The organism is Treponema sp. OMZ 803 (genome assembly GCF_024181165.1).
Classification (GTDB): domain Bacteria; phylum Spirochaetota; class Spirochaetia; order Treponematales; family Treponemataceae; genus Treponema.
Genome location: NZ_CP051195.1, coordinates 1,844,649 through 1,959,991 on the forward strand (window position 1 = coordinate 1,844,649; position 115,343 = coordinate 1,959,991).

General features: G+C 44.0%; 108 protein-coding genes, 1 other RNA gene and 1 pseudogene (2 of these 110 cut by a window edge). 37 read left to right on the forward strand and 73 right to left on the reverse strand.

Annotated elements, in window-relative coordinates:
* The 3 genes from ftsA to ABH09_RS08385 form a co-directional block, all read left to right on the forward strand.
* Window positions 1-806, forward strand: partial view of a cell division protein FtsA gene (gene ftsA / locus ABH09_RS08375; RefSeq protein ID WP_253714051.1) — the 3' portion only. Its footprint begins 436 nt before the window's first position; the window shows 806 of its 1,242 coding nt (coding positions 437-1,242); its start codon lies off the left edge, out of view; it ends in the stop codon at window positions 804-806.
* Window positions 807-828: 22 nt separating this feature from the next.
* A complete protein-coding gene (ftsZ, locus tag ABH09_RS08380) occupies window positions 829-2,112 on the forward strand; it encodes a cell division protein FtsZ (RefSeq protein ID WP_253714052.1) in 1,284 nt (427 codons plus the stop codon).
* A 530-nt stretch (window positions 2,113-2,642) separates the two neighbouring features.
* The gene (locus ABH09_RS08385) at window positions 2,643-3,401 is read left to right on the forward strand and encodes a hypothetical protein (RefSeq protein WP_253714053.1); all 759 of its coding nucleotides are present in this window, start codon (window positions 2,643-2,645) and stop codon (window positions 3,399-3,401) included.
* A gap of 120 nt (window positions 3,402-3,521) precedes the next feature.
* On the opposite strand, the gene ABH09_RS08390 is transcribed toward ABH09_RS08385, so the two are convergent.
* Window positions 3,522-4,823 (reverse strand): dicarboxylate/amino acid:cation symporter, encoded by a 1,302-nt coding sequence (locus ABH09_RS08390; RefSeq protein ID WP_230977638.1) that lies wholly within the window; start codon window positions 4,821-4,823, stop codon window positions 3,522-3,524.
* Between the two features lie 443 nt (window positions 4,824-5,266).
* On the opposite strand from ABH09_RS08390, the gene ABH09_RS08395 reads away from it, so the two are divergent.
* The 9 genes from ABH09_RS08395 (at window position 5,267) to ABH09_RS08435 (ending at window position 11,614) form a co-directional block, all read left to right on the forward strand.
* On the forward strand, window positions 5,267-5,758 hold the full coding sequence (locus ABH09_RS08395) for a hypothetical protein (RefSeq protein ID WP_253714054.1): 492 nt from the start codon (window positions 5,267-5,269) through the stop codon (window positions 5,756-5,758).
* 91 nt (window positions 5,759-5,849) lie between these two features.
* The gene (locus tag ABH09_RS08400) at window positions 5,850-6,602 is read left to right on the forward strand and encodes an ABC transporter ATP-binding protein (protein ID WP_253714055.1); all 753 of its coding nucleotides are present in this window, start codon (window positions 5,850-5,852) and stop codon (window positions 6,600-6,602) included.
* 43 nt (window positions 6,603-6,645) lie between these two features.
* Window positions 6,646-6,837: a hypothetical protein gene (locus ABH09_RS08405; protein WP_253675307.1), complete on the forward strand. Its 192-nt coding sequence runs from the start codon at window positions 6,646-6,648 to the stop codon at window positions 6,835-6,837.
* Between the two features lie 11 nt (window positions 6,838-6,848).
* The gene (locus ABH09_RS08410; RefSeq protein ID WP_253675308.1) at window positions 6,849-7,106 is read left to right on the forward strand and encodes a DUF4160 domain-containing protein; all 258 of its coding nucleotides are present in this window, start codon (window positions 6,849-6,851) and stop codon (window positions 7,104-7,106) included.
* 10 nt (window positions 7,107-7,116) lie between these two features.
* Window positions 7,117-7,356, forward strand: coding sequence for a DUF2442 domain-containing protein (locus tag ABH09_RS08415; protein WP_253675309.1), 240 nt, complete (start codon window positions 7,117-7,119; stop codon window positions 7,354-7,356).
* Between the two features lie 25 nt (window positions 7,357-7,381).
* Entirely contained in the window at window positions 7,382-7,840 is a 459-nt protein-coding gene (locus ABH09_RS08420; protein ID WP_253714056.1) for a hypothetical protein, read from the forward strand.
* 15 nt (window positions 7,841-7,855) lie between these two features.
* Window positions 7,856-9,388: an ABC transporter permease gene (locus ABH09_RS08425; protein ID WP_253714057.1), complete on the forward strand. Its 1,533-nt coding sequence runs from the start codon at window positions 7,856-7,858 to the stop codon at window positions 9,386-9,388.
* Window positions 9,389-9,422: 34 nt separating this feature from the next.
* On the forward strand, window positions 9,423-10,757 hold the full coding sequence (locus ABH09_RS08430; protein WP_253714058.1) for an ABC transporter permease: 1,335 nt from the start codon (window positions 9,423-9,425) through the stop codon (window positions 10,755-10,757).
* 77 nt (window positions 10,758-10,834) lie between these two features.
* Window positions 10,835-11,614 (forward strand): outer membrane lipoprotein-sorting protein, encoded by a 780-nt coding sequence (locus ABH09_RS08435; RefSeq protein WP_253714059.1) that lies wholly within the window; start codon window positions 10,835-10,837, stop codon window positions 11,612-11,614.
* A gap of 411 nt (window positions 11,615-12,025) precedes the next feature.
* Here ABH09_RS08435 and ABH09_RS08440 read toward each other — a convergent pair whose 3' ends face one another.
* Window positions 12,026-13,363 (reverse strand): MATE family efflux transporter, encoded by a 1,338-nt coding sequence (locus ABH09_RS08440; protein ID WP_253714060.1) that lies wholly within the window; start codon window positions 13,361-13,363, stop codon window positions 12,026-12,028.
* A gap of 307 nt (window positions 13,364-13,670) precedes the next feature.
* On the opposite strand from ABH09_RS08440, the gene ABH09_RS08445 reads away from it, so the two are divergent.
* The 4 genes from ABH09_RS08445 to ABH09_RS08460 all read left to right on the forward strand — a co-directional run bounded on the left by ABH09_RS08445 (window position 13,671) and on the right by ABH09_RS08460 (window position 18,193).
* Window positions 13,671-15,221, forward strand: coding sequence for an AbgT family transporter (locus ABH09_RS08445; protein WP_253714061.1), 1,551 nt, complete (start codon window positions 13,671-13,673; stop codon window positions 15,219-15,221).
* Between the two features lie 85 nt (window positions 15,222-15,306).
* Window positions 15,307-15,876 (forward strand): HD domain-containing protein, encoded by a 570-nt coding sequence (locus ABH09_RS08450; protein ID WP_253714062.1) that lies wholly within the window; start codon window positions 15,307-15,309, stop codon window positions 15,874-15,876.
* Window positions 15,877-15,945: 69 nt separating this feature from the next.
* Window positions 15,946-16,587 carry a TetR/AcrR family transcriptional regulator gene (locus ABH09_RS08455; RefSeq protein WP_230977639.1) on the forward strand — a complete coding sequence of 214 codons (642 nt, stop codon included), beginning with the start codon at window positions 15,946-15,948 and terminating at the stop codon, window positions 16,585-16,587.
* A gap of 28 nt (window positions 16,588-16,615) precedes the next feature.
* Window positions 16,616-18,193, forward strand: a complete 1,578-nt coding sequence (locus ABH09_RS08460; protein ID WP_253714063.1) for an L-lactate permease — start codon at window positions 16,616-16,618, stop codon at window positions 18,191-18,193.
* Between the two features lie 18 nt (window positions 18,194-18,211).
* On the opposite strand, the gene ABH09_RS08465 is transcribed toward ABH09_RS08460, so the two are convergent.
* The 6 genes from ABH09_RS08465 to ABH09_RS08490 form a co-directional block, all read right to left on the reverse strand.
* Window positions 18,212-19,828 carry a peptide ABC transporter substrate-binding protein gene (locus tag ABH09_RS08465; protein WP_253714064.1) on the reverse strand — a complete coding sequence of 539 codons (1,617 nt, stop codon included), beginning with the start codon at window positions 19,826-19,828 and terminating at the stop codon, window positions 18,212-18,214.
* Window positions 19,821-21,230 (reverse strand): TP0584 family protein, encoded by a 1,410-nt coding sequence (locus tag ABH09_RS08470; protein ID WP_162663885.1) that lies wholly within the window; start codon window positions 21,228-21,230, stop codon window positions 19,821-19,823. The genes ABH09_RS08465 and ABH09_RS08470 overlap by 8 nt, the downstream gene beginning before the upstream one ends.
* Before the next feature lie 138 nt (window positions 21,231-21,368).
* Complete coding sequence (locus ABH09_RS08475; RefSeq protein ID WP_162663886.1) at window positions 21,369-22,223, reverse strand: carbohydrate ABC transporter permease; 855 nt, start codon at window positions 22,221-22,223, stop codon at window positions 21,369-21,371.
* A complete protein-coding gene (locus ABH09_RS08480) occupies window positions 22,220-23,134 on the reverse strand; it encodes a carbohydrate ABC transporter permease (RefSeq protein WP_253714065.1) in 915 nt (304 codons plus the stop codon). The genes ABH09_RS08475 and ABH09_RS08480 overlap by 4 nt, the downstream gene beginning before the upstream one ends.
* A gap of 168 nt (window positions 23,135-23,302) precedes the next feature.
* Window positions 23,303-24,565 carry an ABC transporter substrate-binding protein gene (locus ABH09_RS08485; RefSeq protein WP_253714066.1) on the reverse strand — a complete coding sequence of 421 codons (1,263 nt, stop codon included), beginning with the start codon at window positions 24,563-24,565 and terminating at the stop codon, window positions 23,303-23,305.
* A gap of 41 nt (window positions 24,566-24,606) precedes the next feature.
* Window positions 24,607-25,392 carry an alpha/beta hydrolase gene (locus ABH09_RS08490; RefSeq protein ID WP_253714067.1) on the reverse strand — a complete coding sequence of 262 codons (786 nt, stop codon included), beginning with the start codon at window positions 25,390-25,392 and terminating at the stop codon, window positions 24,607-24,609.
* Window positions 25,393-25,801: 409 nt separating this feature from the next.
* On the opposite strand from ABH09_RS08490, the gene murQ reads away from it, so the two are divergent.
* From murQ to uraA, 5 genes are all read left to right on the forward strand, one after another.
* Window positions 25,802-26,704, forward strand: coding sequence for an N-acetylmuramic acid 6-phosphate etherase (gene murQ, locus ABH09_RS08495; protein ID WP_253714068.1), 903 nt, complete (start codon window positions 25,802-25,804; stop codon window positions 26,702-26,704).
* Between the two features lie 11 nt (window positions 26,705-26,715).
* Complete coding sequence (locus ABH09_RS08500; protein ID WP_253714069.1) at window positions 26,716-27,633, forward strand: N-acetylglucosamine kinase; 918 nt, start codon at window positions 26,716-26,718, stop codon at window positions 27,631-27,633.
* 104 nt (window positions 27,634-27,737) lie between these two features.
* Entirely contained in the window at window positions 27,738-31,040 is a 3,303-nt protein-coding gene (locus ABH09_RS08505) for a right-handed parallel beta-helix repeat-containing protein (RefSeq protein WP_253714070.1), read from the forward strand.
* A gap of 273 nt (window positions 31,041-31,313) precedes the next feature.
* Window positions 31,314-32,216 (forward strand): tyrosine-type recombinase/integrase, encoded by a 903-nt coding sequence (locus ABH09_RS08510; protein WP_162663892.1) that lies wholly within the window; start codon window positions 31,314-31,316, stop codon window positions 32,214-32,216.
* Window positions 32,217-32,412: 196 nt separating this feature from the next.
* Complete coding sequence (gene uraA / locus ABH09_RS08515) at window positions 32,413-33,666, forward strand: uracil permease (protein WP_253714071.1); 1,254 nt, start codon at window positions 32,413-32,415, stop codon at window positions 33,664-33,666.
* A gap of 338 nt (window positions 33,667-34,004) precedes the next feature.
* On the opposite strand, the gene ABH09_RS08520 is transcribed toward uraA, so the two are convergent.
* Together ABH09_RS08520 and ABH09_RS08525 are read right to left on the reverse strand one after the other, a co-directional pair.
* Window positions 34,005-35,084 (reverse strand): NAD(P)-dependent oxidoreductase, encoded by a 1,080-nt coding sequence (locus ABH09_RS08520; protein ID WP_253714072.1) that lies wholly within the window; start codon window positions 35,082-35,084, stop codon window positions 34,005-34,007.
* Window positions 35,081-36,049, reverse strand: a complete 969-nt coding sequence (locus ABH09_RS08525; RefSeq protein WP_253715758.1) for a sodium/glutamate symporter — start codon at window positions 36,047-36,049, stop codon at window positions 35,081-35,083. The genes ABH09_RS08520 and ABH09_RS08525 overlap by 4 nt, the downstream gene beginning before the upstream one ends.
* 23 nt (window positions 36,050-36,072) lie before the next feature.
* Between ABH09_RS08525 and ABH09_RS08530 the strand changes: the two genes are divergently transcribed.
* Window positions 36,073-36,384, forward strand: coding sequence for a helix-turn-helix domain-containing protein (locus ABH09_RS08530; RefSeq protein WP_253714073.1), 312 nt, complete (start codon window positions 36,073-36,075; stop codon window positions 36,382-36,384).
* Between the two features lie 168 nt (window positions 36,385-36,552).
* Here ABH09_RS08530 and rpsD read toward each other — a convergent pair whose 3' ends face one another.
* Window positions 36,553-37,167, reverse strand: a complete 615-nt coding sequence (rpsD, locus tag ABH09_RS08535) for a 30S ribosomal protein S4 (RefSeq protein WP_253714074.1) — start codon at window positions 37,165-37,167, stop codon at window positions 36,553-36,555.
* 375 nt (window positions 37,168-37,542) lie between these two features.
* On the opposite strand from rpsD, the pseudogene ABH09_RS13035 reads away from it, so the two are divergent.
* From ABH09_RS13035 to ABH09_RS08550, 4 genes and pseudogenes are all read left to right on the forward strand, one after another.
* Window positions 37,543-37,611 (forward strand): annotated as a pseudogene (locus ABH09_RS13035) (BrnA antitoxin family protein); the annotation flags it as partial.
* 391 nt (window positions 37,612-38,002) lie between these two features.
* On the forward strand, window positions 38,003-38,212 hold the full coding sequence (locus tag ABH09_RS08540; protein ID WP_253714075.1) for a hypothetical protein: 210 nt from the start codon (window positions 38,003-38,005) through the stop codon (window positions 38,210-38,212).
* 421 nt (window positions 38,213-38,633) lie between these two features.
* Window positions 38,634-39,656, forward strand: a complete 1,023-nt coding sequence (locus ABH09_RS08545) for a slipin family protein (RefSeq protein ID WP_253714076.1) — start codon at window positions 38,634-38,636, stop codon at window positions 39,654-39,656.
* A 10-nt stretch (window positions 39,657-39,666) separates the two neighbouring features.
* Window positions 39,667-42,117 (forward strand): ATP-dependent helicase, encoded by a 2,451-nt coding sequence (locus tag ABH09_RS08550; protein WP_253714077.1) that lies wholly within the window; start codon window positions 39,667-39,669, stop codon window positions 42,115-42,117.
* A 441-nt stretch (window positions 42,118-42,558) separates the two neighbouring features.
* Here the strand turns inward: ABH09_RS08550 and ABH09_RS08555 are convergent, their stop codons facing one another.
* The 6 genes from ABH09_RS08555 to ABH09_RS08580 form a co-directional block, all read right to left on the reverse strand.
* On the reverse strand, window positions 42,559-43,521 hold the full coding sequence (locus tag ABH09_RS08555) for a UDP-glucuronic acid decarboxylase family protein (protein WP_253714078.1): 963 nt from the start codon (window positions 43,519-43,521) through the stop codon (window positions 42,559-42,561).
* The gene (locus ABH09_RS08560) at window positions 43,496-46,699 is read right to left on the reverse strand and encodes a radical SAM protein (RefSeq protein WP_253714079.1); all 3,204 of its coding nucleotides are present in this window, start codon (window positions 46,697-46,699) and stop codon (window positions 43,496-43,498) included. The genes ABH09_RS08555 and ABH09_RS08560 overlap by 26 nt, the downstream gene beginning before the upstream one ends.
* Window positions 46,657-48,285 (reverse strand): glycosyltransferase family 2 protein, encoded by a 1,629-nt coding sequence (locus ABH09_RS08565; RefSeq protein ID WP_253714080.1) that lies wholly within the window; start codon window positions 48,283-48,285, stop codon window positions 46,657-46,659. Before ABH09_RS08565 ends, ABH09_RS08560 begins: the two co-directional genes overlap by 43 nt.
* Entirely contained in the window at window positions 48,269-48,955 is a 687-nt protein-coding gene (locus ABH09_RS08570; protein ID WP_162663927.1) for a queuosine precursor transporter, read from the reverse strand. Before ABH09_RS08570 ends, ABH09_RS08565 begins: the two co-directional genes overlap by 17 nt.
* Complete coding sequence (locus ABH09_RS08575) at window positions 48,948-49,730, reverse strand: Rossmann-fold NAD(P)-binding domain-containing protein (RefSeq protein WP_253714081.1); 783 nt, start codon at window positions 49,728-49,730, stop codon at window positions 48,948-48,950. The genes ABH09_RS08570 and ABH09_RS08575 overlap by 8 nt, the downstream gene beginning before the upstream one ends.
* 278 nt (window positions 49,731-50,008) lie before the next feature.
* Window positions 50,009-50,293: a hypothetical protein gene (locus tag ABH09_RS08580; protein WP_253714082.1), complete on the reverse strand. Its 285-nt coding sequence runs from the start codon at window positions 50,291-50,293 to the stop codon at window positions 50,009-50,011.
* Between the two features lie 12 nt (window positions 50,294-50,305).
* Here ABH09_RS08580 and ABH09_RS08585 point away from each other — a divergent pair, with 12 nt between their 5' ends.
* Window positions 50,306-50,782 (forward strand): pyridoxamine 5'-phosphate oxidase family protein, encoded by a 477-nt coding sequence (locus ABH09_RS08585; protein ID WP_253714083.1) that lies wholly within the window; start codon window positions 50,306-50,308, stop codon window positions 50,780-50,782.
* A gap of 133 nt (window positions 50,783-50,915) precedes the next feature.
* Here ABH09_RS08585 and ABH09_RS08590 read toward each other — a convergent pair whose 3' ends face one another.
* The 8 genes from ABH09_RS08590 to ABH09_RS08625 all read right to left on the reverse strand — a co-directional run bounded on the left by ABH09_RS08590 (window position 50,916) and on the right by ABH09_RS08625 (window position 57,976).
* Window positions 50,916-52,184: an ABC transporter substrate-binding protein gene (locus ABH09_RS08590; protein ID WP_253714084.1), complete on the reverse strand. Its 1,269-nt coding sequence runs from the start codon at window positions 52,182-52,184 to the stop codon at window positions 50,916-50,918.
* A gap of 139 nt (window positions 52,185-52,323) precedes the next feature.
* Window positions 52,324-52,908, reverse strand: a complete 585-nt coding sequence (locus ABH09_RS08595; protein WP_162663931.1) for a hypothetical protein — start codon at window positions 52,906-52,908, stop codon at window positions 52,324-52,326.
* Window positions 52,909-53,088: 180 nt separating this feature from the next.
* Entirely contained in the window at window positions 53,089-53,625 is a 537-nt protein-coding gene (locus ABH09_RS08600; protein WP_253714085.1) for a GNAT family N-acetyltransferase, read from the reverse strand.
* A gap of 165 nt (window positions 53,626-53,790) precedes the next feature.
* A complete protein-coding gene (locus tag ABH09_RS08605) occupies window positions 53,791-54,585 on the reverse strand; it encodes a hypothetical protein (RefSeq protein WP_253714086.1) in 795 nt (264 codons plus the stop codon).
* Between the two features lie 4 nt (window positions 54,586-54,589).
* A complete protein-coding gene (locus ABH09_RS08610; protein ID WP_253714087.1) occupies window positions 54,590-55,537 on the reverse strand; it encodes a DMT family transporter in 948 nt (315 codons plus the stop codon).
* 3 nt (window positions 55,538-55,540) lie between these two features.
* Window positions 55,541-55,993, reverse strand: coding sequence for a hypothetical protein (locus ABH09_RS08615; RefSeq protein ID WP_253714088.1), 453 nt, complete (start codon window positions 55,991-55,993; stop codon window positions 55,541-55,543).
* Window positions 55,994-56,166: 173 nt separating this feature from the next.
* Complete coding sequence (locus tag ABH09_RS08620; RefSeq protein ID WP_253714089.1) at window positions 56,167-57,255, reverse strand: class I SAM-dependent methyltransferase; 1,089 nt, start codon at window positions 57,253-57,255, stop codon at window positions 56,167-56,169.
* Between the two features lie 73 nt (window positions 57,256-57,328).
* Window positions 57,329-57,976, reverse strand: a complete 648-nt coding sequence (locus ABH09_RS08625; protein ID WP_253714090.1) for a redox-sensing transcriptional repressor Rex — start codon at window positions 57,974-57,976, stop codon at window positions 57,329-57,331.
* A gap of 300 nt (window positions 57,977-58,276) precedes the next feature.
* Here ABH09_RS08625 and ABH09_RS08630 point away from each other — a divergent pair, with 300 nt between their 5' ends.
* Window positions 58,277-59,029 carry a HEAT repeat domain-containing protein gene (locus tag ABH09_RS08630; RefSeq protein ID WP_162663938.1) on the forward strand — a complete coding sequence of 251 codons (753 nt, stop codon included), beginning with the start codon at window positions 58,277-58,279 and terminating at the stop codon, window positions 59,027-59,029.
* A 203-nt stretch (window positions 59,030-59,232) separates the two neighbouring features.
* Here the strand turns inward: ABH09_RS08630 and ABH09_RS08635 are convergent, their stop codons facing one another.
* From ABH09_RS08635 to ABH09_RS08760, 25 genes are all read right to left on the reverse strand, one after another.
* Window positions 59,233-59,598: a VOC family protein gene (locus tag ABH09_RS08635; protein WP_162663939.1), complete on the reverse strand. Its 366-nt coding sequence runs from the start codon at window positions 59,596-59,598 to the stop codon at window positions 59,233-59,235.
* A 131-nt stretch (window positions 59,599-59,729) separates the two neighbouring features.
* Complete coding sequence (locus ABH09_RS08640) at window positions 59,730-60,833, reverse strand: endonuclease/exonuclease/phosphatase family protein (protein ID WP_253714091.1); 1,104 nt, start codon at window positions 60,831-60,833, stop codon at window positions 59,730-59,732.
* Between the two features lie 348 nt (window positions 60,834-61,181).
* Window positions 61,182-62,078, reverse strand: a complete 897-nt coding sequence (locus ABH09_RS08645; RefSeq protein WP_253714092.1) for a type I phosphomannose isomerase catalytic subunit — start codon at window positions 62,076-62,078, stop codon at window positions 61,182-61,184.
* A gap of 29 nt (window positions 62,079-62,107) precedes the next feature.
* A complete protein-coding gene (priA, locus tag ABH09_RS08650) occupies window positions 62,108-64,108 on the reverse strand; it encodes a replication restart helicase PriA (protein WP_253714093.1) in 2,001 nt (666 codons plus the stop codon).
* Window positions 64,109-64,111: 3 nt separating this feature from the next.
* Window positions 64,112-65,047, reverse strand: coding sequence for a uracil-DNA glycosylase (locus ABH09_RS08655; RefSeq protein WP_253714094.1), 936 nt, complete (start codon window positions 65,045-65,047; stop codon window positions 64,112-64,114).
* A gap of 492 nt (window positions 65,048-65,539) precedes the next feature.
* On the reverse strand, window positions 65,540-65,974 hold the full coding sequence (locus ABH09_RS12900; RefSeq protein WP_269138844.1) for a CC/Se motif family (seleno)protein: 435 nt from the start codon (window positions 65,972-65,974) through the stop codon (window positions 65,540-65,542).
* Window positions 65,975-66,040: 66 nt separating this feature from the next.
* Window positions 66,041-66,868, reverse strand: coding sequence for a hypothetical protein (locus tag ABH09_RS08670; RefSeq protein ID WP_162663944.1), 828 nt, complete (start codon window positions 66,866-66,868; stop codon window positions 66,041-66,043).
* A 10-nt stretch (window positions 66,869-66,878) separates the two neighbouring features.
* Window positions 66,879-67,574 (reverse strand): ABC transporter ATP-binding protein, encoded by a 696-nt coding sequence (locus ABH09_RS08675; RefSeq protein WP_253714095.1) that lies wholly within the window; start codon window positions 67,572-67,574, stop codon window positions 66,879-66,881.
* Window positions 67,575-67,589: 15 nt separating this feature from the next.
* Window positions 67,590-68,960: a tRNA uridine-5-carboxymethylaminomethyl(34) synthesis GTPase MnmE gene (gene mnmE, locus ABH09_RS08680; RefSeq protein WP_253714096.1), complete on the reverse strand. Its 1,371-nt coding sequence runs from the start codon at window positions 68,958-68,960 to the stop codon at window positions 67,590-67,592.
* 13 nt (window positions 68,961-68,973) lie between these two features.
* Window positions 68,974-69,609 (reverse strand): adenylate kinase, encoded by a 636-nt coding sequence (locus tag ABH09_RS08685; RefSeq protein WP_253714097.1) that lies wholly within the window; start codon window positions 69,607-69,609, stop codon window positions 68,974-68,976.
* Between the two features lie 21 nt (window positions 69,610-69,630).
* Window positions 69,631-70,320 (reverse strand): late competence development ComFB family protein, encoded by a 690-nt coding sequence (locus ABH09_RS08690; RefSeq protein ID WP_253714098.1) that lies wholly within the window; start codon window positions 70,318-70,320, stop codon window positions 69,631-69,633.
* Between the two features lie 92 nt (window positions 70,321-70,412).
* Entirely contained in the window at window positions 70,413-71,714 is a 1,302-nt protein-coding gene (rodA, locus tag ABH09_RS08695; protein ID WP_162663948.1) for a rod shape-determining protein RodA, read from the reverse strand.
* On the reverse strand, window positions 71,711-73,564 hold the full coding sequence (gene mrdA, locus ABH09_RS08700) for a penicillin-binding protein 2 (RefSeq protein ID WP_253714099.1): 1,854 nt from the start codon (window positions 73,562-73,564) through the stop codon (window positions 71,711-71,713). Before mrdA ends, rodA begins: the two co-directional genes overlap by 4 nt.
* Window positions 73,565-73,569: 5 nt before the next feature.
* The gene (gene mreD, locus ABH09_RS08705) at window positions 73,570-74,070 is read right to left on the reverse strand and encodes a rod shape-determining protein MreD (RefSeq protein ID WP_162663950.1); all 501 of its coding nucleotides are present in this window, start codon (window positions 74,068-74,070) and stop codon (window positions 73,570-73,572) included.
* Window positions 74,067-74,930 carry a rod shape-determining protein MreC gene (gene mreC / locus ABH09_RS08710; RefSeq protein WP_253714100.1) on the reverse strand — a complete coding sequence of 288 codons (864 nt, stop codon included), beginning with the start codon at window positions 74,928-74,930 and terminating at the stop codon, window positions 74,067-74,069. The genes mreD and mreC overlap by 4 nt, the downstream gene beginning before the upstream one ends.
* 4 nt (window positions 74,931-74,934) lie before the next feature.
* Window positions 74,935-75,969, reverse strand: a complete 1,035-nt coding sequence (locus tag ABH09_RS08715; protein WP_162663952.1) for a rod shape-determining protein — start codon at window positions 75,967-75,969, stop codon at window positions 74,935-74,937.
* Between the two features lie 16 nt (window positions 75,970-75,985).
* Window positions 75,986-76,918: a tetratricopeptide repeat protein gene (locus ABH09_RS08720; protein ID WP_162663953.1), complete on the reverse strand. Its 933-nt coding sequence runs from the start codon at window positions 76,916-76,918 to the stop codon at window positions 75,986-75,988.
* A 47-nt stretch (window positions 76,919-76,965) separates the two neighbouring features.
* An RNA gene (gene rnpB / locus ABH09_RS08725) (RNase P RNA component class A) lies at window positions 76,966-77,310 on the reverse strand.
* Between the two features lie 17 nt (window positions 77,311-77,327).
* Entirely contained in the window at window positions 77,328-78,152 is an 825-nt protein-coding gene (locus ABH09_RS08730; protein ID WP_162663954.1) for a zinc ribbon domain-containing protein, read from the reverse strand.
* Window positions 78,153-78,166: 14 nt separating this feature from the next.
* Window positions 78,167-79,990: an RNA polymerase sigma factor RpoD gene (rpoD, locus tag ABH09_RS08735; RefSeq protein WP_253714101.1), complete on the reverse strand. Its 1,824-nt coding sequence runs from the start codon at window positions 79,988-79,990 to the stop codon at window positions 78,167-78,169.
* The gene (dnaG, locus tag ABH09_RS08740; RefSeq protein WP_253714102.1) at window positions 79,991-81,778 is read right to left on the reverse strand and encodes a DNA primase; all 1,788 of its coding nucleotides are present in this window, start codon (window positions 81,776-81,778) and stop codon (window positions 79,991-79,993) included. It lies immediately after the preceding gene.
* A gap of 5 nt (window positions 81,779-81,783) precedes the next feature.
* Window positions 81,784-82,803, reverse strand: coding sequence for an endolytic transglycosylase MltG (mltG, locus tag ABH09_RS08745; protein WP_253714103.1), 1,020 nt, complete (start codon window positions 82,801-82,803; stop codon window positions 81,784-81,786).
* Between the two features lie 3 nt (window positions 82,804-82,806).
* The gene (locus ABH09_RS08750; protein WP_162663958.1) at window positions 82,807-82,986 is read right to left on the reverse strand and encodes a hypothetical protein; all 180 of its coding nucleotides are present in this window, start codon (window positions 82,984-82,986) and stop codon (window positions 82,807-82,809) included.
* Window positions 82,983-83,951, reverse strand: a complete 969-nt coding sequence (locus ABH09_RS08755) for an MBL fold metallo-hydrolase (RefSeq protein WP_253714104.1) — start codon at window positions 83,949-83,951, stop codon at window positions 82,983-82,985. The genes ABH09_RS08750 and ABH09_RS08755 overlap by 4 nt, the downstream gene beginning before the upstream one ends.
* A gap of 8 nt (window positions 83,952-83,959) precedes the next feature.
* Window positions 83,960-84,517 (reverse strand): YkgJ family cysteine cluster protein, encoded by a 558-nt coding sequence (locus ABH09_RS08760; protein WP_253714105.1) that lies wholly within the window; start codon window positions 84,515-84,517, stop codon window positions 83,960-83,962.
* Window positions 84,518-84,617: 100 nt separating this feature from the next.
* Here ABH09_RS08760 and ABH09_RS08765 point away from each other — a divergent pair, with 100 nt between their 5' ends.
* Window positions 84,618-84,980: a DUF488 domain-containing protein gene (locus tag ABH09_RS08765; RefSeq protein ID WP_162663959.1), complete on the forward strand. Its 363-nt coding sequence runs from the start codon at window positions 84,618-84,620 to the stop codon at window positions 84,978-84,980.
* A gap of 81 nt (window positions 84,981-85,061) precedes the next feature.
* Window positions 85,062-85,481 carry a thioesterase family protein gene (locus ABH09_RS08770; RefSeq protein ID WP_253714106.1) on the forward strand — a complete coding sequence of 140 codons (420 nt, stop codon included), beginning with the start codon at window positions 85,062-85,064 and terminating at the stop codon, window positions 85,479-85,481.
* A gap of 35 nt (window positions 85,482-85,516) precedes the next feature.
* On the opposite strand, the gene ABH09_RS08775 is transcribed toward ABH09_RS08770, so the two are convergent.
* Window positions 85,517-85,690, reverse strand: coding sequence for a hypothetical protein (locus ABH09_RS08775; protein ID WP_253714107.1), 174 nt, complete (start codon window positions 85,688-85,690; stop codon window positions 85,517-85,519).
* Between the two features lie 569 nt (window positions 85,691-86,259).
* Here ABH09_RS08775 and ABH09_RS08780 point away from each other — a divergent pair.
* A complete protein-coding gene (locus ABH09_RS08780; RefSeq protein WP_253714108.1) occupies window positions 86,260-87,003 on the forward strand; it encodes a hypothetical protein in 744 nt (247 codons plus the stop codon).
* 85 nt (window positions 87,004-87,088) lie between these two features.
* Entirely contained in the window at window positions 87,089-88,015 is a 927-nt protein-coding gene (locus ABH09_RS08785) for an SAM hydrolase/SAM-dependent halogenase family protein (protein ID WP_253714109.1), read from the forward strand.
* Window positions 88,016-88,281: 266 nt separating this feature from the next.
* Here the strand turns inward: ABH09_RS08785 and ABH09_RS08790 are convergent, their stop codons facing one another.
* The 13 genes from ABH09_RS08790 to ABH09_RS08850 form a co-directional block, all read right to left on the reverse strand.
* On the reverse strand, window positions 88,282-88,536 hold the full coding sequence (locus ABH09_RS08790) for a hypothetical protein (protein WP_253714110.1): 255 nt from the start codon (window positions 88,534-88,536) through the stop codon (window positions 88,282-88,284).
* A 22-nt stretch (window positions 88,537-88,558) separates the two neighbouring features.
* Window positions 88,559-89,275 carry a potassium channel family protein gene (locus ABH09_RS08795; RefSeq protein WP_253714111.1) on the reverse strand — a complete coding sequence of 239 codons (717 nt, stop codon included), beginning with the start codon at window positions 89,273-89,275 and terminating at the stop codon, window positions 88,559-88,561.
* 44 nt (window positions 89,276-89,319) lie between these two features.
* Window positions 89,320-89,937 carry a DedA family protein gene (locus ABH09_RS08800; RefSeq protein ID WP_253714112.1) on the reverse strand — a complete coding sequence of 206 codons (618 nt, stop codon included), beginning with the start codon at window positions 89,935-89,937 and terminating at the stop codon, window positions 89,320-89,322.
* A 12-nt stretch (window positions 89,938-89,949) separates the two neighbouring features.
* A complete protein-coding gene (locus tag ABH09_RS08805) occupies window positions 89,950-91,968 on the reverse strand; it encodes an NAD(+) synthase (RefSeq protein WP_253714113.1) in 2,019 nt (672 codons plus the stop codon).
* A 48-nt stretch (window positions 91,969-92,016) separates the two neighbouring features.
* On the reverse strand, window positions 92,017-93,120 hold the full coding sequence (locus ABH09_RS08810) for a hypothetical protein (protein WP_253714114.1): 1,104 nt from the start codon (window positions 93,118-93,120) through the stop codon (window positions 92,017-92,019).
* On the reverse strand, window positions 93,117-94,241 hold the full coding sequence (gene ispG, locus ABH09_RS08815) for a (E)-4-hydroxy-3-methylbut-2-enyl-diphosphate synthase (RefSeq protein ID WP_253714115.1): 1,125 nt from the start codon (window positions 94,239-94,241) through the stop codon (window positions 93,117-93,119). The genes ABH09_RS08810 and ispG overlap by 4 nt, the downstream gene beginning before the upstream one ends.
* An 11-nt stretch (window positions 94,242-94,252) precedes the next feature.
* The gene (locus ABH09_RS08820; RefSeq protein WP_162663968.1) at window positions 94,253-95,407 is read right to left on the reverse strand and encodes a tetratricopeptide repeat protein; all 1,155 of its coding nucleotides are present in this window, start codon (window positions 95,405-95,407) and stop codon (window positions 94,253-94,255) included.
* Entirely contained in the window at window positions 95,407-96,624 is a 1,218-nt protein-coding gene (locus ABH09_RS08825) for a hypothetical protein (RefSeq protein WP_253714116.1), read from the reverse strand. Before ABH09_RS08825 ends, ABH09_RS08820 begins: the two co-directional genes overlap by 1 nt.
* The gene (locus ABH09_RS08830) at window positions 96,624-97,778 is read right to left on the reverse strand and encodes a tetratricopeptide repeat protein (protein ID WP_253714117.1); all 1,155 of its coding nucleotides are present in this window, start codon (window positions 97,776-97,778) and stop codon (window positions 96,624-96,626) included. The genes ABH09_RS08825 and ABH09_RS08830 overlap by 1 nt, the downstream gene beginning before the upstream one ends.
* Entirely contained in the window at window positions 97,775-98,404 is a 630-nt protein-coding gene (rpe, locus tag ABH09_RS08835) for a ribulose-phosphate 3-epimerase (protein WP_162663970.1), read from the reverse strand. Before rpe ends, ABH09_RS08830 begins: the two co-directional genes overlap by 4 nt.
* 95 nt (window positions 98,405-98,499) lie before the next feature.
* A complete protein-coding gene (locus ABH09_RS08840; RefSeq protein ID WP_253714118.1) occupies window positions 98,500-100,527 on the reverse strand; it encodes a hypothetical protein in 2,028 nt (675 codons plus the stop codon).
* Window positions 100,528-100,551: 24 nt separating this feature from the next.
* Window positions 100,552-101,151, reverse strand: a complete 600-nt coding sequence (locus tag ABH09_RS08845) for a DJ-1/PfpI family protein (RefSeq protein WP_371922107.1) — start codon at window positions 101,149-101,151, stop codon at window positions 100,552-100,554.
* Window positions 101,152-101,158: 7 nt separating this feature from the next.
* A complete protein-coding gene (locus tag ABH09_RS08850) occupies window positions 101,159-101,515 on the reverse strand; it encodes a TraR/DksA family transcriptional regulator (protein ID WP_162663973.1) in 357 nt (118 codons plus the stop codon).
* A gap of 195 nt (window positions 101,516-101,710) precedes the next feature.
* Here ABH09_RS08850 and infA point away from each other — a divergent pair, with 195 nt between their 5' ends.
* Complete coding sequence (infA, locus tag ABH09_RS08855; RefSeq protein WP_016523428.1) at window positions 101,711-101,929, forward strand: translation initiation factor IF-1; 219 nt, start codon at window positions 101,711-101,713, stop codon at window positions 101,927-101,929.
* On the opposite strand, the gene ABH09_RS12905 is transcribed toward infA, so the two are convergent.
* From ABH09_RS12905 to ABH09_RS08885, 6 genes are all read right to left on the reverse strand, one after another.
* Window positions 101,926-102,465, reverse strand: a complete 540-nt coding sequence (locus ABH09_RS12905) for a DnaJ domain-containing protein (protein WP_162663975.1) — start codon at window positions 102,463-102,465, stop codon at window positions 101,926-101,928. The genes infA and ABH09_RS12905 overlap by 4 nt on opposite strands.
* Window positions 102,466-102,469: 4 nt before the next feature.
* Window positions 102,470-103,156, reverse strand: coding sequence for a UMP kinase (gene pyrH / locus ABH09_RS08865; protein WP_253714119.1), 687 nt, complete (start codon window positions 103,154-103,156; stop codon window positions 102,470-102,472).
* A 135-nt stretch (window positions 103,157-103,291) separates the two neighbouring features.
* A complete protein-coding gene (locus tag ABH09_RS08870) occupies window positions 103,292-104,968 on the reverse strand; it encodes a transglutaminase domain-containing protein (protein ID WP_162663977.1) in 1,677 nt (558 codons plus the stop codon).
* Window positions 104,965-105,678 (reverse strand): anti-sigma factor family protein, encoded by a 714-nt coding sequence (locus ABH09_RS08875; RefSeq protein ID WP_162663978.1) that lies wholly within the window; start codon window positions 105,676-105,678, stop codon window positions 104,965-104,967. Before ABH09_RS08875 ends, ABH09_RS08870 begins: the two co-directional genes overlap by 4 nt.
* Window positions 105,662-106,204, reverse strand: coding sequence for an RNA polymerase sigma factor (locus ABH09_RS08880; RefSeq protein WP_162663979.1), 543 nt, complete (start codon window positions 106,202-106,204; stop codon window positions 105,662-105,664). Before ABH09_RS08880 ends, ABH09_RS08875 begins: the two co-directional genes overlap by 17 nt.
* A 16-nt stretch (window positions 106,205-106,220) precedes the next feature.
* Complete coding sequence (locus tag ABH09_RS08885; RefSeq protein WP_253714120.1) at window positions 106,221-107,684, reverse strand: cysteine--tRNA ligase; 1,464 nt, start codon at window positions 107,682-107,684, stop codon at window positions 106,221-106,223.
* Between the two features lie 237 nt (window positions 107,685-107,921).
* On the opposite strand from ABH09_RS08885, the gene murB reads away from it, so the two are divergent.
* From murB to ABH09_RS08905, 4 genes are all read left to right on the forward strand, one after another.
* Window positions 107,922-108,890, forward strand: a complete 969-nt coding sequence (gene murB, locus ABH09_RS08890) for a UDP-N-acetylmuramate dehydrogenase (RefSeq protein WP_162663981.1) — start codon at window positions 107,922-107,924, stop codon at window positions 108,888-108,890.
* A 66-nt stretch (window positions 108,891-108,956) separates the two neighbouring features.
* Window positions 108,957-110,219, forward strand: coding sequence for a cyclic nucleotide-binding domain-containing protein (locus tag ABH09_RS08895; protein ID WP_253714121.1), 1,263 nt, complete (start codon window positions 108,957-108,959; stop codon window positions 110,217-110,219).
* 63 nt (window positions 110,220-110,282) lie between these two features.
* A complete protein-coding gene (locus ABH09_RS08900; RefSeq protein WP_253714122.1) occupies window positions 110,283-110,915 on the forward strand; it encodes a hypothetical protein in 633 nt (210 codons plus the stop codon).
* 72 nt (window positions 110,916-110,987) lie between these two features.
* Complete coding sequence (locus ABH09_RS08905; protein ID WP_253714123.1) at window positions 110,988-111,497, forward strand: DUF192 domain-containing protein; 510 nt, start codon at window positions 110,988-110,990, stop codon at window positions 111,495-111,497.
* An 86-nt stretch (window positions 111,498-111,583) separates the two neighbouring features.
* On the opposite strand, the gene ABH09_RS08910 is transcribed toward ABH09_RS08905, so the two are convergent.
* The 3 genes from ABH09_RS08910 to ABH09_RS08920 form a co-directional block, all read right to left on the reverse strand.
* On the reverse strand, window positions 111,584-112,747 hold the full coding sequence (locus ABH09_RS08910) for a protein-glutamate methylesterase/protein-glutamine glutaminase (protein ID WP_253714124.1): 1,164 nt from the start codon (window positions 112,745-112,747) through the stop codon (window positions 111,584-111,586).
* Between the two features lie 83 nt (window positions 112,748-112,830).
* Window positions 112,831-113,649 carry a CheR family methyltransferase gene (locus ABH09_RS08915; RefSeq protein WP_253714125.1) on the reverse strand — a complete coding sequence of 273 codons (819 nt, stop codon included), beginning with the start codon at window positions 113,647-113,649 and terminating at the stop codon, window positions 112,831-112,833.
* 68 nt (window positions 113,650-113,717) lie between these two features.
* Window positions 113,718-115,343 carry the 3' portion of a DUF5312 domain-containing protein gene (locus ABH09_RS08920; protein ID WP_253714126.1) on the reverse strand. It continues 81 nt past the right edge of the window, so only the last 1,626 of its 1,707 coding nucleotides appear in the window; its start codon lies off the right edge, out of view; it ends in the stop codon at window positions 113,718-113,720.

The window sequence follows — 115,343 nt, forward strand, 5'->3', positions numbered from 1 at the left end:
CGCACAACGTAATCGGTGTCCGTATCGAAGCGGAGGTGCATATTATTACCGGGTCGGTTACCTGCATCAAAAATATCGTCGACTGTGTGAAGCGTGCCAATTTGCAAGTTGACGCACCGATGTATCATGGGTTAGCCGCTGTAGAATCCGTTATGACACAGGAAGAACAGGATCTCGGTTCGGTACTCATCGATATCGGGGGCGGCACCACTGATATTGTGGTGATGTCGGGCGGAGCGCCGATACTTACGACCGTGCTGCCCGTAGGCGGAGGTCATGCGACAAACGATTTGGCAATTGTAAAAGGGCTTTCAACCGAGACCGCAGAAAAGCTCAAGATAACCGACGGATGCTGTTGGCAGCCGCTTTTGGAAGATAATAAATCGGTACTGATTTCCGCTCCGGGCGGACGGGCACCGATACAGATTGAAAAAGCGGATATATGCGATATTCTGCAAGCCCGAATGGCAGAAATTTTTACGATGGTAAAGGATAAAATAAGCCCTGCAATCGCTACGAACCGATTTGCAGGTAACGTTATCCTCTGCGGCGGCGGTTCGCTTATGCAGGGTGCTACGGAGCTTGCTTCCGAAATTTTCGATACCCCCGCCGTCAGATTAGGTATTCCGGGAACCTTCGGCGGTTTAACCGGAGAATACCGCAGTCCCGAATTTGCCGCCGTACTCGGACTGATTTTATCGCAGTACAAACAGCGGGCAGCTTCCGGTGAAGAAACGAAAAAAATGGAAGCAGAACAGGGTAAAATTATCGGTAAACTCAAAGACTTTTGGAAAAATCTATTTTAATATAGAAGGGGAGGGAACATATATGGATTACCAAGTAATGCAGCAAAATGAACTGTTACCGGTTAATCCCACCGTTATTAAAGTAATCGGCGCGGGAGGAGGCGGTTCGAATGCAGTTAATAGGATGTTGGAGTGCAACATACAGTACGTCGATTTTATCGTTGCCAATACCGACGTACAGGCGCTTAATTATTCAAAAGCACCGATGAAATTAGTGATCGGATCAAAGTTAACCGGAGGACTCGGTGCCGGTGGAAAACCTGACATAGGTGAAAAAGCCGCTATGGAAGATACCGAAATTATTGCGAATGCAGTCCGCGGTGCACACATGGTGTTTATCACCGCCGGTATGGGCGGCGGCACCGGTACCGGTTCGGCGCCGGTTATCGCAAAGATAGCCCGTGATCAGGGTGCCCTAACGGTTGGTGTCGTTACCAAACCATTTGCTTTTGAAGGGCGTGCAAAGATGCGTACCGCCGAAGCAGGAATTGAAAAACTTCGCCAAAACGTCGATACGCTAGTCGTCATCCCAAATCAGCATTTATTAAACCTTGTAGACAGTAAGCAGACGATAAAAGACGCATTCGTCATGGCGGATGACGTGCTGCGCCGTGCAGTACAAGGCATTGCCGATATTATTACAAAAAACGGATTGGTCAATATAGACTTCGCGGATGTCCGCTCAACGATGGCCGGTCAGGGCGATGCACTCATGGGTGTCGGCACCGGATCGGGAGAAAATCGAGCGGTGGATGCGGCAACCAATGCCATCAACAACCCGCTTTTGGAAGATTCGCATATCGAAGGCGCAACGCGAATACTGGTGAATATCTACGCAGCGGAGATGCCTTCTACCATAGAAGTCAACGATATTATGGAAATCGTTACAGCAAACGCCAACCCCGATGTAGAAACTATCCACGGTATTACCGTCGACGAAACCGACGAGGCCATGAAAGATAAAATCACCGTAACGGTCATTGCAACAGGTTTCCCAACCGATACGGATCCGATTCCGAATCTTATGCAAAAGCAGGGACAGCCCACAGGGGCAACAGCTCAACCTGAACCGCTCCATACGTCGTTTTTACAAAACGATTTTATTTCAGCAAGCGAATGGGCAAAGCTGCAAACACCGCAACAGCCTACCCTACCCGGTCTCGGCCCGCGGAATGCAGGAATACCGGCAGCCCCGCCGCCCCAACCGGCAATGGCTGAAGCTCCACGCCAGCCTATCCGTGTGCAGCTCCCCGGCGCTAATACGGATTTGGATGTGCCGGCCTACATACGCAACAAACCCTTTTAAAAATATGCGGGCATCTGCGTTGTCGCATCATGAAAAGTGTACATCCTTGTACACTTTTCATGGCGAGTTTCGCGTAAGCGCGAAACATCGCTTCTGATGGAACCAGCGGCATCCATGCCGCTTCTGAAACTAGTATTCAACGTATCAGAACGAACAGGGATGTTCGTGCTTATAAGCAGTAGCGAGTTTGCACTGCAAACTCGTCGTTAAAAAGCGTACACGGATGTACGCTTTTTAACAGTCTATTTTTCAAAGGCTAACGGAAAGGCTAGGTACAAAATTATGACCCTTTATTCGTACGAGGATTTAATATCTCGGCGCTCTGCGTCGGAGTTGTTGATTCCAGTCTTTTTGTGCAAAATTTTGGATAAAATTTTGCACAATTTATTTTAAAAGAAGGATAAGCACACTAGACAAATTACTCAAAATCGCAGAATAAGAGAGATTGTTTAAAGGCAGTTAGATGTAATTACCATGAATTGGGAAAAGTCTAGAATTTTTACAATATTTCTGATATGGTACCGCCGATTATGACTAAAAAACTAACCTCGAATCGTCTGTTATATATCTTAAATGCCGGAATGGTGACCTTTGCAATGGTAATGAATATCAAAGCAGCTATTCCGTACGTATCTGTTATACCGTATATGAGCTTCATCAAAGCAGCGCTGAATGCTTTCTGCGTGTGTCTTTCCATTATTCTTATCATCCATCCTGAAAGAAAGCTATTAACCTATATCGTCTTTTTTGCCGAAGCAGGCAATGCTGCTCTTGTCGGATTTATAGGCATTGGAACTTCGCTGTTCTGCATAGGGATTGTCTTATGCTTTATAAACGGAGAATTTGCTGTCAACCGCAGAAGAAAAGTGATTATACTCAGCATTTACTGGGCGCTTGTTATTGTAACAATCTGGCCTGTCCTCGGCTTTATATTTGTTATATTCGAAATTTTAGGGACGCTATTCGGGCTTACCGCATGCATCGCGCTTTATCAAAAACTCGAAGGAAAGCTTTCGTATCTTTTGCTGCCGGAGGAAACGGTAATGGCCACAATTACGCTGCCGCCTAAAGGTTCAACCTTAAAATTATCGGATTATGAGCTTTCGGAACGACAAATCGCATTTATCCTTGGTTCGATTAAACAAGGTGAAACCTACGAAGTACTGGGCAATCGGTATTATGTAAGCACTTCTGTCGTAAAAAAGGATATGGCGGCAGCCTGTAAGTATTTCGGCGTTGCAAACCGAGAAGCCCTGCGGATTTTACTGTTGCAATATAAGTTGGAATAAAGCCTCTCTCCCCTAACGCTCCGCGCCAAGGGAGAAAATCGCTCCTTTTTTAAAAACACATCCGTTACTTGATGATATAGGTTATATTATATATTCCCTTATATTGATTGACCGGAGAGATTAGTTATTCGCTTGGTTTACCGCTTGATATTTTTCCTCCTGTTTGGAAACAATGAGCGTACCGACCACATCGCCTGTTACATTGATACAGGTTCTTCCCATATCAAGCAGTGCGTCTATTCCGAGAATCATGGCGTAAGCCGCTGCTACGGCAGAACCTTCGGTGAGTTTTAAACCGCAGGAGTCGAGCACCATCAGCAGCATAATAGCACCCGAACCCGGAACACCCGCAGTGCCGACGGCCGCCAGTGTCGCTGTAAGCACCACGGTAATCTGCTGTGAAAGACTCAACGGAGAACCGATTGCATAACCGATAAACATCGCGCAAACGCCGAGATAGATGGCAGTACCGTTCATATTAATTGTCGCTCCGAGTGGCAGCGTAAACGAAGAAATACTGCGCGGAATCCCCAAATTTTCTTCTGCAACGCGCATAGTAACCGGCAACGTGCCCGATGACGAACGAGTTACAAATGCAGTGATCATAATCTCATGAATCTTCTTAAAAAAGGTTATCGGAGAAACCTTTGATGCGGCAAGGATGGCACCATACACTGCAATCGTTTGCACGACAAATCCGAGATAGGCGCACAGCGTTACCATTAAAAGAGGCCCTATTGCCTGCGGTCCCTGTTGAGCAAACACGATGGAAATTAGAACGAATACGCCGATAGGCGCGTATTGCATAATTCCGCCGACGATTTTATACATTGCCTCTGCCGCTCCATTACAGCCGAAAAACACGGTATCGCCGCTTTTCCGAAGCAATTCGTCTTTTGAACCGCGAACAAAAGAAACGGCAAAACCGAACAACATTGCAAATAATATAATGGGCAGCATATCCCCTTGCGCAAGGGCTTCCATCGGATTGGTGGGGATCATTTTTAAGAGGATTTGATTCATTGCAGGTGCTTCACTGATCTTCGCCTTTGCAGCCGCCGAACCGATAACCGAAAAACCGAAGCCGGGACGCAACAGATTGGCAAATACAAGCCCGACGAATACGGCAAGCGCACTGGTTAATAAATAGTAGATAATGATTTTTACGCCGATCCGCCCCAACTTTGCCGGTTCAATACTAGCCGAACCGCAAATAATGGAAAATAATACGACAGGCACAACAATCATTTTCAGCAATCGAATAAATACATCGCCAAAAAATTTTGTATACGTTACGTACGGTTGTACTGCATCGGGGAAAAAACCGAGTACGATACCGGTAATTGCACCGAGTATCAACGCACCGAGAATTCGTTTTAGCAAGTTTGAATCCAGATACAGCCTTAATACATTTTTTTTCATCATGAACCTCCTTTAATTACTGCGAGATAGCTTTAAAAACAAAAAATTTGGAAGCATCCCGATAGTATGATTTTATTATACCCCCTATCAGAGCTAAATGCAAACAAATTTTAAGGTAGCCTGTTTCGCGACGGTAGTTTCGGAGCAATATAAATACAGGGAATCTCTACAAACAGCAGGCATATCGACTCGTTTTGTAAGGAAATGGTTTATCATACCCGCTAGCGCAAATCGCAAATCATTTTTTACTTTAACATTTTACTCTGACGTTATACTTGACCTCACATTACGAACTTATTATCCTAGATATCTCGAAGAATACGGAAGCCGTAATACAGCACCGCCATATAGACGTCGCATATGAAAAACGGAATACAACATATTTTTTCGTAACGGTGTTCGACCTTCTTATGTTTACTATAGTTAATCAAATAGGAGATAATATGATAAAGAACAGTATTGCAGCAGGGATCCTGCTCGTTGTTTTGAGTATGGCCGGATTGTATGCACAATCGCAAAAACCGCAGCCAGAACCGTACTTAACCGAAAAAGCTGTAAAAGGGCTTATCAAAAATCACGAAAAGCTGCTTGAAAGCCTCAATACCATTCTGGACGGCGAGGATTCTAAAGAAAAGCAATGGTTTGAATCCTTTCAGGCTGCTCTGGGAGAAGATACCAATCCGGCGGCTTTTCTTAAAAAGAATCCGACGCCGAAAAAACTGCAAGCGCTTTTCCGGAAGTATGGGCTCGACGGAAAAACAGGACTATTGCAAATCATGGTGATTGCCTATGCCGCTTTGAATTCCGAATATGGGGCTATTCCTCTTGAAATTCATCCGGATGATTTGAAACTCGTACAAAAATACCATACGGAACTGTCTGAATTACTCAAGCCCATACCGGTTGAAACGGAAAGCGATACAGGTGATCAATAAAAAACACGGTTACAAAATCAGCAGTCGAAAGCATTAGCTTATCACACTCATTTTATGCTATTTTAGTAATTACAATTCGAGGAGATCATATATGACCATTGTACAAGTTAAGAATTTACGCAAAACCTATCCCTTAGGGAAGGTTTTGGTAGAAGCTGTTAAGGGAATTAATTTTTCCATCGATAGCGGGGAATTTGTTTCCATTTCCGGACCGTCCGGCTCAGGGAAATCCACTACGCTCAACATGATTGGCTTGATCGATACGCCGACCTCCGGTGAGCTTATCATAAACGGAGAAACAATTTATCAAGAAAAAGACTTTACCTCTCTTTCCAAACGGAAAAACAAGGGCTTAAAAATTCCGCCGAAGCTCGACAAGCGGATCACTCAGCTGCGCCACGAGTATCTGGGCTTTATCTTTCAATCCTTTAACCTGATTCCTGTTTTGGATGTATACGAAAACATCGAGTTTCCGCTCTTGTTCGGTAAGGCAAAAGAAAGCAAAGAAAAGAGTAAGGAATGGATTGAGCACCTCATTGAAAAGGTCGGATTGAGCGAATGGACGCACCATAAATCGAACGAGCTTTCAGGCGGTCAGCGGCAGCGCGTTGCTATTGCCCGTGCCTTGGTTACCAAGCCTGCATTGGTGCTTGCCGACGAACCCACTGCAAACCTCGATTCCAAAACCGGCGATCAGATTCTTGCACTGATGAAGGACATAAGCCGCGAGTTTAATACCACCTTTATCTTCTCCACCCACGATGCAAAAATCGTCAATATGACCGACCACCGCATTAAAATCTTAGACGGAAATGTCGTCGAGGACACGAAGGTTAATGGGTAATTGGTAATGGGTAATTAGGAAAATGTGAAGAGGAATAGGAAAGATGCCGTATGAAATGCTTGAACAGAAAATAAGAGCATTGCCGCAGGATTACTATGAGGCGCTTGTGAACTATCTCAATTATTTAACTGAGAAAGCTGCGCAAGGGGAACAATTTTGCGAAGCAGATGCTTTTCAGAAAATGCGTGAAGCGGGTCTTAAAACGGTTTGGGAGTATGTAAAAGATGACGCGTGAGGGACTATAAAATGCCAGTATTGTCAATGTTTTACGGGGTTATTATCAGTATGTTCTATAAAGATCATAACCCGCCGCATATTCATATTCAATATGCAGAATATAAGGCGATTGTGGACTTTAATGGTGATATACTTGAGGGAGAACTCCCTAGCAAGCAACGTAAACTAATAGAAGCGTGGATTGTTTTGCATCAAGATGAGTTATATGCAAACTGGCAGCTTGCAAAAGACAAGCAAGGTCTATTCAAAATTGATCCTTTAAAGTAGAGGTATATCTATGATTTATCCGACAGAAGTGCAGTATTTACATGATTATGAATTGTTGATTACGTTTTCGAACGGAGAAAAAAGGGTTTATGATGGGCAGGATGATATAACGCAAGGAATATTCACTCAGTTGAGAAACAAAGCACTCTTTGCGCGTGCCCGTATAGAACGGGGGACTGTTGTGTGGAATGATGAGCTTGATATAGCTCCTGAAGCACTGTATGCCGAAAGCGTTGTATATACAAGGTAGCTGCTAGGGGGATAAGGACTGAACAATGAAAAGAAAAACGATACTGTTTTGTTTGACGACGGTTTTTGCGGTAAGCTGCTTGTTCGCAGCGAGTTGTGGCGGTGAGAAAGGCGGAACAGCAAAAGCGGCTGTAACGGAGACTGACTACAAAGGCAAAGAAGCGGTTTTTGTTTATGACGCCGGAGAAAACCTCGTAACAGTTCTTGCAGAGAAGAAACAGCTTGAGTATATCGGTGCGCTTATCGGCGGAAGCATCGGTCAAAGCAGTGAGGCGGCTACGCTGGAACTTGTTATAGATGTACCGGAGGATGCAAAGGTGCTCTATCGCTATGTGTTCAAAAATAGAACGGAACAAAAGATGAACTTGTATGTGTATTCAAATTATCAAAAAATCCGAATAACGGATATTCCCCTGCTTTCTTCGATAGTATGGGATGTTACCGATGCGGATTATGATACATTGATTCACCCGGAGAAAATATAAAAAGGGATAGTAACGATGAATAAAACGATTTTTAAGTTGGCGTTGAAAAATCTTTTTTCGCATAAGACAAAGACGCTGATTATTATGATTTTGATCGGGCTCGGCAGCTTTTTGGTGGTGTTGGGGCTCGGTGTGCTGAATTTCGCCGAAAAGCAAACAAAGAATGTATGCGAGAGCGATTTTTGCGGCGATATTTTTATTACCGGAAAACCCTCCGATAAAGACGTGAATGTAACAATTGCCGGTGCATATAAAAATGTCAATACGGGGAAATTGCCTTCGATGCCGTATCTATCAAAGATAGAAAAAATTGAGGCAAAGTTACATGACATGCCGGAAGCTTCTGTGTTTACGCGGGGAATGGTTGTCGGGTATGGTATGCTGCGTCCGGCTGACCTTTCCGACACGTGGGAGCCTAAGGGTGAAAACTTTTCGTATATGCCGTATGCCACGACACTCGGTATTGAGCCTTCTTCTTACAAAAAAACATTCGAGACAATCAAAGTGTATGAAGGCGAATTTCCCGATTCCGACGGTGCGGAATTTATCCTGCTGCCGCAAAAGGTAAAAGAAAAGTACGAGAAATATTATGAACGGGAATTGCATGTTGGAGATGAAGTTGTGGTGATGAGCTTTGGCGAAAAAGCAAAGCTGCGCAAAATAAGAGTGAGCGGCTTTTTTACCTTTGCACATCCCGATACGGCAATTCAGGCGGTACTGTATACGGATATCAACAGCGCGCGTATGCTTGCCGGTGTAACAATGGGTGCTCGTACCGTTACGGAAATTCCTAAGTCAATCGATTTAAGCCTTGCAGAGAAAAGCGAAGACGACTTGTTTTCCGATGATGCAGTCGGTGTCACCGAAGAGGCGGAAAGCATCACTGAAAAAAAAGCGACTGCGGAAGATTTGGAAAATATTTTAGGCAGTACGGAGCTGCGCAATCAGCTCAATATGGCGGACACTGATGCATGGCACTTTGTAACGGTTAAGCTGAAGGATCCTTCAAAAACATCCCGGGTGATTGCAGATTTGAATAAATGGTTTGCAGAAGAAGGCCTTATAGCACAAGCGCTTCCGTGGGATAAAGCAGTGGTGCAGTATGCTGCTGCGATAAAAATGACACGGACACTGATGATCGCGGTGCTGGTATTGCTTGCCGTTGTGGTGCTCATCGTCATTATGAATACGCTTGTCGTTTCCGTTATGGAGCGGACTGCAGAAATCGGTACGATGCGTGCCATCGGAGCAAAGCGTTCCTTTGTCAGGCGGCTCTTTTATACGGAGTCGTTTTTACTTTCGTGCGTTGGGGCTCTGTGCGGGATTGCTCTTGCGATTATCGCAGGGCTTATCTTTAATGCGTTGGGAATCAGACTTCCGAATGAAACGATGGCTGTTATGTTCGGCGGTTATAAAATCCAGACAGCTATATCGCCGGTTGCAGTATTGAGTACACTTGCCGCTATGCTTGCCGCCGGAGTAATTGCAAATTGGTATCCGGTTGGACTTGCATTAAAGATCAGCCCATTGGAAGCCATCAACAAATAAGGCATTATTAATGAAGGCATTTTAAGGAAAGATTATGAATATATTAAAGATTGCATTTCGGAATTTAAATAGGCAAAAACGGCGCAGTATGCTGTTGGTTATTGCGATTGTATTTGCGTTTCTTATTGTAACATTGATCGACGGACTATCGGCAGGTGCGCGTAAGAGTTTGGAATATCAGATTGCAAAGATTATCGGCGGGCATGTCTATGTAACCGGGGCGGAAAAGGCAGCGGACAAGACAGAAGATGATAAGGCGAATGAATACCTTCCTCCCGAAAGTGTTGAGCTTGTGCATAGAATCATCAAAGAAGAAAAAATTGATGCATTGTATACAACCGTGCGTGCACAGCGTTACGGCACGCTGATTTTTGCAGGGAATCAGTTGACTGCTCAAATTGCAGGCTGCAAATTCGATGAGGAAGAAGCCTTACGCAATAGTTTTGCGTTTAAAGAAGGCGGATGGGAGAACGTAAACATAGAAAACGCTCTTTTTATCCCTCAAAAAACCGCCGAAGCGCTGAATGTCGCTTTGAATGATGTTATCCTTTATGAAATGACTACGTTAAGCGGACAGGCAACGGTTGCGGAATTTCAAATAGCAGGCATTTATCAAGATCAAAGTCAATTTGATCAAATACAGTTTTATGCGAACTTCGATTATCTCAATAAAATTGCCGAAATTCCCGAAGGGTGTGTTGCTCAGTTCGGTATTTTCTTGAGAGATGAAAACCAGCAAGATGCTGTTGCGTCCATTTTTGAAAAGCGCCTTGCCGAATACGGTCCCGTTACCAGCCGTGAACTGGCGGCGCAGTTTAACCCAACCTCTCCCGGGCAGGAATTGCTGCGGCAGTTGAATGAAGGAAAGTGGGACGGAACAAAATACGCCGTTATGACCTTCTACGATTTTGCGCCGCAGATGGTAACGCTTTCACAGACGATACAGTGGGTCAGTCTCGGTGTGCTGTTGGTATTGCTGCTCGTTACGATGATCGGTATTTCCAATACATTCAGGATGGTTGTGCATGAGCGGAAGGGCGAAATCGGTACGATGCGTTCTTGCGGTGTCAGCAGGGGAAAGGTGAGCCTTTTATTTCTTGCGGAGGCAGGCTTTCTTTCGGTTATCGGTGCCGCAGCGGGCTTTGTGCTTGCGCTGCTCGTTATGCTGATTATCAGCCTTATCCCCATATCGATTGACTCGGTACTCAGTATGCTCACCACAAACGGACATTTCTTGTGGATACTGTCGCCGACCGTTATCTGCTTAAAATTCCTGCTGACCGCATGTTTGGCAATCCTTGCAGCGCTCGGCCCCGCAATCCGTGCAGCCAACATGATCCCTGCGGAAGCGTTGCGATCGAGCAAGTAAAGGGAATATACCCCATGAAGGGGTCTCGTGAGTAAAGTAAGAAAATGCCTCGAGCGTTTTACTAAGAGGAGAATATAATGGATTATAAAACGATGACGAAAAAATATGCCGCAGTGTTTTTTGCGGCTATCTTATGTGCGCTGCCGCTCTCGCTTTCGGCACAAATACCGAGCACGGAAGAGATGTACGGTATTTTGGAAAAGCAGTACGAAGCAGGTAACTTTGATAAAGATATAACCTGCACGCTTTCGCTCATTATCGAAAAGCCGAACGAACCGAAATCTGCGCAGCAGTATAAACTATTCCGGCGTGATACAAAAGATCAAACCACGCTTGTGCAGCTTGCGCCTGAGGCGGATAAGGGAACGGGGTATATGCAGGAAAAGAATAACCTCTGGGTGTATGATCCTACCTCGCATCAATTTACCCACTCTTCGCTTAAGCGCGCTATCGGGGATTCCGATGCAAGTGTTTCGGATGTTAATAAACGGTCTGAATTTAGAAAGACTTACGAAATTACCGATATAGCAGCATCAAAACTCGGTAAGTTTGATGTATATGCAGTTACGCTCAAGACTCTTCTTTCTGACGCGCGGTATGCGCAGGAAAAATATTACGTGCGTAAAACTGATCCGCTTATCTTAAAAATCGAAAGCTACGGCTCAAGCGGACGGCTGATGCGCACCACGCTCCTGCCTAAATACGTCAAAATCGGTAATTTCAACTGGCCTGCTCAATCCATCTATATTAACGAAATCAATAAGGGTGAAAAGACCACGCAAATACTCTCCGATTTTGATACCTCCGACATACCGGATGTGGTGTTTACGAAGGCCTACTTGGAAAAAATCAATTGATCGTTTGCAAATAGCGGGGCATCTACTGCGTCGCACGGCAAAAAAGTGTCCTCAACGTATCGAAGATACGCCTGCGGTACTTTTTTGCCTACCTCCTTGTATCTACCTCCGCTATTTGCAAACGCGCTGGAGAGGCACATCTACTTCGTTACTGCGCACAAATAAATCCTCGACGTATCAGAACGGACAGGGATGTCCGGGGTGATAACCAGTAGCGAGTTTTTCGTCAGAAAAACTCGTAGCCCAAGAATGTGCAAGGACGCACATTCTTGGGCGAGGATGGCGGGGGAGTAAATCAGTAACGAGTTTAGACGTGAGGCTAAACTCGTAGCCACAGAATGTACAGGACGTACATTCTGTGGCGAGGATGTCCGTGGTATGTTGATTTATCTTCCTGCTTTCAGCAAAGTGTTATTTTTTTACCAAGTCGGTTGCGAATATCTTTATCATAATAATAACTGAAAGCACTACGACAATTCCGTCAACGAGCGGCATTGCGAGCCATACGCCTCGCGCCCCGAAAAAATGCGGCAGTATGAGTACGGCAGGCACAAAGAGCACCAACTGCCGTGAGATCGCTAAAATACCGGCGGGTTTCGGCTTGCCGATGGCCTGAAAGAGCGTCATATTCAATATCATAATTGCAAGCGCAGGGAAGATTATCATGGCAATAACGGCATTGGTTTTTCCTTGTGCAACGAGCACGGGGTTATCGATAAACAGCCCAAGTACTTTTTCGGGACTCAGCAAAAAGATACCCCATGCAATGACGGCGAGCAAAAAGCCGAAGCCGTAAAACATACCGGTTCCCTTTTTTACCCGGTCAAAAAGACCCGCGCCGAAATTCGTACCGACAAAAGGCTGGAACCCTTGGCTTAATCCCCACAGCGGAATAAAACTCAACATCAAATAGCGGAAGAATGCGCCCATTAGAACGACCTGATCTTCTCCACCGTATTTTTTCAATGTCGAATACATGACCGTTTGCTGTACCAGAGAAAGAACCTGCATAATCATCGCAGACATACCGATTGCAATTGTTTCTCCGACAATCGATTTATCCGGTTTAAGGGTTTTAAAGCGAACATTTTTGCTGAAGCACAAAAAGTAAAAAAAGCTGACCAATGCAAAAACCGCCTGCGAAATAACCGTGGCAACGGCAGCGCCGGCGATTCCTTGTTTGAACACGATAATGAACAGCGCGTCAAGCACAATATTCAGCACGGCACCGGATCCCATGATAATCATCGCAAGCGCAATTCTTCCTTCTCCGCGCAGTACCATATTTGAAGCCTGTCCGAAGTTTACAAATATGGAGCCGAGGTACACAATCCGTAAATATTGCACACCCATTGCGTGCATTTCTCCTTCCGCCCCGATAAGGGTGAGAAGCTGCGGCGCAAAAATGTATCCGATTATCATTACTACTGAGGACATCAGTACCGACAACACCAAGACGTTTCCCATCACCGCATCGATGGTTTTTTGGTCTTTCCTGCCGACTGCCCGCGATAAAATCGATGCGGAACCAATTCCGACCAATACCGCAATACCGTTATTCACCAGCGTAAAAGCATACGCAACGCTGATCGCACCGAGCGCTTTTTCGCCTACATACCGTCCGACAAACATTGCGTCGACGAAACTGTACAAACTGATTACCAGCATACCGATGATTCCCGGCACGCCCAACTGTAACATGAGCTTGAATATATTTCCCGATACAAGCTCCTCTCGTTTATCTGTCATAAACACTCCTAAAATAGAAACCGACGATACCGTCAGTTATTCATAGTGGAAATATATACGAATGGAAATGGATTGTCAACCGGATATAACAGCGCAATCAGAGCAAGTACATCAAATACACTTCGTTGATTACGCCGGACTTATATGATAAAAGGATATTGATATTATTCGTGCGGAGGGTTTAATACCCCGACGCTTGCGTCGGGGTTGTTGATTAAAATTTATATTTGCCAATACGAAAATCATCGTATATAATTGAAGATATTATCGCATCATGATATGCGAAAACCATTTTCTAGGAGTTCTTATGAGTACAAAAAAGAACAAGGAAGTCTCAGGCTTTCTTAAAGGCGTTGAAAGGATCGGAAATAAGCTGCCTCATCCGGCGATGCTTTTCTTTATCCTCAGCATTATCGTTGTTATTATTTCAGCCATTGTAGCGGCTGTCGGTGCGCCGGTTACCTACTTTGACGCAAAAAAGGGGCAGGAAGTAACGATAAAGGCTGTCTCGCTTTTGAATGTCGAGGGATTTCGCTATATTTTGAACAGCGCAACGAAAAACTTTACCGGTTTTGCGCCGCTCGGTACGGTATTGGTCGCAATGCTCGGTATCGGCGTTGCCGAATGGACGGGGCTCATCAATACCTCATTGAAGAAGCTTCTCACCAATATTAACCCTCGGTTGCTGACAGCCGTTGTCGTTTTTGCCGGTATTATGAGTAACATTGCGTCCGATGCAGGCTACGTTGTAGTTATTCCGCTCGGCGCCATTGTGTTTGCCAATGCGGGCAGGCATCCGCTGGCAGGTCTTGCCGCTGCCTTTGCCGGTGTTTCGGGTGGTTTTTCTGCGAACCTCTTGCTAGGGACTACCGACCCGCTGTTAACCGGCATCACTATTGAGGCCTTGCACAATGCCGGTATGGACATCCCGCTTGATCCTACCTGTAACTGGTACTTTATGGTCGTTTCAACATTCTTGTTGACAATTATCGGAACATTGGTAACCGAAAAGATCGTAGAAAAGAACTTAGGCGAATACCACGGCACCTATCAACCGGACAATATGCCCGTTTCCGCAGAAGAAACAAAAGGGTTAAAGCGTGCGGGTATTTCCATTCTGATTATGGTGGTCATCCTTGCAATCGGCATGTTCGGCTTACCCGGTCTCCCGTCCCTTGCCATTTTAAGCGAAGTAAATCCCAAAACAGGCGTTAGTTCCCTCAGCAACTTTATGCACGGCGGTTTACTCCCCGTTATTTTAATCCTTTTCTTGGTACCCGGTTTAGTATACGGTAAAACATTGGGAAAAATTAAGAGTTCCGGAGACCTCGTAAAAGGTATGACGCACGGAATGAGCTCAATGGCCGGCTACCTCGTATTGGCATTCTTTGCAGCGCAGTTTGTCAGCTACTTCGGTAAAACGAACCTCGGAACCATTCTTTCCGTAAACGGCGCCAACTTCTTAAAGAGCATCGGATTTACCGGCTTACCGCTTATCATCGCATTCGTAATTATTTCCGCTTTCTTGAACCTCTTTATCGGTTCCGCCTCTGCAAAATGGGGAATTATGGCGCCGATTTTCGTACCGATGATGGTAAACCTCGGCCTTTCACCGGCTTTAACGCAGGTTGCATACCGTATCGGAGACTCCAGCACCAATATCATCACTCCGCTGATGAGCTATTTTGCAATGATTGTTGTCTTTATGAAAAAGTATGATGAGGATTCCGGTCTTGGAACATTGATATCGATAATGTTGCCGTATTCAATCGCGTTCCTGCTTTCATGGCTTGGTTTGATGATTATTTGGTATGTAACCGGCTTACCGCTCGGTCCGGGAGCATTCTTAACACTGTAAGATTCCGGATATTTGTGTTCCCGCAGTGTAAGGCCTTAGAGAAGCCGCTTGCGGGAATGCAAAATTATTTTATCAGGAGAAAGCTATGAACATTGATAGAGATACGGCAATAGGCTTACTCAATCGATATGTTACGACCAAGCATATCATAGCGCATTCATTCGCTGTCGAAGCCGTTATGCGCGCCCTTGCAAAACGGCTTGATCCGGCGGATGAAGAACTGTGGGGAATTACCGGGCTGCTCCACGATTTGGATATGGACGTTTCAAACTGGCAGGAGCACCCTGAACGGCACGGCCCCGTAACGGTTGAGCTGTTAAAGAAACAGAATTTCGGCTGTGAGGAAATGTACAGCGCTATTATCGCTCATAATCCCGATACGGGCGCCGTACCGCAAACACTTTTTGAAAAAGCGCTCTTTGCAGCCGACCCGATTACCGGCTTTATCACCGCCGTTACGCTTGTTTATCCCGATAAAAAAATTGCGAGCGTTAAGGTTAAATCCATCGTCAAGAAAATGAAAGCAACCGGATTTGCCGCCGGTGCCGATAGAGGCGCAATGATGTCAATAGAAAATATCGGGATACCGTTTCCGGAATTTGCAGAATTAGCGCTTACCGCTATGTGCGGTATTGCCGATCAACTCGGCCTTTAGTGCGCGTTGACCTTGTATTGATGCCTTTCAGTCTTGCGGGCTGTAAGCCTGTCTGATATTATACAGCTTATGGCTAAGTTTAAACGGCAATCGAAATCTTCTCGCATGGCGGAGATACAAGAAGCGGCAAAAAAGGTATTTTTAGAGAAAGGATTTCGCTATACGACAATGGAAGATGTTGTGAAAAACACAACGCTTTCCAAGGGCGGCGTATACCAATATTATAAAACGACAAAGGCAATCCTTTTCGATATTATGCAAAACGGAAACTATTTCCGGTATGAACGAACCGAAAAGATTGTGCAGGAATCGGCAGGTACCGAATCGGTTGCCGAGGTCATAACAGACGCTTGTATGGCTAAGCTTTTTGATGAAGTACCCGAAAAAAAACTCTACTTGATGTTTCTAGCGGAAATACCGTATGACCGCGATTATGAAGCGCTATATTTCCAATTGGAAAAACAAGCCTTTGAACTGTTTATAAAAACGTTACACTATCCGTCCCAACAAGAACAAAAAATTATGAATATCATTCAAGAGCAAGAGTACTTTTTGTTTAAAATTTTTCACGGCATGCTCGTTATGCATGAGCTATTCAGCGATAAGGATGTGTTTAATCAAAATAAAGAAAAAATCCGTACAATAATTCTGACTGCAATACAGAACTTCTTTAACCGGCACCAAGATTTGCTCAACCATATTAACCGATGATGTGTTTACCCTGAAGGATGAATAATACATGATACTGATTAATTTCATACTTGCAATGCTGCCGATTGTCTGGCTTGTTATTTCTTTAAGCAAGCTCAAGATGAGCAGTTGTAAAGCCTGCGGTATTGCGTTGCTGATAACGGCGATTTTAGCAGGATTTTATTGGAAATTGCCTCCTCTACATATCTCGTCCGCTATGTTTGAAGGAGCAGCGTATGCGCTCTGGCCAATCTGTTTGATTATTGTTGCCGCTCTTTTTACATACAATTTAACGATAAAAACCGGCGCTATGGAAAAAATCAAAGGGATGTTGATCGGTATTTCCGATGATAAAAGAATTCTGATGCTGATTATCGGCTGGGGTTTCGGTAATTTTATGGAAGGCATGGCAGGGTTCGGTACTGCGGTTGCTATTCCCGCATCGATTCTTGCCGGAATAGGTCTTAATCCCATCAACGCAGTAACGGCTTGTCTTGTTGCAAATACGACGCCGACTGCGTTCGGCTCGGCAGGAGTGCCGACAGCGACACTTGCTTCCATTACAGGGTTGGACTTGCAGCAGCTTGCCGCAAATGCCGCGCTCATACAGGCCGTTCATACGTTTCTTTCACCGTTCCTCGCGGTGGTGATCTGCGGAGGCGGCATAAAGGCATTAAAAGGCGTATGGCATATTACGTTGATCGCATCGCTGTCGTTCGTTGTGCCCTATCTCCTTTTTGCGCAATTGTTAGGCCCCGAACTTCCAACTATTGTCGGTTCAATTTGTTCGATGCTCTGTGTAATCCTTGCAGCAAACTTCGGTAAAAGGAAACGTAATGAGGCTCCCGATACCGTAAAGATCGAATCGGAGTATTCCGTAAAAACTGTTGCGGCAGAGATAACAACACCGGTAGTGCATATCGGCTTTTCCGAAGGCCTTAAAGCATGGGCGCCGTTTATGCTCATCTTTGTATTGTTAATTCTTACCTCCAAGCTCTGTCCTCCGGTGCACAACGCCATTAAGGATTTCAAACATTCGTTTATGATTTATACGGGAGAAGGAGGCAAGCCGCTCACATTTAGCTGGATAAATACTCCGGGAGTGGTGATATTTATAGCGGCCATCTGCGGAGGGCTTATTCAAAAGGCTTCATTGTTCGAAATGGCCGACGTATTGGGCTTTACCCTAAAAAAATATTGGAGAACCTTTGTAACGATTTGTAGTGTTTTGGCAACTGCCAAGGTGATGATATACAGCGGAATGATTTCCGATATTGCCCGTTCGGCTGTTGTTGCAGCCGGTCCGGTATATCCGTTTGTTGCACCGTTAATCGGCGTGTTGGGAGCCTTTATAACGGGATCGGGTACTTCTACCAATGTCCTTTTCGGAAATTTACAGATGGAGACTGCACATTCGCTTAATTTGAATCCATATTGGATTACCGCGGCCAATGCACTGGGTGGGGGAATCGGCAAAATGATATGCCCGCAAAATATTGCAATTGGAGCAGGTTCTATCGGCATTACCGGCTCCGACAACAAAATTCTTGCAGCGGTGTTTAAATATTTTGTTGTGTATGCATTACTTGCGAGCGTAATCTGTTTTGCCGGCTCGTTCCTGATGTGAGCCGCTGCACATTTCCGTTCAGCGGTTCTCTTTGGTATATAACGCAACTCCGGGCAACGGATCGGGCTGGGCAAATCGGATAAATTTAAACGGATGGATATTAACCGCATTGACATACCAGCCTTTGATATCGCTTAAATCGATTACGTTGATTGCAGGAACGTGAGAAAGCGGAATAAGAACCGATGAATCGAGTAACAGCTGTTCCGCTTTTGCAAGATAGTCAAATCTCGCTTTGCGATTTTGTTCTGCCGATGCTTTCTTGATAAAATTTTCATAATCTATATTGTGCCAGCCTGAATCATTTAAAGTTGAATCGGTGCGGAATAATTCTAAAAACGCAAGCGGATCTGCAAAATCACCAATCCACGAAATGACAGCCAAATGATAGTTATCCGTCTTTAATCGGTCGTAGTATTCTTCAAAGGGTGTTGTCGTAATCTCGGTTGAAATTCCTATTTTTTCCCATGCAGTTTTCAGCAATGCCGCTTGTTGGATGTAGAAGGCTGTTTCCGGTAAGAGAATTTTTACCGGTTGTGTTGTTTCCGACTGCGGGACTTTTTTTAACAATTTTTCAGCTTTTGCTATATCCTGTTTATCAACACCGGGTACGGTTGGATATCCCGTGAGGGGGAATACCAACGTCTTAGCAGGAATTAAATAATCTTTGCGCAATTCGGTATAGGGGAGTGCAGCGAGCAGCGCTTCTCTGAACGTTTGATTATTGCACGGCGTTGTGTTTGTTTTAAAATAGAAGAATTCAGTTGCAAACATCGGTGTAATGTGGATGGTATATGCCGCTGCTACTTTATTTAAATTGACGGATCCGCAAAGCCAATGAATAGAACCTTGATTAAAAGCTTCTGTCATTTTATCGGTATCTTCATCTAACAATATGCTGATTGCAGGGAGTCGTACCGATTCGGAATCCCAATAAACAGAGTTCTTTACAAGGCGGATTTTGTCGCCGGTAAAACTTTCTATTTTAAAAGGGCCGCTTGCGATCGGTTTAAAAGCGGCGGCAGAATTTGCAAAAGAAGATTTACCTGCATATTTCGTTATTGCTTTAAGCTGTGAAGGATGTACTGCGGAAAATGCGTGATGACAAAGTATATTAGCCAGTTGTTCGGCGGGATATACGAGCGAAATTTTCAACGAAGTATCCGATTCCGCATACAAGCCGATATGCGATGTGTCCGTAGCCATTCCACTCCGGTATTCTTTTACACCTTTAACGCAATCTAAAAGTGACGCATACGGTAAATCAAGTTTTGGGTTTAACAAATTGATAAATGAATCACAGAATACTTGCGCGGTAATAGGGTCACCATTTTCAAATGTGAGGTTATCCCGCAGTGTAAATGTCCATGTCAAACCGTCTGCACTGATTTTCCAATCCTTTGCTAATCCTGCCACCGGCTGCAACGTATAAGGATCGTATGTACACAACCCTTCGTACAATCCGGTAAGAATTTGCGCCTCATTTGCATTATACGCGGCATGGGGGTGTAAGTTCGGAATACCGGTAGTGACCGAAACAACAAACTCGTTTTGAGGATAGGGTTCATTTTCTGCGCATGCAACAAAGGGAACTATACATAAAACAAGAAACAGTAATATATTTTTTTTATTCATGAATTAATCCAAGTTCTTTCATATTCAAATATTCTTCAACACTCGCATTGTATTCCGCTCTGCATTGATTTGCTTTTATCACCGCATTTCGAATTGTTGTTAATTCTATTTTTATTCCCCTCATTTTTGATCGCAATATAACATCGGTAGATTTATAATAATCATCCAAGCCTCCGAGCGTTTTTAAATACCCATTGCATATAACAATGTATTTGTTTAGCATTTCAAGCAATTGTTCATTGCTCATACCGGTTAAACGCTGCTGAAGGTCGGAAGTCCCCGATGAAAGGATTCTAAAAATACGAATTGTTTTTGCTAAATTATCAGTAAAATCTTCCAGTACGATTATTTCTTTTTTTTGTAAGTTGCTAATAGGATCTTTAATCAGTATGGTGATTTCATGTTTTTTTTCTTCCATATTGAAAGCACGCCTCAGAGCTTCTAAGAACTTGGTAAAAATCGTCATACGTGATTTATATACTATTTCTTGATTAGCCATGAGTTTGGTGAGGCAGGTATCGAAATGATTGCCGGTAGTACCAAGGATGCGGAGCCCTGTTATAAGCACCGGCCGCATATTCTCCTGTTTATTAATTTTTACATCTTCTTTTTGCGTTATATTCAAATGACGCAATACTTCCCGTTGCAGATGTGCCGAATCAGGGCCGTAATCTTCTTTAATAACTTCCATTACAAGATCATGATAAAAAGGGAGTTTTTCATCATTTGTCGCGAGGGCTTTTTTAAGATTTTTTAATAATTTAATCGGGCTTGCGATATCCGCTTGTGTAACCGTTAAATCGGGCGGCATATTTTTTCTGACCGTTAGTTTATATTCTTCCCGGTGTAGACGGGCAAGCTGACGGAGTGTTTTATTGATGTCAGCATCAAGCTTTGCAAGGTGCCCGAGGGAATCTCTCAATAGCCCGCCGGTTAGCGTATCGGAGACGGAATGGAGCGATTTACATATTTCGGCTATTGCACGGGTATTCGCAAGTGTCGAATTTTCATTAAGTGCCGACCACTGAAAAGTTTTATTCAACGCGAGCATGGATGCAATGCGCTGTGGTGTTAAGAACGAACAGTTAAACTGATAGGAGTTAGTTAAAAAATCAAGCATCGTTTGATACTGTGCTAATCGGGAACCGACGATAGCAGCTCGTTCACTATCAGCAAAAGCTTCGTTACTGGGGACTTTTATTTCGGTCATGCGGCTATCGTATTTATACGGATCGTCATAAACTAAGCCTTTTTTTAGTAAATTGCTGCGGAGAATTTTTACCACACTGCCGAGTGCTGCATAATTCTGCTGTAACTGCGGAAGTAAATGCCTATTAAATTCTTCCCGTTGTATGGCTATGTGGTGTTCTAACTCTTCAGAAAAATTTTTCGTAGATTCCATATCATCATCATCGGCACTTTAAAAAAATTTTTTATACGATTTGCGGAATAACTGCCTTAAAAGCAAAGCGCGGGGCAGAAGCGATGGGGGTGAGGATGCCTCAAAAGTTAGTTACTTTTTTGCCATCCCCACAATCTTCTATTTTATCGCGCCGGCGGTCATTCCCTTAATGAAATACTTACTCATAAATAAATAGAGAATCATCATCGGGAGGATGGCTACGGTTAATCCGGTAAACAAAAGCGTCCAATTGGTGCTGTGCTGCCCGAAAAAGGTGCTGAGACCAACCGGCAGGGTTTTTAGATTCCTGCTGTGCAAAAAGACAAGCGGGAAAAAGAAGTCGTTCCAGATAGGCACCGCGTTGTAAATGGTTACCAACGCAATTCCGGGTGCAATGACCGGCATCATAATCTTACTGTAAATGGTAAAGTCATGGCAGCCGTCTATCCGCGCCGCATATTCGAGATCTGCAGGAATAGCTTTAAAGAATCCCGAAAGAATAAATATGGTTGAAGGAATCCCCATTGCGGTAAAAATTAAAATAACCGACAAAAAGTTATCCATAAGCCCGAGTTTTCTGATAATCATAAACAGCGGGATGATGGCAGCTTTGAGCGGTAGCATGATACCGCTTAAAAAGACCATATACAGCAGCGTATTTCCTTTGAACACGTATCGGCTAATAGCGTATGATGCCATCGAGCCGAACAGCAGCACTAAAACCATAGAGAAGGCGGTTACGATGACGCTGTTGATAAAAAACGTGCTGAATCCCATATCGACCCAAACCCGCTTATATGACGAAAAATCCGGGTTGGTCGGCAGAGCGAACGGGTGCTGGAGAATTTCGCGTGTCGGTTTTAATGACGACATAACCATATTAAAAAGCGGATATGCGATCAAGATAACATAGATAATCATCAGTGTTAAAATACCGGCGATTGCAAGGCGTTTTACAGGGGATTCTGTATTCATGCGTAGATTCATGTTCATACTTGTGTCTCCTTTGCCTTTCCGATTGCGACGGATACGAGCGAAATACAAAAGGTCATAATATAGATGATAACGGCGATGGTACTGCCAATGCCGATTTCGGGGTTACCCGTATCCACTGAGCCGAAGGCGGTGCGGTAAAAAAGCGTACCGATGGTGTCGGTGCTATAGTTCGGTCCGCCGCCGAGGTCGGTCATGGTGTATATCTGTTCAAAAACATTTAAACTGCCGATGACGGTTAATACCGTGATAACCGTTACGGACGGAATAATGAGCGGAAATATGATTTTCCAAAATAAGCCCATCTCGCTTACGCCGTCTATGTACGCGGCTTCGATACAGCTCTGATCGATTGAGTCGATGGCTGCAAGGAATACAAGTGAAGGGAAGCCCACCCAGCGCCAAATATTGGTTGCGATGATGGCAAAGGTTGCGGTGTTTTCGTCGCCGAGCCACGCCCGCCGGAAGGAGGAGAGGTCGAGGAGATTCAAAAAACTATTGACCAGCCCATCGCTCTTTAAATACATACCCCATAAAAATCCGACCGCAACAATTGAAAAAAGCACCGGTATAAAAAATATCCGCTTAAAGACCCCGTGTCCTGCGATTTTTCTACTTAAAACATACCCGAAAAGCAGTCCGAGGCTATTTTGAATGAGCATTGTGCAGCAAAACCAGATACCATTGTGCTTTAATGCATTAAAAAAACGTTCGTTATACGGAAAGGTAAAAAACAACTTTTTAAAATTACCCAATCCGGTAAATGTGCCGCGGAGAAGTTGGTTCCAGTTGAATAAGCTGTTGAACAGACTCATAAAAAGCGGCAACAAAATAAACACGCTGACAATCAGCAGCGCCGGCGTTACGAAAAACGCAATCCATAAAAATTTACTTGTTTTTGATGTTATCATACTGTTATATTACCCGGAGCAATCGCATCAGACTTCTTTTTAGTAGCCCCGCAGAATCAATGGGTTGTTCAACCAGAATTTCGCCGCTTCGCGGCTCAAATGGTCTCACAGCCCATTGATTCTGCGATATTCATCTACATATCGGTCTGATTCGATTGCTCCGAACGTTTATTGTTGAAAAGGTTTATAATAGGTAGCGATACCTGTTTGTACGTTCTTACATGCTTGTTCGGCCGTTAAAGAACCTGCTAAGTAGCCCTGCCCTGCTGCCTGCCACAAAGCGGAACCGGTCGGCTGTTCATAGCGGAACGGTACAAGGAAAATATAGCTGGTGCTGTTTTTCATCATCGTGATGACTTTTCCGACAAACGGATCAAGCGAGGTGTCTACCCCGGGTGTAGAACTGATCATTTTCAGATCGGAAATCAGCATATTGCCGACTTCCGGTGAACCGAGGAACTGTAAGAAGGTGAGCGCCGCTTCTTTATGTGCTGTTTTTGCATTGACTGCCCAGTTCATATCTGCATAGAAGGTAACGTACTGTTCTCCTGCTGTTGTGCCCGGTACCGGGAATGCATCGAATTGGAGGGAAGGGTTGTTTGCTTTAAAGGTTCCTGCTTCATACGAACCGCCGATCATGTGTGCGGCCGTTTCGTTCATAAAAGAACCCTGAATGTCGGTATAGCCGACACCGGTAAACAGTTCCGGCATATAGGGGCGCAATGCGCCGATTTTTTTAACCGCATCGATAAAGCGTGGATCTTCGAACGTAGTTTTGCCGGCGACGACTGCATCAAAAAAGTCATTAGCTCCATAGAAGTTGGGGCCGACGCCGCCTAAAAGGGTTTCTACCGTCCATCCGTCCTTTGAACCGTTTGCAAGCGGTATAATACCATTCTTCTTACAGACTTCAAGATTTGACAGGAATTCATCCCATGTCGCCGGAACCTTTAAACCGAGCTTTTTGTAGATATCTTTGTTGTAGTAACAGAAGATCGCTTGGCTTAACGCAGGCAGACCGTATATTTTACCGTCTTTAATGCTTCGTGCACCCTGTTTAGCCGGTTCCGAATAATCTTTTAAATTGGGAATAAGGTCATCGAGCGCGAGGAGATACTCGCTGTCTGCAAGCGTCTGTAAACCGCCGTAGGCTCTGCCCATAAAGACATCCGGTCCTCCGCCGCCTTGCAGTGATGCGCTTACGATCGTATTATACTCGGTGTTTTTAATGGCGGTTTGCTTTACGCTGATGTTCGGATGCTTTTCTTCAAAGGCTTTAATAACCTTCTCGTAGAATTCTACATCCTCGGTACGCCATGTCCAAAATTCCAGCATAACTTTTTCGCTGGAATTGTTGCTGTTTTCATTTGAACATGCAAACAACATCAAGAGAAAACATGCTGCCAATGCTGCAATGATTTTATTTTTCATCACTTGCCTCCTAACTGTTGAAAATTCCTATTTTAACCGATTTAAAAAAATCGGTTAATAATCTTTTTAATGCCGCGATCCCACAGCGGCCATTCATGCCCGCCGGGACTTTCTTCATAGTAATGCTCGATACCCTGTTCCTGTAAAAAACGATGAAAGTCCCGATTGATGCCGATGAAACCGTCCGAAGTACCGCATTCAAGGGAGATCTGCGGATAAGCCTTTCCCTGCATGAACTTTTTCATTTTGAGTACCGCATTTTTATATTCGCTTTCCATGTTCTCTATACTGCCGAATATGCCCTTCGCCCATTCAGGGGTAAAGACGGGATGTTCAGGCGAAAGCTGCTCCCTCGTTAAAAAAGCGGAGGAAATACCTGCGGCGGCTCCGAAGTTCTGCGGATATAAACACGCTGCACGTATTGCTCCGGCCCCACCCATCGAAAGGCCCGCGATAACGGTGTCCTCCCGCTTTGCTGAAAGGTGAAACAACCTCCGTGTCAGCTGTATCAGCTCGTCCCCGACAAAGGCGCCGTACTGCTGCCCGGGAAGTTTACCATCGATATAAAAAGCATTTTCCGCCGCCGGCATGATGACGGCAATATGTTTTTCCGTTGCGTAGCGGCGTATGTTTGTAAGCGTGAGCCAGTCCGTATGGCAGCCGTACAACCCGTGCAACAGATAGAGCGTTTTGAGCGGCTTGGTTTCCTGCGCCTGCGGTCTTTGCCCGGAAGCATCGGGCGCGCTTTCTTCCGCCGGAATAATTGCGCACAGAGAAACCGGGCGCATAAATGATTGCGCAAAAACTTCGGTATAAATAAGTGCCATCTTACTTTTTCTTATCCTAAAACCGCTTTTCGATGAACTTCATACCATGGATTGAAGTTCTTCAACTGTGAGCGGATTCATAATCAAATCATCTAATGTCATAGTTTTCATATCAAAAGTCATTTAGATACTCTGCGCGTATTATATTCTGTAGATACAAGAAGTGTCAACGTAAAAAATTCACGGTGATTTTTAGTACAAAGGAGTCCCTCTATTCCGAAGGATGCGAAGCAAATCTAACCGAGTTTTTAGAGGTGCCTAAAGATATACGGAGTTTTTATATGGACTTACACGTGTTTAGGCGTTATGATTACACGTGTGAGGTGATATATGTTGGCAAAACTTACGTTAACTTTTTAAGAATTTATCAGAATGTTCCAATAATTAATGGAAAGAGGAGTAGATTATAATGAAAGAAATTCCCGTAACGGAGCAGCGCAATCCTGCTTCATATCAAATCGATACGAAAAGTACGGCAGAAATTTTAACGATTATCAATAATGAAGATAAAAAAGTTCCCGAGGCGGTTTCTAAGGCGATTCCGCAATTGACGCGGTTGGTCGATTGTGTGGTTGAGGTGTTTCAAAAAGGCGGACGGCTGTTTTACCTCGGTGCGGGAACCTCCGGCCGTCTGGGGGTACTTGACGCCTCAGAATGTCCGCCCACCTACGGCGTGTCCCCCGATATGGTGCAGGGCTTTATCGCAGGCGGCGATGCCGCGCTCCGCCGTTCCATCGAAGGCGCCGAGGATGATGAAAACCACGGTATCGATCAGCTGCGCGGCGCAGGTTTTTCGACGTCCGATATGTTGGTCGGTATTACCGCCTCCGGTTCCGCCCCTTATGTACTGGGGGCGCTCCGATATGCCCGTTCGCTCGGCAGCCCGACCGGTGCAATAAGCTGCAATAAAGATTCACGTACCTTCGAGCTTGCCGATTATCCCATTTATCTGCCGGTCGGGCCCGAAATCGTTACCGGCTCCACTCGGATGAAGTCGGGCACTGCACAAAAGCTCGCGCTGAATATGATTACCACCACCGCGATGATTAGGCTGGGAAAGGTATATAATAACTTTATGATCGATTTGATGCCGGTGAACGCAAAGCTGGTGGAACGGTCGAAACGGCTGATTAACGAGATTACCGGATGCGGGGAAGCGCGTGCCGCACGGATATTTGAGGATTCCGGACGGAAGATACGGACAGCGGTGATTATGGCCTCGCTTGAGGTATCGAAAGAGGAAGCGGAAGCGCTGCTTAAGCAGGGGAACGGCAATATCAACAATGCGCTCGATGCGTATAAACGGCGATAAACGGCATAGGTATGAAGCAATTATTTTTTGGGATCGACGGAGGGGGAACACAGTCCCGGCTCGGTATCTGTGATGAAACCGATCGGCTGATTGCACAGGTAAAGGGCGGTTCTACCAACCGGTATGCGGTAGGGTTTGATGCAGCTTGCGATAATCTCCGCGACTTGATTCAAAAACTCAAAATTGAAAGCGGCATCGATGTGCAGAACTGCGCTGCAGGCTGCTTTGCTTCCGCCGGTATGAGCACGGAGCAAGAGACCGAAGATTTCCGCCGTTTTTTTACCGGCGAGGGAATCCGCTGCCCTCTGTACCTTTGCAACGATGCACTGGCCGCACTCGCAGGCGGTACCGGAACGGCGGAAGGCATTATCGTGGTGAGCGGTACCGGTTCCATTGCTGCCGGCTTAGACAAAAACGGCAGAACCGCCCGTGCCGGTGGGCTTGGCCATTTGATTGGGGACGAAGGTTCCGGCTTTAAGATAGGATTGGACGGGATTAAAGCCGCCGCCGCTGCTTTGGAACGGCGCGGAGAGCGTACCATATTGGCTCCGATGCTGTTTAACCATTACGGTGTCAACACCATACGGGAATTATTTCCCTTTTTGTATACAAACTTTGATAAATCGAGGGTTGCCTCTTTTTCGCCCTGTGTATTTCAGGCGGCGCAGCAATCGGATGCGGTTGCAACACATATTTTGACAACGGCCGCACAAGACCTGTCGCTCCTTACCCGCAGCGTATACGGCGCTCTCTTTGACGGAACGGAGGCTGAAGTGGTATTCTCCGGCGGCATTTTGGAACATCAATCTTCTTTTGCAAAACTGACCGCCGCATATATCTGTGATGCGTTGCCGCAGGTGCGGATTGTCCGCCGCCGTTTTGAGCCGGTAGTCGGTGCGTGTATCCTTGCCAGGCTTGGCAGGCAGTAAATTTTGAGAAGGCAAATACATTTGTTCTTTCTTTTTTGAGTAATATGAGTTAAAATAAAAGAATACTGCTTTTGCAGAAGCTTTCGATTCTGCCGGAGTTTTACATGAAAAAAGTTGTGCGGATAGTTATTCTCTCAGTTTTTGCGTTTTGCCTTTCCATAGCCTGTAAAAATTACACGGAAGATATTGAAGATTATTTAAGCTATTGGTCAGCCGGCGTATCGATTACGGAGTATCGGTTTGAGCCGCAGCCTCAAATCTATACGGAAGGTATGCAATACGTTTCCTCAAAGGCACCCGTAACCGTTACATTTACCGTGCACAACTCTAAAAACTTAAATTTAAAAATGCCGGGGGATTCCGATGCTCCTGCCGATATTATTTCATTTCCGCATATTCCGGATGCCCCCGATAAAAGAGTTGCTGCACCGCAATCCGGCAATGATTATGAGTTTAAAAAAATTTCAAATACCGAACTGAAGCTTACCTATAACCCTGCCTTTTTACAAAAGTATGAATGGGGCAGAGGAGATATAACTCCTTCTATTATACTCTATACCACGGACGGCAGAGTGTTTAAGCAAAACATTCCGTTTAAGCTCAACGTAAATACTCCTCCTCCGGCTATTGCCGAATGTGTTATTGGACAGACAGAAACCGCTCCACCTTCCGAAACTTGTTATTATGTGCTGTGCTTGCAACTGTCGGATGACGATATGAAAAAAACATGCGGCAACGGGCTTTTGCATGGGGATATTGCCGGTGTTGAAATCAACGGAACAATATACAACCTTTCGGTTGACCGTAAATTGAAACAGCTGAAAGCACAAGCTGACAGCCCTTTTATCGGTAAAGAAAAAGTAACAAAATTAACTATCCCCGATGCGAAGGATATTCCTTCCGATTGGACGCTATATTTTAAAACCGATGTTGCAGCAAAGCCGGATAGTTCCAAAGAAGAGTATACGGTTAAATTAAAGGATGCAAAAGGACTGTATTCGGAACCGGTTACGGTAGGTACTCAGGGGAAGATAGTTACTGTAACGTTTAATCTTGCAGGTGGAAAGATCAACGGCAGTACAAATGCTATTACAATGACCGGTCTTCGGGGAACTCCGTTTACCAAGCCTGTGGATCCTATAAAAGAGGGCTATACCTTCAACGACTGGAATCCTTCATTGCCTACACATCCCGTGTTCCCTGCCGCAGATACGACATACACTGCGCAGTGGACGCTAAATACCTATACCGTAACATTTAAAGTAGACGGTGAGCATGGCTCTCTAACAGGCACACATAGCGGCACACCTAAAACGGCGAACGGTTTAACTGAGCAGCAATTTGAATCCGTTCCGCACAATAGTACGATAAACTTTACCGCAGATCCTGCTGCCGGCTATGACGTAGACCTCTGGACAGGTGCGGTTTCTGATTCCGGCGATAATAAAAAAGCTTCTCTAACGGTGCAGGATAATGTAACCGTTATCGTCAAGTTTAAGGCAGTTGGCGGTCAGGGACCGACAATAGAGGCAACTAGTTGGGAAGAGTTACGGGCTAAAGTGCAAAGTGCTACCGAGGGCACTATTATCGAAATAGCACAGAATCTTACCTACAACATATCTCATGCAGTCGGCAAGGACTCTATAATCGAGGTAAATAATAATATCACCATAAAATCAAAAGGCAGCGGTACGTATACTTTGAATGCAGGTGGTAAGGGAGCTGATAGTGAGCAATCCAATGCCAAGAGTACCGGTATTTTTGAGGTGAGTGGCAACAAAACCTTAACGCTTGAAAATTTAATTTTAACCAAGACCGAAAAATATGCCGTCTATGTTGACCATAATAGTTCCCTTACAATGAAGAATGTAACGATTAATAACTGTAAGACCCAATATAATGTAGCCGGTATTTATTTTAATAAAGGTAAAGATTTAAAGCTTGAAAACTGCGAAATAAATCTTTGTAAAGGCAAAGGTTCCGCTTCTTCCGGTGGTATATATATTCAAGAGCCGAAAGGAACGGTGAGCATAAAAGACACGATAATTAAAAATTGCAAAACCAAAGAGAATGGTAGTGGCACCGGCGGCGGTATATATCTGTATAAAGCAGCCGGTACTTTGGAAAATGTAAAGGTTGATAGCTGTAGTGCGAAAAGCGGCGGCGGAATATACGTCAAAGGTGGAACTCTTACTATAACCGGCGGATCTTTTATAAATAATTCAACTGGGGGCACAGGTCAGAGCGACGGGGGCGGGGCTATTTATAACGAAGGCGCTAAAGTTACTATAATAGGATGTACCATCGGCGACGATGATTCAAGAAAAGGTAACCTCGCGGTACAGGGCGGTGGTATCTTTGTTGATGGAGGTGCCGAATGTATTTTAGAAGCAGGTACAAAAATCATCGGTAACGGCACAATTGGGCTGGGAACAGGCACGGGTAACGGCGGTGGTGTGTATGTCGCGGGGAATAGTTCCCTTAAAATGGAGAATGTAACGATTAAAAACTGTGAAGCAACCGGCACAGATAGTGCCGGCGGCGGTGTATATCTGTATAAAGGAACATGTACGCTGGAAAAGGTGATTGTTGAAGGGTGTAAAGCACCGAAAGGCGGGGGTATATTCGTCAGCGAGGAGGCTGAGTGTATTCTCAAACAGGACGTAAAAATTCTCCAAAATGTGGCAATGGGTACCAATAGCAACGGTGGCGGTATTTTTGTAGATAAAGATTCAGGCGATATTAAACTCGGTACATTAACTATCAATGGGTCTAGCGAGAAACCTGTTATCATCTCTAAAAATACGGCTGATTACGGCGGGGGCGTGTATAACCGTGGAACGGCAGCTATTAACCATGCTGAGATAAAGGATAACAACGTACAATACCACGGTGGCGGAATGGTTAATGCAGGAACGTGTACGATGGACAGTGTTAGGATAGAGAATAATGAAGCTTCTAACCAGAATAGCAACGTTGGAAATGGAGGCGGTATCTATAGCGATAAAAAGCTTACGCTTAAAGATACTACCGTTATCGGCAACACTGCCAAAAGGGACGGAGGGGCTATATATATTGACGATTCGGTCTTCAATATGTCGGGTTCTACGGTTATTAATGTTGAACCAAGCGGAGGAGCCACTGGCCCAAGCAAGAATGACATATATTTGACGAATACTGCCTTTATCACGCTGACCGGTGCGCTAACCGCTACGGAAAATATTGCACGTATCACGTTAAACAGTTTAGGCGGTTATAAAAACAACCGAGAAATAGTGAAGGGCGATTCCGGTTTTACTATTCCATCAGGCTACGAAAATAAATTTACGATAACGGATAAAATAGGCAACCCTCAGCACTGGAAACTTATTTATCAAAGTAATGCGTTAAAGCTTAAGAAGAACTAAACTTTCTCTTCGCGGCTGTGCGGTTTTTCTTTGCATTTTCTTGCAATTCCGTGTATAGTATCCGCAAATATGGTAAAGCAATCGCATCAGTTTTTTTTAGGCAACCTCACAGAATAATCAAGACCATTCAACCAGGACTGTCATGGATGGCATCGTTGAAAAATGTACATCCGTGTACAACAGTTGAAGATGGTTCAAATGGTCTCACGGCCTTAATTATTCTGCGGAAGAGATTCAAAAAAACTCTGGTGTGCTTATCCTGAACACACGGCTATGACGGAAATACAATTACGGGCATTTTACGGATATTTAATCTCGGCGGAGGCGCGTGCGCAGCTGACCGCTAAAACGTATCTCAATACGCTGCGACTTTTTCAGCAGCAGCTGGGTGAGGAGCGCCTTATCGAAGATGCTTCCCAAGACGACTGTATCGGGTTTCTCCTTGCGCGGGCGGCAGAAGGGGTAACGGGAAGGACACTTGCGAAAGATCAGGCGGCGCTCCGCTCCTTTTACCGATTTTTGCAGCTGGAAAACGTCCGCGCCGATAATCCCGCAGAACAGCTGGAAAGTCCCCGCCGCGAAAAAAACTTGCCGCGGGCGCTTGAACCCGATGAAGTAGATAAGCTCTTAGAAGCTATTCCGCTGGATACACCGAACGGTATCCGTGACCGCGCTCTGTTTGAACTTATCTACTCGGCGGGGCTGCGCGTAAGCGAAGCGGTAACGCTTTCGCTGGAGGATATTTTCTTTAACGAGCAGTTGCTAAAAGTTCACGGCAAGGGGGGCAAGGAGCGCATCATCCCCTTCGGTTCGCAGGCAGGAACGCGACTCGCTGCTTATTTAAAAACGGCACGCTCGCTTCTTTTAAAACCGGCACACCGTGAAAACACCGAAACCACCGGAGCGGTGTTCTTAAATCACCATGGCGAACGGCTTAGCCGTAAAGGTATTTGGAAACGTTTACAAGAAATCGAACAACTGAGCGGCGTTACCACAAAAATCCACACACTCCGTCACTCGTATGCGACACATCTACTCGCAGGCGGTGCCGACCTCCGTTCTGTCCAATGCCTCCTCGGTCATGCAAGCATCGCCACTACTCAAATTTACACCCATATCGAAGACAAGGATTTGGAAGCCTACCATCATAAATTTTTTGGAAATAAAAACGACTAACCACAAAGCTCAATGCAATTACCCTGTACACCGAAACTATCCTATTGCGCCGAAAGCGGTAAAAATGCTACAGTGTGGAAATTTTGGGCAAGTGCCGACGATCCGCTCGGAACTGCCTGCATTTCAAGGTAACCTGTTCTGAAACTTCCGTTTCAGAACAGGTTACCTTGAAATGCGATGTTAGATGGAGGTCTTGATGAAAAAAATCTATCAGGTAGATGAAAAAGTACCGGCTAGCCTTTTCCTTCCGCTTAGCCTGCAGCACACGTTTGCAATGTTCGGTGCATCGGTTCTGGTTCCCATCATTTTCCAAATTGATCCGGGCATAGTTCTGCTGATGAATGGAGTAGGAACACTGCTTTTCATCCTTATCGGAAAGGGAAAGGCTCCGGCTTACCTCGGTTCCAGCTTTGCATTTTTAGGGCCGGCCGGTTTGATTATCTCTAGCATGGGGTTCCAATATGCACTCGGCGCTTTTGTAGTAACGGGATTACTCGGCTGTCTGATTGCGCTGATTATCTATAAATTCGGCTCATCGTGGATCAATATTATTCTTCCTCCTGCGGCAATGGGTTCGGTTGTTGCGCTCATCGGATTTGAGCTGGTAGGCCTTACCGTCCGTGGCGGCAACATCGGCGCTAATATTATGACCGATAACGTTACTACAGCGGATATCACGGTATTTTTTATCACGCTCGGTTTTGCGGTATTCGGATCTGTCCTCTTTAGAGGTTTCTTTTCCACCATTCCGATCCTGATCGCAATTATCGCCGGATACACGGCTTCCGTCTTCTTCGGATTGGTCGATTTTACACCGATTAAAGAAGCAGGCATTTTCACCCTACCCCACTTCCAATTACCCAAATTCGACATCAAAGCAATTTTAACGATGTTGCCGGTACTGCTGGTTATCACAAGCGAGCACATCAGTCATCAGGTCGTTACATCGAATATCATTAAACGAGACCTTATTAAAGATCCCGGATTGCATCGTACCATCTTTGCAGATAATTTCTCCACTGCACTTTCGGGTATGGTTGGCGGCGTTCCCACGACAACATACGGTGAAAATATCGGCGTTATGGCAGTTACCGGCGTATACAGCGTGTACGTTATCGGCGGAGCTGCAGCCATTTCCATCCTGATGGCTTTTATCAGTCCGCTTGCAGCAATTATCCAAACCATACCGGGTGATGTTATCGGCGGTGTAACATTCCTTCTCTATGGTATGATTGGCGCCTCCGGTATCCGACTCTTGGTTGACTCAAAAATCGACTACTCCAAGCCGAAAAACCTTATGCTAACCTCCGTTATCTTCACAACAGGATTAAGCGGTGTATCCATTAGACTGGGGCAAATCGAGTTTAAAGGAATGGTACTTGCGTCCGCCGTCGCGGTGTTGATGAGTTTAATCTTTTATCTCTTTGAAAAAGTAAACGCTTTAGAATAGACCTGTTCGATAACTGCGTTGTCGAACAGGTCACCGAGTTCTAAATCGCACAAATAGCACGATTTAGAACTTCGCATTTCAAAGTAACCTGTTCCGAAACGGAAGTTTCCGAACAGGTTTAATCTTAAAGCAGCGTCTGACAGCGCAGTTTCCTGTGCAGGGAATACACTGCACAGGATGCTCACATTATTAAAAAATCAACAACCCCGACGCAAGCGTCGGGGCGCAGTGCTCAACGTTTCGCACTGTGTGTTCTATAAGGTGGTTGCAGTCGGCTTTAATACCCTTTGTTACGACGTAAGCGTCGGGGTATTAAACCCTCCGCGCGAATAAAATTACTATTTATAATACGGTAATTGTTCTTTAAAGTGATCTTTACCGTTCTTCAACCAGAACACAACATGGTTCATTGCTTCAGTAGCTTTAGTCTTTGCGGCTATATCCGAATTAAACCCTTGATGGGGCTGCACATAGAAATTCGATTTCCTTGATAACGCTTCATCGATAATCTCTTTAGCTGCCAGGATATTTTCATTACGGCAACCGGTAAAATCGTTTGCACGTAAATAATCCGTCAATTCAGACTCTTGGCTGAACACATCTGCTGCAATACCGGTAATCTTCCCTTCTCCATACAGCTTCAGTAACGTTGCTTCGGGAGCAATTTCACCTCTTGTAACATTGATAAAAATCAAAGGTTTTTTTGCCTTTAAAAGATATTTTTCATCGAAATATCCTTCATTATAAAACCTGCTATTTTTATCTTTTGTTAAATTCATTACATTGATCAGTATATCGGAATTTGCAATAGCGGTGTCCCGATCTGTAAAACGGCAATCTTTATATTCCGGTAGTTGTTTCAATTCATTTTCACGAATATCAACGGCTTGAACAGTTAAACCGTTTGCTTCGAGGTCTTCATAAACTCGCTTACCAATCTTCCCAACACCGTACACGGTAGCAATCCTGCTTTTTCCCAACTCCATAAAAGATTTGGTATTTTTTCGTTCAAAAACCTTCGTGTTATACGAATACTCATTCAGATTGCCCGCTGTGCAATAAAGAAATTTTATTGCAGTTTGTGCAACGGCATCGATACAATACTCTCTTAAACTTGCTAAGTTAATTTTGTATTGCAAATGTTCAAAATGATCATACCCTGCACTTCGTGTAATAACGCTTTTTTTAATCCCTTCATTAACATACGCATTGGGCAACTTTGAATGCGTTTTTGTCGTAATGATATCGGGTAAATCAACTATATTTTCTTTCAGGTACTCTTGGATAGTCAACGGCGTAATCAAAGAGGTAAAAGAAGCAGGCAATGAACCTCTCTTTTGCAGTTCTTCTGTTATATTCTTCAAAAACTCCGCTTCTTTACCGAGCGCCTCAAAATGCATGATATCGTATCTCATCATAGTTGTTCACCTCCTGAATATTGCATTTTTCCGGGAGTCCACCATTTAAATGCTAAAGCGACAACCGTTAACACGATAAAACCGACCCACATAACTAATGTCGTATACATCGGATACGCCCCGCCCATCGCAATAAAGATAGGAGGCAATGCTTGTAACGCAATTGCAATAGGTCTATTAAGCAAATCTGTTATGCCGGTATCTTCCAAACCTCTTGATTTTTGATCAGGGTCAACAACTCTGCTGAGCAATACCCCCGTTGCAATAACACCGTTTGCGCGACCGTAATTCATAATAGCCCGTTCAAACCAATCTTTAGAAGAACTGTATTTACCGACATACAGGAACCATGCAATATTGAGGACAAGACCGAAGGCAAAGCTGATTAAAAGCGGTCCAAAATTTGCTGCAATAACATTGAGTTTTAAGCCGACGATGGCGGATATAACCAATACATCCGTTGCAGTACTGCTTATTCTTTGTACGGTGTATCTATCAACATACTTGGTAGCACCGGTTTTCTTTAAAAAGAATTGCATGACATACCCGAAGAGTAACGCGGAAACAAATTCCGGAATGGAGAGCCAGCTCACTTGACTCTTGACCATAACTGAGAACCATTTACCCAACATTGTAGCAATCATGATGATTCCAATATGGAACGCAAGCGGATCCAAGGACATATTCGAAATAGTAATTTTTCCACCGCTTTTTTGCTGATTTTCAGGGATAAGTCCCGTGCGGATATGTTCAGGAAGCTGCTTTGGTGATTCAACATAATTCGTATAACCTTTCCGTGTTCCCCAGTTAATAAGAACCATACCGAGCACAATACCACCAACTAATCCGACAGTTGCAGAGACGTTTGCCAAATCGAAAAATTCCGGATACCCATGCTCTTTATAAATCGCGCCAACAGCAGCGGCAGTTCCATGTCCGCCGTAAAATCCGGTTGCCATCAACATCAAGATTATGATATCCTGCGGCTATGGGCTTTAAGGATAGGCTTAGACAAGAGATTGAATATAAAGGATTGCTCGTAAAAGAACTCTCCGCGGAAGTAGGAATCAGTAACAGTACATTTTTGTCGTATATAGATGCGCGCGGAGTTTTACCGAATGTGGAAACAGCTGTTAAAATAGCATCAGCACTCGGCGTTTCGGTGGAGTATTTGGTGACAGGGAAGGATCCGATTTATAATTCAAAGCATATCGATATACAAGATATCACGCATGATCTTATAAAACTCACCCCTTATCAGATGGAAATCATAAAAAAAATGGTGCATGCACTGGTATAGCAGCTCGGGCAGAGTTGCCGCTTCGTTATCCCTAATCGAAATACAGAAGCAAATGTAATTCTCGCACGGCCGTATAAATAAAAAGGCTTCCCGCTTATGCACATACAGCATATATTAGGAAGCCTTTTGTAGGTGTTGAATTTTTTAAAGTACTTCTATACTACCGAACTACCGAGAATAGAATTCGACGACGTACTGGATATTTCCAACCGGTTGAATATCGGCGGGAGTAGGAAGTGCCGTTACCGTTGCAGATAAGTTTTCATCATTAACGGAAAGCCACCCTCCCTTTGAACCTTGTACGGTGCTTAAGTTGTGCCGGATAAGATTTTGGAAGCCTTTCTTGTCTTTTGTCGTGATGACATCACCGACTTTAACCCGCATGGACGGGATATTTGCCGGTTTACCATTCAGTAAGAAATAAGCGTGAGAAACCATCTGGCGCGCCTGCGCACGACTTACCGCAAAGCCCATTCGATAAATGGTATTATCCAACCGCTGTTCCATTAAGGAGAGCATATTATCACCGGTAACACCGGACATCTTAAATGCTTTTTGGAACAGATTACTGAACTGACGCTCAGACATACCATACGCAAAGCGGAATTTCTGTTTTTCCTTTAACTGTTCGCCGTAAACGGAAAGTTTTCCACGTTGTTTAGCGCCGCGTTCCTTACCGGGAGCATTCGGTTTTTTATCCAATAACTTACTGTATTTAGGATTTCCAAAAATATTTGATCCGAACCGGCGGACCAATTTACCTTTCGGCTGTCTTGTTGCCATTTTTCACCTCGTAAATCTAATAAGAACACCGCAGCGGTGTTACAGTAGTCTCTTTTATTAGGGAACGATAAAAAAGAGCATGGCAAACGCCCAAAACCGCATTTGATTATCAGCGTTTACCGGATCATGCTTACCGTACTTCATCGAGATGAAAGCCGCGTACGGCAGGACATAACAATATAGTCTATCTCAAAAAACCGACTTGTGTCAACGGTTGCTTTAAAGTTTGGTCAAATACAAATCAAAGAAGAATTAGCTCAGTTCCGGCCACTCAAAGAAGCAATCCCTAAGCTTTACGCAAAACTCCATCCTGAATGGTACAAACCAAAAAAGACGGAAATTCATATAAGGGTTGATACCGATGTCTTAGAGTGATACAAATCACAAGGTAAAGGGTACCAGACAAAAATAAATGCCGTATTGCGTGCTCACGCATTCGGCTAATTCAATATTCTTTTACTTTGCTGTCAAAATCTGTAAACCTATGGTATAATACTTCTCATAGTGCCTGTTATACAATCATAGGCATCTGCAAAAAACTCAGGTATAATTTCTAGAAATGCTCGCAAAAAGAAGGCAAGTACACTCAACATTTTTTAAATATTTGCCCTAAGCTTTCATTTTCCCCTAGTCAAGCCCTCAATAAACTCATACAATAAGACGTCTGTTTTTTTCACGCGGTGTTTCATTCAGAGCACAGCAGCGCCGGAACGGTAGTCTCCTGCGTTCTGCCGTGAAAAAATATGAGATAACCCGGTGTCGAGTTAGAGCAAAGCGCTCTCTCGCCCGGACTGGACTAATTGGGTTCGATTCCCAACTGCACTTCACGCAGCGTATGGTAACACAGCTTCTGAAAAGAAGCACCACAACACATACGGAATACTTGTCCTCGCTGTCTGCGGCAAAGGCGCTGATGTCTCGGCGCTTTTGCATGCTGTTTCTATCTGATGCCGTGCCGTCCCGAGGACTTGTGCGGGGGCAGGTGAGGAGCTTGCAGACGGCAACCGGCGGACAACTTAGCATTGCAGCAGATACCGGAATGTAGAGCGCAGCTGCCGAAACTCAGTACGCTACGGTTCTCTTTTTAGAAAGAGCTCCTAACCGTACCGAGCATAGAAGCATTGCAGCATTCCTAAAGCCGCGATCCGTTCTTCGACGGCAGGACAGGTCTTCCGTATTCTTTAATTATATTACGCGAAATTTTCAAGAAATTTTCGCGCCATTTATTTTAGGAGAGAGGGTAATTGTATCAGACGCATAGGTAAAAATCGCAGAATTATTGAGGTTGTGAGACCATTTGAACCGCGAAGTGGTTCAATTCTGGTTGAACAACCCCAATAATTCTGCGGGGCCGTAAAAACAGCCTGATGCAATTACCCGTAGGAAGTATGTATATTCGATATGATCAAAAGGTATTGCTATTTAAGCACGGAAAGTTTATCAAAATCCTAAAGCCTGGATTTTTTTTGAATTGGAAAAGCTATACGCTTGAATATCATTCGGTTTTTGAAGAACTGCATACCGCAGGCGATCCGGCTGAACTGCTTGCCGACGAGGCATTCCGCAATCAAACGGAAACCGTTACCGTAAGCGCCGGTCATATTGCGCTCTATTTTGAGGATGAGCTTTTAAAAGATGTGTTGACACCGGGACAGCATATTTTTTGGAATAATAGCCGCGTTAAAACATTTCAGCAGATTGATTTGAACAATCCTGAAATCAGCGCGGATATTGATCGGAATATCCTCACTGCCGATGTATTGAAACCCTACGTTATCAGCTATGGAGTTGAACCATACGAGAAGGGGCTTCTCTACTTTGATAAACAATTCATCAAAATACTGGAACCGGGGAATTATTTTTTCTGGAAAAGCGCTCAATCCATCAATGTGATAAAAGCCGATATGCGTGCACGGCAACTTGAAATTTCAGGTCAAGAAATATTGACAAAGGATAAAATCCTGCTCCGGCTTAATTTTATGTGCCGGTATAAAATAAACGATCCGGTTACTGCGCTGGTTTCAAATGCCGATTATGAAAATCAGCTGTACGTGTGCTTCCAGCTCGCGTTGCGCGAGTATGTCGGTACGCTCCTTTTTGATGAGCTGCTGCAGAAAAAACAGGAAATCAATACTTTCGTCATGGAGACCTTAAAACCCTATCAAGCACAATTCGGTATCGAAGTGCTTTCATGCGGACTGAAAGATATTATTTTGCCGGGAGAGATTCGGGATATTGTCAATCAAGTGCTGATTGCCGAAAAGAAGGCGCAGGCGAATATCATCACCCGCCGCGAAGAAACCGCTTCTACGCGGAGCCTCCTCAACACTGCCAAATTGATGGAGGAAAATCCCTTGCTGCTAAAGCTCAAAGAACTTGAATATGTCGATAAGATGAGCGAAAAGATCAGCCAAATTTCCATTACCGGCGGCGGGCAGATTTTAGATCAACTTAAAGAATTGCTGACGGGAAATCTTAGCCAAAAGTAACATGAGAACGATGGAAGAAACGTGCGGATATTTATCGGTTTTAAATCCTGAACAACTTGAAGCGGTGTGTCATACCGGCTCGCCGCTTTTGATTTTGGCAGGTGCGGGTTCGGGGAAGACACGGGTTATTACAACAAAAATTGCGTGGCTCATTGCTGAACAGGGGGTACGCCCCGAATCGATTTTGGCAGTTACCTTTACCAACAAGGCTGCTCGAGAAATGGCGGAACGGGCACGGGCGCTGGATGAACGCGCGGGTCGATCGAGTATCAGAACCTTTCACTCCTTCGGAGCGTGGATGCTGCGCCGGTATGCCGAATGGGCGGGGCTTTCTCCTAATTTTACGATTTACGATGATGATGATTCGGTAACACTGCTGATGAAAGCGCTGCCTCAGCTAAATAAGCAGGAGGCGCAGCGCTTTATACGGAAAATCTCCCGCGCGAAAGATTATTGCCTTTTGCCCGATAGTCCGCAGCTTACGATGATCGACCCCGCGCCTGAGTTTGCTGTAATCTACCGTGCGTATCAACAGCGGCTCCGCGAAACGGGAAATGCCGACTTCGGCGATTTGATTATGCTGCCGGTTCAGCTGCTGCAAGAGCATACCGCTATTGCGCAACAGCTGCATAGACGCTTTAAAGTGATCCTCGTGGATGAGTATCAGGATTCAAACAGCGCTCAGTTTCAGCTGCTGCGGGAACTGACCGGCGAAGATACGTATGTTTGCGTTGTCGGTGATGACGATCAGTCCATTTACCGGTTCCGCGGCGCGGAGGTGCAGAACATCCTGACCTTTGACCGTCAGTTTCCGCACACAAAGATTATCCGGCTGGTGCGGAACTACCGCTCGTATGAACCGATTTTGCGCGTCGCCGACTCGGTTGTGTCCCGCAATGAGGGACGGCTCGGTAAAACGCTGATTGCAGCGCGCGGAACCGGCGGACAAAAGCCCTGCCTTTATTACCTACCGTCTCAAGACGCGGAGGCGGAACTGTGTGTGCAGCTCATCAAAAAGGCGGTGCGGGCGGGCGGCTCCTATTCGGATTGGGCAATTTTGTATCGCACTAATGCACAGTCGCTCAACTTTGAAACAACTTTCCTGCACGAAAAAATTCCGCACAAGGTAGTCGGTACGCTCAAGTTCTACGAACGCGAGGAAATTAAGGATGCGCTGGCTCTTTTGGCGCTTATCGCAAACGGGCGCGACGAAATTGCCTTCCGCCGTATGGTAAATAAACCCGCGCGGGGAATCGGCGAAACCACACAGAATAAACTGATCGCGTATGCCCGCGCAGCATTTGCAAGTTTATCTGCAAATACAGATTCATCTGAAAATGCGGGAGAAGCGGCAGAGGCAGGTTCATCGGAACAAGACAGCAGAAGCGCTCAACAGGAGTTCACTCAACTGCAAGAACCCACTGCCCTACCCTTGCGACAACAGACAGAAGATACACCGCAACAGCAGCCGCAACAAGGAGCCGACTATATTACTGTACTGCTCGGCGCAGGAGCAAAACTCCCGATACCCAAGAAAGCAGGTACCGCGCTGCAGGAGTTTTTAAATACATTGCATTCGCTCCGCAGCCTCCTTGCCGAATACGATTCCGCAAATACCGCCGGCGCTGCGGCGTTTGATACGGCAGTGGAAGCCGATGCACAAGCCGACGACCTGTGGTCTGATGCCCCAATCGGCAGTACCATAGACACCGGCGCCTCTGAACAGGCAGTTACGCAGAAACACGGGCAGCAGGGCGAGCGGCTCGCTGCCTTTGTATTAGCAGTTATCGAGCAAACAGGTTTAGGTGTTTTTCACCGGAATCAGGACGAAGTGATGGGCACACAGAAAACAGCCAACTTGCAGGAACTTGCCAATACCGCCTCGCTGTACCCCTGCTCGGCTGCCGGGCTGACTTCCTTCTTGGAACATATCGAACTGGACCGCAGCCTTGCGGAAACCGATGCAGGAGCCGATGCCGTACAGCTTATCACTATGCACAACACAAAAGGCCTTGAGTTCCGCAATGTGATTATCACCGGTCTTGAAAACGGTATTTTTCCGCGCAATGACGAAAGCGCCGAAGATATGGAAGAAGAGCGGCGGTTGATGTACGTTGCCTGTACCCGTGCACAAGACGCGCTGTATATGACCAGCTGCGCGGCACGGCGGATGTACGGGAAGCTATCGTATATGGAACCGAGTCGCTTTTTAGCGGAAATTGACAGCGGTCTTGTCGACGTGATAGGACAGTCCATTGCAAACTTTGCCTCTCCCGCCGATGAAGAAGCCGCACTGTGGAAATGCGGGCAGCGTCTCTTTCACGACGACTACGGCTACGGCTATGTCGTACAGTCGCGACAAAGCGGCAGTGAATTGGTGATTACCGTACAGTTCGAAAACGGTAGCCAAAAGCGTTTTTTCCCTGTGTATCAGAAAAGTCAACTTTTTCGTGTCGACTAGACCTTTTGCAAATATACGGCGCATCTGCGTTGCTCGTTCAGCGAAGTACATCCGTGTACTTCGCTGAACACAAGTTTGACCGGTGTCAAACTTGTTTCTGCTTAATACGCGCGGCATCCGTGCCGCTTCTGAAAATGCTCAACGTACAGCAAGTACGTCTCCGCTTTATTTTTGCTCGCGCCTTGTATCTGCACCGTCTCTTTGCAAAAGCGCTGGATGTGTGTATCTACTTCGTTGCTCGTTCAGCGAAGTACATCCGTGTACTTCGCTGAACACAAGTTTGACCGGTGTCAAACTTGTTCCTGCTTAATACGCGCGGCATCCGTGCCAATGTTTAAGCGGCATTGCCGCTTAAACTTGCAAGTTTTGCCAAAGGCGAAACATTGCTACTGAAAATACTCAACATAGCAGAACCGCCCACGTGTCCATATCTGAGAGTATCTATATTGCAAGCAAGTCTTTAAAATACGCTATTGTTTTTTCTAATCCCTTGTCGAGCTTTATAACAGGCTGCCACTGCAATACTTTTTTTGCCAGTGATATATCAGGTTGTCTCTGTTTTGGATCATCCGTAGGTAATGCCATATATTTACAGGTTACATTAGTTTCACAAAGTTTGAGTATGTGCATAGCAAGCTCATTAATTGTTATTTCTTCAGATGTTCCAAGATTAATAGGCCCCGTTACCTTTACCGGAGTTTCCATTAATGCAAGCAAACCGCGCACTAAATCATCTATATAGCAAAAACTTCGAGTTTGTGCTCCCGTACCGTATATGGTAATATCTTTATGCTGTAGCGCCTGTACGATAAAATTACATATAACGCGTCCGTCATCCATTTGCATTCCCGGCCCGTAGCAATTAAATATTCTGGCTATTTTAACTTGCGTTTTGTATTGTCTATAATAATCCATACAAAGGCTTTCTGCTGCCCGTTTTCCTTCATCATAACAGCTCCGGATGCCGACAGGATTAACATTTCCCCAGTAATCCTCTTGCTGTGGATGCTGAAGTGCATCACCGTAAACTTCAGATGTCGAAGCTTGCAATATAGTCGCATGATGCTGCGTTGCAAGTTCAAGTACATTCAGTATCCCGATGAGATTTGTCTTCATTGTATAGATAGGATCTTTTTGGTAGTGTTTCGGTGATGCCGGACAAGCAAAATTATATATCTCATCTACATAAAATGAAAACGGTTGTGTTATATCATGTTCAATAAATTCAAAATCAGGATTATGGCTAAAGCATTGTATATTTTTTAATGTGCTGCAAAATAAGTTATCCATACATATTACATGACAGTTCCGATTTAATAGTGCCGAACATACATTTGATCCTATAAATCCCGCGCCACCCGTTACCAATACTACTTTTTTATTTTTCAACATTGTAATTTCCATATACTTTCTCCCAAAACGGAGAAATAATATTTCTGAAAGGAGCTTTTTCGCAGCGGGGTAAAAAATCACCGTCGCTTTCTGCATAGTGTTTAAAATTTCCGCAATATCGGCAATACTTTTTTAATTGTCCGACTAATGTTTCCTCCGTAGCATCCTTTAAGTAAGGTATACCGCCACCGTCTTTTAGCACTCTACTGATTGCTCCGCAAACGGAACAGCCAAAATAACCGTTTTTATTAAGTCCTATACCGCAATATGAAGTTACCCAACAACCTTTACCGAAATCCGCACTATTAAAATCAGGGTCGTCAACCGGAGCATCGGCAAAGGGAGTAAAGTAGTCAACGGTATTTTTAGTTTTAAATGATTCATAATCTATACGCACGTTTTGAAATTGCTCCGCTTCTTTACATAATCTTCTAGAATTCTCTGTAAATCCGTTTGAGACAACTTGAATAATCACATCGTTATTATAAACATCAGCATACTCTGTTTGCAGCATTTTAAGAATAGCAATAAAATCGGGATGTAAAGTAGGTTCTCCGCCTAAAACATTAATGAGCTTCCAGCTTCGATGTAGTTTCTTACTTTCGGTGATAAACGCGCCAATATCTTCGATTGTCATATAATCTTTTGATGGGGCAAGTCCGCAAGAACGATTACATCCTTTACACCTCAGATTGCAATCAAAAGTAATATCTATTTCAATTTTATTTTGGTTCGGCTTGAATATCTTTCTATTTTTATACAACGTAGCGGCCGTCAATGGTCTTTTACTAAGAATTTCTTTAATACATTGTTCTTTTAAAGCCCTATCCGCATTTCGCTTCTCATAATCGCGTTCATAATAATAATTGATAAAATCCATTTGGAAAGGAGATGAACTCATTTCAACCATAGAAATCATCATGGCATAATCATCGCACTTTTCAAACCATTTTTGTTGCGAATATTTTAATTCTGCATTATTATATTTAAAATATGACATCGGAATTGAATCAAAAAGATATTTTCGAAATGTTTTAAGATGCTGCCAGACATTACCGCCATTTTTTCTTGGTTCCAGAAAATTTACCGGATAGCGATAATGTGGTTGCAACCGATAGGTTTGATGAACCCGCCCACAAGTCATATCAACACCCCACATTTCATATTTTTTATATACATCGTATAATGCTTCACGTCCTATCAATGCATCATCGGTATCAATGCAAACAATAATAGAATCAGGATTATTACAATACTTGTGAATCGCAATGTATTCGCATTGTAATTTAGGTAAATGAGTTCGCCCTTTTATGAAAGTAATACGATTCTGGTACGGTTTAATTATTTGTTCAATAAAAAGCGACATACCATTATCGGAGCAGTCATCGTAGAACAAAATACCGAAATCTTGAAAACTTTGACTTATTAAGGAACACCACATCCGAAGAAATTTATCGACAGTAATATTTTTAAAACAAGAAAGTACAACCATTGTCTCATTGCGTTTCGGAGTACACCAATCGTAAAATGAACCTTCGCAGTCAAAATGATCATATTGAATATCCGGAATGATATTCTGTTCTACTCTATCAAGAATATTCATCCAACTATACGCGTTACTCTTCCGATAGTTTTGAGGATGAACATAAAAAGTCCGGTTATCCCCCCCTCGAATAGAACAGTATCCTGTTTCTTTTTGTAATTTTTCAAGCGAGCGATACCATGTTAACTGTAATCTACCGTCACAATCTAATGTATTCGGAAATGGACGAAGCCTAAACATTCTTTGCTTGTCAAAAAGCCCCATTCTGACTTCCGGCACGTATCCGCCGTTCTCAAATCCGAAGTAAGCCTTACTCTGTGAATTACAAATATTAAATCCAACGGAAATCACTTTTTCATTTTTCTTAAGTTCAGCAAGCATATCCTGCATATACGAATGATCAATATCCCTTCGACCAATCATCACATCGCTATCCATTTGAAAAATATAGTCGCCGCTGCACTGCTCAAAAGCGTACAGCTGGGAACTTATCGGTACATTTGAAGACGAATGAGTGTGATTCGTTGACAAACCGAACCAATCCCAATTAATACGCTCTGTGTAATCGGGATTGAATATAAAATATCTATCGATAACGCCTTCTTTCTTTAAAGTATCAACTATGTTAATAACTTTCTCAAAATCGGCATTTTCGGTAAATTGACGAATAAAATTATCTTTTTTTGAGTCGATAGAGACAATGACTTCATGGAATATATTTGGGCATGAAAGCTGCCTGACAATATGTTTTATATTCTGTTCAATTGTTTCAACATCCTGTGCGCAGGTTTTAATCAATAGAGAAACCTTGTCTTGCAACGGTTGCAGTTTTTTATACCCGACAATGATAGCCTCCGGTACAAACGTATTATTGTCGGAAAGTCGTATATCCTTTATCTGAATATCACATAGATATAAATGCTGTTTGATTTTATTAAAAAACAATTGTTCAAGATTATCTATTTGCTGCATTGAATAACTTTCATAAATAAGATCTTTTCTCTTAACAACCTCGAATGAATTAATGACTGTCTTTGATTCCTCATACATAATATTTGCAAATATCTTATTTATAAAAGTACGACAATCTTTTAATTCAGGAAGATCAAAATTATTAATTGCACTTCGTTGTAGCTTTTTTAAATCAGGGTTATCATTTTCATGAAGAAAGATATACATTCGTACACAAGCATTTAAGAACAGGCTATCATTATAATATTGACATCCGTCTAAATCTATTAGTTTTATAATACCGTTGACGCGAATAAAATTTTCTTTTTTACAATCTCGAATGACAATCTTTTTTTGCCAACACTCGGTTAAGAAATTAATCACATCATCTTCTGTAAATGCTGTGACCGGCTTTGATGGTTCATATGGGTATTTCTCTATAACCAATCCTTCAAATTCAATCACTTCTTCCAGTTGATAAAAGGACTTATATGTTTCTTTTTCGAAAAAGAATGTAAGATGTTGATATGTGTACCATTTATTTCCACCCGTGAACCATGGTAGAACAACTTTATACACATGCTGTCCGTTGTGAAACACAACACCTTCAAAACCTTGTCCAAGATACGTAAGATTTTTCAAGCCATACCGTGCTAATATGTTTTGAGCTCTTTCTTTTCGTTCAGTATTTTCCATAAACGTATCCCTTCTTGATAAAGTTTTTCTCTGGCTTGTTTATAATCATCTTTTTTTTTATTATTCGCAGTCATATTTCCATCTAAATTATAGATCGTCAATAATACACCTTCGGCGAAAGCAATATTGTATTGTTTATGACTGAGTAATATTCTTACTGATAAAAAATGATCCTCTGCACTGGGAATATCAGGATATTCTTCAAGACTCTTTAATGTAAGAAAGATATTACAAGACGGTAATTCGGAATCGGCGAATCCTTCTGCCATACTTTTTAATCGTTGTAAAAGATACTGTGGATTTTTTAGCCTCTTGCTCGCTTTATTAATACGATCAATAACCATATTATTCTGCCGCAGATAATTACCTGCAAAAATAACATCTGCATCGGTTTGCCGTTTTAAATTTTCAATGTGTGAAAGAACAAATTGATCGGCATATTCATCATCACAATCCAATCGTCCTATTAAATTTACGGCACCAAAATACTTTGCAATATACTTATTAAGATGATTCCGTGTTTTTGATACGTTCTGATATTGTACTTTTGTGATGATAATCTGCGGATTTATCAACAAATCTTCTACAGTTTCTTCCCAACAATCGGTCGAGTTATCGTCAGCGATTAAAATCCATATCTGTGCATTGATATTTTTTTGTTCAAGAATTGAAGTTAGGCATCGTCTTATCGTATTTCGACCGTTATGAATCGCAACACCGATAACAATTTTTTCAGTACCGGCATTATTCCGGATAAGATTAAACAACTTCAAAATATTCGTTCGATTAGTATATGAAAATAAGCTTTCGGCACGATCCAAAGCCTTGCGTAATACTTCTTCCGAATAAAGCAGTATATGTTTTTCAAAAAACAAAGTAAGCCCTTGTTCTTTCTTCTTTTTGTTATATGTTATGGAACCATTCCAAGCATAGTGATTAACAAGTACTTCGGGTATTATTTTAATATTTTCTTTTGATACGCATTTAAGTATCCTGATCATCAAGTCTCTATCCGTGCAGCTTGGAAGGCTTTCATCAAATCCTCCTATACAATTCAGTATTCCAAGACGAATAAACATATTACTGCCTTGTATTCCCGGATTGCCGCATAGAAAAGAGTTAACGACCAAATCTTCATAACTAAAGATATTCGCCGTTTTGCAGTCGCTTCGCTTCAGATATGCTGCCAATAAATCAGGGGCATATGAACCAACACTAATGGCATTTTTGCATTTTTCCAAATACCGTATATCCCAACTGTCATCATCATCCAGAATAGCAATATAGTCGGTATCTAAAAATCGAGCATTATACCATTCAATTCCGGAATTCCATGCTCCGGTACCGCTCATTCCTGATGTTTTAGTATTCTTGATGTAATGAATATTGGCATCATTACGCATACTGATATGATGTTGCACTTCAGCACTCACCGTTTCGTCGGTATTGTCATCAACAATTAAAACACAGTCAGCTTTTTTCGTCTGGCACAAAACTGAAGGAAGCGCACGCGAGAACAGTAGTTCGTTTCTCCCCATCGATGTTGCAATAAGCACTCCGACTTTATAATTATTTGTCATCGGCATTTTTAATCGATAAATCCATATTGACCATCTTGTTTCTTCCTAAATTTTGGCAGAAACATTGATACCGCTGTTTCGATCTTCTTGTCAGTAGATAAAAAAAAGGAGTATCACAGAGTGCAAGAATTACTTTTGCAAAGAAAACACCATACAGCAAATCAGCTACTCTCGGTACAATACCATAAAATGCAATAAAACTGAAAACCGCAGTATCAATAAATTGGCTAATAATAGTGCTTATATTATTTCGAAGAAACTTATATTTTTCAGAATAAGATTTTATCTTATGGAAAATAAACACATCAACACTCTGACTTATTAAATATCCCGATAAACTTGCAATAATAATTCTGGTAGTAGAATTAAAAATTTGATTAAATGCAGAAGTATCATTATCTGACGGAAGTATTAATGCTAAACGGATCAGTAAGAAGCTTATTATAAGACAGATGAAACCTATCTTCACAAGTCGATCAGCCGCTTTTTTTCCGTATAACTCTCCGACGACATCCGTCATTAAGTATGTAACGGCATAGGCTATAGTTGCAGAAGGCATCCGTAATCCGTAAATCGTTACTATTTTTGACCCTAGTACATTAGAGATAAGGAGACCGGTAATAAATATGCTGTAATAAACCGGTAAAATGTTATTTATGTCATCAGTCTTATTCATGGCTGACCCCATTGGCTCTATTCAATACAGCATTCTTCATATCCGTATTAATTCTTTCTACGGCACACATCAACGGTAAATTGAACTGTGCGTTAAACGCCGGGATATCTTTATTAAAACAGTGAGAATCATAATAAGGCGTTTCTTCGTATACAAATGTATGGCTGGCATTAATCCGTGAATCTTTGATAAAAATATTTCTTACATCTTCATATTCCACCCCCTCTTTTTTACAAGCAAGGGCAATTTCATTACAAAAGGTGACTTTCAGAGCAAGAAAACAATTTTCCATATATTTTGCAATAATGGCAGTCTTTATATCCGTATATATAATTTCAAAATCCGCACTATGAATTAATGTGTAAAGATATGCTACTTTGTTGCATAAACCACGTGAACCGCCCAGTACTACATAATTGTGTAAACCTGAATGAGGCGTAGTACCGGTAAACTCGGGAGAGAAAATAGCATTCTGAGGCAAAAAGCGAATAATATCTACCGGTATTGTTGATTTTATAATAATCACATCCGCATCGATTCGGTTACAAAGATCAACAACGATAGAAATATCCGCGGAGCCGCTATCCATTTTATCGGTTGGAACACAGACAAAAGCAAAATTGTAATGCTCATGTAAATCATTAACTTTGTATGGGCAATTTGGACTGTAAGGATCGTACACGGAAAGTGACGCTTTTGAAGCCGTGGCCATCTTTTGGAAGTCTTGAAATAAAACTTGCCCAATATGACCATATCCGCATTGTAAGATTTTCATATTGTCTCCTAATGAAACCTTACCCCTTTACTTGCAGTAGGAAGTTCTGCATAGTGCAATTATCTTTATGATAACCGTTTATATAATACCGAGCGGTATTATATAAGTCTTACTAAGGTTTCACTGTGACCGAATATACTGAAACTTAACGATACTGTCAAGGACAGGATAAGGAGTCAAGTTTTTTAAAAACTCACAAATCTATAACCGAATATTTTTTGTAACTTTGCGATTCGCAGCGCCGGGTTCGTCTTTTCCGGATTTTCCAGTTATTGTTATTACTGATATGAAATATTCAGCTTATCGGCTATTTCGCTTTGTGTTTTTTCGCCTCGCTTTTTAGGCAGCATAAGAGCAAATTCAATATGTAATTCAGCTTCCACAACATATTCCAACTGAAATTCGGGCAGCGGTATCGATATTCCCCGTACGATCTCGCTTTCCAAAATTCCATTTTCTGCTTTCGTCGCCATCTCCAAGGTTGTTTCTTTCAGTATTCTCAAAAGTAAGAACGTGTGGTAAGTCTTGGTAATAGACAGTTTATGGTATATAGTATGTACCAAGGAGTCTTACCTATGAGAAGATCTGACAGAGAAGTAACCGACTATCAACAAATAAAGTCGATTATTGAACAGGCAAAAGTAGTACATATCGGGATGATCGATAACGGCCGTCCGTATGTAGTACCAATGCAGTACGGTTTTGTATTTACCGGCGGTAAGTTAACTCTCTATGTGCATTGCGCAAAAGAAGGCCGGAAACTCGATATCATCAAAAAGAACCCGTGTGTTTTTATTGAACTTGAAACGAATGTTGCAATTGTTTCCGGCGGCGATGTTCCGTGTAAATACGGTTCGGAATATGCAAGCATTATGGGAGACGGAATAGTAGTTATTGTTGAAGATATTTCAGAAAAGATTTTCGGATTGCAGCTTATGATGAAAACGCAAAGCGGCAGAGATTTTGAAATAACCGAACAGATGGCGGCATCGGTTACAGTGTTGCGTATCGATGTTCCGTGTGTAACAGCAAAGAGTAGGGCTAAAGCCTAAGCTTATCATAGAAGAGACTTTCCTGATTGAACAACTGCACAAAGTGTCACCTTTGGAAGTTGTTCAATTTGTAGCGTACTTACAAGCTACAGTGTCTGTTTACCTTAAACTCATCACTGCGTATAACCACAGGTTAGGGTTTATACCACTGTGCAAGCCCTTCCGCTAAAGCATTGGCAGCTTGCTGGGGAGTTTTTTCTCCTTTCATAACGGCAACTACACCATCATTCAGCAAAGTATAGCCGGAAGGCGTTCCGTTCATCAACCTTGGCCATACAAAGCGAACATCCTGCCCTCGCCCGGTAAGAAGTGCATAAATTTCGGCACCTTGAGAACTTTCGATAGGAATACTCCCATTGAACATAGAATAAAAACCGCTCGGCAAATATTTTGCGACAACGGTGGCTCCTTCGGCTGTACAAAGCCACGACAAGAAATCCCAAGCCTCTTTTTGATGCGTTCCGTTCGCATTCATCGCTATTCCTACATCAACATGGAAGCAAATTTCAGGCTGTTTTCCGGCCGGAGGTGGAAATGCGAAATTTCCCCACTGAAACGGTAACTCTTTAAAGCTGTCGAGTGTCCAGGAACCGTCAGCATACATAGCCGCTTTACCCGTTGCGAAAAGCATATTTGAATCAGCATACGTTAATGATTCAAAATTTTCGAAACAATAGGGGGCAATATCCTTCATTGCAGAAAAGGCTGCAACCATATCACCATCGTTAAAAGGACGCAAGCCGTTTTCATATTCATGCCTGCCTTTTTCGCCGCCGATAAAGTTCGGTAATAATCCCATCATAAAACATTCATTGATATCCCATCCATCGGCAAGTCCGTTTGCAAATGGGGTATATCCGGCATCTTTTAAATCTTTGCAGGCAAGCAAAAGTTCTTCCCATGTGGTGGGAATAGCGAGATCTACTCTTCCAAAAATATCTTTATTATAATAAATACTCTGCACCACGGCAGCAACAGGAACTGCGAAAGATTTACCGTCAGAGCCTCGCCATGCATCTTTACTGCTTTCGGAAAAATGTTCTTCTAAATATGGTAAATTGCTTATATCTACCAAAAAACCCTTCTCATACAATTCCATACCGATTGCATAAGAGCGAGCAAACATTAAATCCGGACCGGATCCACTATCCAACTGCATACGAAGCTCTGTATTGTAATTGGGTGGGTTGATCGGCTTAAATTGAATAGATACGCCGCTTACTTTTTCATATTCGGCAAGTAAGCGAGTCCATGCTCCCAAATCATCTGTACGCCATGATCCCAGTGTTAAAACAGTTTTTTCTGCATTTTTTCTTGTACTTTTTACACATCCCAAACAAACCGTAGTGGCACAAAATATCATAAAAAGCAGCATTAGGATTGCGATAAATCTTCTCTGCATATTTTCTCCTCCGCAATTATGACGAGTAAAATGGACTCTCCCCAAATCTTCTGCGAAAATATCCGTAACATACACCGGTAATTGGTCTCTGTCAATCTGTTAAAATGAGCGTGTCAATGGAATAAGGATGGAATACAACTTAAAAATTAGCAAGAAAATAAATACCAAGAAAGATAGCTAAGCGGGCTTTCTCTGCCGGAAGCCTAGGTTGCACCGTTAGACATTCAAGATAATACCAAAAAAGTCCGAAATCGGGATCTATACGAATGGCGTACTCTAAAAAACCTTCACTGTCGATTTGCCGACCGAAAAGCAATAATACCACATCATGCAAAACGCCGAGGCATTCAGGCAGCAAGTCCGCGTAAGCAGCCGGATTTTCTGCCTGCTGCATGGATTCACAAAAACAGCGGAGGCGATATAGAATATCCTCTTTTACATCTTCGTCGGCTTTTTCAACCCACATCTTATCGACAAGCAGCTGTACATTTTTTTCAAAGCTACGGATAAGGTTGATTTGATAGTGCCGAGTAATCGGCTCGGTACCTGTAAATACCTGTTCGAAGGACCCGCTCGCATCAAAAGCCCTCGCAATAAGCAATGCTTGTACGGCAGACACTTCAGCCTCCTCCGCTGCAAGAAAGGCGGGAAGATATTCAACCGCCGCCTTCCGTATCTGTTCCGGCAGCTGCATACCCACATCGTTAAAGATAGATTTAAGCATGCCTAAAAATGGTCTTTAATTTATTTTTTGTCAAGTAGTTTCCCCTTTATGTTCCAGTTTAAGATCATGGTGAATGAACAGAGGGCATTTTAGGGAAAACCTCTAAAAACGGCAAACCTACCGGTTCGTCCTACAAGGACATGATTTATCACATTCGCTCTAGGGGGAATTAGAGTCTTTTTATATCGTTTTTTCGTAGATAAATGCCCGCCTGTCCCCGAACCATGCAAACCGGTCTAAAATTTGTGTGCGGATAAAGCCTTGTTTTTCATAAATCCTGATTGCTTTATGCCAATCTTCATGCACAAGCAAGACGACCTGTTCCACCTGCGGAAAAACGACGGCGATACGTTCTATAGCGGAAGCAAAAAATTTTTCGGCAATGCTTTGTCCGCGTACTTCCGGCAACAATGCAAAAGAAGATATATACAACACCGTTCCTGCAGGCTGATGACGTTCTCTTACCGAATGTCCGAGTGCAAACGCGCCGACGTCCATCTGTAAGGCATCCCATAGTTCAGCCGTAAAATAACCGCACACCGATTGCGTATCAGCTTTAACAAGAACATAATTGCAACCGGAAGTATATGCGATGCGGTCGGCAAATACACTTTCGTCCTCAACGATGTTTTCTTCAAAGCTTTGCCGTTCCACCTGCATAACCGCAGCCAAATCTCTCGGTTCCGCCTTTCTTACGCTATACCCTTTTGCTACCATTATCACTACCCCAAGGCAACCTCAGCAGATACACGAATCGAATACCGCAGAATAGATAAGCTGTGAGACCATTTGACACGCAACGCGGCGAAACTCTGGTTGAACAGCCTTCTATTCTGAGGGCTGTTATTAAAAGAATCTGTTGTGTTTGTCCCGAGCTCCTCATCACCACCCCAAGATCTCTTTACGATGCAGTAAGCCTATTGTGCGAAGATTTTCTTCCGCAGATTTATGTTGATCGCCTAGTCTTTTAAAATCAATAGCAAAGCAGTTCATCGAAAAATGCTGAAATACATAGACCGGCGCATCGGATTTTCCGCCGTATTGCCGTTGCAGCTCATCCGCATAAGCGGTAAAAAGAGATTTTTTTCTTAATTCGCCGTACCCCACCAGCCAAAGCGGACAACCGAGTGCTTTCTGCAGGGCAGCGGTATGGGAAGCGAGCCATTGTTGCGTTTCTTCAAAAAGGCTGCGGAATTGTTCACCGCCATTTTTGAGTAAGTAATTAAGCTCCTTCGTTTTTGCCGTATGAATAGGAGTTTTGTTGAGGATGATAGCCTCTCGCCTAAAATCGATGTTGAGTTCGGGATTGCGGCGAAAAAAGCCTTCCGCGACCTTCCCCGCCTGACCTACCAAATAGCGCTGATTTTTATGCAGCTGTTCGTTTTTTCCCGGATTATCACTAACGATAATCAGTTTTATTTGATCGGAGCCTTGTAGTTCGTCCAAACTATGGTTGTAGACAATGGGGGTTTCCTGCGGGTAGGCAGGGGTTTTGTTCTCCGCCGCTGCTGCTTGCTGTAACAAATGCAGCACACCTCGCCCAGCCGATTTTTCTACGGATGACACTGCTTCATTAGGGGCTGAATATTCATAGCCACAGCGGGTAAGCCATTGCCGACATGACGTTTTAAAATCGGTTCTAAAGGCGGAAAAAGCCTGCCACTCTCTTTCGGTCATCGGATTACTTAACTTTTATCTGAGAAAAAATTTTTCTGAATACATTACTGCTCAATTTTTTCTTGAGGAATCCCAGCTTGGTTTCGGAAATTACGATAGCGATAAAAATAAAAGCACACCCGATTAAAAGCGAAGCCGTTACCTCTTCATGCCAGAATGCGATGGCAAGGATAATACCGAATACCGACTCAAGAGAGAATATGAGCGCAGCTGTCGATGCGATAACCTCCCGTTGACCGATTGCCTGCAGTATATTAGTCAGCGACATACAAATAATACCTAAATAAAGAGCGGCAAAAACGGACTGCCCGTTCCAGACGATTTTAGCACTGTCTTCAAAAAAATAGGTATATAAACCTGCATAGATGGCTCCGAAAAACAAATTTCCGATCGTGAGCAAAATCGGATCCATGGTGTCGACATATCGTCCGAGATATACAAGGTAGGCGCCGAAAACCACGCTGCCTATCAGAGCGAGGAAATCACCGAGATTTAAACCGACATCGGAAGTTTTTAAAAGGTCCGGCATCGAAATGAAGCTGATACCGACTAGACAGACAACGGCAGCGATAACGTGGTAAATATTCGGCTTTCTTTTCCATACGAACCATGCAATAAACGGAGTGATAACGCAATAGGTCGCGACCAAAAAACCGCAGCGCCCCGGCGGGCATCCCGCAGCAATGGAAAGATTTTGCATCAAATACCCAATGGTCATCAGAAAGCCGAGAAAAGCGCAAACGGTAACGTATGATCGGGACAAATTTTTTAACCGTTTGATAAAAACCAGCATCAACACCCCGCCTCCGATGGCGCACCGCAAAAAGACCAGAAAGGCGGGAGGAAAATAGCTGCTTGTACTGCTGATAGCGACAAAGGTAGTCCCCCAAAATATTGCCGCAACCAAGAGCGCAACATGCGCACCGATTTCTTTTTTTGTAAGTTTACTCATAGGTTAATCCAACCAATATATTTTATCGGGAGCTTGTTCTCGTAAAAAAATTTTTCGATATCGCTGTGAGTGCTGTACCCGCACATCATCGGGGAAATACACATTATGCAAAAACCATACGGCATCCAAAAGATCGCCAAAGGAATCAGAGCACGAGTATCGATAGTACAGCGGTGATTCTTCAAGCAGCGTGCGCATTGCGAGGTCATGAGTATGGTACGGATCGATCGCTTGCCGCAAATTACTCCGCAAGCCTCCATACCACGCATGCGTGATCGCCAGTAAATTGAGCCGCTTATGTGTATCCATATAATACAACTCGTACATACCGGCTATCGCGGGAACGGAAGTCGTAACTTTATACTTGTCGGCACGTGTCAAAGCTGTCCATGTCAGAGTATAATAGGCATCGTTTTTATCTTCTTCTTTTATGATAATAGGTTTTAGTTCAAGCATACTCTCCGTTTACTATAGCATATACCGCCGAAATTGGCTAGCAAGTACAGGAATAGACCTCGAGGCAATCGCATCAGGGCATTTTTTTAGCAACTACACGGGATAATAAAGGCTGTTTAGCCATTGATCTTCCCCATCCGGTTAATTACGGAATATCTGTTGTGTTAAGAGGACTAATTTTTGTGAAGTAACGAAGTAGATGCTCGCATATTTTCAAAAGAAAAAGTTGTACTGCGCCGTATCTTCCATAACCGGTGAATTTTTTTATTCCGAAAATCTTCCGGTATCGACTGTGTGCTGATATCCTGCACGGTAAAGAGCGTATTTTGACAAACAAACTTATCCGCTCCCATGCTGCCGGAGAGATTATCCGAAAGTTCCGCCGTGTTAAAACGCAGTGTCCGCGAATTCGTAGAAAAGTACAAAACACCTTCTTCCGCCAATACCTGACAGCAGCTGCGGATTAAATCCTGCCAATGCCGGTTCACATCGAAGAATTGAGGTGTCCGCTTTGAATTGGAAAACGTCGGCGGGTCGCAAATAATGATATCCCAACGCTCCTTCCGTTTTGCTGCCTGCTCCAAAAAAAGACGGACATCATTCTGCACAAACTGGCAGCGGTCGGGATCGGCGACACCGTTCAGCTGAACATTTTCATGCGCCCATTGCAAATAGTTTTTTGATAAGTCAACCGAACAAACCCGCCGTGCTCCGTTTACCAGCGCGTGAACAGAAAAAGAAGCGGTATAGCAAAAAAGATTCAGCACAGACTTACCGGCGGCGCTTTCGGCAACGGCAAGCCGAGCCGGACGGTGATCAAGAAACAAACCGGTATCGAGATAATCGGATACATTGACAAGAAATCGGCACTTACCCTCACGTACGATAATCCGCTTTCCGCTGTCGGCAATCTTTTCGTATTGAGCTTCGCCGCGCTGTCGTCTTCGGCATTTCTGGTATACCTGCGCCGAAGGAATCTGTAACGCAGTACATAACGCTTCCGTCAACTCCGAGAGAGAAGCGGCACTTTTATCTTCTTGCCTATAAGTTGGCCGTTCATATTCGGTAAGCACAGCAAACAATACACCGGTTGTATCTTCAATATAAATATCAACGGCAACGGGTATTTCAGGAATATCTTTATCATAAAGTCGATAAGCAAAGATACCTAATCGCCGCGCATATTTTTTAAGATGTTTATATCGTTTTATGAGGCGGTTATAAAAAAGAGCTGCCTGTTGAGAATATTCGGAAGAGTTCATAGCAGTTTTACTACGGGACTTTAACACATATACTTCTTAAAGTCCCCTATATGTAAATTTTAAATCAACTAAGCTATTCGCTTGCTTGCTGAATCCGAGTATTCATCATAACGCCTAAAAGTGCATAGCCTGAGGTAAGATCTTCCTGCTGGACAAGGACATTATCGGGCACTTTGATTTTAACATTTGTAAAATTCCAGATCGCGTCAATTCCGGCTTCTACCAATTGATCGGCAATAGCCTGTGCACTAGGTGAAGGCGCAGTTAAAATTGCTAATGCAGGATGCAAAGCGTTAATTTCCTCGGTTAATTTATTCATTGCGAAAATCGGGATACCGTGAATTTTTTTTCCGATCTTGCTTTTGTCACTGTCAAAAGCTGCGCAAATTTCCAATCCGTGGTCTCTAAATCCTTGATATCCGGTGAGTGCGGTTCCAAGATTGCCTGCCCCAATAAGAATCGCTCTTTGCAACGTATCCCAGCGAAGGAAATGTTCAATAGCTGCGATGAGATCTCCAACCGGATACCCTTTCTTCGGCTTACCGATAATACCGGTAATAGCCAAATCTTTCCGAACTTGGATCGGCTCAAGGTGTAGCTCTTCAGCGATAACGGTACCGGAAATATACGGATATCCATCAGCTTGGGCTTGCTTTACTATATGCAAATAGGACGGTAATCTTCTGATTGACGGCACTGCAGGTATCTTTAACTTTTTCATTCAAATCACCTTACTTGTTGAAACTCAAGGATCAATAGTCTTGCAATCCTCTATAATAGTTCCTGTTTATGATATAAGTAAAAGAATGAAAGGTCAAGCGGTAATCAACATCCGGCGCAGTGCGTCGTGGTATTAAACCGCATGAATAATTATCGTGTAATAATCGCCGGTGGTTATTAAATGCCCCGGAATTTGAAAATCTAAAATAATCGGCCTCTTGACACTTGCAAAAAAATAACTGACAATAAGTCGGTATTCTAATAAAATACCGACTTTGAACAAAGGAAGGGGGTCGTTACCATGCGGCACAAATTATTGATACTATCACTGGCTTTAGGACTGCTTACTGCTCCGCTTATCTGCGCGCAAAATAAAGACGCTGCAAAGAAAAATGATAAGAACAGTGAATCTGACAGTATGATTACCGTCGAACAGGCATACCTCAATTCAATTGAGGGCGTTATGATTAAAGAAATGGTTGCCGCTGAAGGGCGCGATTCAAAACGTGTCGCCTTACAGTACATCGAAGAGGCATTAAATGAAGGCCGTCAATCGGAAGAAATTCAGGTGGCTTTGAGTACGTTAGCAACCGAAGGGCTTTCAACCGTTGTGAGAGAAGATGGCAGGGTGGTAAATAATTATCCGGAAATAAGACGCCGTGCATGTGAATTGCTCGGACAAATGGGAACTGATAAAGCCAAGGATTCATTAGTCACAGTCATGTATACCGATAATGAACCCTCCGTTATCACAGCCGCAGTAAAATCGCTCGGTGATATTGGAAAGAATGACAATGATGAAGTATTCAATATGATCAACTGGATTGCTCGCAAATTTGATACGGTTAATCCAACGAGTTCGCTCGCACTTGAAATCCTGAATACCTTCGAAAAAATGTCCGGCTCAATTATAAATAAAAAGGATATGTTTGAAACGGTAATGCGTATTGCCAATAACTATAACTATGTAACTCCGGTAAGAACCAGAGCTTACGAGGTAATGCGGAGCATTTCGAACTCAAATACCAATACAGATCAAAAAAAGAATAAGTAATTCTCTATTGAGCTGTTTTTATTTATCCGGAGGATTTAATACCGCTGTGCTTTATGCCATAACAGCAGTATTGAAACCGGATGAAATCTTCAATAACATGCTATAAAAAAGCGTTGTAAAGTATTTACAACGCTTTTTTATGAGGATCTTCCAAGACTTCAAAGGACTTCTAAGAGACTCGATTTTTAGAGGTTTTCTCCTGCTTATTTGGCTTCAATAAAATCTATTTCGATTCCATTGGGATCGATCGCTGTTAATATCTTTTTACCATCCTTTACCGTTCGCGGCTGCATAATAATACGAACATCTTTAGAGCGAAGATATTTTTCCGTCTCCCCAATCTGATTCACAGTAAAAGTCAACGAAATAGAATTTTCTTTTTTTACCTTTGAATGATCGTTATGGATCAGCTCCAACCGGCCGTTCGACTTAGGATCGTACAAAAAGGCGATCTGCTTACCAGGGGCAGCAGACATCATAGATTCAAAGGTGAGTCCGAGTACTTTCTCGTAAAACTGCAACGACTTTTCCATGTTGTCGGTTCTAATAACCACGCTATTCATCTGCATCTTTTACTCCTTGGCAAATAGCGGTATTCCCGCATCTGCAATACTTAAAGTATATCCGACAATAAACAATTTTGCAAAAGGGAATGTCTTTATTCAGCTGAGAGGTTAATAATCTCAAACACTCTGAGCCGCTAAGGATTTAACGTAACACGCAATTTTACCGGATTATGATCGGCATACCGGAAAGATTCATCGAGTGTTTCCACCGACATAATAGAGATATTCGGAGAAACGATAAAGCCGTCGATGACATAGTACGGCCACTTTTTACGGATGTTTTCGTCGGAAAGGGCAGACCTGTAAGGAGCGTTGTTAAGGCGGCACGAAGGAACCCTATCATCGACAGCAAAATGCCAACCTTCCGGGAGTAAGCCGCCATCCATTACACCGGGCGCCCAAAGCCCGTCATAGAGGGGATAAAGCGATCGCGATCCTGGGAATATCTGGTTGAAATCACCGCCCGCTATGACATAATTACCCGCTTCATATTCGGCTCGAATAAAATCGACTACGGCTTTTGTCTGTGCAATTTTGCCTTCTCCTTCATCATAGGCCTCCAGATGCAGCACAGCAGTTACCAACTCCCTGCCCGATTCGAGCGGGAAACGGGTTATCAGCATACAGCGTTTCAAATTAACCGTGCTGACCGGCCATTTAAATGGTACCGGCAGCGCAAAACGGTATGCGTCCGTAAAGGGATACCGCGTAAAAAGGCCAACTCCGCTCGCCACCTTTCCGATAGGCGGGATCGGATAAGGCACATAAGATGCCTTAAAATTATAGGTATAGGTCAACGCAGTACCAAGCGCTTCGGCAAGTGCGGCCGTTTGGTCAATATAATAAGAGCGTTTTGACGACTTATCCATTTCCTGAATAAAGTAAAAATCGGAAGGATACCGTTTCAGCGTCTCAATAACTCCTGCAAGATTTTCTTCCACTTCTTTTTTATCTGAAGGACGCACCATAGTACCGCCGTCCATGAAGAAATCCTGCCCTGCGCCGAGTCCGCAATACCCGATATTCCAGCTGACAATATCGATCGGCTTTGCAAGCTCAACTGATTCTTTCGTAAGGGCTGCTTCCCCTATGATTTCGGCAGGTTCTTTGTCTTGAGGGCGATACTCAGTTATCGTAATAAACAGCAGCAAGATCCCAAATGAAACGGCAGCAACAGCTATAATCCCGCCAACCACTTTTAATATCAAAAGAATACTTCGTCCCAAAATTATTTTCATATTCATTATCCTTTAACATAGAGCCGCTCAAATATTGACAGAACTTAGCGGCTCAGCTCTTTTCATTTTTCCTGATAATAATTATCGCCCCTCGTATTCGTTCTGTCAACACAGTTTTATCGAGGTAAACGCATCAGGCCGTTTTTTTAGTAACCCCGCGGAAAAATTGATACTATTCGACCAGAGTTGAACCTCTTCGCGGTTCAAATGGTCTCACAGTCTCAATTTTTCCGCGGTTTTTATCTACTCTACCTGATGCATTTACCCATTTGTCGGAAAATGTACGAAATTTTAAGTAAAATTTCGTACAGAAGGAAGGTAACCCCGCTGAAAATATTTTTAATGCGGTTACCCCATCAGCATAATCGAAAGTGACGAACCTTGATTTGGAAGTACCGAAACGGCAGTATCGCGCCGCACCATGATACAGTCCTCAGCCGTTACCTGCAAGGATGGCGCTCCGACAGTTTCAAGTATACCGTTTTCTGTAATTTTAAACGTACCGCTTCCGGCGATGATAAAGAGGCTGCACCACCCCATTTTTGCAGCAGGGGTATTAAATGCCGAAAACGAAATAGTCCCCGTAGTGAGAAAATCTTTTTTTTCAAGCCTAAAATACGGACACACTGATTTTCCGCTAAAAGGATGTTCCGGTGTCAACGCCGACTCAGGTAAGTACCGCAATACATCAAGCCCTTTTTGTATATGCACCTCACGGGGACGTCCCCAGTCATAGAGCCGGTAGGTTATATCGCTTGATTGCTGCACCTCTAAAAGCCGCAAGCCGCCTTGTATCGCATGGACGGTTCCGGCAGGGATAAAGATAAAATCTCCCTTCGAGACGGGAACGGAGCGGAGACAGTACTCAATCGTATTATCCCGAATAGCCGCTTCCAGCTCGCTGCGGTTGTAATCCTTCTGCAATCCGTAAATAATCTTTGCATCGGGCACCGCATCGAGCACATACCAACATTCGGTTTTACCGGCGCTGTGCTCGTGGAGGCGCGCATAGTCATCGTCGGGATGCACCTGCACCGAAAGTGTTTCGTTCGCCTGAATGATTTTAATCAAAAGCGGATACGAAGCGCCGGCAATAGCCTCAAGCGGTGTTCCTCCTATCTGCGGCGTTGTATCATCTACGAGAGACTGCCCCGCCGGATGAACGGAAACAATCCACCGCTCATATCCCCAGACCTTTTCGGAAACAAAAGGCTGTGTTTTAAACATCGTTATACACTGCTGCATATCATCCCCCTTAATAGCATATTGCTGCCTCACAATAAACTGACCGGATCGACATCCGTTTCGATATACACACCCACAGCCGCTTTGTATTCGGTGATAAACCGGTACACGGCTTTTTGCATCGGTGCGAGCGTTTCGGCGCGCAACAGCAGCTGCATCCGGTGATTGCCCGCCACGAGCGAAAGCATACAGTCGGACGGGCCGAGTATTTCTATGCTTTCCGCAGCATCAGGTGGAAACAGCTTCGGTAAAAGCTCCCGCGCGCCGAAAGCGGCTTCTTCCGCTTTGTGTTGATCTTTACTGCGGAACACCAGCCGGATAAGGCGGGCAAAGGGCGGAAATTCCAACGCCTGACGCTGCTGCAGCTCCTGCGTATAAAAACCTTCCACATCGTTGTGCTGCGCACAGACAATTGCAGGGTGATAGGGATTATAGGTTTGAATGATAACCTCCCCGTCCGGAACATACCGCCCTGCCCTGCCCGCCACCTGCATGATGAGCGAAAAGGTGCGCTCGGCGGCTCTAAAATCGGGCATCTGCAAGCCGGTGTCGGCAAGCGCAATTCCGACCAGCCGCACGCCGGGAAAGTTTAAGCCTTTGGCAATCATCTGCGTGCCGAGCAAAATATCGACAGCGCCGTCCCGAAAGTTATTTAAGATCTGAACCGCCTGCTTGTTTTTTTGCAGAACGTCGGTATCGATACGCTGAACGGTGCAGTCGGGAAAGGTTTTCCGCACCTGTTCTTCAATATATTCCGTGCCGATGCTCGTATAGCCCGCCTCGATGGAGCCGCATTCGGGGCAGGCACTCGGCGGCTTTGCCGTCCATCCGCAGTAGTGACACTTCATCAGCCCCTCGCTTTTATGAAAGGTGAGCGGCACCGAACAGTTTTTACACAAGAGCTCGTGTCCGCAGTTCTTACACTTAAAGAAATGAGAGAACCCGCGGCGGTTCAAAAAGAGAATGGTCTGTTTTCCTTGCGTTTTGGTGCGGCGCATTTCATCGATCAGCGCACTGCTTAACGCTCCGGCCGTATGCAACAGCGATTCGATGCGGATATGGGGCAGCGCCCCGCCGGAAAGCCGCTCGCTCAGCCGCAGAGTACGGATTGCGCCGGTTTTCATCAAATGCCATGCCTCTACCGACGGCGTTGCCGAACCCATCACCAGCGGACAGCCATGTTTTTTGCAGAGGTACATCGCAACCTGCCGCGCGTGGTAGCGGGGCGCAAAACCCGACTTATACGAACCGTCGTGTTCCTCGTCGATGATGATGAGTCCCAAATCACGGACGGGGGCGAATATGGCGCTGCGTACTCCGACGACAATCCGCGCCTCGCCCCGCGCAATACGCCGCCATTCCGCAAGCCGCTTGCTGCCGGTCAGTCCCGAATGGAGCACCGCGCAGCGGCCGCCGAAACGCTTTTTGACGGTTTCCGCAACCTGATGGCTCAGTGTGATTTCGGGCACAAGGTAGATAACCGATTTTCCGGCAGCAAGCGCACGAGAAGCGGCCTGTAAAAAGACCTCGGTTTTACCGGAACCGGTAATGCCGTACACATAGAAGAACTCGCCGCCGGTGCAGCCGGAAATCGCTTCTACGGCGGAACGTTGTTCTTCCGAAAGCGTAAGCGCCGAAGCGGAAAAATCGGTTCCGGCGAATTCGATCCCGTCGGTATTCAGCTCTCCCGCTTCGCGTTTGCCGGAAGGCAGCATTGCGGAAAGCGCAATCCCCTCGGCGCAAATATAAAAGTGGGACATCCAGCGGGCGAGCGCCGCCTGTTCATCGGTGAAAAGCGGTTCCGCATCGATAATGCGGTCGATCGGCTTTATGTCGGCTTCGACAAAAGGACAGCTTTTCGGCAGCGTTTCATGTTCTGCAACGATAAAACCGACGAGCTTGCGCGAGCCGAATCGAACCGCCGCCCGCCTGCCGGCTAAGGATTGTTGCCCGTCCGCAGCGACGGCATTCCGATAAAAAAACGATTGATACAAAGGAAGTTTAAAGACAAGCTCCAGCCACTGCGCCATAGATTAGCCCTGCGCCTGAAGTTCGTGCAGACGGGCGCGGAACCGCTTGAGGTCTTCCCATGCGGGGCGTTTAAGGCTTTCGTCCCGCAGCAGCGCGCTCGGATGATAGGTCGGCATCAGCGGTATCCCCTGATAGTCGAAAAAACGCCCCCGCAGCTTTCCGATACCGTCGGAGGTTTGCAGCAAATGCTGCGCGGCAATGCGCCCCATCACCAGAATCATCTTAGGACGAAGAAGCCGTATTTGCGCATCCAAAAAGGCGGCGCAGCAGCTCCGTTCCTCCGGCGCAGGGTCGCGGTTCTGAGGCGGACGACATTTAACCACATTGGTGATATAGCAGTTGGTCTTACGTGAAAGCTGAATAGCCTCCAGCATCTTGTCGAGGAGCTGTCCCGCCCTGCCGACAAAGGGTCTGCCCTGCCGGTCTTCGTCCGCGCCCGGTCCCTCGCCGATTACCATCACCTCAACGGAGTTGGTCAGGCGGGACAGCTCTTCGGGGCCTTCTCCCGCCACCGGATGAGTACGGGTTTGCCCCAATACACAGGCGGAGCACTGCGCAACCGCAGTGTAAATCTCCTGCATCGACCGAAACAGCGTTCCACCGTTACCGCCTACCGTCTCCGTATACGTTCCGCCGGAAGCGGAGCCGCCTGCTGCCCCCTCAAGGCTATTATCGGCTGCAAAACCGCTGTTTCCGGCAAGACCGGTAAATGCCGCTTTGCCGATACCGCTTTGTTCATTGCCGGTACCTGCCGGATACGCTGCAGCACACTCGGTATTCACTGCAGCGCCGGTTGCCGCAACAACAGACGTTGAATCTCCGGCAAATGCAAACGATTCGGGATACGGCGCATCGCTGCGGTACCCTTCAATATATTCCGATGCGGTTCTAAAAAACCGATATAATACTTCACACGCTTCCGTTTCCATAATCACCATGACCACTGCATTATCAATATTTTAAGCGGTTACCTTCCTTTTGTTGTGCGAAATTTCGTAGGTATAAGGTGAGCGTCTAAAATGACGTCGCTCACCTTAACCGTCAAGTTTTCTTTCGAAAACTTGCATATTGACTTGTGCGCTTACTGCGCACCAATGCAACAGTTTCCAAAATTCATATTTCGTTCAACTATTGCATTTTCGAGAAACAAAATTTCGCACATTTTTCTAGCAGACGGGTAATCACATCGGGCAGAATAGATAAAAATCGCTGCATATTTCCTTTTGAAATATGCGGGCATCTACTTCGTTATTTCACAAAAATCACTCCGCAACGTTTCAGAACCGCCACGGACGGCGGTGGTTCTTTGCAGCAACGATGTTTTTTGCTCTGCATATTATCTCGTAACTCACGAATGGACATGGACGTTCATTCGTGGGCGTTTCTGCGGGGCTATTAAAAAACGGCCTGATGCGATTGCCTGAGATTTTTTATTGTACAATCCCTTTTACGATAAATATCTCCTGCCAAAATGAGCTTTCCGCAGTTATCGTTACGGTACCATTAATCGTATCGGTTCCTTTTTTCATATAGACATCGATTCCGTTCGCTTCAAATTTGTCATAGTTGTTAATATCTTTAGGCATCCCGACAATCACGGTCGGATCTACAATAGTACCGCCTCACGATGCTCCCATTGCTATACAATAAATAGCTGTCGCTTTTTGCTTGCTAAGCGCAGCCAACGCTTTATCATCAAACACAACCTGAGCAACCGGCTTTTCGACCCCTGCACCGGTTTTAGTCTTTTCATTTGCTGCACAGGTCTGTGCTGTATCCCGCCGCGATTCAGGCTTACATGCGATACAGCCTACTATCAGTAAAACCGAACATACATACAAAAAATTTTTCTTATATTTCAGCATTGTTAGCTCCTCACATAAAACACAATAATGATTCTTAATATATAATGTCAACTATAAAAGAAATTCCTATACCTCTACCCTCTTTTTTAAAAGCCATACCGAAGCAAAAAAACACGCGATGCCTATCCCCAGAGAAATGAACGTCGAAACGATAGGGACATTAACAACCATACCGCCTGGGTATGATGCAACCTGTGCTGAATACTTAATACCGTATATAGTAATGGGACAATAGGCACTTAAAACCCTGCCGACCATTGCTTCAATTCTTCCGGTAAGAAAGAGCGTACCGGTAAAGATAAGAATAAAGCCGACTATCCATACTCCCCGCATCCGTTTAATATTAAAGGAACGCATCACTGTTTGAACGGCAAGCGCAACATTTCCGATAAATATGAATGACACTAACGATCCTAATAGCACAAAAGCAACGAGAGGAAAATTTTTAAGAAAAATAAGATTGAGAATATCTGCTGCTACTCGAAAAAACTGTTCACTCGTAAAACCGATATAATGATACGTCCAGCCTATCCAAACCGCTATTGAAAAAACGCCTGAGACAGCAATACAAATCATAAGTTCTGCGAGGCCGCATAGTATCCTACCGAGCAATATGAACTCGGTACGTACCGGCAACGTCAACATAAGATAGCTTTCATCGGTAAACAACAATGCCCGTGCGTAACCGCTGCTGCATCGAATAAACAGAAAGAGCGGAATGACCGTTAATACGGTTACAGTGAGCACAAACCACAACATATAAAACCCGTTAAATATGTTTTTGGTAAAGGCTAAAAAGAGCAGCTCGACGCCGCTCATACCTGCCATAACGGCACAGCTTAAAATAATACTCGGCAGCCGCTGCAAAAAAGTATATTTAAAAATCCGTTTCATTTGTTCCCTCTTAACCGAAAATTTCAAGATACAACTGATAAATCGATTTTTGATGGGCTTCCCTCAGTTGTTCCGCATTCCCCTGCATGGCAATTGTTCCATTGCGTAGAAACGCAACATCGGTAAACACATGCTCAACATCCGTAACAAGATGTGTACTGATGATAATCGCACTGTTTTCCGTCCATGTTTTAATGATCGTTTTGATAATTCTTTCACGAGCAACAGGATCCGTGCCTCCTAACGGCTCATCAAGCACGAACAGCTTTGCCGCCCGCGAAAATGTAAGCGTTAAATTCATCTTTTCGATCATCCCCTTCGACATCGTTTTAATCGTCTGCTTTTGTTCAAGCTCCATAAATTCGAGCAATTCCAAAGCCTTATTCCGATTAAAGTCATCGAAAAAATCCTGATAAAATTGAATAACATCAAGCGCAGTCATCCGCGGATATAAGCAGTTTCGATCGGGTAAAAACGAAACCATACGCTTTGTCTCAAGCCCGATTGGTTGGCCGCACACTCGAATATCGCCCGATGTTGCATGCAACAACCCTGCAATAATCTTCAAGAAAGTTGTTTTGCCCGAACCGTTCGGGCCAAGCAATCCGAGTATCGAACCTTCTTCTATCGCTAAAGAAATACCGTTCAACACCGGCTTGGTAAAATAGGATTTTTTTACCGAATCTGCCTGTAAAATAATACTCATATTGTAAACTCCCTCTTATTTGCCAACGCAAAAACCCGAAAATATTTTATCCAGAATATCGTCGGAGCGCACTTCGCCGGTAACGCTTCCGAGGGCATGCACCGCCTCTTCCACATCCTGGATGACGGCATCGAGCGGATATCCGCTACGTCCTGCTTCAAGCGCGTGGCGTACGGCTTCAAGCGCGGCGGTTACCGCTTCCTTTTGCCGCTCCGTGCCGAGCGAGATGCCTGCGTCCTGCATCGGCAGTGCGGTATCCGCCGTAACCAGAGCGACAACCGCATCAATCAGCACATCGATACCGACGCCCGTTTTCGAGCTCAACCTCACGGCGGGATACCGCTGCAAAGCCGCCGACAATGGTTCCGTTTGCCCCTTATCCGCCTTGGTTTGCACGATAATCAGCGGCACGGTATTCCGTTCGATAAACGCACTATCTTCTTCTGCCGGCGGCTTTGTGCCGTCAATTAAATACAGCACAATGTCGGCTGCCGATGCCAGCTCAACACTGCGTTGCACCCCTATCGCTTCGATTGTATCCTCCGTAGCGCGGAGCCCGGCGGTATCGAAAATATGCACAGGAATACCCTTAAAATCAAGTTCCGCTTCAAGCCAATCCCGCGTTGTGCCGTGAATATCCGACACAATAGCGCGGTCTTCTTTTAACAGCGCATTAAAAAGAGAAGACTTCCCTGCATTTGTTTTACCGGCAAGCACGAGGCGTACCCCCGCCTGATATATTTTTTCCGCTTGCCACGATGCGGCAAGTTGCTGCAATACCGAAAGCGGCTTTTTAAGAAGCGCTTCGTCAAAACTGTCTGCAATCGTTTCCTCATCTTCGGGATATTCAATTCCTACTTCAAGAGCAGCAAGCGCTGTCATTAAATCCGTTTTGATTGTTTCTATTTCGCGGAATACGGTGCCGGAAAGCCGGCCGGCTGCCTTTTGCTGCGCCGTATTTGTTTTTGAATCGATGATTTCCCGCACCGCTTCCGCACGGGTTAAATCCGCTTTACCGTGTATAAACGAGCGAAAGGTGAACTCGCCACGCTCCGCCGCACGAAAACCGTTTTTGATACAGAGCCGATAAATCGCTTTTACGACCCCCGGCCCGCCGTGGCAGATAATTTCGACGGCATTTTCACCGGTATTGCTTTTCGGAGCGCGGTACACACAGAGCACTACCTCATCTATTTTGATACCTTCATCGTGTATCCAGCCGTAAACGAGCGTATGCCCTTGTGACTGTAACAAAGCATTTGGACGGGAAAAAAAGCGAGAGATGAGCTCAATGCTCCGCGCCCCCGAAGTCCGCACAATACCGAGCGCCGCAGGAGCGAGAGCTGTTGCAATAGCGGCGATCTCATCATCAAGCGTATAATTCAAGCAACGGTATCCTTTAGCGCTTGAGGGGAAAGAGTTTTATAAAATTATCCAAAATAACCGCCGGAGCGGGCTGTGCATCCAAGGTTATCAGGAGATGTTTATTTTGATAAAACTCAATTAGCGGAAAGGTTTGCTCGCGATAGGTTTCAAGCCGCTTTATGATCGCCTCTGTCCTATCATCCTCACGGATAATCAATGTCGTCCGGCAATTGTCGCACACACCCTCAATAAGGGGTTTCATAAACTCAATGTGAAAATTTTTACCGCACGAGGGGCATAGCCGCCTGCCCGATAAGCGTTTAATCACCGCTTCATCCGAAATATCGAAATTGATAACAGCATCAAGACTACAAAAATCTTTCAATATTTCCGCCTGAGCAATCGTACGCGGGAATCCGTCTAAAATAAAACCGTTACGAGCATCATCATGGGTAAGGCGTTCTTTTACCAAAGCGGCAGTCGTTTCATCATCAACAAGAGCGCCCGAATCGATAATCTTCTGAATTTTTTCTCCTAATGGGGTATGATTCTTGATAGCGACACGAAACATGGAACCCGTCGAGATATGGGGAATACTGTAATATTTTGCAGCATCCGACGCCAACGTTCCTTTTCCCGCACCCGGGGGACCTAAAAAAACCAATTTCATATATAACCTCTCGCGAAGTTTTTATGCCCTGCTAAAAAGGTATAAATCGGGTAAATTATGGCAGCTTTCCGCATCAAGCTCCCGTTTTACGCTTGCATCGCTCACCAAACCGAGTTTAAAATGGTAATGAATAGGATCGTACCCCTCACGTTCCGCATGAATATAAAAATTGAAAATCCGCTTTTCGCCTAATTCCGTCGCAAGAACGGGGAACGGCCAAAAGGTATACGTACCCGGCGTTTTTTTAGAAATAGTATACGGGTTATCCCAAAGATGATTCATCTGAGCTACCAAAGCATCTTCCAAATATAAGGCAACGGGAAGATCGGAAATAGGAGAAAAAGTTTGTCCGTCTAAGATACGTCCCGTAATGGTAGGAAAATTAAATACATAACCGGAAGGCAGAACTTGCTCGGATGACGTATGGGAACGCTTTGTGCTAAGGACAGTTTTCATACCTTCAAATGCCAATGTCGAAATATCGGCAAGAAGCTGATTTTTTTCCGACTGATCAATCTGCAAGAAATGTGCCATACCTCTACCGGAAGCCGTATACCGCGGTTTAATCCGATTTAAAACAAAACAAACCGTATCCAGACGGCATTGCATACAATTACAGGTGAACCATGGTTCATTTTTTTCTTTTGCAGCATCAAAAACTTTATTCACTTCGTTGTATACGAAATCTTCCATAAGGTTATGTATTGTCATTACGAAAGCTCCTGTTTAATTAGTGTAGCGTAACATTATAGATTTTGCAAGCTTCTATATAAAGTATTATCGACAGTTTTTATAATAGCTTTTTACAGCTGTCTTAGACTGATTCCTATCACAAGCCCCACAGCAATCATTGCAGTCCATAAAGAAGACCCGCCATACGATAGAAATAAAAGCGGAATACCGGTTATCGGCATAAATCCCATAACCATTCCGATATTTACAATAAAATGAAAAAACAACATACCGACAACACCGGAAGCGATGAGCTTACCGAATAAATCATTTGTTTTTTTAATGATAAGAAATATCCGCAAAAAAATGATTGCATAAAGCGCAAAAACCAAAAGCCCGCCGAGAAACCCCCACTCTTCCGATAAAATACTGAAAATAAAATCGGTGCTCTGTTCAGGCAAAAAACGATAATGGCTTTGCGTTCCTTTTAGGAAACCTAAACCGGCTCGCCCCCCCGAACCGATTGCCGTCATCGATTGGAGAATATGCCAACCGGCTCCCAACGGATCGCTATTAGGATCCAGAAAGATAATCAACCGTTTCATCTGGTAATCCTGTAATTTTCTGCTCCCGACCAATGCGCCGGATAAGGAGACGGCAATAATGCCTAATACATACCCAATCCAGTAATAATACCGCTTTTTTAACAAAAGATATCCAATTGCGGCAATAATCCCTGCCCCGACAACAGAAAAGATAAGCAACAATGTAATATTTTTATTACCTAATACTTTAACCGCAAGAGAGTATCTATGTAAAATAGTCCGTTCCCAAAGAGGCAGGAGTGTAAAAATAAGTGTACAGACTGTTGTACCTAATAAGCCAAACACATACCGCAACGGGAAGCCGGCTATAAAGCACATGATCAAAAAAATAGGAAGATATACGGACGCTGTTCCAAGATCGGGCTGCAGTAGTATCAACCCCATCGGTATGAACATAATAACCGCAGCCTTTACAAATCGGCGAAGTTCCGGCTCATTCTGAGATCTTGACAGATACCATGCGAGAAATAAAATATAAATAATTTTTGTAAACTCGGAGACTTGTATACCGAAGTCTCCAATTCCAATCCAACTCCGGGCTCCTTTAACACTTTTTCCGAACAGTCTTGTATACACCAATAATAACATCGTGATAATATAGATCAATAAAGTACGATCAGCAATTTTAGTATAATCATATACCGCTACCGCAAACAGTAAAATCAATCCCGATACTACCCAAATAAGCTGTTTAATATATTCATGCGAAACTGATATGCCATCGGAATTAACTCCGGAGGAATAGATAAAGAGAATGCCAATAACCGACAAGCCGATCACGGCTAAAAAAAGTACATAATCAAAATTAGTAACATGTCTCAGATTCATTCTTGCCTTACCCTTACAGCCGGTAAAAAACTCTTACCACCAAGAGCTTCGAGTGCTTCTTCATACGTTTGGTCTGCAAAGACACCCTGAAAGATAATATTCGTAGCATAGGGTGCCCACCATTCCCATTTATTCTGCGCTTCAACCAATACAACTACTACAACGGCGTCTTCTGCCGGGGCATTGTATGGCCCATAAGCCGCCATCCATGAATGCCATCGATCGGAAAAACCTACTTCTGCGGTGCCGGTCTTCCCAGCAAGTTGTACAATTTTATTACGCATTGGGTATTGAGCCGTTCCATCCGTAATGGTGTACCGCATATCAGCTCGCACCTGAGCGAATACATCTGAAGGAATATCACTTTGCCGTAATACCTCCGGCTTTTTTTCGTAAATAAGTTCGTTAGTACCGGGTGCTCTGACTTCTTTTAACAAATGCGGTTTATAAATCACACCATCGTTGACAACCATTGCGACCATATTCGCAACTTGTAACGGGGAAGCGAGCATAAATCCTTGCCCGATAGCCATATTCATCGTATCCCCGCCAAGCCATTTTTCATGGAATTGTCGTTCTTTCCATACAGGGTTGGGCACTTGGCCGATTGCTTGGCTCGGTAAATCGATTTCAGCAGACTTACCGTACCCAAAGTCGCGAACATGATCGACCATCTTATCAATACCGAGGTTATCACGGCATACCGTCCAATAATAAATATCGCAAGACTGTGCGAGTGCATTCTTCAAATCGAGATATCCATGTCCGGAACGTTGATGGCAACGAAATAAGTGATTACCATATTCTATTTTACCGACACATTGTACTTTTTTGTCCGGAGGAAATGCCTTTTCCGCCAGAATCGCAGTAGACATCGCAATTTTAAATGTTGAAGCGGGAGGATAGCTTGCATTAACAGCCCTGTTCAATAGTGGATTGCGGGGATCATGCAGCACCTGTACATACATCTCATTTCCATTATCATTCAAAAAAAGATTGGAATCAAAAGAAGGATACGAAACAAGCGCAAGAATTTCTCCTGTTGCAGGCTTCAGTACCACGGCAGCTCCAATACGTTGACCAAGCGCGTTTTCCGCAAGCTTTTGAATTTTTCGATCGATCGTTAAAATAAGATTATTACCCGTCTTAGGAGGAATAAGAGCCGTATTGTTTTCAATTAACCGCCCTCTTGCATCAACTGTACGGTATTCACTACCGTCTTCCCCGCGCAACCACTCATCATAATATTTTTCGATGCCAGCCTTACCGATTGAAGTATTCGCGGTGTAGCCCTTGTTATAGAAAGTCTTAAGTTCTTCTTTTGTTATATCACCGACATAGCCGAGAATATGGGAAAATGATCCTGTTTCTACATAGTTGCGCACCGGCTTTGAATGCCACGAAACACCCGGCAATTCATCGATATTTTCTGCAAGCGAAGTAATAACTTCATACGGAAGATTAGACCGTATCTCGATACTTTGAAAAGAGCTGCGCTTCGCCGGCAATTTCCTTTCAATCTCTGCAACGGGAATTCGTAGAATATTTGCAAGGCGAGCGATAACCGTCGAAAATGCCTTTTTCGGAATTTCTCCCGGTGTTACCGATACGGCAAAGGTGTTGGTATTGAGCACCAGCGGGACATTTGCATTACGGTCAAAGATTTCTCCACGCTGTGCAGAAATACGTTCAGAACGTTGGGATATTGTTTGAGACTGTTTCCTAAACTGATCACCGTGAATGATCTGCATCGAAAACAACCGAAAAAGATATATCACTAAAATACAGAAAACAAAGGCAGTAAAAAACTTCAGCCGTCTATCAACTTGTTGAAAATCTTGCTCATACATGGAATTCAGAGCTTCCTTATTTCAAATGCATTCGGAAATAAACCGAGCAACATAAATAACGGCGGCGAACAAAGGCTATTTTCTGCAACTTCAATCCAAAAGGGAACTGCAAGCAGATTATAAACCTGAATACTTTGACCGAACAGCACACGTAACACTAATAAAATTCCCGCCTTTAAAAACGTTGCCGAAAGACCGAGTATAAGTGGAAAAAAGAAGCGCCGCACATTGTATTTCCCATACAGCATACCATAAAGAAATCCGAGTACGGTAAATACAAATGAATGGAGCCCCATCGGCGCCAATGAAAGGAAATCAAAAATGAGTCCGGAAAAAAAACCTGCTGTAATACCGGCAGCAGTACCGTTATACAGCGCGATATACACTACTAGAATTAAAATTAAATCCGGTAATGCCGGCAATAACTGAATATGAGACAAAATAGCTGTTCCAAACACACCGAGTAAAAAGGCTGCCGCAACCGTCCACAGAATAACTTTTCTCACTGCACCGCCTCCTCATCAGGACTCGATAAGATTAACACAAATACATAATCGAGCCGGGAAAAATCGATAATCGGCTGCACTGCTAACTCCAGATAAGATTCGTAATCATGCACCTTAATACCGGTCACAATACCGATAGGACTGCCTTTAGGGAACAGATTATTCTCACCCGAAGCGAGAATTCTATCGCCGATGGCAATTTCGTCTTTTGCCCGCTTTTGCACATACTTCATAATAAGCGGGAGCTCAGCAGTACCCTGTCCGTTAATCAAACCCCGATGTTTCGTCGTTTGGATGGAGGCTGCAACATAACACTGATAATCATATATCGGGATGATCATACTGCTGTCGCGGCCGGTTTGTACGATTTTTCCCACCAAGCCAACATTGCTGCCTTGGAATGCCAATACCGGCATATTTTTGCGCACACCGTGCTTTGTTCCGCGGTTGATGATAATACCGGAGTAGAGATTATCAGGGTCAAATCCGACAACCTGCGCCGGAATATTTTTATAGGCGATCATGTCCGCAAAGCCGAGTAATTCCTTTAACTCCTTGTTTTCGCGGCGTATATCAGCATTTGATCGCTGCAAAAGCTCATAATCTTTAAGTTTCTCGCTCAACGCCACATATTTTGAACGCAGCTCTGCAAGCTCTCGCACAGCCGAGACCGCATCCGTTACAAATGTAGACACCGAATGAACGGCATTCTCCGTCCCAGCCGCAACCGAAAAGCCGACCGATTTAAAATCGACGATAAATCGGCCTCCGGAGAACGTCAATAACACTGAAGATATGATAAGCAGTAGGATCAGCAAAAAGATATCAAGCTTTACCTTAAATGAAAATTTTCTTCTCATTATATTAGCGGTTTAAGCTCTCATACAAACTGCGGTTTCCCGACATATCCTTATACACGTCATAGTATAAACCTGCGCCGATAGCCACACAGTCCATAGGATTTTCCGCAAGAATGACCGGAACGTGCGTTTCCTTAGAGATGAGCTTAGGTAAACCCTTCAGCAAAGAACCCCCTCCAGTCATAACGATCCCCCGCTCTACAATGTCAGCGGCCAGTTCCGGCGGTGTTTGTGCAAGGGTCGTTTTTATCTCTTCTACAATTTGAGTAATCGGTTCCCTCAATGCCTCGCGCACCTCAACCGAATCGATTTCGAGGCGACGGGGAAGTCCGGTAATTGCATCGGTTCCTTTAATTTCTACCCGTTCCATATTCTTTTCAGGGAATGCATTACCGATTTCAATTTTAAGGCGCTCGGCAGTCTGTTCGCCGATGATAAGGTTGTGCACAGAGCGGATATGCTTAATGATGGCCTGATCGAATTCATCGCCGCCGACACGGATGGCATTGGTAACGACCATACCGAGCAGCGAAATAACCGATACTTCCGTTGTACCGCCGCCGATATCACATACCATATTACCGGCAGGTTCGGTAATTGGAATATTGGCGCCGATAGCCGCTGCGAGCGATTCTTCAAGCACTTCAACGCTACCCGCACCCGCTTTTAGAGCACTTTCATGCACGGCGCTGCTTTCCACATCGGTGATGCAGCTCGGAATTCCGATAACCATACGCGGCTTAATGAGCCTATGTCGTGGTAATATCTTGGAAATAAAATACCGGATCATTTTTTCCGTCGTATCTTTATCTGCAATAACACCGTCTTTGAGCGGCCGTATTGCGATGATATTTCCCGGTGTTCTCCACAGCATCCGTTTAGCCTCGGCACCAACCGCCACGACCGATTTTGTTCCGCGTTCTACGGCAACAACCGAAGGTTCATTAACAACAATCCCCTTCCCCTTTATATAGATAATAGTATTACAGGTTCCTAAATCAATACCTATATCGGCAGAAAATCTTTTAAAAAAGCCCATACCCCGAACGTTCCTCCTATTTTATATTCAATTTTGCACGCGTTTCCGCATGTATGGGATTAAGTCGTATCGCAGAGCGCCACTCATACCGCGCCTTAATCATATCACCCTGCATCTCATGTATCAGCCCGATACCGTAATGAGCATCCGCAGAGTTCACGTCTTTTTCAAGTACAAGCTTGAACTGCGCCAAAGCCTCTTCCGGTTTATTCTCCTCTAAAAAGAGCAATCCAAGCTGATTTCTGCACCGCACTTCCAACGCAGCATTACCGGTCTTTTTAATTGTTTCAAAAAGATAGAGCTTTGCATTCGGTATATCGCCCTTTTTTTTATAATTTTCCGCTACAGCATATAATACGAAGTCGGAAGGGTTTGTCGCAAGCGCTTGTGTAAACGCTTCTATCGCCTTATCGGTATCGCCTAATAAAGAGGCAGCCATACCGCGAAACTCCGATAAATCGCTCGCCTCGATACCGCCCGCATAGGCCTCATCCAAGTATTTTACGGCGAGATCGGCATAGTAGTAGCCTTGTTGATAATATGCCTTTCCGAGCACATACGCAATCTTAGGAATATCCTTATCTTTAGTCAAATAAAGTGCACGGCGCAAGTGTACAACAGCTGCTGTAAGATAATCCGCACCAATGGATAAATCAGTCTGCTCGGCAAAAAGGTAATACGCCGCAAAACCGTGCAATGCAAGCGCAGTTCCATCCATCGGGCGCTTCTCTAAAATTTGAGCGGTTTCAGCATATACTCCCGCATAATCTTTATTTTCCCAATGGGTATACACCGTATGCATCGATGGCACACGGAAATAGCGCGCCCTATAGACAGTAAAAAAGAAAAGAGCTCCCGCAACGATAAGCGCAACGCACAAAAAAAGAACGACATATCTTCCGATATGCGGTTTTGAGGAATACTGTGTCTTACCGTCGTACCTTTTCATACGTTTCTAATTAATATCCTTTCATACAGAGATACTCCGTATAAATAAAAAATAGAGAGCCATAAGCCGGATTCTGTCTGCGGACAGGGTAACCATCTATCTTATTCCTGCATTACTACAGTAATTTCCGCAATCAACCCGTAAATAAAGGATCGGATATCCTTTACTATTCAATTTTGCTCCTGATGAGGCTTGCACTGCCGCTCCGTTACCGGAGGCGCGGTGGGCTCTTACCCCGCCTTTTCACCCTTACCGTTTTACCGGCGGTTTATTTTCTGTTGCGCTGTCTGTCGCCTGTATTTTACAATACAAGTGCCCGGCCGTTAACCGGCATCATTTCCGAAGGAGTCCGGACTTTCCTCCGTATACCACGGCGGTTACCGGCTCTCTATCCTTTTATACCAGTAATCTAATCTTCGCTATTGTCCGATTCAGTCTCATCATAGTCTGATGAATCATCCAAATCGGCTAAGCTTCCCATATCCACGTCGTCAAAAATCATATCTTCAGCAGAATCTTGATCACTCTCTTGATAATATAAAATTCTACTGCAATAGGGGCAGTACATAATGTTTTTACCTTCCCGTACTTCGATGGCGAACTGAGCCGATAAAATCATATGGCAGCCCATACACACGTTACCTTGAACGGGAACGATACCGATACCTTGCTTATTTTTAATAATCCGATCGAATTTAAACAACGTATCGCTGTCGAGATCGGGAGCAATCCGCTGCTCACCTTCAGCAAGTTCAGCCAGCTCATTCTTCTTTTCGGCAATTTCTTTTTCAATCATTGCTTTCCGCTCATCGAGTTCCTGCTCCTGCTGTTTAATCAATGCCTCTTCGTTTTTAATCTCTTCGTCAAGGCGTTTATGATTTGCTTCATTCTTTAATATCTCTTTCCGCAGCTCGGCTTCTTTTTTAGTAGCATCCTGAATTTCTCGATCAAGGGCATCATATTCTCGCTGGGTAGTAATACCATCCATACCCTTTTCAGCACGTTCCCGTTTCTGTTCGGTTTCAAACAGTTCTGCTTTCAATGTGCCAATTGTTTGCCGTATTGCCTCGTCATCAGTATTCTTTTTAACATAATTGGTTTTATACCGTGCCAACAGCTCTTCCTGCTTTACCAATAGTTGAGGCGCTTCTAAAATCTCACTGTCAAGCTGATTCTTTCGTGCAAGAATATCCTGTAACTCACGCAGTTTATCAAAAATCTCCGCTGTAACCATCGTCGTTCACTCCCCTATGTATCCAAATAATCTTTTAACTTGCAACTCTGTTTGGGATGCCGGAGCCTGCGTAATGCCTTCGCTTCAATTTGGCGGATACGCTCACGCGTTACATTAAAGTACAATCCGACTTCTTCCAGCGTCAGCGCATAGCCCTCGTCAAGGCCGAACCGCATTTTAAGCACTTCTTGCTCTCGCAACGGCAGGCACGACAATACGCCACGCAGCTGTTCTTGCAACAAAATGTACTCTGTCAAGTTGGACGGATTTTCGACATCCTTATCTTCAATAAAATCGCCGAGCGAAGAATCTTCTTCCTCGCCTATCGGCGTTTCCAGTGAAATAGGTTCACGCGCGACATTTTTAACCTGCTTAACCCGCTCGACATTCCAGCCAAGCTGCGCGGCGATCTCTTCATCGGTAGGCTCTCTGCCGAACTTCTGCATCAGCTGCCGCGATTCGCGGGTAACCTTATTGATCTGTTCAATCATGTGTACCGGCACACGGATGGTTCGCGCCTGATCGGAGATGGAACGCGTAATTGCCTGCCGTATCCACCATGTCGCGTATGTCGAAAATTTATACCCTTTACGGTATTCAAATTTTTCAACCGCTTTGATCAAGCCGATATTACCTTCCTGAACCAGATCGAAAAAGTGTAATCCTCTATTAGTATATTTTTTTGCGATTGATACGACCAAGCGCAGGTTTGCATTGATAAGCTTATCCTTCGCTTTTTTTAACATTGCATGACCGTGGCGAATTTCTTTTGCCAGTGCGATAATATCTTCTGTAGGCGCTTCAAAATCATATTCGATCTTCCGCACTTTACGAATAAGCGTTTGAATATGTGTATAAATATCGCGGATATCGTTTGCCGTCATACCAAGCTCTTCTTCCAGCTTCTGCCGTTCACGAGGAATGGCAAGTCGCTTTCCAAGCTTTCGTAAGTCGGAGTATGCCCGTATGCCGAGCTGACGTTGTTTCTTTTCGCGCCGCCGCCGATACTCCCGTATCTTTCTTGCTGCCTCCAAAAAATGATCCGAAATTTTTTCAATTTCTTCCGTTTGGAACTCAATTTTTTGTAAATAATTAAGGATCTTTTTCCGTGTTTTTTGAAGATCTTCATCATCTAAAAAACTGGCGAGCGTCTCTTTATCGTATAGTTTCTTTTTTAATAAGATATATGCTTTTATATCGGAATAGATGGGTTTTAATTGTTCGCCATACGATTGACGAAGCCGTTTTTTTTCAGCATCTTCATAGCTTAATTCCTTGCGCGGCTTATTGTTTTCTGAAGAACTGATTTTTGCAAAAGCTTTTTGAGCGATCATCTGGACTTCGGAAATGAGCACACCGGAGTTTCTTATCGCATTTTTGATGATATTCTCACCATCTTCCATCGCTTTTGACAGAATAACTTCCTGCTCGGCCGTCAATAAGTTTTCTTTACCGATATCACGTAAATAGAGTTTAATAGGGTCATCGACAATTGCTTCTCTATCATTATTCAAAAGCTTCTTATGCGTTTCTTCGGGTTTTGGAAATTCGGGGGTATTTCCAGGTTCGAGTTCAGCCTCTTCAAACAGCTGCTCCTCGCTTTCGAGCTCTACTTCATCAAGCTCATCTGCAAACACATCGTCCGTTTCTTCAGATGCATCATCAACTACTTGGATCTGCTCTTGCTCAAGCATATCCAGAATTTCATCCATCATAGCCTCGGATGAAGTTATTTTTTCAGGCAACAAATCGGTCAGTTCATCCCACGTTAAAGTTTTACGTTCCTTCGCATGGGCAATCAACTTTATAACAATAGGATCTTCAGAGATATCTATCATTTACATCGTTTCCTTTAATTCTGCAAGAGCTCTGTCGATATGCAGCTTCTCGTTCAGCAGGTCATTGGCATACCGAATATCATCAATACTGCCGTTTTCATGCACTGCTTGCAATTTACGGATTATGAGTTCCTTTTGCCGCTGTAAAGCGTTTTGCTTAATATAGTAGATACCGTCATACACCAGTTTATCGGGATTTTCTGCAAACTCACCTTTAATAATTGCACCGCTTACGGCATCTCTCAACGTTTCTGAAGGACAATGCGCTAATAAGCTGTCGTACGTATTTGCATCTGCGCGATAACATTCTTCTAATACAATAAACAAATCCTTTGCAGCAGGATCCTCAAAATCATCGGAAGTCAACTCTGCCCGCATTTTTTTAAACAGATGAGGATTTGCAGCTGCTGCGAGCACAATCCTCAGCTCCGCGGTCATTTTAAGCGTAACGCGCTTTTTTATTTCACTTTTTCGTGTAGGCGGTACCCGTTCTTGTTTTTGGTCATACTGTATATAATCAGTGAATAACGCTTTTGAGCTTATACCCAAGTCCGCCGAAAACTTATGTATTGTTGACTCTTTTTGAATATCGGATTCCAGCACCTCAATATAGGGGAATAGGAAAGCTGCAGCTTGAGCCTTTCCTTCGGGACTCACTACATCAAATTGCCTAACAGCAATTTGAATAAGATAATCACTGTCTAAAATAGCATTTTTCACCAGTTCCGTCAAGCTCTCGGCACCCATATGCGCCAGTATCTCGGCCGGATCCTTCCCCCCCTTTATCATCAACACCCGCACATGCAAATGTCCGGCACGGCAAAGTTTGATTGCCTTGTATGTTGCCTGTTGTCCTGCAAAATCGGAATCAAAAGAAAGGATAACCGTATCGACAAAGGACTGAATAAGCTTTACCTGATCTTCCGTCAAAGCGGTACCCAACGGAGCAACGGCATTAGTGATACCCGCTTGGTGAAAGGCGATAACATCCATATACCCTTCGCAAAAAATGACCGTTTTTTCTTTTCTGATCTGTGCAAGCGCTTCTGAAAATGCAAAAAGGGTTTCACCTTTTTTATATTGCGGTAAATCCCCAGTGTTAAGATATTTCGGTCCATCACCTTCCAAAAGCCGCCCTCCAAAAGCGACCGGCTGACCGTGCCGATTACAAATTGGGAACATAATTCTGTTTGAAAAAAAAGAAACTCCGGGGTAGTTTTTAGAAAACAACCCCGATTTCGCTAAGAAGTCTGCGGAGTACCCTTTTGTCTGTAAAAATTTAAAGAGCCATAACCGGTCAGCCGGCGCATACCCGAGGTTAAACTGTTCGATCATTTCGAGACTTACAGCTCTCCCCTCCAGATACCGGAGTGCGGCAGCCCCTTCAGGAGTGTTCAGCAAAAAATAATGAAAGGTACCGCTCACTCTTTTATATAATTCAAGTAAGGTTTCTTTAAGTGAATCTTCCGGCGCGGGACTATAACCCCCTTCCGCATACATAACCGGGATACCGGCACGCTTAGCAAGCACTTCTACCGATTCGGTAAAGGACAGTTTTTCCATCTCCATAACAAACTTGATGGTAGACCCGCCTGCGCCGCAACCGAAACAGTAATACATTTTTTTATCAGGGATAACGTGGAAGGATGGTGTTTTTTCGCTGTGAAAGGGACAACAACCCCACCAATCATGCCCACGCTTTTCCAAATGGGTATAGTTTTCGACGAGCGACACCAAGTCGGTATGATTATTGACCGCATCGATCGTTTCGGTGGTAATTTTTGCCATCGCGGTCAGCGCCCCGCAGCTCGTTTTAAAATAATCGCACCGGCTTTTGTATGTTCCGTTAAATTTTTGGTAAAAATATGTGTACCGGTATCCACATCTTCCAAGCGAAAGTAGAGGTAATCGCTTTTTTCGGGATTACAAGCCGCGTACAATGCTGTCATACCCGGATTGGAAATCGGCCCCGGAGGAAGTCCTCGCCATTTATAGGTATTATACGGATGATCTATTTCCAAATCTCTATTCAATAATCGCTCGGGGTGAGGTTTATGCTGCACCTCAGTCAGAATGTATTCGACGGTAGCACACGATTGCAGTCCCATGCCGATTTGCAGTCGATTTGAGAAAACCCCCGCGATTTTTACCGCTTCTTCCGGCACACGGTATTCTCGCTCTATAATACTTGCTAAAATAACCGTCGCATAACGTTGAGCGGGCTCCTTCGGAAAATGGGGAATATCGGCGGTTTTATTGAAAAAATTATCGAGCATTGTCGCTATGACACGTTCTGCCGTTTCGTTATATGCAAAAAAGTAGGTGTCGGGAAATAAGAAGCCTTCGGCGGAATCGCCGAGAATTCCGTAAGATTGCAGCAAAGCTTCGTTTTCTGCTGCGGCGAGGAAATCACCAGCAACAACAACATGCCGGTCTTCAAGGATTGCTGCCGTTTTTGAGAGTGTCAATCCCTCCGGTACGGTAACCTTGATCAATTCTTGTTTCCCTGCCTGTAAATAGGTGCAGAGCGTGGGCACCGACCAAGCGGGAGAAAGTTTATATGTCCCTGCTTTAATTGATTTATTAGAAAAACGAAAGTATAGATATGTCGGATACTCAAACCGGATAAGTCCGGCTGCTTTTAAATCGGCAGCGATTGACCGTGAAGAAGTACCTCGTTTAATAGTAAAAAGTTGTTCTGCAGGGTTTGCATCAAAAGAAGCAGGCCGATAAACAACAACAGCTGCTGCTACAATAATAAGAAAGAAACATATCGGTATAATTATCATCAAGAAAAGATATTTTTTTTTCATATACTATCGATTACCATAGAGCTGTTCCGCTTCACCGATGGTAAGACTTCTATAAATATACTTTTCAGCAAAAACATTAAATGAATACAGCTCATCGGGCAGCGGAGAATTCTTCCTAAAAAAAGAAACAAGCGCTTTGAGTTCGGAATCCGAAAATCGATAAATCGGCTGTTCATCGTTCATAGGTATAAATCCGTTCCTTCAACTGCGCTGAATATTTCAAGCTTATCGGCACCGACATAGTCGCAGTAATGTTGAGCACTCGATTGTATCGCAAGGATCTTTTTATCGTTATACGTCGGTTCATGATGAAAAAGTGCTAATTTTTTAATGCCCCATGAAGTGGCAAAGTCAATAGCAAGGGAGAAGGTGGAATGCCCCCAGCCTATTTTCTCGATGGAATCCGTCATTGTATACTGAGCGTCGATAATAAGCAGTTCTACATTGCTGTAAAACGCGATATTGACATCGTTTTTTTCAAAGTCTTGAGGACGAAGTTCCGTATCGGTCGAAAAAATTACCTTTTTTTGATTATCAAAAATTGAATATGCCACACAACCGCCCGGGTGACGTACACGATGCCAACCTATGCGGGTATTACCGATATGGATATACGGTTCATCAGCAGCAATACAACGAAATTCAAACTTTGCAGTAAATCCACCTTTTTTTCCGAACATCATAACCGGGAAATACGGCCATTTCATCTGCTCTTCCAAGAACTCTCGCATTTTAGGACGAGTACTATACACAATAATCGTATTACGAGAATCATACGCAGGGCCGAAAAAAGGCAAGCCCTGCACATGATCCCAGTGAAAATGGGTGAAAAAGAGATGATAGGTTTGTGGCCGATCAAAATAATCAAATCGATTTTGTAAATTAATCCCTAATTCACGGATACCGGTGCCTGCATCAAAAATGAGATGATTTCCCTCTTCGGTTTCAACTTCCACGCAGGTAGTATTTCCGCCGATAGTCCCAAAGAGCCACGGCGGTAAAGAAGCGATAAAACGTTCCCGAGCATCTTGATCGATAATATCTTTTTCGGTTATCCGTTGGACAACGGCAGAAATTTTAGCTTGAATTTGCGCTGCGCTCAATGGAGTTGCAATCGAGCCGCGGACGCCCCAAAAATGTACCCGCATACACTCCTCTATTTTTCGGTGAAATCTCTGCTTTCTCCGGTTTTTTTTCGTCGAATGGCAGGGAATTGTTTTGCAGTATCGAGCAAGTCTTGGATTTCTTCCGCCGAATACCGTTTACCGCGGTTTATTCCCGAACAGCTGCGGGCATTTGCACTCCAACGCTGTTCATTTCCAAGTAAATAATCCCAAAATGGATATGAAGAGCATTGAAAAGGCCGATAATTATATGCAATACAGCCATTATTCCATAAAATACAATCGTAATTCGGAAGTTCCTTTAAGCAAAGATACTCGTATCCGTCTCCTTTAAGTACCCACCGGCAATACTTTTGAATAAGGGCAGGTCGTTCGAGCGATGCCCATGTCTGCAAATTCCTGAGATCGCGAGGAGACAAATACACAAATCCCGGATCATAACGACAACATGCCGAACATTGATTGCACGAAAAGCATAAGCCACTTTCCCAAAATAATCCCTGCTGCAAAAAATACTCCATTACAATTACCTTATTATATATGAAAAATCGTGCTGTTTCAAGCATTTTTACCGGTGTTTTTACCGACATAAGTTAAACTTATTCAGAGCAAACACACCGAACGCTTTTCACAATTAAGAATTGTTTTACTCCGATAACCTTGTTATACTACTTATATGGAGGTTCTATTATGGGAACATTATATTGGAAACGGATATACGAGCCGACTGAACCACAAGACGGATTTAGAATATTAGTCGATCGACTTTGGCCGCGCGGCATTACAAAAGAAAAAGCAATGCTTGGGGATTGGGCAAAAGATATTACACCGTCATCGGATATACGACAGGCATATCACAGAGGAGAAATGAATTATGAGCATTTTTCTGCTTTGTATGCAAAGGAATTAGCAAAGAACCCCGCTGCACCGGCTTTTCTTGAAAAAATAAAAGAAAAATTGCGAACCGGTAACGTTACGATACTGTATGCTGTCAAAGATCCTACGGCAAGTCATATTCCTACGTTACAAACATTTATCAAAAAAAATATATAAAGGGAGTATAGGACGTCTCTAAAAAAATGGAGTCTAAAAAAATTCTCTATCGTTTACAGCTATCGCAATATGGAGGAGTATATGGAAGTCGGAATTAAGGGAGACATGAGTTTTATTGTTACAAAGGAAATGCTGGCGAGTCAGGACGGTGACGATACACTGGAAGTTTTTTCAACGCCAAACATGGTTTTAAAAATTGAAAGAACTGCAGCGCTCAGTGTATTGCCGTTTTTAGAAAAAGGATATACGATGGTCGGCGTAAAAGTCGATATCGAGCACATTGCGGCAACGCTTGAAGGAATGAAAGTGTATGTCCATACCGAACTGATAGATATCAGCAAAAATGGAAAATTTTTAACTTTTAAAGTAGAAGTATCGAATGATCGGGGAATTATAGGCCGCGGTACCCATGTACGGGCAATCGTCAATAAAAAATATTTTATGGAAAAACTTTGGGCGACTATACATAATGATACGCATTCCATATCCTGTGGCATTTGACTTCCATACCTAATGAGTCCGTTCTTCTTTTTAAATCAGCTGCACAACAGAAAGCCGCCGCTTAAAGTATCTCCGCTGCGGTTGACATCGATCAGGGTAAACGCATCAGGTCGTTTTTTTAACACCCCCGCGGAAAAATTGAGACTATTCGACCAGAACTGCCAAGGATGGCAGTAGTTCCATACAGCAGCGATGTTTTGTGCACGCACAAAACTCGCCTTCAATGCGCCCAAGGATGGGCGTGGGATAGGTCAGAAACAAGTTTTGGAACAAAACTTGTCCTCAACCGATGTACATGGACGTACATCGGTTGAGAGGTACACGGATGTACAACAGTTGAAGATGGTTCAAATGGTCTCACAGTCTCAATTTTTCCACGGTTTTTACCTACTCACCTGATGCGTTTACCCGTCTGCTGGAAAAATGTGCGAAATTTTATTTCCTTAAAATGCAACAGTTGAACAAAATATGAATTTTGGAAACTGTTGCATTCGTGCGCTAAAAGCGCACACATCAATACGCAAGTTTTCGAAAGAAAACTTGACGGTTAAGGTGAGCGGCGTCGTTGTAGCCGCTCACCTTATACCTATGAAATTTCGCACAGAAGGAAGGCAACCTCTGAAAATATTTTATAATGCGGTTGCCCTGTGACATCGATGCAAAGACCTTGCATTAAGAGGTGGTTTTCCGTACAATTCGGCATAAAAAGATATGCTAAAAACTGTATTTGACATCATTGTCGATGTAGTTTTTAACCAAAGTTTTTATAGGAGTTATTATGAAACGTATTATACCCCTGTGTTTACTGATTGCAACGCTCGGTATTGTATTTTTGAGCGGCGCATGTGCCTCTACGTCAAAAAAGCATGATCCCGATTTCCTCGGTAATTACCCTGTGCAGTCGTTAGGTGTACTGCATCTTAATATAGTAAAACGTTATTCCAACGATTTACTGCCGCGCGATATCAGCTTTGTTTTTGAACCCTCGACAAACACTGTTAAATTTCATCATAAGATGATGGGAGATAATATTTGGATTTCCTTAAAAAAGAAGGAACGTGCACTTCTCCGGGAGGCCATTGAGCAATACCTCACAGCTTTTGCCGATAAAACGCTGACTCCCGAAGGGGCAAAGAAAAAGGGAGCATTTGGAAAGACTGATATCTTAATGACATGGGGACTATTCGGTAGCGCACATGAAGCATATCCGACTCTGCGGTTTGATTATCAGTTTATTACTCCGCATCGGCCATACTTCATTCTGGCCAATGCGACAACTCGGGCAGACGACGGCGCTAACTGCCCTGCAATACGGATTGCAATTTCACCTGCACAATGTCAGGATGTTTTAAAAGCATTGGACGAACCGGCTCTCTTGCAGCTTGTAGAAGAATTAAAAGCCGACTATGACAAATACGATGAATTTAATTCAAATACATCAGCTGTAAAAAACATAGAGAATACTCCCGAAGGAAGCGATACACCTGTAAAACAGGAAGAGGTTTCTTTTGATGAGTTTTAAAACACTCATCAACTGATGGACAAAAATGTCCACCGGTTGATGAGGCCAAGTTTTTAAAAGAAAACTTGGCTTTATAGGAGGGTTTATGTGCAATAAAAGGTTATTCGGTTTAGCTGCAGCAGGTATGCTGATAATCGCAATCGGTATTTCCGGCTGCGCGGGAACGCCCCGAAATTCTCGGCCGTTGGTATTTCAGACTGACTTCGGATTAAAGGACGGCGCGGTTTCCGCAATGAAGGGTGTCGCTTTTACGCAATCATCTGCGATTCCGCTGTATGATCTTACCCACGAAATACCGGCTTACAGTATCTGGGATGCAGCGTATCGACTCTTTCAGACGGTAGAATACTGGCCTGCAGGCACAGTCTTTGTATCGGTAGTTGACCCCGGTGTCGGTACCGACCGCGATTCGGTTGTCTTAAAGACTAAAACAGGTCACTATATTGTTACTCCTGATAATGGAACGCTTACACTTGTTGCAGATCGGCTTGGAATTGCAGAAGTCCGTTTAATCGATGAAGCGGTGAACCGCCGAAAAAACTCAGAAAAGAGTTACACCTTCCACGGACGTGATGTATACGCCTTTACCGGTGCGCGGCTCGCAGGAGGAATCATCAGTTTTGAACAGGTTGGCCCCGCAAAAAAAGAGATTGTCCGTCTTCCTTACGAAAAGCCCCGTTTTGATAAAGGTGCACTATTAGGAACCATTCCTGCCCTCGATATCCAGTATGGGAATGTGTGGACAAATATCAGCCGTGAAACAGCGGATGCATTAAAATTAGCCGTCAATGATATCGTACAGGTAACGGTATTCAATAACGGAAAACAAGTATACACCGGCTCTATGCCGTATGTGAACAGTTTCGGTGATGTTCCCGATGGAAAGCCGCTGCTGTATTACAATAGCCTTGATTGCTTATCGATGGCATTGAATATGGACAATTTTGCATCCGTGCATAAAATCGAATACGGCGGCGAATGGACTGTAAAGATTACCAAAATTACAAAATAACACCCTTTTGAAAATATAGGGGCTGTCCAAAAACTTGAAAGTCTACCGGCTTTTTCTGTAAGGAAATAATTCATCGTATCCGCTCACACGGAATCGCTAATCAGTTTTTGGACAGTTTCCGTGCAGGAATACCATCTGCCGTGCTTTATCTGCCATGCTTTGCGGGTATTCCGCTGTTCGCAAGCGACATTACCGCGCATTTCTTTTGGCCGTATGCAGAGCGGAAAATTAACAGACTCGAAATTGAGATTAAGAAACTATAAGTCTTATGCCTTTTTTCCGTGATAATTATACCGAAATCCTGCACTGAAATTAATTATTTCCGGTATTCCCGGGATAATGGTAATGGAAACATCGGAATTATCATTTACTTTAACATTCGTTTCAATTTCGCCGGCATACCAATAAAAGAGGTGTTGCCAATCTTCACCTTTTGTTCCCCCCTTATAGGACTCTGAAGAAGGATCATAATTAGGTAATTTATACCAACTCCGCTTATATAAAATGGAGCTGAGTGTCAATATATCTTTCTTAACCTATATTTTAAAAAGGAAAGCGCGGAAAGAGCATACGGAAAAGGCTTGCATGTTCTTTTTTATGTAAGTCTTCTTTATGATGAGAAAAAACAAAAATATGCTCTTCCGAACCTGCTAAGAGGAGAATATCATCTGCGGCAAAGCGATAGTCCGGTTCAATAAATTCAAAACTTTCACAGTCTTGCTTTCGTACCGCAACAACATTAAGACCGAGTTCTTTTCGTAAATTTGCTTCAAGGAGCGTCATGCCGATATATTTTTCATTAATGCTTACTTCCGCCAATGCAAGCTCAGCTGAGATCGGCATAAAATTCAACAACAAAGTTGAGGCCAACATCGGCATAACTCGCTTTGCTGCTTCTCGATCGGGGAAAATCACCTTTGTTGCCCCAACCATGGACAGCAGATTCTCATGTTGGTCGGTTTCAGCCTTTACAACAATCTCTTTAATACCAAGCTGCTTTAAATATTTGGTTACCATCAGCGAAAGTTCAATCCTTCCGCCCAGATCAACAATAGCAGTACCGATTCTTTGAGGAATATTTTTCCGGAGACTCTCTTCATCGGTAATATTCACGACCGAGCCTTTAACAGCCTTGCCTTCATACTTTTTAATAAGATTAGGATCTTTATCTATAATGATAACTTCATCGGTAAAATGGAGCAGTTCTTCCAACATACGGACACCGAACGCACCTAAACCAATAATTGCGAATTTATTCATACCGCCTCCTCTTTACCGATGAATATCTAATTCCTATAAGTAAGTCATTCGGCGCTGTGTTTCTTTTGTGAAGACTTAAAAAATTTTTCCGATCGCATAACATAAATACTAAAGCCGATAAAAAGCAGTAAAAGAACAATTCCGATAATCTTCATAAAATGACTGCCCCTTTGCCCAAGAAAGTAGACCAGCCAGAATAAAGCCGAAATATTGCAAACCGCTGCAATAGCGTCAAAAAAAGCGAACTTATAAAACGGAAAATTAACAAAGCCGGATGTCATTGAAATAATATTGCGTATACCGAAAGGAATAAAACGCCCGAATAAAAAAGTTAGAAAGCCGTGCCGTTCAAGTGCATTGGAAATACGACTTATATTATTTTCGCTTATCAATTTTGAAAAAAATTTCCCCGAAATTCTGCCGTGCCCTAAAAGCCATCCCCAAAAATAGACAAGATAATCGCTGATCACTGCACCGAAATAGAGAGCAGCATAAAATGATGGAATGGACGCCTTCTCTTGTCTGCAAAGCAAAGCAGCAGTAATAACAATGATATCCTCCGAAATCGGCAGGTTAAAACCTCCGAGAAACAAGCTGATAAAAATAACCAACGGAAAATAAGAAATATACTGTCCTATCCACGCGGCAATTGTTTGAAACATTAAAAAGATATATCACACTTCCGACAACTTTTCAAGTTCGGCAAGCCATACGGCAGCATTCATATCGCTCGGCATTTGCCATGCTCCCCGCGGAGAGAAACTGCCGAATCCTACCTGCACGCCGTCGGGAGCACAGGAACGTTTAAACTGCTGAGAAAAAAGGCGCCGGTAAAAAATACGCATACAGCCGAGTATCTGCTGACGGTTATACCGCTGCTCCGTAGAAAAACAATGCTCCGCAAGCAGAAGAATTTTTGCAGGACTGAAATCCGTGTGCAGCAGATAATATAAAAAGAAGTCGTGCAGCTCATAGGGGCCGAGTATGTCCTCGGTTTTTTGCGTGATGACTTGTTTTTGGGCAGGAAGTAGTTCGGGACTGATCGGCGTATCGAGAATATCCTGCACAATAGCGCGGAATTCGGTATGCTTATCGGCATCCGGTAAAAATACCGACGGATATGCCGCAACATAGTCGATGCAATGGCGCAACATAGTTTTTGGGATCCCGGCATTGACATTATACATCGACATATGATCGCCGTTATACGTTTCCCATCCGAGCGCGGATTCGGAAAGATCCCCAGTCCCGACAAGCAGCGCCCCAAGCTGGTTTGCTTTATCCATCAGAATTTGAGTTCGTTCCCGTGCCTGCGCGTTTTCGTAGACCGTATTGCAGAGATCTGCGGGGTGCTCGATATCCGCAAAATGTTGCAGCATCGCCTTTTCTATAGGAATGGTAAGAACGGTACAGCCGAGTAATTCCGCAAGTTTAAGCGCATTGGATTTGGTTCTGTCCGTTGTTCCAAAGCCGGGCATGGTAATTGCCGTAACCGAATCGGCTTTCTGACGGAGCATTCGCGAAGCGAGTATCGCAATAAAGAGCGCCAATGTGGAATCCAAGCCGCCGGAAATCCCAAGCACTGCCTTTTTACAACCGGTGTGGTACAACCGCTTCGCAAGTCCGCGCGCTTGGAGCTCCGTTACCTGTGAGAAAAAACTTTCCCATGCTTGCTCGTTATTTTGCACCGCAAGCGGAATGAATGGATTGGGATTGCGCGGACGAACAAGTAGAACCCCTCGGGAAGGTATGGCAGGAATGACAATACGGCGGCAAACCGATGAACTACGACCGAGACTGGAGGGAGCCTCGCAATCCATATCTGCAAGAGTAATGGCAGCTTCGTCTTCATAGCCGGAAAAATTGAAATCGCCTGTTTTATTAAAAGAAGACAGTTCAAACCCGTTTGCCGCCGCAAGCAGTTCGCCGTTTTCGTAAATGCCGCGCTCGCCCGCACAGACAGTGTCGGTTGAAGACTCTCCCCAACCGGCGTTGACAAACAGAACCGTATTTCTTTCTTGCTTTGATCGGGCTGCAGCGCTGCGGCAAAGTTCCGTAAAAGACCCCGCGAACGAAGCCTGTGCGAGCGGTTCAATGTATAGCGCCGCTCCGGTTACCGTTAGGGTGCTGCCCGTCGCCGGAGAACCGTCTTTGATTCCGGCTTGACTTTGATTTTGTATATTTTTTGGGCTGCCGATTACAAACGAAAATCGGCTTTTTTCTACTTCAAACAGCAAATCGGAACCGAACGGAATAGCCGTATTCTGCAAACCGGTAAGAATTGTCGAAGATTCTCTTCCGCTATATACGGAAAAAACGCGGGAGTGAGCGGTTCCATCCAGCGGTACAATGCCGTAAATAGTTCCTCTACTGAAGACGGCAACAGCACTGTAGATATTACCCGAAAAAAAGAATGGAAAACCAACCACACCGATAATCGGCTCCATGGAGGTTTGCCGGACGATATACGCAAGCCGGTCTTCTGCAGCATTCAGTAATGACCGGTGTTCGAAAAAAGTGCCGCAGCTGGCGGATGTTAGAGCCAATGCGGGGAATACGGCAATATCGGCTCCCATTTCGGCGCTTTTCCGCAATGCACCGATAATCCGTTCGGCATTACCGGTGCAATCGCCAACTGCACAAGGAGGAACTATCGCAGCAACCCGATAAAATCCGTAGTCGTGTATATTCATCTTCCACCTCCCCGGTTTTACTGCTGCCGATGCAGCAGTGCTTTTCGTTTAAAAAGTTTGAGAAAGCCTGTAAGTTGCTTCCTTTGCATACGTAAAAGAAGGACAGCTCTCCGACAATTTGTGATAGAGATCATTTGCTTGTACGACAAATCCCTGCCGGTACAACAAATCTGCAAACTGCAAAAAGACATTCCAAATTTGCTTGGTTTCCGTCCATTGTAAGATTTCATTATTTGTGCCGATTCTCTGCAATAGATCGGAAAAGTTACTGTACGTATACATAAAATCAGCTTTTTTCAAGGTATTGCTTAAATACGTAACGGCAATATCGGCGCCGAGAAGCGCAGTTCTAAATGCGCGATCGTATTCTTCGGCACGAAGATAAATATCGGTCAGTTCAATATAAGCACGAAGCGCTATATCATTATGATGCCGATATAATGAAAAAAACTTTTCAACCGTCTGTTCATTTTTAATCGTATGGATCATCGCCCTCAATGTAGGACTTTCTACATTGGTAGTTCCATACACCGGATCTTCCGTTAAAATAAGGAGGAGGTATTTTTCCTGATCGTCATACTGCTTTAATAAACCGGAAATTTGTGCAAGCGAATAAATAATTTCAAACCGCATATCGGGGATGTATAAAAATTCTCTCGCTTCCCATGCAGATTGATAAAATCTGCGGGACTGAGTAAGCTCTCCTTCAAGCTCATAAACCTTCCCGATAAGATAATCACATTCAGGATAGACATCGCTCTTTTTTAACCATGTAAGTACTGCAGAAATCGACTTATCAAAATAAGCAGGAGGATGGATAAGAAAAATTCTATCAAGAATTGCACAGGCTTCATAATCCTGCCGCTTTTCCAACACGCGGTATACATCCGAGATAAGATCACCGGCAGCCCTTACCTGATGCGGTTTAAGTGCGGCAAAAAGATAATCATATTGAGCGGTTACCTGTGTTTTATGCATTTCCCGCGCTTGCCTGAACAAAAGGAGAGCCTTGCCGAATTCCCGTCCTTCATACGCAACCTTTCCTTGCTCAAGCAGATGCCAAGGGTACTCCAACGAGTCGGTCGATACTTTTTGTGCATACAGAAACGCACTGATAAGGATTGTAAAACACGCTATTACTAACTTTTTCATAAACTCCTCAGCTCCTTTTCAAAGGCTGCATCGACAACCGTATTTTTTTCCGCTTCCGTCAAGCCTTGTATATCGATACGCTGAACGATAACGCCCCGCTTAAACAACAGGATAACGTTTTCCGCACCGGTAATCCCGATATCGGCAAATTTTCCCTCGCCCGGCCCGTTGACAACACATCCCATCACCGCAACAGTCAAGTCTTTCTTTTCGGCAAAAAGCCGGTGCTGCCAGCGTGCAACGAACCCGTGAACATCGAAACCGTTACGGCCGCAGCGCGGGCACGACACCAACCTGATACCGCCTTTCCGTTTACCGCATTCCGTCAAAATTTCCCGTGCTGCAATAACCTCATTTTCCATAGTATCGGAAAGGCTTACCCGCACGGTAGCGCCGATATTCCGTTCAAGCAGCTTTGAAAATGCGAGCGTACTTTTGACAATGCCCGAAACCAAAGGCCCCGCCTCCGTAACACCTAAATGGAGCGGCGCAGCGGATTCGGCAGCAAACAGTTCATTGGCAATAACCGTTTCGTTTACGGATGAGGCTTTCATCGACACAAGGTACTGCGTAAAGCCGTGTTTATCGAAAAGCGCCGCTTCCCGCTGCGCCCCGGCAACCAATGCGGCTGCCCTCGCCTCCTCTGCATTACGTCCTTCGCGGATTTCCTGCTCCATACGGTTCCGTATATCGGCGGGGAGAGAGCCGCTGTTGACACCGATGCGGAGTACGGTACCGGTATTCTGTGCTTTTTTAATGACCGCGCTTACCCGATCTTCCGTTCCGATATTTCCCGGATTGATACGTATTTTTGCAGCACAGCCGTCCATACAGCGCAACGCAAGCCGATAGTCAAAGTGAATATCGGCAACAAGCGGCATCGGCGTCATTTCAGTAAGCTTGACAAACGCTTCGGCACTTTCGGAATCCGGTACGGCAAACCGGAGAATGTCACAGCCGAGCTGCTCCAATTCGGCAATTTTCCGTGCCGTTTCCTGCAAGGTATCTCCGCTCAGCGGCTGTTTCCACATAGTCTGGATAGCAATAGGACTATCACCGCCGAGCTCAATACTCCGAACGCTGCCCTTGCCGCCTATCCGTACTTTTTCCGCCGTATACATATTTTCTCCAATCAGCGCTTGTTTTCCGGTACTTGGCTTTGATGAATACCGGCAGCTTTTAAAAAAAGGATACCGCCCCGCTGCTGGATTTTTCCTAATACTTCTATTGGGCGTTCAGAATCTATCCTGACCGAAAAATTACAAAAGATAGGAACAACACCTTCCAACTGAATACGCTCGCTATACCCTACCAAAAGATCGAAGCTCGTATTGTCCCCATCGGATTGTATATTTGTTGCACGTCCCGACCAAATTGTCCAGCAATCAAGATAAAGCGGAATATCAGCTCGTACCTCGCTGTAGGATGGAATATCCCGAACAGTATCGAAGCCAGGTTTCGCAAAATAGTCCATTAACAACCGCGCCTTCTGTTTAATCGAATGGGCGGCGTTCGAAGACAAAATCCGGTTAACTTCAATTTGCGCCAGGTTATCCCGTGAATCCTGAAAATATTTCTGTGCATTCCGATATGCCGCAAGCACCTCTTTTTCCGAAAGCATATACCGATACGTCCCGCCCGTATCAATCGGACGTGCTTTTTCATCCGACAGCAATGCGAATGCCGAGAGATCAGCCCTATTATTATTCTGTGTCCGCAACGACAGAGGAATTTTTATCAATACCATTACTGCAATCACCGCAACAAACGCAGCAACTACCAAACAGGCAAACAAGATTATTCTTTTTTTAATATAGGACTGTACACCTGGACGAGGATAAAACTTTTTTATTTCACCCGATTGAACGGCATCTCCTATTGCCTCCGGCGTGTTATGAGTTCGAATAAACTCCAATCCGCTGCGTGCCAATTCATGGTTAGGATTATACTCAATCGCTTCCAGATAATAGTCGATCGCGCGTGCGGTGTCGCCTCGCCGTAAAAACAGCACAGCCTGCGCACATAGCAAATCGGGATCAGTCATTTTAATTTTCCGTGCGCAAGCCAAATAATCAACGGCGCCGCCGATATCCCCGGCATGTAAACAAGCAAGTCCTAAATACAGATAAAAAGGAAACGATTTATTAAATGATGCATTATACACAACATCTTTGGTATCGCTCGATACAACGTATTGCGTAACGTGCGGCTCCAATAGATTAATAACCTGTTGATAATTCCCCTTGACAAATTGTTTTTTTGCTTGTTCAAGAATCGATGACGGCATTATTGTTCCTGCATAGCCTCTATTGCGTTATCTACTTCTACACGTAATTTAGCAATCTCTTCCGTGGATAATACGTCAGACGACTTTTCAAGTTCCGCAATCCTATCCAGCAGTTCCTGCACATACCGATAATCTTTCTTTGGCTTCTCGGATTTTGTCGGTTGTACCGATGTATTCCGTTCGGTAACTTGAACAGTGTTAGGCTCCCCTACTGAAGTCGAAGAAACAGAACTATCCACCGACTGTGCGTTAGGATCAACAGGTTGAGTTACGGGAGCTGCTCGGTAAACGGTGGTAACGGTCAATTTACTAGGAGGTGCAGTAACCGGTAGAGCTGGCTCCCCCGCTGCCTGTTGGGTATATGCCGAATATGCTGTTACAGTATCAGCTGCATTCCGATAATCATAAAAGCCGATGCAGTTTGTAACACTGAAAGTCTCTTTATTGAGCATCTTCTTTTCAGACCATACGTATAAAAGCCCGGGATCGGAAAACGCATACTTACGGAATGATCTGCCACTTACGTAAGAGGGTAGCCACTTCTTTGTTACCAGCCGTTCCCAATTTGCAATATACACGGCTGTCGGTACCGTCATATATTCATTTCGTAAGAAAAAAAGACAGGCATATCCTCTATCCGCAGAAAAGATAACGGAATCTTTTTCCAATACCGGCTGCAACATCAATTCTGCTCCAATTTCGCTGCGTAAGTCCGTATACAGCGGAACAAGGTTTTTTTCACCTAACGAAGTGTCAAATAAAGCCTTTAAACCGATATCAGCAATATCCCCCGAAATATTTTGAATTTCGGTTACGATTTTCAAAAGTTTCCCCGTTGACCGCTGTTTTGAAGATACAAACGAAAAAGTTTGCGTCGCCAAAAAATCCATGCTGATTTGGAACATGACCGTTATCTCATTTTTTGACTGGCTAATAATAATTTTCTTTCCACTTTTATTATTGAGGTGGAATATCTCCCCATTAAAAAGCACTGAGTAAATATTTACGGAAGATTGAGAGCGGTCATCATACAGCGGCTCATACGCGCGCGCATCCTCGGCTTTTGAATGATATAAACAGAAATTGCCCGTGTTAGGGTAAATGACCAACTTTAACGGATCGCTGATCATTTCGACTGTATTTTCCGCCGCAAATAATCCACTCAGCAGCCACACCGAGAGGCATAATAGAATCATCTTTTTATTGGGTTTCCACATTATTTTGCTCCTTTCATATGCTGTTCATAAAGTTTTTCCAAGGTTTGGGCGCGAGCCTTTAGTCCTGCCAGCTCCTGACGGCGCTTTTCAAGTTCCTGCTGCTCGGCTTCTTTTTGTTGCTGCTCAACCTTCTGCTGTTGTTCAAAAGCTTGCTGCTGTTCCCGTATACGCTGATTTTCTTGTTCTTCAGCAATAAGAGAAAGTGCTGCAGAAATTTCATTAATTTTTTTCTCCAACGCTGTTAAACGGCTAACAAAGTGTTCGATCTGTTTCCCTTCTTCTACTGTTGCTAATGAAGAAGTCTCTGTAACCGGCGCCGCTTCCACGCTGTCGGTCGGTACAGCAACCGCTGTTTCAGTTGTATCGGGTTCGCCGGCATCCGTGGTAGTATCGGTAGTATCTGCAGCAACCGTTATAGCAGCTTCATCTGCAACCAGCGCATCTTCGGTATTGCTGTCCGTAGTGTCTGAGGCAACCGAAGCGCTTGATTCATCGGATTTCGGGGCTGCTTTATCGGGTTCCGGCTCCGGTTCGGCGTCTGCATGTGTTTTTTCGGCTTGTGCCGATGCGGAATGGGCTTCATTCGCCATCTGCAAAAGTTCTTCTCGAACCGACTGTTGATCAATAAGCACAATTTTATACCGCGCTTCATTAACCTTCCCCGATTGCGGATAGTCTACGATGACTTTACTAAAAATTTTGCGGGCTTCGGTGTGATTCCCTGCTGCATAAAGATTTTCGCCTATCCAATAATAAGCAGACGGAATTTTAGGATGATCGGGATACTTTTCAATAAACCGATAGAGGACATCCAATGATGCCTCATAGCTGCCGGATAAATATAGAAGCCGTCCTTTTTGATAGTTCACCTCGGCAGCGCGTTCATCTGCGGATGCACTCTCCAAAAATGTATCGGCATAATTCAATGCACGTTGATAATTTTGTGCAGAGGTTTCAGACATTACTAACCAGTATAATGCCTCAGTACGATTATTCGGATCTGCAGTGGTAAGCACCCGCTCAAATGATGCCGTTGCAGTAGTCCAATCTCCGCGGCTGTATGCATCTAAACCGGTTAGTAAATCATCACTATCGGCAAAGAGATTGCATATACCAAAACACACAAGATAAGCCAGTATTAATTTTTTTTTCATTTCTTTATCTCTCCGGAAAAAAAAGATGATCCTGACACGATAACATCGGCACCGGCATTGCATACAGCCGGAAGCGTTTCCGCATTGACGCCGCCGTCAGCGGAAATTAAATAGCGGTAATCGTACTTTTCACGGTACTCATACAACGTTTTGATCTTTTCGAGGCAGCGGGGAATCATCGTTTGTCCACCGAAGCCCGGATTAACCGTCATCACCAACACAAGATCGACAAAAGGTAACACCTCATCTAAAAGATGTACAGGGGTTGACGGCACGATACTCACGCCGGGTTTCATACCTGCTGCACGAATTTCCGTAATAAGCCTATGAGCATGCACTGCCGCTTCAATATGAAACGTGAAATAATCTGCTCCTACCGCTGAAAAATCTTTTACAAAATCTTGAGGGCGGGAAACCATCAAATGCACATCAAAAGGAAGGGTGCTCTTACTCCGTAGACTACGCACAACGGGAGCACCGAACGTTAAATTCGGTACAAAGACTCCGTCCATCACATCAAGATGCACCCATTGACCTCCGTTTGCTTCAATAAAATGTAATTCTTCGGCGAGCCGTGAAAAGTCTGCACTCAATAAAGACGGCGCTAATATAAACGATGCCCCCATCGTCTTAAACCCTCCCATAAAAAGTCAAGAAGAAAATCCAATATCTCGATTACAATATCGGATTTTTTTTCAAAATTCTGAACCGGCCATCGATACTAAGAAAAAAATGAACTGCGAAATGACCTCATCTTTATGATACCGGCAATCGAAATTCTTTCTTTATATTGCGTGTCATCTTCCTGCATCACCAAGACCGCATCATGATCCGTTTTCTCAATTGCAATAGGGATACCCATAATTATCCGACGTCCGGAAACTCCATCGATCGACACCTCCAAACGACTGTTGTCGGCAATCGCAGTTTCTGCAAGATGGATTTTTCCTAAAAAATCAAGCCCCGAAATCTCTCGAACTTCGTTGTCTGCCACTGCTCCATACAGTTGTCCTTTGGTAATAATCAGTTTTTTTGCAATTTTTTCTTTCAAGCTTTGTTTATTATACTGATCGATTGGCATCGTATCTACAACAGCTTGCAGTTCCCGAATATATTCATAATAGTTCTTTTCCTGTTCACATTGAGCTGCATACCATTCCTCTGTTTTCTTATCGAATCCGCCAAGAGCGGGATGCCGGTGTTCAATAGAAGAAAATCCCACAGTAGTATACCGTCCCGTAGCACATGGGGTATAAAAAGTTACATCCAGACCGGCAGACTTAATCATCGTACGCACCGAATCCAAATCCATCTGTTTTATCAAATAAACACCGTCAGCTAATTCCTTATAGATAATATCCTGCAACCCTGCATTTTTCTTAAAAAGATTCCGTTTATCCTCTGCAACGGTTATCACAAATCCATAATACAAACCGACAGCGGTACACTGCAAATACCATTCGGAAATACTCACCTTTATATTTTGAGGAAGTTTCCCACCGGAGGCTTCATCAAGTAATGCGATCAGAACTTTATCGGTACTGCATCGCTCAAAACAGCGCAAACAAGCTGTCCGCGTGATAGTAAACCGACCGGTTGTCAAAATAGATATCGGTTCCATACAGCTCAGTACCGGAAATATACGCCAAAGAGCGGTAAAGGGCAACATAGTTATTTCGAATGAAGGAGCAGCAATCAATGGCTGCTCTACCGATTCTTGGTTAAAAGAAGCTGCATTCAGCTGCCAATATTCCCCGACCGGCAGCAGAAACTTAAGCATTTTGAGCGTATCGATCATACGCTGTTCATCCTCGATCATCATATCAGGAAAAACTGAGGCATCTCCGTTTGCTTCGACATGTAAACGCAAGAATAAAAAATCAAAAAAGCGCTTCAATGTGATATCATCATATACACCACAGGGATCGAGCGACGCTAAAAAATCCGAAAAAAATTGCGCCCGTTTTTGCATACTATCATGGCGTGCATGGCCATACACTGCGGCGATAATATACATCTTTCGATCAAAGGGTGTCCGTTTAAAAAACTCCTCCCATCGGCCTTGCTGCGGGATAAGGCTTGCCGACTCAGCTATTAGCAAACCAAGGTTTCGTAAGCCGATACAGAGCGTTTTAAAAGCACCTATATCTGTTACGGTATCCTGAAAAACCGCTTTAAGCTGCTTTTCGGCTCTTACTTTAAAAGCGCCATTCATTTTCAGCACATCGGTTTCTTTGAGGAAAAAGGTGTAGAGTCCCGCCAATACGATATCATCACAAAGTATAGCCTCACTCTGTGGTTCTTTTTTCTGCTGTGATAAAAAAAGTAAGCGCGAATCTAACAAAGGTTCGACGGACTTATACAAAAAAGGATTAATACTATAGTTGTTAATTACTCTGTCGTAATCGTCGGTATAACTGTTTCGATAGAGAATAAGCCGCTCTTCCAGATTAGCTAGCCGAGTCTGTAACATGGTTTCAGAAGATAAAAATATCAACAGAGCCCCGCGGTTAGGTAACGGTAGCGTATGAACGGCTGTTAAAATCAACAGATCGAGGCGGTCAAGACCTCCTATCATAGTTTGCTGTGTTTCTGCCTTCGACAAAAAACTACCAAGACTTTCTACGAGGCGTTGCTTATTAAAGGGCGTTTTAATTTCCCCAAGATACAGACGCATTAAGAGAAAAAATGTTCTTTCGGGAAGCTGCAACATCGCCTCTTGCCAATCTTGATAGCCGCTTATCTTCATTGTATTATCAATATATATACCGCACTATCGGGCGACGATTGAACTTTTCAGCTCAGCAAGTCTTTTTTCGCCATACAAGGCATCCACCAAGGTAAAAGCGAATTCTTCAGCAGCTCCGGCTCCACAGGCAGTAATAAATTGACCGTCACGAATGACACGCGCGCCCTTTACAGGCTGCGTCGGTAAATCTGCTCCCATACCCGGATAACAGGTAAAGCGTTTCCCCTCAAGCAAGCCCCATCCACCAAGTGCAAGTGCCGGAGCCGCACAAATCGCTGCGACTAATCCACCGTGCTTTACCGTCTCAGTTATAAAAGAGCGGAGCTCAGTATTTTCACTGAGCGTACGACTGTTTGGAAGTCCGCCAGGCAATATCGCCAGTGCAGTACTAGCTGCCAATCGCTCGGCATTTTCTTTCGCTTCGACGCCCCTTCCAATAAGTTCGGATAACGCAATGTCGCAGGTAACAGTCAATCCGCGCGACGAACGAATGACATCTGCATCAACTCCGACTAAGGTCAAGTCAGTTCCACAGCGACGCAAATAATCGAGCGGTGTAACTGCTTCAACTTCTTCAAATCCGTCCGCGATGAATAAAAAAACTCTTTGCATTGTATCTCCCATTGTCCGACTAGCGTTTTTTTCGTTCGATCGCTGATTGACATTCGATACACATCAATGCGTAAGGAATAGCCCGCAACCGGTCTTCCGGTATTTTTTTTGCACATTTGATGCACTTACCATACTTCCCTTGCTCGATACGGGCTAGAGCAGATTCAATTAACTGCATCCGTTTGGCGTCTTTTTCATTCATACTCTCCAGCATCTTCCGATCGGTATCTTCCGAAGCAATATCACCAAAATCTTTAGGATCTACCGATTCAATAATCTGTCTAAAACTTTCATGATTTGCCACAAACGTTTTGATAATTTCAGCACGGTGCTCATGCAGAGATTGCTTCATCTCTTGGTAAAACTCTTTTTCCATCTATTTTTGTAACTCCTCTCTTTTTATGCCTCTTTCCATTAGTTGACAAACTAATGAATAGACTCTACAATTATATGCGTTATTTCGGTAAAAAAGCAACTGGAAATTTCTAAAAAACTGGAGTTTTTAGGGGAGCTGCCCAAAAACCGAAGTTTTTAACAGTCTCGTTGTTTTTAGATGCTTTTCGGAGGAATTGTGGCTAAAGAAGAAGCAATTGAAGTTGAAGGAATAGTTAAAGAGTCCCTTCCCAACACGATGTTTCGTGTTGAATTAAAAAACGGTCATGTCATTTTGGCTCATTTATCGGGAAAAATGCGCAAACATTTTATCCGCATCGTCCCCGGCGACAGCGTAAAAGTTGCGCTCTCTCCTTACGATCTAAATAGAGGCAGGATTATTTTCCGCGAACGCTAACTGCTGCTTTTAAAAAACGACACGAATGCTATTTTCAGGTTTTTAACGCCTTTCACAAGCAGCGGCACACCGATAAAAAGACTTAAAAAACCAAAAGCATATATAACACGAAAACTGAGCAATCCAAGCCACAGATATAAGATACCGGCGAGTAAAGCTCCCAATCCTCTGCGATGTGAGACCGGCTCGTTTTCCTGTTCCGGCGAATGGTAGAACGTCCAGTGATACGAGTGGCCGAACATCGGATCATCATCGTCTTCTGCGAACGGGTTATAGGTAAAAGGATTCTGCCGTGCATACTGTTGTGTATAGGCTCCGTATTGCTGCGATGCGGTACCGCCGAGGTCATAATCGGCGCGTTTCTTGGAATCCGACAATACAGAATACGCTTCGTTTATCTTTTTGAACATTTCTTCAGCAGCTGCATTTCCCTGATTTTTATCGGGATGATATTGCAGCGCCTTTGCACGGTATGCTTTCTTTATTTCTTCATCGGAAGCAGTTTTAGAAACTCCCAGAACCTCATAATAATCCATACGTCTAGCCTATCGTCGTGCCTTTAAAGGGGCAGTCATTTAAGATGTTATCAAGATTATTCAAATCGGTACCGCCGGCGCAGATTACCTGTATTCCCGCTTTTTGAGCACGCAAACTTGCAACAGGATCAAAAGGCACATTTTTGCCGGGAACCCATTCCGTACCGACCAACCGAATAAATTGCTCCCACGAAATCGTATCAATCGGTTTTGCATCAGGATTTTTCTTAGGATCGTCAGTATACACTTTTTCGATATTTGAAAGGTTAATTACCTGCTTTGCAGAAAAGCGTTCAGCCAATAAAACTGCATCATTGTCGGTAGAAAAGCCCGGCTTCCAACCGGCGGCGATCAATATCTGTCCGGAAAAAAGCTCCACAGCCGTTGGGTCATAGACAACGGGATTTGGACAGATATCCAAGAAAATTGCCTTTAAAAGCTGAGCATTAAGCCGCGTCGCCATAATACCGATCCAATCGGCCTCATCATTTGAAGGGGTATTATCTATAATCTTCCTATATGCTTGTTGATAAATGCGAGCGGGACCGCCGCCGCCGACAACCAAAATCAGCTTTCTCTCTGCCGACACACTGAGCCATCTGCGTATATGGGCGGCAAAATCCCGTAAAAAGGCTTCATCAGGCTGTTGAGGCACCACAATTGATCCGCCTACCGATAAAACACGTACCATAAAGATTCTCCTCATTCGCATTGGAAGTTTACTTTAGATCATAAAACAAGTAAAAAACACTATCAGTTACCGCCCATTTACAGGCTGTTCTACACTTTACAATGTAATAATTAATTTAAAAAAATGCAATTCTTTTTAGTACACACCTGTTATCTTCGGGATTCGCCAGAGTACGCTGTAACCACTTATATTCGGCGTTGCTTCTTCCCAAATAGACCGAAAGGCATAACTTCGAATCTTTTCCGTCGTTTTACCGTTCGGTAACATTGGGGTCTGAGTCTGGTACCCGCGCGAAAATGCAATATGGTATGCATCCAAATTACCGAAATACCATCTTCCCTTATCAGCAACGCCGGTATCAAAAGGGACGCTGGAAGCAAGTGCAGGGTCAACAGGAATCCAGCCGAAACCGTTTATATAGAACTCCGCCCACCAATGTAACATCGCTTTCTGCTCCTGATCGACCAATAGCCCTGCAGCCGGAACAGCCGGTACGCCGGCCGCGCGGGCAAGCGTACAAAACAGTAGCGCAAGGTCATACGCACTACCGTTTTTCTCTTCTAAAGCAGTAAGAATAGACCTACCCGCATCTGCAACGCTGCTTTCCCGTGCTTTTATCTCGGAAGTTAAAAAAGTATAGATACGCCGCGCTTTCTGATATGGATTCGTTTCAGAGCCGATAATTTGTCGACATATCTTTTTAATTACTGTGTTATCGGCAGGGAGGAAATCATCGGATTCGGTATACGCTGCATATAAAAGCGGATTATTTTGTTCCGTTCTCTTGAGCGAAGCAATGTTAACATTCGTTTCTACTCTACTACGAGATACACTGTATTCTTGCCGGATCTGTATTTTATTGCCTGATTCAACATTATGAAAACGGAAAATACTCGCTCCCTGATATGATGATACAAACGGCTCCGGTTGAGTGGAACTAATGGTAACGGTACGCTGTGTCTCCGTTTTTTGCGGCAACGGTACCTGTAAAAAGAACGTATTAGGGGTCTCTGCCAGAAAATCGGAAATCTCCACTTCGGAAACAAGACGATATGTCCTCGCATCCGTATAAGTTTTAGTACCGTATTTGTTTTTTAATCGGAACGGCACAGGATTGCTTATTCCCGCTTCGGTAATAACCACAACATTTCCCGTATCTGCGGCATCGGGCACCCGTACCCGTAATTCACGATCACTCCAAAATTCGTAATCAAAGTCCGATTCGCTGCATTCGGCACCAATCAGCGCCGCTTCTTTTGCAGGATTTTGCGCATAAACGGTATTCTGTGTTCCGGTAAACAGTACAACCGAATCATTTCGCGCATGACCGAAATTTTTGCCGTGAATGGAAATCAGATCGCCTACATTGCCGGAATCGGCGTCCAAAGAGCCGATAAACGGAAGATTTTCATCTGCGGTGTGCTCTGAGTTGACCGGAAAAACCGTCTGATTCACCAGCATGACAGCATTTCCTTGCTTATTCTTAGCCACCACGTACAGTATGTCTTCATAGAGGGTATCAGGGGTTTCAAAAATAATCTTCGTATCCGTCCATTCAATACACCGATCGGATTTAATTTTGTTATTCCCGATCATCAGCCACGAATGGACTGAACGCTGTCCAAAGCCCTTACCTGTTATGGTAACTTGTTCACCCTGCACGGTAACTTGAGGAGACACGGCAATAATAATATTGGAACGAATGGTAGATCGAGAAAAAAAAATAATACCGGCCGCTATACCGCCGATAACAAATGAAAAAACAAGAAAGCGAAACCAGGAATACTTTCTTATGAGATAAAAAAGTTTCATCGATTGCTAATTCTTATATTGGGATCGGTAATAATGTAAAGCGATTGGTACTCCGATGACAGCGGAAATGATGAAGAAGAAATTTTAAGATCAACCGTGGACTCAACCGGCTGAAACAAACTTTCATCTTTTGAATATAAACGAGCAAATTCGCCGACCGTAAAGAACTTAGCATTTGTATTCACCGCTTTGGTCGATACGGTATAGCTCTGATCGCTATTCGCATGCGTGATACCGTAATCTATTTCGGAGATCGGTTTCTGCTTTTCAAGTGAAACGGGGATGATCGGTGTAAAGGAAGATTGTACCGCAGCAACCGAATTAACGGTATATTCTATTTTGAAGAACAATATAAGCGGTAATAAGACAAAAACCAAAACAGCAGCGGCTGCGGCAGGCACGGGAATACGAATGGAAGAAGAAAACCAGCGTTCACCTGAACTTACTCCCCATTGCCGCTTTTGGACTTTGGATTTATTCTGTAATATGGCATTCCGCTTTTCAATCAATTTAGCAAAAGAAGCGTCCGTATCAAGTTCCGCACCGGTAACAGATATTTGCATGTATCGGTGCACCGTCACATATTGGCCGTATATTTTTTTGCACGAAACGCATTGCTGTAAATGCTGTTCTATTGTTCCTCTCCAAGGAAGGGCAATTTCACCGTCGATATAAGCGGATAAAAGGTCTCTATTAGGGCATGTAGACATTATCTTCTCCTATAACTTTTGCCAAATACTCTCGCGCACGAAAAATACGAACTTTTACATTTCCTTCGCTAATGCCAAGGATACGTCCAATCTCCTTATAATTCAACTCGGTATATTCACGAAGTTGTAGTGCGATTCGCAGCTTCTCGGGTAATTGCTCCAGCGCATGGTGCACATCTTGAATTGTTTCATCTTTCAAGAGCGCAGTCTCACCGGAATCCATTTTGCGCTGGTCTTCTTTAAACGCACGCGTATATACTTTCCGTTCCAACACTCTCCGCTTTGCATAATTGAGTGCGGCATTTTTTACCACTCTAATAAGCCAATACTTTGCATCATTCAACGACGGAAACTTCATCTCTTTTTCCGTCATCTTAATCAACGCATCGTGACACAAGTCTTCGGCAGCATCCTCCTCCCGTACAACATTATAGGCAACCTTGTACAACGCAGGAACCGCCGCATCATAAATGGTTTTAAAATCTTTATCGGAGAGTGCATCTAACGGTACTAATTCATCAAACAACTTGGTCTCCCTAAGGTTACATTTTTCGCCACAGCGTTCCGTTTGCTGTATCTTCCAAAGCAATTCCGTAATCTTTTAGCAAGTTCCGGATTTCATCAGCTCGTTTAAAGTCCTTAGCTTTTTTTGCTTCCGTCCGTTCGGCAACCAAGCGTTCGATTTCTTCCGCATTATCGATCGATTCCGGCTCGGTATGAAGAGATTTCGCTTCTTCTATTAACTGCAATGCAAGCACGGTGTCAAAAATACGAATCAGCGTGATCACTTCGCCTACTTCAAGCTCCTTATCTTTAACCACCTGTTGCAACACGGAAAGGGCACGCGGCGTTGAAATATCTTCTTCAAGCGCATGCACAAAATCCGCCAAATAGCAGCGCGCTTTCTCGGTATGGAGCAACGAAACAGCCTGTTCTGCCGTTACACCGCTGGTAGGAAAATCGGGGAGTGTTTTTGCCTCAGTCAACAGATTGGCAATCCGTTGCTCAAGGTTTCTGCGCGCATTTTTCGCGGTATCCATCGCTTCCCACGAAAAGGTAAGCTGGCTGCGGTAATGCCCTCCTAACAACAGGAATCGATAATCGAGTGGCGCATAGCCTGCCTCGATCACCTTATCCAACGTGATAAAATCGCCGGTAGACTTAGACATCTTGCCTTTATTCATCACCAAAAATTCGTTATGGAGCCAATATTTTACCCATTTTTTACCGGTTGCCCCCTCCGACTGGGCTATCTCATTCGTATGGTGAATACGGATGTGGTCGATGCCGCCCGTATGGATATCAAACTGCTCGCCTAGATACTTCATACTCATTGCGGAACACTCGATATGCCAACCGGGGTATCCCCTGCCCCACGGAGAATCCCACACTAAGGCTTGATTCTCAAACTTACTCTTGGTGAACCAGAGCACAAAATCATGCGGATTACGCTTATTTTCATCTACTTCGATACGGGCACCGGCCTTAAGGTCTTCAAGTTTAATCGAGGCAAGCTCTCCGTATTTCGGAAAGGTCATAATATCATAGTAGAGGTTTCCGCCTGCCGAATACGTGTGTCCATTCGCTTCGATCCGTTTGATCAGTTCTATCATATCGGATACGTGATCGGTAGCCTTGCACACGACATCGGGACGCTGAATGTTAAGCCGTTCGGTATCCTTAAAGAACGCTTGAGTATAGAAATCGGCAATTTCCAACACGCTCTTTCCACGCTCCTTCGCTGTCTTTACCATCTTATCTTCACCGTCATCGGCATCGCCCGAAAGATGCCCTATATCGGTTATATTCATTACATGGGTTACCGGATATCCCAAAAAATGCAACAAACGCGACAACGTATCCTGAAATACATAGGCTCGTAAGTTACCGATGTGCGCATAATTATATACGGTTGGCCCGCAACCGTAAAAGCCTACTTTTTTCGGATCGATTGGCACAAACTCTTCCATTCTGTGCCCCAATGTGTTATATATGCGTAATCCCATAATAAATCTCCTCTATGATAACCAATTGGTATTTTTCTTGCCATTTCTGAAAATACATTTTCCGTAAGCCTTTTGAAAATAGACGGTGTAGATGCTAGGAGCCTAGCCGAAATAAAGCGGAGGCGTATCTATGATACGTTGAGCATTTATTTTGGCGTAGCGACAACGCAGATGCGCCGTATATTTTCAAAAGACAAGTCTTTTATAAATAGTGCCAATAGTATATAGTGTTTTAGTATGTTTAATCTAGGAGAAAAAGAGAAAAAAAACAGTTTTCCGGTCAAATTCCGTAAGATAATACAAGAAAACGTAAAATTAGGTTCATTTACGAGTTTCAAAATCGGCGGAAATGCCGATATATATATTACGCCTTCTTCGCCGGATGAATTGTCGGCAGCTCTGGCATTTATTCGAGAAGAACGTATACCGACAATACTACTGGGCGGGGGAACGAATCTGCTAATTCCTGATGAAGGGATACGGGGTGCCGTTATCCATACCGACCGCTTAAACAAGATCCGACTGCTGAACACTGGCAAAGAACCGCTCGTACAAGCGGAGGCAGGAACACTGATGAAGGATCTAACGGAATTCTGTGCAGAGTACGGCCTTGCCGGGTTGGAAGATTTCGCAGGACTTCCCGGAACCGTGGGCGGAGCGGTTTTTATGAATGCTCGCTGTTACGAAAAATCGATTTCCGATGTACTGATTTCCGTGTCAGCGTTGTATTTTTCTGGGAAAGAGTGCACACTACAGAAATATGACTGCAATAAAGGAGACTGGGGGTATAAACAATCGCCGTTCCAACCATCGGATAAACGATATGCAGTTATTAATGGTAACCGGCCGATAATTGTTTCCGCAACGTTTCGAGTTGAACAAGGGGATGCGATACTTATCCGTAAAATAATGGAGAACCGTATTGCGGATAGGACGGCAAAGGGGCATTTTAAACTCCCTTCGGCGGGCAGTGCCTTTAAAAATAATCACGCATTCGGAAAACCATCCGGTCAGCTGATAGACGAAGCGGGTTTACGCGGATTGCAGATAGGTGGCGCTCAGGTGGCACCGTGGCATGGAAATTTTATTGTGAATACCGGTTCTGCAACTGCGCAGGAGGTTGTAGAACTAATTGAGATTATTCGGAAACGAGTAAAAGATACAACAGGGTTTGAACTTGAACCGGAGATCATTTTTGCCGGATAGAGAGGTTATATACATTGCAGCAGGCTGGTATTATAATAAATATGCAGAAAATAAGAGGGTAATAAAGTGCTTCAACTATCTTTTGTAAATTTTAAACGTGGGTCTTATATCCTCATTGAGGGGAAATCCGATACCGACCGTTTTTATATTATTCAAAGCGGTCAAGTACAAATTGCAAAACAAAAAGAAGTTGTAGCGGAAGAAGAGGGGAATCTCCTCGGACCGGGCGACTTCTTAGGGGTTATTGCCTGTATGGCTCATCACAGTCAGATCGAAACAGCTGTCGCGGTTTCCGATGTCGTGCTTATTGCCGTACACTATGCGCAATTTCCCGAACTGATTGAAAAAAACACTCCCATTGCAATGAAGATTATCTATTCTTTCAGTAGGAAGATGCGTTATTTAGACGAAGCCCTGACCCGAATCACCCTGAAACGGAATATCGAAACCGATATTTCCCATCTTTTCACTATCGGCGAATATTACCTGCGTATGTCGAAGTTTGAACTGGCGCTGTATGCCTACTACCATTACCTGAAAGAAAAACCGAATGGGCAGTTTGCCGAAACGGCACGAAAACGTTTTATGGCGATAAAGTCTACCGGCGTAAAGGCGCCGATTGAGATGCTCGAACCGGACACCAAGCAGATGGTGCGCGTGTATCACGGTGAATCAATGATTTTCTGTGAATGCCAGTCGGGGACGGAATTGTATATCATCCAAAAAGGCCGTGTAAAAATCTCCAAGATTGTAGATAACAGCGAAGTATTGCTTGCCGTCCTCAGAGAAGGAGATATGTTCGGAGAGATGGCGCTGCTCGAAAACAAACCACGATCGGCAACTGCTATCACCGCTGCGGAAGAGTGTCAGCTTTTAGCGGTAAACCGGCAAAACTTTAACCAAATGGTCACAACGCAACCTCAGCTGATTGCTCGCCTGACCACTACCCTCGCCGACCGTATTTGGGCTATGTACAAGCAACTGGCAAATACGCTCATCCCCGTTCCGATTGAAAAGATGTACGATATGCTGAGCATTCAGCTTGAAAAAATGCGGATACAGCCCGGCGCAGGTAAGCAGCATACCTTCTTATTCGGCCCCGCAGAACTCGCAAAAATGTGCAGCATTCCCAAAGAACAGGTAGCACAAGCTATTGCAGAATTTTTAATGACACCGATTGTACGCAGTACCGATGATAGCATCATCATCACCGATACGCTTGAGTTATCAAAGCAAACCGCGTACTTTAAAAAAATGCAGGAAATTGAGCAAGCACGCAAGCAATCCCGTGCCAACGAACCGACCTATCGCGGGAAACCGGTCTGGTAATACGCCGGACATCTTCTAAAAACTGAGGCCTTTAGAGGTACCCCGGTAAAAGCGAGGATTAAAATGAAAGTTCTTCCGTATGCGGCTTTTCTGATTTTGACCGCTACACTGCCTTTAGCTGCAGCCGAGACTTTTACGTCGGCCGCAGAGCAATCCGGCAAAGCCGTTCAAACTTCCGCTGAAAATCCTGCAGTGACTCCTCCGGCCAAAACAAACGGACAGCAAGTCAAAGCCGCGTTACCGGCTGAATACCGCAGTATCCGGCTCGGAATGGGTATTGACGCGGTAAAAGAGGCGCTCAAACAGGATGCCGTTTTCGGATATCGCGGCGAACGCGATGTTTCGTTGCTTCCGACGGAAAACAGAAGCCTTATCGAATCGGCAGGCTCTTACTTTATCAGTAGGTCGTGGTTCCAGTTTTATAAGGATAATCTCTATACAATGATCTTTAAGCTGAATACCGATACGGTCGATTACTATTCAGTCTACTCCAAATTTTGCGAAAAATACGGCGAGCCTGCCTCTATCAACCCGCAGCGGGCTGTCTGGGAGGACGAACATACCAGGGTAGTTATCGAGCGACCACTCATTGTGAAATATATCGATTTAACGGTATTCAACGAATTGATTTCTCAAAGTACGACCGAGAAGGCTGCGTCTGAAACGAACCGCCAAAACTTTATCGACGGGTTTTAGACGCAAGATATGGGGATATCCTAAAAGTTAGCTATTTTCAGGCTACTCCCCGCTCTCATAGGGAAAATCACCATGTATTTTTATTCCATACAAAAACGCTTAAAACACACATCCGCCGTCTTATGCTTTCTTATTCTTGTAGCGGCAGCCGTATCTTGCACCAACGCGGAAAGACCGAAAAGAGAACCTATGACGATTCTCATCGAATCGAAAAGCACGAAAACGACGATTCCCATTGAAGTGGAACCCGCGGTAACCGCTCAAGAACAGGAACGCGGCTTTATGAACCGGAAGGAGATACCGGACGGTACCGGTATGATCTTTGTCTTTAAACGAGATCAAAAATTACGCTTTTGGATGAAAGACACTCCCCATCCGCTTTCCATTGCCTTTATCGATTCGACAGGCCGTATCCGAGAAATCTATGATATGCAGCCTTTCAGCTTGGACATTATCGCCAGCACCTATTCAGTGCGCTATGCCCTTGAAGTGGCGCAAGGGTATTTCGAGCGGGCAGGGATTAATGCCGGGGATAAGCTTAGTACGGAAAGCCTCGAACGCCTGAAAGCAGCGGCGGAGTAATGGCAGCTTGTCATCCAGACTGAAATACTCTTCAAATCGATACACAGCGCATATAATCCGCCAGAGTTTTTCATTTATATCATTGCTTAGGCAAACTCCCTCCCATAGCGATTTATAACGGATGCCATATTGCTTAAAGAAACTTGTTCCATTACTCCGCCCATTTCATAAGCAACGCGAGGCATACCATATACAATAGCAGACGCTTCATCTTGCCCGATAGTACGGGATCCTTCCTGATATAACCGCGTAAGGCTTGCAGCACCATCCTTGCCCATGCCCGTCATGATAATTCCAAGTGCGCGATTTTGGAACTGTTCTGCTACAGAAGCAAACAACACATCTGCACTCGGACGATGCCCGCTTTGAGGAGGGGCATCGGAAATATGAGCGATAACGCCAAGAGGTTTCTTTTCAACTAAAAGGTGTTTTCCCCCCTGTGCAATAAGAATGCGCCCCGGTTTTACAAGATCTCCTTCTTGTGCTTCTTTCACTTCCAATGGGCATATCTTATTTAGACTATTCGCAAATTCATAGGTAAATCCCGGAGGCATATGCTGTACGACAACAATCGGTTGTGGTAATTTCGGGTCTAATTCCGCAAATACTTCACGCAAGGCATTTGGTCCACCGGTAGAAATCCCAATTGCAATAATCTCAAGTTTCCCCGGCTGGCGAACTTGCATCGGTTTTTCAGCAGCTTGTGAAGGCGTCATAAATGCCGAACCGCTACTTACAACTGCATGCGTTTGAGGTGTTGTCTGTAAATGAGGCGTATGAATATAATGCTGGGCAGGAGCTGCCGAAACAGCCTTGATGCCGGCAGTAGCTTGCCTTTTCAATTGATATTGTCGACCATATGCCTGCAAAAATTCCACAAGCTGACTAGCGACCGTGGCCAAATTTGCCGATTCGGATCCGGAAGGCTTGGTAACAAAATCACTGGCACCGAGTTCCAAACAATCCATTGTGATACGGGCACCCTCTTTTGCAATACTGGAGAGGATAATTACCGGAATATCAATATTAAGCCTTTTTCGCTCGCGCAAAAATTCTATGCCGTTCATTTCCGGCATTTCGAGATCAAGCACAATAATATCGGGCTGAACGCGCTCTAACTTTTGTAATGCAAACCGCCCGTTCATCGCTTTATCAGCGACAGCCAGCCCGGGCGTCCCATCAATTATCTTTCCAATCAAACTCCGCATCAAGGTCGAATCATCTACTATTAAAACTTTTATATCTTCCATATTAAAACAACCTCCCGTATTTTCAGTAGATATGCTAAAATTTTATATATCCTTTTCGTATATAATTGCAACTATAAAGAACTTTACTTAACATTTTTTTGGTACAAACATGCCCATTTGGTTTTAAGAAACTCAAATTTTGTATCCATCCCGAATAAAGATTCTGAATGCCCGATAAAAAGAAATGAATGAGGCGCCATCGCATCCCAGAAACGATTAATAACAGCCTGTTGTGCGGGTTCATCAAAATAAATGATCACATTACGGCAAAAAAGAATATCGATGTTATTCCTATTGGCATCATGTTTTAAATTATGGTAATCAAACTTAACCATTTGCATAATCTCAGGATTCATCTGATAGCCATTTCCTTGTTTAGTTAAATACTGAGCCAAATAATCATCAGGAATTCCAACGACACGATTCTCCGGATAAAAGCCTTGCTTTCCGACAACCAGCGACTTAAAAGATAAATCGGAAGCGATAATATCAGCTGTGAACCCCGGTGGCAAATGCCGCTTCATAACCATAGCGATTGTATACGGTTCTTCGCCCGTGGAACACCCCGCACTCCAAATATGAATTTGCTTTTGCCCTGCGGCTTGTTTTATCTTGACAATCTCAGGAATAACATAATGAATTAAAGCATCGAAATGAGGTTGATTTCTGAAGAAACGAGTCAGATTAGTAGTAACCGAATCCAACATAATTTTCAGTTCTTCTTTATTGGAAGTCAGAATTTTATAATACGCATCAATATCATCCATTTTATTTTCGCGTAAACGATCTTTCAAACGACTTTCCAAAATAGATCGGTTTGTTACAGAAAAAGTGATACCGCTTTCATTGTATATTAAGTCTTTAAAGAGTTCAAAGTTACGGTCACTTAGAAATTCTGCCATATATTTTCCTCCTTATAGAGTATATGTTGCCCTATTTTTTTGTCAAGCAAACTGTTTTCTATTTGATACTACCAATCTGCTTCAATCTTATCTGCTTCCATTAGAATATTTGTTACCTCCTGCAATAATTTCTTTACACCTTCTACTCGTTTTCTAAAGTCTGCATTATCGTTTCCTTGGATATTCAACCAATTTAAAAGCGGGGCGTATACGCTATTTTTATTACCGTCAATAAAACCGTTGAGCAAAGCGCACAATATCTTAAGTGCATTTTGAGAAGAAGCAATAATTTGCTTAGCTTCGGTTTCAATACTTTTCATTAATGCTTCAAGGCTGCTTTTACTCTTTAAACTCGCTATCGTTTTTTCTCTTAATTGAAGAAATGCTGCCCCGATTTCACCCTCTGGGGATAAGCGTGATTCAAAAGTGTTGATACAACTCTGCTGTTTTTCCAATACGGTAAAAGCATTCGTATATTCCGCAAGATTCTCACGTCGATAAAAGTTCCCTTCCATCAACAACGTTTTTAACACCGGTTGCACAAAAGTTGGATATAATCTTGAAAAAAAAGACGCGAGAAAGCTAAATGAGAATTCACGCTTAAATTGAAGCACAAGCCAAGAATCTTCCCATGGGCGATAGGGCAAAGGCTCAAGTCGATCAGTTTTCAACAAATCGAGCATCTGGTGGCTCAATTGAGCACGCCTCTGCGCCGAAGCCCATAGTTGCCACCGTTCAGCAAATCGTTTTTTCCATGCTACCTTAAAGAGTTGAAACCAATCTTCCCCCCCCTCAAGGCATTGAGGCTCCCAGTGTATAGATTTTAATGTATATCGGGCTAGATCTAAAATTGGAATTCTCACAGAAAACTCCCTAATTGTTTCCAAAGCATGAGAAGCTTGTGAGATGAATTCAACCGATTCTTCATCCATATTAACAGCTTTATCATTCAACTTATCTTGTTTTGATAGCAAAAATAAAGCTTGAAGTACGACATCCGGAATTGGCTTTATTGTACTGAGAACCGATGCAAGCATATTAATCTCTACAGAGAGCAGGAAAATTGAACATGATGGTTCAACTGCCGGATTTACGGTAAAGCATAAAACAGCTTTATCAATCGGTAATTCACAGAAATGCCGCATCCATTCAATTGCATTAGCCGCTTGGTACATTCCGGCTTTATAATCTGTCGTCATCAAAGAAAATGTTTCATCAATTTTCTTCAAAAGCTCAGATCGGAGGTTTGAATTCGCCTGCGAACTTGGAACACAGCTAAAAGGATCAGTATTGTACATTAATTTTGCATACACATCCGGTGCAACAAAAGAGCTTACTAATAAGTAAAAATTTCCCTTATCAGCATCATAAGCGGACAAAAGAGAGGTAAAAAAAAGTTGTGTTTTTCGTAATTCGCGCAACAATTCATAGAAATCTTTTGTAAAAACATTCTCTTTTATATTGATATATTGCTTGTACTCATGTTGCAGCCCCTTCCCAATACGTCGAATCAATTCTTCTTCATATACTTTTTCAATAGGTAATGCCTTAAAAAAAGACTTGAGATGCAACCATAAACGAATAAAGAAAGGTTCGTCATTTATTTGAATACTTTTTTGTACCTGAGTATCGCTCAGCAACGGCTCATTTTTAGAATCCGTCTGTATATCTTCAGACATCTTCATATTCTCAGC

What these genes read in the sequence shown, in the direction of transcription:
- ABH09_RS08465 (WP_253714064.1), bottom strand. Translation starts at nt 19,828, where the DNA reads ATGAATAAAAAAAATATATTACTGTTTCTTGTTTTATGTATAGTTCCC.
- ABH09_RS08455 (WP_230977639.1), top strand. Translation starts at nt 15,946, where the DNA reads ATGGCTAAGTTTAAACGGCAATCGAAATCTTCTCGCATGGCGGAGATA.
- ABH09_RS08910 (WP_253714124.1), bottom strand. Translation starts at nt 112,747, where the DNA reads ATGGAAGATATAAAAGTTTTAATAGTAGATGATTCGACCTTGATGCGG.
- ABH09_RS08530 (WP_253714073.1), top strand. Translation starts at nt 36,073, where the DNA reads ATGGGCTTTAAGGATAGGCTTAGACAAGAGATTGAATATAAAGGATTG.
- ABH09_RS08540 (WP_253714075.1), top strand. Translation starts at nt 38,003, where the DNA reads ATGGTAACACAGCTTCTGAAAAGAAGCACCACAACACATACGGAATAC.
- ABH09_RS08480 (WP_253714065.1), bottom strand. Translation starts at nt 23,134, where the DNA reads ATGATAACATCAAAAACAAGTAAATTTTTATGGATTGCGTTTTTCGTA.
- rpe (WP_162663970.1), bottom strand. Translation starts at nt 98,404, where the DNA reads ATGGGGGCATCGTTTATATTAGCGCCGTCTTTATTGAGTGCAGACTTT.
- ftsZ (WP_253714052.1), top strand. Translation starts at nt 829, where the DNA reads ATGGATTACCAAGTAATGCAGCAAAATGAACTGTTACCGGTTAATCCC.
- ABH09_RS08870 (WP_162663977.1), bottom strand. Translation starts at nt 104,968, where the DNA reads ATGAAACTTTTTTATCTCATAAGAAAGTATTCCTGGTTTCGCTTTCTT.
- rpsD (WP_253714074.1), bottom strand. Translation starts at nt 37,167, where the DNA reads ATGGCAACAAGACAGCCGAAAGGTAAATTGGTCCGCCGGTTCGGATCA.
- ABH09_RS08850 (WP_162663973.1), bottom strand. Translation starts at nt 101,515, where the DNA reads ATGGAAAAAGAGTTTTACCAAGAGATGAAGCAATCTCTGCATGAGCAC.
- ABH09_RS08620 (WP_253714089.1), bottom strand. Translation starts at nt 57,255, where the DNA reads ATGAACTCTTCCGAATATTCTCAACAGGCAGCTCTTTTTTATAACCGC.
- ABH09_RS08750 (WP_162663958.1), bottom strand. Translation starts at nt 82,986, where the DNA reads ATGAACGATGAACAGCCGATTTATCGATTTTCGGATTCCGAACTCAAA.
- ABH09_RS08670 (WP_162663944.1), bottom strand. Translation starts at nt 66,868, where the DNA reads ATGAAACGGATTTTTAAATATACTTTTTTGCAGCGGCTGCCGAGTATT.
- ABH09_RS08430 (WP_253714058.1), top strand. Translation starts at nt 9,423, where the DNA reads ATGAATATATTAAAGATTGCATTTCGGAATTTAAATAGGCAAAAACGG.
- ABH09_RS08635 (WP_162663939.1), bottom strand. Translation starts at nt 59,598, where the DNA reads ATGCAGATGAATAGCGTGGTTATTAGAACCGACAACATGGAAAAGTCG.
- ABH09_RS08460 (WP_253714063.1), top strand. Translation starts at nt 16,616, where the DNA reads ATGATACTGATTAATTTCATACTTGCAATGCTGCCGATTGTCTGGCTT.
- ABH09_RS08395 (WP_253714054.1), top strand. Translation starts at nt 5,267, where the DNA reads ATGATAAAGAACAGTATTGCAGCAGGGATCCTGCTCGTTGTTTTGAGT.
- ABH09_RS08640 (WP_253714091.1), bottom strand. Translation starts at nt 60,833, where the DNA reads ATGAAAATAATTTTGGGACGAAGTATTCTTTTGATATTAAAAGTGGTT.
- ABH09_RS12905 (WP_162663975.1), bottom strand. Translation starts at nt 102,465, where the DNA reads ATGGATTATTATGAGGTTCTGGGAGTTTCTAAAACTGCTTCCGATGAA.
- ABH09_RS08800 (WP_253714112.1), bottom strand. Translation starts at nt 89,937, where the DNA reads ATGTTTCAAACAATTGCCGCGTGGATAGGACAGTATATTTCTTATTTT.
- ABH09_RS08645 (WP_253714092.1), bottom strand. Translation starts at nt 62,078, where the DNA reads ATGCAGCAGTGTATAACGATGTTTAAAACACAGCCTTTTGTTTCCGAA.
- ispG (WP_253714115.1), bottom strand. Translation starts at nt 94,241, where the DNA reads ATGTATACGGCGGAAAAAGTACGGATAGGCGGCAAGGGCAGCGTTCGG.
- mltG (WP_253714103.1), bottom strand. Translation starts at nt 82,803, where the DNA reads ATGAAAAAAAAATATCTTTTCTTGATGATAATTATACCGATATGTTTC.
- ABH09_RS08685 (WP_253714097.1), bottom strand. Translation starts at nt 69,609, where the DNA reads ATGAAATTGGTTTTTTTAGGTCCCCCGGGTGCGGGAAAAGGAACGTTG.
- ABH09_RS08720 (WP_162663953.1), bottom strand. Translation starts at nt 76,918, where the DNA reads ATGAAAAGGTACGACGGTAAGACACAGTATTCCTCAAAACCGCATATC.
- ABH09_RS08730 (WP_162663954.1), bottom strand. Translation starts at nt 78,152, where the DNA reads ATGGTTACAGCGGAGATTTTTGATAAACTGCGTGAGTTACAGGATATT.
- ABH09_RS08505 (WP_253714070.1), top strand. Translation starts at nt 27,738, where the DNA reads ATGAAAAAAGTTGTGCGGATAGTTATTCTCTCAGTTTTTGCGTTTTGC.
- ABH09_RS08605 (WP_253714086.1), bottom strand. Translation starts at nt 54,585, where the DNA reads ATGACCGAAAGAGAGTGGCAGGCTTTTTCCGCCTTTAGAACCGATTTT.
- ABH09_RS08510 (WP_162663892.1), top strand. Translation starts at nt 31,314, where the DNA reads ATGACGGAAATACAATTACGGGCATTTTACGGATATTTAATCTCGGCG.
- ABH09_RS08560 (WP_253714079.1), bottom strand. Translation starts at nt 46,699, where the DNA reads ATGGAAAATACTGAACGAAAAGAAAGAGCTCAAAACATATTAGCACGG.
- ABH09_RS08760 (WP_253714105.1), bottom strand. Translation starts at nt 84,517, where the DNA reads ATGTCGGTAAAAACACCGGTAAAAATGCTTGAAACAGCACGATTTTTC.
- ABH09_RS08525 (WP_253715758.1), bottom strand. Translation starts at nt 36,049, where the DNA reads ATGTTGATGGCAACCGGATTTTACGGCGGACATGGAACTGCCGCTGCT.
- ABH09_RS08915 (WP_253714125.1), bottom strand. Translation starts at nt 113,649, where the DNA reads ATGGCAGAATTTCTAAGTGACCGTAACTTTGAACTCTTTAAAGACTTA.
- ABH09_RS08490 (WP_253714067.1), bottom strand. Translation starts at nt 25,392, where the DNA reads ATGGCACTTATTTATACCGAAGTTTTTGCGCAATCATTTATGCGCCCG.
- ABH09_RS08450 (WP_253714062.1), top strand. Translation starts at nt 15,307, where the DNA reads ATGAACATTGATAGAGATACGGCAATAGGCTTACTCAATCGATATGTT.
- ABH09_RS08610 (WP_253714087.1), bottom strand. Translation starts at nt 55,537, where the DNA reads ATGAGTAAACTTACAAAAAAAGAAATCGGTGCGCATGTTGCGCTCTTG.
- ABH09_RS08415 (WP_253675309.1), top strand. Translation starts at nt 7,117, where the DNA reads ATGATTTATCCGACAGAAGTGCAGTATTTACATGATTATGAATTGTTG.
- ABH09_RS08875 (WP_162663978.1), bottom strand. Translation starts at nt 105,678, where the DNA reads ATGTCTACATGCCCTAATAGAGACCTTTTATCCGCTTATATCGACGGT.
- ABH09_RS08390 (WP_230977638.1), bottom strand. Translation starts at nt 4,823, where the DNA reads ATGAAAAAAAATGTATTAAGGCTGTATCTGGATTCAAACTTGCTAAAA.
- ABH09_RS08550 (WP_253714077.1), top strand. Translation starts at nt 39,667, where the DNA reads ATGGAAGAAACGTGCGGATATTTATCGGTTTTAAATCCTGAACAACTT.
- ABH09_RS08410 (WP_253675308.1), top strand. Translation starts at nt 6,849, where the DNA reads ATGCCAGTATTGTCAATGTTTTACGGGGTTATTATCAGTATGTTCTAT.
- pyrH (WP_253714119.1), bottom strand. Translation starts at nt 103,156, where the DNA reads ATGGTACGTGTTTTATCGGTAGGCGGATCAATTGTGGTGCCTCAACAG.
- ABH09_RS08585 (WP_253714083.1), top strand. Translation starts at nt 50,306, where the DNA reads ATGAGAAGATCTGACAGAGAAGTAACCGACTATCAACAAATAAAGTCG.
- uraA (WP_253714071.1), top strand. Translation starts at nt 32,413, where the DNA reads ATGAAAAAAATCTATCAGGTAGATGAAAAAGTACCGGCTAGCCTTTTC.
- ABH09_RS08575 (WP_253714081.1), bottom strand. Translation starts at nt 49,730, where the DNA reads ATGAAAATCTTACAATGCGGATATGGTCATATTGGGCAAGTTTTATTT.
- ABH09_RS08595 (WP_162663931.1), bottom strand. Translation starts at nt 52,908, where the DNA reads ATGCTTAAATCTATCTTTAACGATGTGGGTATGCAGCTGCCGGAACAG.
- ABH09_RS08825 (WP_253714116.1), bottom strand. Translation starts at nt 96,624, where the DNA reads ATGTGGAAACCCAATAAAAAGATGATTCTATTATGCCTCTCGGTGTGG.
- murQ (WP_253714068.1), top strand. Translation starts at nt 25,802, where the DNA reads ATGAAAGAAATTCCCGTAACGGAGCAGCGCAATCCTGCTTCATATCAA.
- ABH09_RS08885 (WP_253714120.1), bottom strand. Translation starts at nt 107,684, where the DNA reads ATGGGATTACGCATATATAACACATTGGGGCACAGAATGGAAGAGTTT.
- ABH09_RS08565 (WP_253714080.1), bottom strand. Translation starts at nt 48,285, where the DNA reads ATGCCGATGACAAATAATTATAAAGTCGGAGTGCTTATTGCAACATCG.
- ABH09_RS08840 (WP_253714118.1), bottom strand. Translation starts at nt 100,527, where the DNA reads ATGAAGATAAGCGGCTATCAAGATTGGCAAGAGGCGATGTTGCAGCTT.
- ABH09_RS08520 (WP_253714072.1), bottom strand. Translation starts at nt 35,084, where the DNA reads ATGATGAGATACGATATCATGCATTTTGAGGCGCTCGGTAAAGAAGCG.
- ABH09_RS08625 (WP_253714090.1), bottom strand. Translation starts at nt 57,976, where the DNA reads ATGAAAAAGTTAAAGATACCTGCAGTGCCGTCAATCAGAAGATTACCG.
- ABH09_RS08820 (WP_162663968.1), bottom strand. Translation starts at nt 95,407, where the DNA reads ATGCCGTCATCGATTCTTGAACAAGCAAAAAAACAATTTGTCAAGGGG.
- ABH09_RS08485 (WP_253714066.1), bottom strand. Translation starts at nt 24,565, where the DNA reads ATGAAAAATAAAATCATTGCAGCATTGGCAGCATGTTTTCTCTTGATG.
- murB (WP_162663981.1), top strand. Translation starts at nt 107,922, where the DNA reads ATGTTTAATCTAGGAGAAAAAGAGAAAAAAAACAGTTTTCCGGTCAAA.
- ABH09_RS08500 (WP_253714069.1), top strand. Translation starts at nt 26,716, where the DNA reads ATGAAGCAATTATTTTTTGGGATCGACGGAGGGGGAACACAGTCCCGG.
- ABH09_RS08400 (WP_253714055.1), top strand. Translation starts at nt 5,850, where the DNA reads ATGACCATTGTACAAGTTAAGAATTTACGCAAAACCTATCCCTTAGGG.
- priA (WP_253714093.1), bottom strand. Translation starts at nt 64,108, where the DNA reads ATGGCGCAGTGGCTGGAGCTTGTCTTTAAACTTCCTTTGTATCAATCG.
- ABH09_RS08785 (WP_253714109.1), top strand. Translation starts at nt 87,089, where the DNA reads ATGTGCAATAAAAGGTTATTCGGTTTAGCTGCAGCAGGTATGCTGATA.
- ABH09_RS08600 (WP_253714085.1), bottom strand. Translation starts at nt 53,625, where the DNA reads ATGGTAGCAAAAGGGTATAGCGTAAGAAAGGCGGAACCGAGAGATTTG.
- rpoD (WP_253714101.1), bottom strand. Translation starts at nt 79,990, where the DNA reads ATGATAGATATCTCTGAAGATCCTATTGTTATAAAGTTGATTGCCCAT.
- ABH09_RS08900 (WP_253714122.1), top strand. Translation starts at nt 110,283, where the DNA reads ATGAAAGTTCTTCCGTATGCGGCTTTTCTGATTTTGACCGCTACACTG.
- ABH09_RS08770 (WP_253714106.1), top strand. Translation starts at nt 85,062, where the DNA reads ATGGAAGTCGGAATTAAGGGAGACATGAGTTTTATTGTTACAAAGGAA.
- ABH09_RS08570 (WP_162663927.1), bottom strand. Translation starts at nt 48,955, where the DNA reads ATGAATAAGACTGATGACATAAATAACATTTTACCGGTTTATTACAGC.
- ABH09_RS08405 (WP_253675307.1), top strand. Translation starts at nt 6,646, where the DNA reads ATGCCGTATGAAATGCTTGAACAGAAAATAAGAGCATTGCCGCAGGAT.
- ABH09_RS08795 (WP_253714111.1), bottom strand. Translation starts at nt 89,275, where the DNA reads ATGAATAAATTCGCAATTATTGGTTTAGGTGCGTTCGGTGTCCGTATG.
- ABH09_RS08425 (WP_253714057.1), top strand. Translation starts at nt 7,856, where the DNA reads ATGAATAAAACGATTTTTAAGTTGGCGTTGAAAAATCTTTTTTCGCAT.
- ABH09_RS08755 (WP_253714104.1), bottom strand. Translation starts at nt 83,951, where the DNA reads ATGCGGGTACATTTTTGGGGCGTCCGCGGCTCGATTGCAACTCCATTG.
- ABH09_RS08830 (WP_253714117.1), bottom strand. Translation starts at nt 97,778, where the DNA reads ATGAAAAAAAAATTAATACTGGCTTATCTTGTGTGTTTTGGTATATGC.
- ABH09_RS08810 (WP_253714114.1), bottom strand. Translation starts at nt 93,120, where the DNA reads ATGAAAAAGTTAGTAATAGCGTGTTTTACAATCCTTATCAGTGCGTTT.
- ABH09_RS08780 (WP_253714108.1), top strand. Translation starts at nt 86,260, where the DNA reads ATGAAACGTATTATACCCCTGTGTTTACTGATTGCAACGCTCGGTATT.
- mrdA (WP_253714099.1), bottom strand. Translation starts at nt 73,564, where the DNA reads ATGTATGAGCAAGATTTTCAACAAGTTGATAGACGGCTGAAGTTTTTT.
- ABH09_RS08445 (WP_253714061.1), top strand. Translation starts at nt 13,671, where the DNA reads ATGAGTACAAAAAAGAACAAGGAAGTCTCAGGCTTTCTTAAAGGCGTT.
- mreC (WP_253714100.1), bottom strand. Translation starts at nt 74,930, where the DNA reads ATGAGAAGAAAATTTTCATTTAAGGTAAAGCTTGATATCTTTTTGCTG.
- ABH09_RS08805 (WP_253714113.1), bottom strand. Translation starts at nt 91,968, where the DNA reads ATGAATATACACGACTACGGATTTTATCGGGTTGCTGCGATAGTTCCT.
- ABH09_RS08845 (WP_371922107.1), bottom strand. Translation starts at nt 101,151, where the DNA reads ATGGGAGATACAATGCAAAGAGTTTTTTTATTCATCGCGGACGGATTT.
- ABH09_RS08420 (WP_253714056.1), top strand. Translation starts at nt 7,382, where the DNA reads ATGAAAAGAAAAACGATACTGTTTTGTTTGACGACGGTTTTTGCGGTA.
- ABH09_RS08440 (WP_253714060.1), bottom strand. Translation starts at nt 13,363, where the DNA reads ATGACAGATAAACGAGAGGAGCTTGTATCGGGAAATATATTCAAGCTC.
- ABH09_RS08555 (WP_253714078.1), bottom strand. Translation starts at nt 43,521, where the DNA reads ATGGAAATTACAATGTTGAAAAATAAAAAAGTAGTATTGGTAACGGGT.
- ABH09_RS08475 (WP_162663886.1), bottom strand. Translation starts at nt 22,223, where the DNA reads ATGAACATGAATCTACGCATGAATACAGAATCCCCTGTAAAACGCCTT.
- ABH09_RS08690 (WP_253714098.1), bottom strand. Translation starts at nt 70,320, where the DNA reads ATGACAATACATAACCTTATGGAAGATTTCGTATACAACGAAGTGAAT.
- ABH09_RS08385 (WP_253714053.1), top strand. Translation starts at nt 2,643, where the DNA reads ATGACTAAAAAACTAACCTCGAATCGTCTGTTATATATCTTAAATGCC.
- ABH09_RS08470 (WP_162663885.1), bottom strand. Translation starts at nt 21,230, where the DNA reads ATGGAATCTACGAAAAATTTTTCTGAAGAGTTAGAACACCACATAGCC.
- ABH09_RS08590 (WP_253714084.1), bottom strand. Translation starts at nt 52,184, where the DNA reads ATGCAGAGAAGATTTATCGCAATCCTAATGCTGCTTTTTATGATATTT.
- ABH09_RS08715 (WP_162663952.1), bottom strand. Translation starts at nt 75,969, where the DNA reads ATGGGCTTTTTTAAAAGATTTTCTGCCGATATAGGTATTGATTTAGGA.
- ABH09_RS08905 (WP_253714123.1), top strand. Translation starts at nt 110,988, where the DNA reads ATGTATTTTTATTCCATACAAAAACGCTTAAAACACACATCCGCCGTC.
- ABH09_RS08615 (WP_253714088.1), bottom strand. Translation starts at nt 55,993, where the DNA reads ATGCTTGAACTAAAACCTATTATCATAAAAGAAGAAGATAAAAACGAT.
- ABH09_RS08655 (WP_253714094.1), bottom strand. Translation starts at nt 65,047, where the DNA reads ATGGTGATTATGGAAACGGAAGCGTGTGAAGTATTATATCGGTTTTTT.
- ABH09_RS08630 (WP_162663938.1), top strand. Translation starts at nt 58,277, where the DNA reads ATGCGGCACAAATTATTGATACTATCACTGGCTTTAGGACTGCTTACT.
- ABH09_RS08765 (WP_162663959.1), top strand. Translation starts at nt 84,618, where the DNA reads ATGGGAACATTATATTGGAAACGGATATACGAGCCGACTGAACCACAA.
- rodA (WP_162663948.1), bottom strand. Translation starts at nt 71,714, where the DNA reads ATGAATCTGAGACATGTTACTAATTTTGATTATGTACTTTTTTTAGCC.
- ABH09_RS08675 (WP_253714095.1), bottom strand. Translation starts at nt 67,574, where the DNA reads ATGAGTATTATTTTACAGGCAGATTCGGTAAAAAAATCCTATTTTACC.
- dnaG (WP_253714102.1), bottom strand. Translation starts at nt 81,778, where the DNA reads ATGGCAAAAATTACCACCGAAACGATCGATGCGGTCAATAATCATACC.
- ABH09_RS08435 (WP_253714059.1), top strand. Translation starts at nt 10,835, where the DNA reads ATGGATTATAAAACGATGACGAAAAAATATGCCGCAGTGTTTTTTGCG.